This is a genomic window from Serratia sp. BNK-17 (assembly GCF_048684935.1).
Lineage (GTDB): Bacteria > Pseudomonadota > Gammaproteobacteria > Enterobacterales > Enterobacteriaceae > Serratia > Serratia nematodiphila.
In genome coordinates, this window is the sequence record NZ_JBLQTR010000001.1 from 1,761,208 (window position 1) to 1,876,550 (window position 115,343).

The following is a 115,343-nucleotide window of genomic DNA, read 5'->3' on the forward strand; positions in this document are numbered from 1 at the left end:
TTATCGTTAACGAACATAAACGAGAAATAGCGAAATCAAAATGTGTGTGGCGCGTCATAAAATTGAGCGATTTCGCGTCGTTTAGTGTTCTTTCTGAGCCATAAAAGTGTGATCTGACCAGTGGTTTAGCGAGGGGCGTTAACAACTCGCGGCGGCGGCGATGGGGATTTTCAGTTTTTGCTGATGGCGGGGGCAGGAAAATTGCAACAGACTGCGCGATGATCCGGTATGTTGCTAGACAGGCGGAGACTGGCTACTTACAATCGTTTTTAACGAATCGAGACCGGCGCGCCTTTCGTAACGGCGCGCGTCACTGAGCGCGATGCAATATTCGCAGTAGCTGCAGCCGACGTTGCGGCCGCTACTTATAGATGTACGCCTTGCTATCATGAGGGGACTGAAGCATGTCATTTGAAGTATTTGAGAAACTGGAAGCAAAAGTACAGCAGGCGATTGATACCATCACCTTGTTGCAGATGGAAATTGAAGAGCTGAAAGACAAAAACAACTCTCTGTCGCAGGAAGTTCAGGCTGCCTCCGGCAACCACGAAGCGTTGGTGCGTGAAAACCAACAGCTGAAAGAAGAACAGCACGTATGGCAAGATCGCCTGCGCGCGCTGCTGGGCAAAATGGAAGAGGTTTGATTCCTTACGCCATGCAGCAACGAAAAGGGCGCCTGAGGCGCCCTTTTTCATGTCCGAGAATCACTCGATGTCGAGCGGGTCTTCGGAGAGGATGATGCCGGTGTTGTCGGCATACAGGTGGTCGCCGGAGAAGAAGGTGACGCCACCGAAGTTGACGCGGATATCGCTTTCGCCCACGCCTTCGCTTACGGCACCCGCCGGGATTGCCGCCATCGCCTGAATGCCGATGTCGAGCTCTTCCAGATCGTCCACCTGGCGCACCGCGCCGTACACCACGATGCCTTCCCATTCGTTCTGGGCGGCCAGGCGCGCCAGTTCGGCGTTGATCAGCGCCCGGCGTACCGAACCGCCGCCGTCGACCAACAGCACGCGGCCGCGGCCGTTTTCTTCAAGCAGATCGAACAACAGGCCGTTATCCTCAAAGCATTTCACCGTGGTGATCTGCCCGCCAAATGAAGTACGCCCGCCAAAATTGGAGAACAGAGGTTCAACAACGTTCACCTCTTCATGATAGATGTCGCAAAGTTCGGAAGTATCGTATTTCATAGGATTTTACGTCTGTTTGCCGCTGGAATGTTCAGTATATCCCTTTATTCGCCCTGTTGGCAAAATCATCAGTTTTTAACTGAGCGCCACGCCGATGGCGAACAGCAGATTGGCCAGCAACGCCGCCTTGACCATATGCTCCAGCATCGGCCGCATACCGACCGGCGTAGGATCGCGCAGCACGCGCAGGCCGTGGCGCGCCAGCAGCGGGATCGCCAGCACGAACAGCCAACCCCATGGGCTGTGGAGGTTGAACAGCGTGAACAGCGCGAAACACAGCACCGCGCTGCCGAGCAGCAGGGCGTGGTAAATGCGCGCCTTGTGCGGGCCGAGACGCACCGCCAGCGTATTCTTGCCGTTTTCGCGATCGCTTTCGATATCGCGCAGATTGTTGATGTTGAGCACCGCCGTCGCCAGCAGGCCGCAGGCGGTGGCGGGCAGCATCACGACGCTGTCGAAGGTGTGCGTCTGCAGATAGTAGGTGCCGGCCACGCTCAGCCAGCCGAAGAATACCAACACCGAGATATCGCCCAGCCCCAAATACCCGTAGGGCTTGTTGCCGACGGTATAGGTGATGGCCGCCACGATGGACAGCCCGCCCAGCACCAGGAAACCCACCACGTCGCTGGGTTGCTCGCAGGCGACGGCGATCAGCGAACAACCGGCTATGGCGATCAGCACCACCGTCACCACCAGCGCCCGTTTCATCTGCGCCTGGGTGATCATGCCCTTTTGCATGCCGCGCAACGGCCCGATGCGATCTTCTTTGTCGCTGCCTTTGACCGCATCGCCGTAGTCATTCGCCAGGTTGGAGAGGATCTGCAGCAGACCGGCGGTCACCAGCGCCAGCAGCGCCACTTCAGGTTTCAGGCTGCCGTGCCAGGCGGCGATCGCCGAGCCGACCACGATGGAGGCAAAGGCCAACGGCAGGGTGCGGGGGCGTAGACTTTCGAGCCAGGCGGAAATCGGGGTGGTGGAGGTTGATGAGCTCATGTTTCGCTTCTGTCAGTAAGTTGCGGTGTCCGTTAGAAATAATTGTGGGAGGCAATGCCTCCCACACAGATGACTGACAAGACAATGATTGAGCGATTATAGGATAAAACGACTCAAATCTTCATCCGCCACCAGTTCATCCAGATGACTGCGCACGTAATCCGCATCAATTGTAATGGATTGGCCATTAATTTCACTCGCATCGTAGGAAATATCTTCCATCAGACGCTCCAGCACGGTGTGCAGACGACGCGCACCGATGTTCTCGGTGCTTTCGTTGACCTGCCACGCGGCTTCGGCGATGCGGCGGATGCCGTCGGCGGTGAACTCGATGTTGACGCCTTCGGTGCCCATCAGCGCTTTGTACTGCTCGGTCAGCGACGCGCTCGGCTCGGTCAGGATGCGCTCGAAGTCTTCGGTGGTCAGCGCCTGCAGCTCAACGCGGATCGGCAGGCGGCCCTGCAGTTCCGGGATCAGATCCGACGGATTGGCGGTCTGGAACGCGCCGGAAGCGATGAACAGGATGTGGTCGGTCTTCACCATGCCGTGCTTGGTGGACACGGTGCAGCCTTCCACCAGCGGCAGCAGATCGCGCTGCACGCCTTCGCGCGAGACATCCGGGCCGGAGCTTTGGCCGCCGCGCTTACAGATTTTGTCGATCTCATCGATAAACACGATGCCGTGCTGCTCAACCGCTTCGATCGCCTGCTCTTTCAGCTCTTCCGGATTCACCAGCTTGGCGGCTTCTTCTTCCACCAGCAGCTTGAAGGCTTCTTTGATCTTCAGCTTGCGCGGTTTTTGCTTCTGGCCACCGAGGTTCTGGAACATCGACTGCAGCTGGTTGGTCATCTCTTCCATGCCCGGAGGCGCCATGATTTCCACGCCCATCGGCGCGGCGGCCAGATCGATTTCGATCTCTTTGTCATCCAGCTGGCCTTCGCGCAGTTTCTTGCGGAATGCCTGGCGGGCGGCGGACGGTTCCTGATTTTCTTCCGGCTGGCCCCAGTTGTTTTTGGCCGGCGGGATCAGCACGTCGAGAATGCGCTCTTCGGCCAACTCTTCGGCGCGGGTGCGGTTTTTCTCGATCGACTGCATGCGCACCATTTTGATGGCGGCATCGGTTAGATCGCGGATGATGGAGTCCACTTCTTTGCCCACATAGCCCACTTCGGTGAACTTGGTGGCTTCAACCTTGATGAACGGCGCGTTGGCCAGCTTCGCCAGACGGCGGGCGATTTCGGTTTTACCGACGCCGGTCGGGCCGATCATCAGGATGTTTTTCGGGGTCACTTCGTGACGCAGCATCTCGTTGAGCTGCATCCGGCGCCAGCGGTTGCGCAGGGCAATGGCGACAGCGCGTTTGGCCTTGTTTTGGCCAATGATATAGCTGTCCAGTTCGCTGACGATCTCGCGCGGGGTCATTTCAGACATGGTATTCGATCCTTACGCTTTGGAAGGCAATTCTTCAATGGTGTGGAAATGGTTGGTGTAAATACAGATGTCGCCGGCGATGTTGAGGGATTTCTCAACGATGTCGCGGGCGCTCAGTTCGGTATTTTCCAACATGGCGCGGGCGGCGGCCTGGGCGTACGGGCCGCCGGAGCCGATGGCGATCAGATCGTTTTCCGGCTGCACCACATCGCCGTTGCCGGTGATGATCAGCGAGGCGGTTTCATCGGCGACCGCCAGCAGCGCTTCGAGCTTGCGCAGCATGCGGTCGGTGCGCCAGTCTTTCGCCAGCTCGACGGCGGCTTTCACCAGGTGGCCTTGATGCATTTCCAGTTTGCGTTCAAACAGTTCAAACAGCGTGAAGGCGTCAGCGGTGCCACCGGCGAAACCGGCGATCACTTTGTCGTTATACAGGCGACGCACTTTCTTGACGTTACCCTTCATCACCGTATTACCCAGGGTTGCCTGGCCATCACCACCGATGACGACCTGGCCGTTGCGGCGTACGCTTACAATTGTTGTCACGAGCAGACCCTCGTTAAAGACGGAAAGAAGTCCCCGCAGCGCCTGCTTTCGCAGACGCTACGAGGCATATTGAGAGTATAGATGGGGGGGGATTGACGCTTTTCAACCCCCAACGGAGAGGGGAATGCAACTCGACATGCCGACGCCCTTCAGGCGCGAAAGGGTTTTGTCCGCTGCGGCGCGGCTGCTGTAGGGGCCGAGCACCACGCGATTCCAGCCGCCGCCGGCGGTGATGCGGCTCTCGATGCCTTCGAACGCCAGGCGCGCCCGTACGGATTCAGCCTGATCGGTGGCGCGGAACGAACCGCATTGCACCATCCACTTCTGTTTCGATTCCGGTTTGGTGTCCTGCTTGGCCGTTTCCTGTTTCACTTCCGGTTTGGGCTCCGGCTTCGGTTGCGGCTTCGGCTCAGGCTGTTTCACCTGCACCGGTTGCTGGGTGGCCGGCTTCGGCTGCTGGTGCTGCTGCACCGGCGCGGTGGTGGCCCCGTTGTTGAACGGGTTGCGCGGTGGCTGAGTGACCTGCTGCTGTTGCTGTACCGGCTGCTGCTGCATTTGCGGTTGTTGCATCTGCTGCTGCTGGCGGTTGCTGCGCGCGTTGGCCTGGCCCGGATCGTTATACGGCACTTCATTCAGCTGCGTCGGACGCTGCTGCATGTCGGCCTGCATTTGTTCCAGCAACTGCCGCTGTTCGGCGGTCAGCTGAGTTTTGGAATTGAGCTCGCCGCCGGCCGTCGGTTCGGTCGGGGTTTGCACGCCGATCTGCCGGTTTTCCAGCTCTTTGATATAGCGCCAGCGCTCTTCCGGCTTCGGCGGCAGGCCGTTGCCTGGGCGAGTGGTGTGTGCAGGCAACAACGGCGCGTCTTCCGGCTTGTTGTGCGTAATGAAATAGAGGCCACCGACAAAGACAACCAGCAACGCGGCGGCTAACGCCAGCACGGTTTTGGAAACCTTCGGAGAACTGCGTTTTTTACGGCTGGGGGTTTTACGCTTAGCTCCTGCTGCGCGCCCACGGCTTACATAGTCTTTTTGTGCCACTATTATTCCGCTGTGTCCTGATGAGAGGATAAGTCCGTCATGTTACTGAACCCTAAAATATTTGACTAGCGTTTCGGGGCAGCGGTGCTGCCTCTGATAATCAATTCACTGTCCAATAGCCGGGAGCCGCTGGCCACCGTTTGGCCGTTCAACTGCTCCAGCAGCAGCAACATCGCCTGCTGGCCGATCTGGAAGCGCGGCTGCGCCACCGTGGTCAGCGGCGGATCGCAATACTGCGCCAGCTTGAGGTCGTCAAAGCCGACGATCGACAGATCCTGCGGTACCCGCAGCCCCATTTTCTTCGCCTGGGACAGCACGCCGATCGCCATGACGTCGCTGTGGCAGAACACCGCCGTCGGCGGTTTCGGCTGAGCCATCAGCGCCGTCAGCGCTTGCGCGCCGGCTTCGTAGGTAAAATCACCCCGGGTAATATAGCTGCTTTCGACGGTAATGCCATTACGACGTAGCGCTTGAACGTAACCCTGCAGCCGATAATGGCTCAGCGGCATCTGTTCCGGCCCGGCGACGCAGGCGATCTGCCGGTGGCCCAATTGATGCAAATAATGCACGGCTTCAAAGGCGGCGGTCAGGTTATCGATGTGCACCGTCGGCAGTTCCAGCTCAGGGGCAAACTCGTTGGCCATCACCATCGGCGGCAGGTTGCGCTGCTCTTCCTTGCTGGCGTCAAACGGCAGGTTGGAGCCCAGCAGCAGCATACCGTCGATCTGTTTGGTGATGATCAGATTGACGAAGGTGCGCTCTTGCTGATTTTGCTGCGCGCAGTCGCCGATCAGAACCAGATAACCTTGTTGGGCCGCGGTCTGTTCGATCCCCTGGATCACATCGGCGAAAAACGGATCGCAGATGTCGGGCACGATCACCAGGATGGTGCGAGATTCGTTGCGTTTGATATTGCGTGACAGAGCATGAGGAGAATAACCCACGGCCAGCACGGCCTGTTCCACTTTCTGGCGCGTTGGCGTTGACACCTTTTCCGGGTTCATCAGCGCACGCGATACGGTAGCCGTTGAAACGCCCGCCATTTCGGCGACGTCTTTCATGGTCGCCATGGATAACTCTTTCTTGTGTTCCAACGCCTTTCTCCTTGCGTCAGCCCCATGCCGACGCCACTACTGCTGTTTGCTCACAATGTCCGGCATGCGGTGGCGAGATTGTTGTCATTGAGCGCCACTCGCGTTCGGGCACTCCGTCGCGCTGCGATGTGGCGACAAAATTTGCCCTCGCAGACATTCTAAACAGAATACGCCCCGCCTTTGTTACCTAATTTGCATAAAAAATGTGACCTGAGAAGGTTTTTTAGCGTTCGCTCGCAATTTCAAGGGTAAACGTTTGCACTGCGGCAGCTAAATCGGACTTTTCCGGGATCAGCTGTCGATCGGATCGACATCCAGCGTCCATTTCACCTTGCGCGTTTGCGGCAGGGTGCCGATCAGCGGCAGCGAGCTTTTCATCAGCTGTTGCAGGACGCGCCGCGTCGGGTGCTGCAGCAGCAACTGCCAGCGGAAACGGCCGCCGCGTTTGGACTGCAGCGCCGGCACCGGGCCCATCACCCACAGCGAATCGTCCTTCAGCGGGCTGGCTTCCAACAGATTGCGCAGCTGCTGCAGGAACAGCGGGGCCTGTTGGTTATCGTGATCTTCGGCGCGCACGATGATGTGGCTGGTGTAGGGCGGCAGAAACACGCTGTTGCGCTCCGCCAGCGTCTGTTTGGCGAAGGCGTCGTAACCCTGTTGCAGCAGCACCTGCAATAACGGGTGCTCCGGGTGGTGGGTTTGCAGCAGCACTTCACCCTGTTTGCCCGCGCGGCCCGCCCGGCCGGAGACCTGGGTATACAGCTGAGCGAAACGCTCGGCGGAGCGGAAGTCGGCGGAGAACAGCGCGCCGTCCACGTCCAGCAACGCCACCAGCGTGACGTCGGGAAAATGGTGGCCCTTGGCCAGCATTTGCGTGCCGATCAGAATGCGCGCTTCGCCGCGATGAATATCCGCCAGGTGTTGCTCCAGCGCCCCTTTGCGGCTGGTGGTGTCGCGATCGATGCGGGTGATCGGCGTGTCGGGGAACAGCGGCGCCAGCTCCTGCTCCAGCTGTTCGGTGCCGACGCCGACCGATACCAGGTGGGTGGAGCCGCACTGCGGGCATTGGTGCGGCACCGGTCGCTGGCTGTCGCAGTGGTGGCAGCGCAGCTGGCGCTGATGCTGGTGGAAGGTGTAATAGTGATCGCAGCGCTGGCACTCGGCGATCCAGCCGCATTCGTGGCACAACAGCGCCGGGGCATAGCCGCGGCGGTTAAGGAACAGCATCACCTGATTGCCGGCTTTTAAATGGTGCTGCATGCTCTTCAACAGCGGCTGTGACAGGCCGACCTTCAGCGGCAACCCTTTCAGATCGATCAGGTGCTGCGCCGCCGGTTTGGCGTTGCCCGCGCGTTGGGTGAGCTTCAACTGGCGATATTTGCCCAGCTGCACGTTGTGCAGCGTTTCCAGTGCCGGCGTGGCGGAGCCCATCACCATCGGGATGTCCTCTTCCCGGGCGCGAAACACCGCCAGATCGCGGGCATGGTAGCGCCAGCCTTCCTGCTGTTTATAAGAGCTGTCGTGCTCTTCGTCGATGATGATTACGCCCAGTTGCCGGAACGGCGTGAACAGCGCCGAGCGGGTGCCGATGACGATCGCGGCTTCGCCGCTGCGCGCGCGCAGCCAAACCGCCAGCCGTTCGCTGTCGTTCAGCCCGGAGTGCAGCACGTCCACCGGCGCGTTGAAGCGCTCGCGAAAGCGGGCGATGGTTTGCGGCGTCAGGCCGATTTCCGGCACCAGCACCAGCGCCTGCCGGCCTTTGGCCAACACGTTCTCCAGCACGCTGAGATACACCTCGGTCTTGCCGGAGCCGGTGACCCCGGCCAGCAGCCAGGCGGCGAACTGCTCATCCTCGCTTCTGATCGCCCCGACGGCGGTGGCCTGTTCGGTATTCAGCCGCAGCCGCTCGCCAAGCACCGCGAAATTGGGGCGCCAGTCCTGCGTGGCCGCGACCTGAGCACGCAGGTCGATCAGCCCTTTGGCGCGCAGCGCCTGTAGAGCGCTTTCCGTCAGCTCAAGCTGGCTGACCTGATGGCGATAGACCGGGCGTTGCAACAGCGCCGCCAGCGCCTGCTGCTGTTTAGGCGCGCGTTTCAGGCTTTCGGGCGGCGTGGCGCGCCCCTCTTCGGTGGCGAACCACTGCCACAGCGGCGCGGCCTCGGCCGGTTTGCCTTGGCGCAGCAGGATCGGCAGCGCATGGAACAGCACTTCACCGATGGGATAGTGATAGTAATCGCTGGCCCAGCGCAGGATGCGCCACAGGCTGGGGGAGAACAGCGACTCGGTGTCGATCACGCTGTCGATCGGTTTGAGCTTGTCCAGCGGCAGTTCGCTGGTGTCGCTGCAGCCGGTGACGATGCCGATTGCATGCTGCCTGCCCCACGGCACGCCCACGCGCGCGCCGGCCACCGGCTGCATGCCGGGCGGCAGCAGATAGTCGAAGGTGCGGGCGAGGGGGACCGGCAAAGCAACGTGTACGACGGGCATGATCTCATCCAAATTGAAAAAAAGTGGGCATCAGTTTACACGGCGCATCGGCAAATGTACGGTTCCGATTGCGCGCCCCGGCTAATGCTGTATAATTTGCCGCCTTTGGTATAATTCGATACCAAAATTCTATTATCAACCACGTGTGGTGTCTGGCGAAACAGGGCTGGATAGCGACACGGCCTTAACTGAGGTTTCCCATGAAACAAGGTATCCACCCAAAATACGAAGAAGTTACTGCTAACTGCTCTTGCGGTAACGTGATGAAGATCCGCTCCACCGTGGGCCACGATCTGAACCTGGACGTTTGTGGCGCATGCCACCCGTTCTACACTGGCAAGCAGCGTGACGTTGCTACCGGTGGCCGCGTTGACCGCTTCAACAAGCGTTTCAGCGTACCAGGCGCTAAGAAATAAGATTTCTTATCGACCGATGAAAAAGGCGCCCTGGGCGCCTTTTTCTTTTCTGCCGCCGGCGTTCGCCGGGCGGTTCTCAATATTCCCAGGTATCGGGATCGACACCCAGTTCGCGCATCAACGCTTTTGCGGCTTCCGGGATTTCATCGCTGCGCTCTTTGCGCAGGTCTTCATCGTTCGGCAGCGGCTGGCCGGTAAAGGCATGCAGAAACGCTTCGCACAGCAGTTCGCTGTTGGTGGCGTGGCGCAGGTTGTTCACCTGGCGACGGGTCCGTTCGTCGGTAAGGATTTTCAGGACCTTCAGCGGAATGGATACCGTGATCTTTTTGACTTGCTCGCTTTTTTTACCGTGTTCAGCGTAAGGGCTGACATACTCGCCGTTCCACTCAGCCATGGGACACCTTAACTTTGTCAGAAAAATTACAAAATTCTAAAAACCGGCCAATTATGCCCGATCTTCACTGTTCTCACTAAATAAATGTCAATTTTACGCGACCAGGGTCACTGAATGCCCCGCTTCGGCCAGGCATTGCCGCTTAACATCTTATCGTCATGTCATATCGGCATAATTTTAGCGGGTATTGTGTCATTGCTCAATCTATACGCAAAGAAGTTTAGATGTCCAGATGTATTGACGTCTATCAATCCTGCGATTACTCTTTAGGCCTCATCCACCGAACCGAGAGCCGAGCGAGCCCATGACGCGTAAACCAGCCACGATTGCCGTACGCAGCGGCCTGAACGACGACGAACAGTACGGCTGCGTTGTCCCGCCGATTCATTTGTCCAGCACCTATAACTTTACCGACTTCAACCAACCCCGAGCCCATGACTACTCGCGACGCGGCAACCCGACGCGCGACGTAGTGCAGCGCGCGTTGGCGGAGCTGGAAGGCGGCGCCGGCGCGGTGATGACCGGCAGCGGGATGTCGGCGATCCATCTGGTGACCACCGTGTTGTTGAAGCCCGGCGATCTGCTGGTGGCGCCGCACGACTGCTACGGCGGCAGCTATCGGCTGTTCGACAGCCTGAGCAAGCGCGGCGCCTATCGCGTGCTGTTCGTCGATCAGGGTAATGAAGAAGCCCTGCAGCAGGCGCTGGCGCAGAAGCCGAAGCTGGTGCTGATAGAAAGCCCCAGCAATCCGCTGCTGCGGGTGGTGGACATCGCGGCGATCTGCGCTGCCGCGCATGCGGCGGGCGCGTTGACGGTGGTGGACAACACCTTCCTCAGCCCGGCCCTGCAACAGCCGATCGAACTCGGTGCCGATCTGGTGGTCCATTCTTGCACCAAATACCTGAACGGGCATTCGGACGTGGTGGCCGGGGCGGTGATTGCCAAAGATCCCGAGCTGGCGGTCGAGCTGGCCTGGTGGGCGAACAACATTGGCGTGACCGGCGGCGCGTTCGACAGTTATCTGTTGCTGCGCGGCATGCGCACGCTGTCGCCGCGCATCAAGGCGGCGCAACAAAACGCTGAAGCGATTGTTGACTATTTACAGCAGCAACCGCTGGTGAAAAAGCTGTATCATCCCTCCCTGCCGGAGAATCCGGGGCATGAGATCGCCCGTCGTCAGCAGCGCGGTTTCGGCGCGATGCTGAGTTTTGAACTGGACGGCGATGAAGCGGTGCTGCGCCGTTTTCTCTCTGCCCTTGAGCTGTTTACTCTGGCAGAATCGTTGGGCGGCGTAGAAAGCCTGATCTCGCATGCAGCGACCATGACTCACGCCGGCATGGCGGCGGAGGCGCGGGCAGCGGCCGGCATCTCCGAGAGCCTGCTGCGCATTTCCGTGGGTATTGAAGACAGTGAAGATTTGATTGCCGATCTGGAACGCGCTTTCCAGGCGGCGGCAACGAGGTAAGCATGAATGCAATTGCTGTAGCAGGGCCGGTGAGCGGGCGTCAACTGCACAAGTTTGGCGGCAGCAGTCTGGCGGATGTGAAGTGTTATCTGCGTGTGGCCGGGATTATGGCGGAATACAGCCAGCCGGGCGACATGATGGTGGTATCGGCCGCCGGCAGTACCACCAACCAGTTGATCAACTGGCTGAAGCTCAGCCAGAGCGATCGCCTGTCTGCGCATCAGGTGCAGCAGACGTTGCGTCGCTATCATAGCGATCTTATCAGCGGCCTGTTGCCGCCGGAAAGCGCCGAGCCGCTGATCGCCGAGTTCATTCAGGATCTGGAACGTCTGGCGGGGCTGCTGGACGGCAACGTCGACGAGGTATGCTATGCCGAAGTGGTCGGGCACGGCGAGATCTGGTCGGCGCGCCTGATGGCGGCGGTGCTTAATCAGCTGGATATGCAGGCGGCCTGGCTGGACGCGCGTGATTTCCTGCGCGCCGAGCGCGCCGCGCAGCCGCAGGTGGATGAAGGCCGTTCTTACCCGCTGCTGCAGCAATTGATGGCTCAACATCCGGGCAAACGCCTGGTGGTGACCGGCTTCATTTCGCGCAACGACGCTGGGGAAACCGTGTTGTTGGGGCGTAACGGCAGCGACTACTCCGCCACTCAGGTCGGCGCGTTGGCCGGCGCTGCGCGCGTCACCATCTGGAGCGACGTGGCCGGGGTATACAGCGCCGATCCGCGCAAGGTGAAAGACGCCTGCTTGCTGCCGCTGCTGCGTCTGGACGAAGCCAGCGAGCTGGCGCGCCTGGCGGCGCCGGTATTGCACACCCGTACCCTGCAGCCGGTCTCCGGCAGCGATATCGATCTTCAGCTGCGCTGCAGCTATCAGCCGGAGCAGGGCTCGACGCGCATCGAGCGCGTATTGGCTTCCGGCACCGGCGCCAAGATTGTCACCAGCCACGACGATGTGTGCCTGATTGAACTGCACGTCGCCGCTCAACATGACTTCAAACTGGCGCAGAAAGAGTTGGATCTGGTGCTCAAGCGCGCGCAGATAAAACCGCTGGCGGTGGGCATCCACCCTGACCGCAACCTGGTGCAGCTGTGTTACACCTCCGAGGTGGTCAACAGCGCGCTGGCGACGCTGCAGGCCGCGGCGCTGCCAGGCGAGCTGCGCCTGCGTGAAGGGTTGGCGCTGGTGGCGATGGTCGGCGCCGGGGTGTGCAAGAACCCGCTGCACAGCCACCGTTTCTATCAGCAGTTGAAAGATCAGCCGGTCGAGTTCATCTGGCAGGCGGAAGATGGCATCAGCCTGGTGGCGGTATTGCGCCAGGGGCCGACCGCGCTGCTGATCCAGGGGCTGCACCAAAGCCTGTTCCGCGCCGAGAAGCGCATCGGTCTGGTGCTGTTCGGCAAGGGCAATATCGGCTCGCGCTGGCTGGAGCTGTTCGCCCGTGAGCAGACCAATATCTCCGCGCGCAGCGGCTTCGAATTTATCCTGGCGGGGGTGGTGGACAGCCGCCGCAGCCTGCTGAACTATGACGGGCTGGACGCCAGCCGCGCGCTGGCATTCTTTGAGGACGAAGCGCAGGAGCTGGATGAAGAATCGCTGTTCCTGTGGATGCGCGCGCACCCGTTCGACGATCTGGTGGTGCTTGACGTGACCGCCAGCGAAGAGCTGGCCGGGCAGTATCTGGATTTCGCCAGCTACGGTTTCCACGTGATCAGCGCCAACAAGTTGGCGGGGGCCTCGTGCAGCGACAGCTATCGCCAAATTCGCGACGCCTTCGCCAAAACCGGCCGCCACTGGCTGTATAACGCCACCGTCGGCGCCGGCCTGCCGGTCAACCACACGGTGCGCGATCTGCGCGACAGCGGCGACAGCATTCTGGCGATCAGCGGCATCTTCTCCGGCACGCTCTCCTGGCTGTTCCTGCAGTATGACGGCACGGTGCCGTTCACCGAGCTGGTGGATCAGGCCTGGCAGCAGGGGCTGACCGAACCGGATCCGCGGGTCGATCTCTCCGGCCAGGACGTGATGCGCAAGCTGGTGATCCTGGCGCGCGAAGCGGGCTACGACATCGAACCGAACCAGGTGCGGGTCGAGTCGCTGGTGCCGGCGGGCTGCGAGCTGGGCTCTGTCGATCAGTTCTTCGAGAACGGTGAGGCGCTGAACCAGCAGATGCAGCAGCGCTTTGAGGCCGCCAGCGAAATGGGCCTGGTGCTGCGCCACGTGGCGCGTTTCGACGCCAACGGCAAGGCGCGGGTCGGCGTGGAGGCGGTGCGCCCTGAGCATCCTCTGGCCTCGCTGCTGCCGTGCGACAACGTGTTCGCCATCGAAAGCCGCTGGTATCGCGATAATCCGCTGGTGATCCGCGGGCCGGGCGCCGGCCGCGACGTCACCGCCGGCGCGATCCAGTCAGACCTTAACCGATTGGCGCAGCTGCTTTAATCCTCTGCGGGCGCGGGTTCACCGCGCCCCTTGGCTTTTCCTGCCATACTTATCTTTGTCGCGATCATGAAATTCCCTCGTTGAGCGGGTGAGGATTAATCATCTTATTCCCCTCATTTTCCTGTTGACTCTTTAGCCAACATGCGGCATTTTCTATCTAGACGTCTAAACGTATAGACGCTCATCAAGATGAAATAAAAACAGTGATCGATAAGAGGTGAGCAGGGTATGAGTTTTTTCCACGCAAACCAGCGGGAAGCGCTGAATCAGAGTCTGGCGGAGTTGAACGGCCAGATTAACGTATCATTCGAGTTCTTCCCGCCACGCACTAGCGAGATGGAAGAGACCCTGTGGCAGTCGATCGATCGTCTGAGCATCCTCAAGCCTAAATTCGTTTCCGTCACCTACGGCGCCAACTCCGGCGAGCGCGATCGCACCCACAGCATCATCAAAGGGATCAAGGAACGCACCGGCCTGGAGGCGGCGCCGCACCTGACCTGCATCGATGCCAGCCCGGCGCAGCTGCGCGACATCGCGACCGATTACTGGAACAGCGGCATCCGCCATATCGTGGCGCTGCGCGGCGATCTGCCGCCGGGCGGCGGCAAGCCGGACATGTACGCGACCGATCTGGTGGCGCTGCTGAAAGACGTGGGCGACTTCGACATTTCCGTCGCCGCCTACCCGGAAGTGCACCCGGAGGCGAAGAGCGCCCAGGCCGATTTGATTAACCTGAAACGCAAGATCGACGCCGGCGCCAGTCGCGCCATCACTCAGTTCTTCTTCGACGTTGAGAGCTACCTGCGCTTTCGCGACCGCTGCGTCACCGCCGGTATCGACGTGGAAATCGTGCCGGGCATTCTGCCGGTGTCCAACTTCAAGCAGCTGCAGCGCTTCGCCACCATGACCAACGTGCGGGTGCCGAGCTGGATGACCAGCATGTTCGAAGGGCTGGACGACGATGCGGAGACCCGCAAAATGGTCGGCGCCAACATCGCCATGGACATGGTGAAGATCCTCAGCCGCGAAGGGGTGAAAGATTTCCACTTCTATACCCTGAACCGCGCCGAGATGAGCTACGCCATCTGCCACACGCTGGGCGTGCGCCCGGTGGCCGCCGCCTGACGGGCTTGTTCCATTGAAAAAGGGCGTCGCTTTACCGCGGCGCCCTTTTTTTGTGGGGGAAGGCATAAAAAACGGCCCCGATAAACGGGGCCGCGATGAGGCTCACTAGCCGGTGTTGCGCATCCCGGCGGCGACGCCGGCGATGGTGACCATCAGCGCCTGCTCCACGCGGGCGTCCGGCTGCTCCTGCTGACGCGAACGGTGCAGCAGCTCGGCCTGCAAGACGTTCAGCGGGTCGGTATAGACGTTGCGCAGCGCGATGGATTCGGCGATCCACGGCAGGTCTTCCATCAGGTGCGCATCGTTGGCGATGGTCAGCACTACCTTGATGTCGCTTTCCAGCTGATCGCGCAGCTGTTGGCCCAGCGGCCACAACGATTTATCCACCAGGCGCTGATCGTAGTATTCCGCCAGCCACAGGTCGGCCTTGGCGAACACCATTTCCAGCATGGCGATGCGGGTGGAGAAGAACGGCCAATCGCGACACATCGCCTCCAGCTCCGCCTGCTTGCCGGCTTTCACCGCTTCCTGCAATCCGGCGCCGGCGCCGAGCCAGGCCGGCAGCATCAGGCGGTTCTGCGTCCAGGCGAAGATCCACGGAATGGCGCGCAGGCTCTCCACGCCGCCGTTTGGCTTGCGCTTGGCCGGGCGTGAACCCAGCGGCAGTTTGCCCAGCTCCAGCTCCGGCGTGGCCGCGCGGAAGTAAGGCACGAAGTCCGGGTTTTCACGCACGTAGCCGCGATACATCCGGCAGGAGGTCTCGGACAGGTCGTCCATCAGCGCCCGCCATTCTTTCTTCGGTTCCGGCGGCGGCAGCAGGTTGGCCTCGAGGATCGCGCCGGCATACAGCGCCAGGCTGCTGATGGTGACTTCCGGCAGGCCGAACTTGAAGCGGATCATCTCGCCCTGTTCGGTGACGCGCAGGCCGCCCTTCAGGCTGCCCGGCGGCTGCGACAGCAGCGCCGCATGCGCCGGAGCGCCGCCGCGGCCGATGGAACCGCCGCGGCCGTGGAACAGCGTTAGCGCCACGCCGGCCTTTTCACAGGTTTTGATCAGCGCGTCCTGCGCGCGGTACTGCGCCCAGGAAGCCGCCATCACGCCGGCGTCTTTCGCCGAGTCGGAATAGCCGATCATCACCATCTGTTTGCCCTGGATGAAGCCGCGATACCAGTCGATGTTAAGCAACTGGGTCATCACGTCGTCGGCGTTGTTCAGATCGTCGAGGGTTTCGAACAGTGGGGCGACCGGCAGCGCGAACGGGCAGCCGGCCTCTTTCAGCAGCAGGTGCACCGCCAGCACGTCGGAAGGCGTGCGCGCCATCGAAATCACATAGGCGGCGATCGAGCCCTGCGGCGCTTCGGCGATCACCCGGCAGGTTTCCAGCACTTCCTGGGTGTCGGCGCTCGGTTGCCATTTCAGCGGCACCAGCGGGCGTTTGGAGTTCAGCTCGCGGATCAGGAACGCCTGTTTATCGGCTTCCGACCAGCTTTCATAGTCGCCAAGCCCCAGATAGCGGGTCAGCTCGGCGATGGCTTCGGTATGGCGGGTGCTCTCCTGACGCACGTCGATGCGCACCAGCGGCACGCCGAAGCAGCGCACGCGGCGCAGGGTATCCAGCAGTTGACCGTTGGCGATGATGCCCATGCCGCAGGCCTGCAGCGACTGGTAGCAGGCATACAGCGGCTCCCACAGCTGCTCGTTGTTCACCAGCAGGTCGTGCGGTTTCAGCACGCGCTCGCCCTTCAGGCGGCCTTCCAGATAAGCCTGGGAACTCATCAGCTGGCTGCGCAGCTGCTTCATGATTTCGCGGTACGGCTCCTGCACCTCATCGCCGCCGGCGCGGGCGCGCAGCTCCGGGGTGCATTCGGTCATCGACAGCTCAGAGACCAGCACCTGGATGTCGCGGGTGAACAGGTCGCAGGCTTTCCAGCGGCTGAGCAGCAGCACATGGCGGGTAATTTCGGCGGTGACGTTCGGGTTGCCGTCGCGGTCGCCGCCCATCCAGGAGGTGAAGCGCACCGGCACCGCTTCCACCGGCAGGCTGTAATCGATGGAGTTTTCCAGCTGTTCGTTGAATTCGCGCAGGAATGCCGGCACGCCTTCCCACAGGCTGTTTTCCACCACCGCAAAGCCCCATTTGGCTTCGTCGATCGGGGAAGGGCGGTGTTTGCGAATTTCATCGGTGTGCCACGACTGGGCCACCAGCTGGCGCAGGCGGCGCATGATCTTGTTGCGCTCGTAGTCGGCCAGATCGTTGTGATCGAGCTGGCTGAGGCAGGTGTTGACCTCCACCAGCTTGTGGATCAGGGTGCGACGGGTGATCTCCGTCGGGTGCGCCGTCAGCACCAGCTCGATGGAGAGTTGCGATACCGCGTGCTGCAGCTCTTTGTCGCTGAGCTTTTTGTCTTTGAGACGGCTGAACAGTTGAGCCAGCGCTTCCGGGTTGCTGGCGGCCTCGCCGTTGGGCGAAATGCTGTGGTACTGCTCGGCGACGTTGGTCAGGTTGAGGAACTGGCTGAAGGCGCGCGCCACCGGCAGCAGCTCGTCGTTGGACAGGTTCTGCAGGGTGGAGAGCAGCTCCTGGCGATGCGCTTCGTTGCCGGCGCGTGAGGATTTGGAAAGCTTACGGATGGTCTCAACGCGATCGAGAATATGCTCACCCAGCGCTTCTTTGATGGTATCGCCGAGCAATTTGCCGAGCATACTGACATTACTGCGCATTGCCGAATATTGTTCGTTCATATAACCCCTGACCCAGTTCTGTATGATTTTTATCTTGTAAATAAATTTCACGCGTCAGGCGCAGACCGCCTGCCTGATCACATCGCGTTCCTGTCCAATCGTCAATTGACACTATTTTTAGCAAAAAAACATCAAAATCGGCGCATTTTCTGAAATTTAATTACGGCGCGTCGGTTATCAGCACGGCTTATTTCGCCGTTTTCTACTTATTTTGAGTTAGGGGAAGCATAAAGCATTTCCCCTGTTAAATGTCGGGTTTATTGCCGGCAAAAGTGATTGACCAGCTGACCCAACAGTTTGCGCGTCGGTTCGATAAACGCGGTGTCGATGTACTCGTCCGGCTGGTGGGCCTGATCGATGGAGCCGGGACCGAGCACCAGGGTCGGGCATACCTGTTGCACGAACGGCGCTTCGGTGCAGTAGTTGACCACCTGCGTGCGGGTGCCCAGCAGCTCCTCGATCACCGCCACCATGCGGTGGTCGGTCGGGCACTCGTAGCCCGGCACCGACGCGTGCAGCTCTTCGATGGTCAGGCGGCCCGGCCAGCGTTGGCTTACCGGCTCCAGCGCCTGATGCATCAGTTCGTTGATGTTGTCGAGCGTCATGCCGGGCAGCGGGCGGATATCCAGGTGCAGTTCGCAGCAGGCGCAGATGCGGTTGGCCGCGTCACCGCCGCTGATATGGCCGAAGTTCATGGTGGGATAAGGCACGGCGAACGCCGGGTTGTTGTAGCGCTCCTGCAGGGTCTTGCGCAGCTCCATCAGGCGGCCGATGGACTCGTGCATCAGATCGATGGCGTTGACGCCGCGCGCCGGATCGCTGGAGTGGCCGGACTGGCCGACGATGCGAATGGCATTGGCCATGTGGCCCTTGTGCGCGCGCACCGGCTGCAGCGAGGTCGGCTCGCCGATGATGGCGAAATCCGGCCGAATGGCGGTGGAGGCGGCGAAATAACGCGCGCCGGCCATCGTCGTTTCTTCATCTGCGGTGGCTAAAATGTACAGCGGCTTGGTCAGCTTGCTCGCGTCGATATCGCGCACCGCATCCAGAATAAAGGCGAAGAAGCCTTTCATGTCGGCGGTGCCCAGCCCGTAGAGCTTGTTGTCGTGCTCGGTCAGGGTGAAGGGATCGCGCGTCCAGCGGCCTTCGTCGTAAGGCACCGTATCGGTGTGGCCGGCCAGCAGCAGGCCGCCGCTGCCTTCGCCGATGCTGGCCAGCAGGTTGAATTTGTGGCGCGACTCCGGCACCGGCTGCACGTCGACGCGAAAGCCCAGGTCGGCAAACCATCCGGCCAGCAAGTTGATTAACGCCTCATTGCTCTGATCGAGGCCGGCATCGGTGGCGCTGATTGACGGAGTGGCGATCAACGCCCGGTACAGCTCAATAAATGGAGGTAATTTCATCTTCACTGTTGACAGCCTTAGGTTAGGATAGTATCAATATTCATGCATTTATTTTGAATAAAAATACAGTAAGCCGAAGCGTAAGGGAACCCGATGCCCGGATGTTTATAAAAGCATCAACGCCTGGCTCCGTGGGTGAACGGCGCAACAACGCTGGCTAGCCCTGTTACCTGGGTCGCAAGCGACCGCACGTCAGTTTAGAAGGTGAAAGGCCACATGTTGAATACGCTGATCGTTGGTGCCAGCGGTTACGCCGGAGCGGAGCTCACGGCTTACCTGAATCGCCACCCACACATGAACATAACCGCTTTAGCGGTTTCAGCGCAAAGTGCAGATGCAGGAAAGTTGCTTTCCGATCTCCATCCCCAGTTGAAAGGCATCGTCGATCTGCCGCTGCAGCCGTTGACCGATGTCGCCAAGGCGGCGCAGGGCATCGACGTGGTGTTCCTCGCCACCGCTCATGAAGTCAGCCACGATATCGCACCGGCCTTCCTGGCGGCAGGCTGCGTGGTGTTCGATCTGTCCGGCGCCTTCCGCGTGCAGGACGCCGGTTTTTATACCCAGTACTACGGTTTCGAGCATCAGCATGGCGCCCTGCTGGAGCAGGCGGTGTACGGCCTGGCGGAGTGGCAGAGCGACAAGATCAAACAGGCGCAGCTGATCGCGGTGCCGGGCTGCTACCCGACGGCGGCGCAGCTGGCGCTGAAACCGTTGATCGAAAAGCAACTGCTGAACCTCGACCAGTGGCCGGTGATCAACGCCACCAGCGGCGTCAGCGGCGCCGGGCGCAAGGCCAGCATGACCACCAGTTTCTGCGAAGTGAGCCTGCAGCCGTACGGTATTTTCACTCACCGGCACCAGCCGGAGATCGCCGCGCACCTGGGCGTGCCGGTCATCTTTACGCCGCACCTGGGCAATTTCCCGCGCGGCATTCTTGAAACCATCACCTGCCGCCTGAAAGCCGGCGTAACCGCGCAGGACGTGGCCGCCGCCTATCATGCCGCCTATGACGACAAGCCGCTGGTGCGGCTGTACGACCAGGGCGTGCCGGCGCTGAAAGCGGTGGTGGGGCTGCCGTTCTGCGACATCGGTTTTGCGGTGCAGGGCGAGCATCTGATCGCCGTGGCGGCGGAAGATAACCTGCTGAAAGGCGCGGCGGCGCAGGCGGTGCAATGCCTGAATATCCGTTTCGGCTTCCCGGAAACCCAATCACTCTTTTAAACCAGCGTGAGTAAACAGCAATGAACCCGTTAATTATCAAGTTAGGTGGCGTGTTATTAGACAGTGAAGAAGCGCTGGAGCGTCTGTTTACCGCGTTGGACAGCTATCGGCAGCAGCATCAGCGTCCGCTGGTGATCGTGCACGGCGGCGGCTGCGTGGTGGACGAGCTGATGAAGCAGCTCGCTTTACCTGTGGTGAAAAAGAACGGCCTGCGCGTCACGCCGGCCGATCAGATCGACATCATCACCGGCGCGCTGGCCGGCACCGCCAACAAAACGCTGCTGGCGTGGGCGATTAAGCATCAAATCAACGCCGTTGGCCTGAGCCTGGCGGACGGCGGCAGCGCAGTCGTGACCCAACTCGATCCGGCATTGGGCCACGTCGGCAACGCGCAGCCCGGCTCGCCCGCGCTGCTCAATACCCTGCTGGGCGCCGGCTACCTGCCGGTTATCAGCTCCATCGGCATCACCGCCGAAGGGCAGTTAATGAACGTGAACGCCGATCAGGCGGCGACGGCGCTGGCGGCGACGCTGGGGGCGGATCTGATCCTGCTGTCGGACGTCAGCGGCATCCTCGACGGCAAGGGCCAACGCATTGCGGAAATGACGGCGCAAAAAGCGGAACAACTGATCGCGCAAGGCATCATCACCGATGGTATGGTGGTGAAGGTGAATGCGGCGCTCGACGCCGCCCGCACCCTCGGCCGCCCGGTGGATATCGCCAGCTGGCGCCATGCCGATCAGCTTCCTGCTTTGTTTAACGGCGTGTCGATTGGCACCCGGATCCTCGCTTAATTTTAGAATTAGAAAGGAATAGATCATGCAAAACCAAGGCATCAAAAAAATCGTTCTGGCGTACTCCGGCGGCCTGGATACCTCGGCCATCATTCCATGGCTGAAAGAGAACTACGGCGGCTGTGAAGTGGTGGCGTTCGTGGCGGACATCGGCCAGGAGCGCAGCGATCTGGAAGGCGTGGAGCAAAAAGCCCTGCAGTCCGGTGCCTCTGAATGTCACGTGGTCGATCTGCGTGAAGAATTTATCCGCGATTACGTTTATCCGGTGCTGCAGACCGGCGCCCTGTACGAAGGCAGCTACCTGCTGGGCACCTCAATGGCGCGGCCGATCATCGCCAAGGCGCAGGTCGAGTTGGCGTTGAAAGTGGGCGCGGACGCGCTGTGCCACGGCGCAACCGGCAAAGGCAACGATCAGGTGCGTTTCGAAACCACTTACACCGCGCTGGCGCCGCAGCTGAAAGTGGTAGCGCCGTGGCGCGAGTGGAACCTGCGTTCCCGTGAAGCGCTGCTGGATTACCTGAAAGAGCGCAATATCCCGACCACCGCATCGCTGGAGAAAATCTACAGCCGCGATGAGAACGCCTGGCACATCTCCACCGAAGGCGGCGTGCTGGAAAGCCCGTGGAACGCGCCAAATAAGGATTGCTGGGTATGGACCGTCGATCCGCAGGAAGCGCCGGACCAGCCTGAGCAGGTGACCGTCACCGTCGAGAAAGGCCGCGTCGTGGCGGTTAACGGTAAAGCGCTGTCGCCGTACCAGTGCCTGGAAACCCTGAACGCGCTGGGCGCCAAGCACGGCGTCGGCCGGATCGACATCGTGGAAAACCGTCTGGTGGGCATCAAATCCCGCGGCTGCTATGAGACCCCGGGGGGCACCATCATGGTGGCGGCGCTGCGCGCCGTCGAGCAGCTGGTGCTGGACCGCGACAGCTTCAAATGGCGCGAGCAGCTGGGCCTGGAGATGTCCTATGTGGTGTACGACGGCCGTTGGTTCGCGCCGCTGCGCCGCTCGCTGCAGGCTTCTGCCGAAGCATTGGCTGAAGAGGTGAACGGCGAAGTGGTGCTGCAGCTGTACAAAGGCCAGGTGACGGCGACCCAGAAAAAATCCGCCAACAGCCTGTACTCCGAAGAGTTCGCCACCTTCGGCGAAGACGAAGTTTACGATCACAGCCACGCGGGCGGCTTTATCCGCCTGTTCTCTCTGTCTTCACGCATCCGCGCGTTGAACGAGAAAAAGAATAAATAACCGATTGGCGTGACTCTGCAAGGGCGCAGCATGCTGCGCCCTTTCGCATAAAAATTCAGGAGTAAAGGTATGGCACTTTGGGGCGGACGGTTCACTCAGGCGGCGGATCAGCGGTTCAAGCAACTCAACGATTCGCTGCGGTTCGATTATCGCCTGGCGGAGCAAGATATCGTGGGCTCGGTGGCCTGGTCGAAGGCGCTGGTGACCGTTAACGTGTTGACGGCAACGGAGCAACAGCAGCTGGAGCAGGCGCTGAATGCCTTGCTGACGGAAGTCCAGGCCGATCCTTTGGCGATCGTCCAAAGCGATGCCGAAGACATCCACAGCTGGGTGGAGCAGAAGCTGATCGAGAAGGTCGGCGATTTGGGCAAGAAGCTGCACACCGGCCGCAGCCGCAACGATCAGGTCGCGACCGATCTGAAGCTGTGGTGCAAACAGCAGATAGGCGATCTGCATCAGGCGATCGTCCAGCTGCAGCAGGCGCTGGTGGAGACCGCCGAAGCTAACCAGGATGCGGTGATGCCGGGGTATACCCACCTGCAACGCGCGCAGCCGGTGACTTTCGCGCACTGGTGCCTGGCCTATGTCGAGATGCTGGCGCGCGATGAAAGCCGCCTGCAGGATACCCTGAAACGGCTGGACGTCAGCCCGCTGGGCAGCGGCGCGCTGGCCGGCACTGCTTATCCTATCGATCGCGAGCAACTGGCCGGCTGGCTGGGCTTCGCCTCGGCGACCCGCAACAGCCTGGACAGCGTATCCGATCGCGATCACGTGTTGGAACTGCTGTCCAACGCCGCCATCAGCATGGTGCACCTGTCGCGCTTCGCCGAAGATCTGATCTTCTTCAACAGCGGCGAGGCGGCGTTTGTCGAGCTGTCCGATCGCGTGACCTCCGGCTCTTCGTTGATGCCGCAGAAGAAAAACCCGGACGCGCTGGAGCTGATCCGCGGCAAGTGCGGCCGCGTACAGGGCGCGCTGACCGGCATGATGATGACGCTGAAAGGCCTGCCGCTGGCGTACAACAAAGACATGCAGGAAGACAAAGAAGGGTTGTTCGACGCGCTCGACACCTGGATGGACTGCCTGCAGATGGCGGCGCTGGTGCTGGACGGCATTCAGGTGAAGCGCCCGCGCTGCCAGGAAGCGGCGGAGCAGGGCTATGCCAACGCCACCGAGCTGGCGGATTACCTGGTCGCCAAGGGCGTGCCATTCCGCGAAGCGCACCATATCGTCGGTGAGGCAGTGGTAGAAGCGATTCGCCAGGGCAAACCGCTGGAAGCGCTGCCGCTGGCGGATTTGCAGCAGTTCAGCGCGACGATCGCTGACGATGTCTACCCGATCCTGGCGTTGCAATCCTGCCTGGACAAACGTGCGGCCAAAGGCGGCGTCGCGCCGCAGCAGGTGGCCGCGGCAATCGCCGCAGCGAAACAGCGTTTGGCTTGACGACGACAAGGGCGGCCTGGCGCCGCCCTTGAACCTCTACCCCGCCAGGCGGGCGCACAGATAACGGTTCAGGCTCACGCCTTCCTCCATCGCGCCAATCGCCAGCCGGCGATGCTGTTCCGGCGTCATGCGCAACACCAGTTTTCCGCTGAAGTTCTTTTCCGCCAGCGCCTGCGGCGGCGTTTCGCCTTGCGCCAGCATATCGGCGATCGTTTCGCTCACGACTTTCTCGATACCCTCCAATGCGCCGGTACGCGTGGCGGCCAGCCAGGAAAGCGAGGGGAATTCGGCGCACAGCCCGACATATTCACGATCTTTCGCTGACCAGGTGATGCGATAGGTATAGTGTTCATGCTTTTCCATGCTCTTCCTCCATTCTGGTTCCGTCCTCCATTTTAGTGTCGTTATTGATATCACTTCAATGCCAAAGCATAAAAAATGCGTGCAGGAGGGCCGTGAGGCAAGAGGAGGGAGGCAAATGTGGAAAGTGCTGCGCAAAAAAACCGGGCCTGAAGGCCCGGTGGGTATGAATGGAGAATGAGGGGTTATTCGCCCGGGCAGCGCTGGCAGCGCTCGATTTCGGCCGCGCCGAGTTTGAGCTTCGCCTGCAGGTCGCGCAGCGCGGTGCGCAAGCCTTCTTCGATCACCGGATGATAGAACGGCATGTCCAGCATCTGATCGACGGTCATCTGCTGCTGGTGCGCCCAGGCCAACAGGTGCGCAATGTGTTCGGCGTCCGGGCCGATCATTTCCGCACCGAGGAAACGGCCGGTGCCCTGTTCGCCGTAAACGTGCAGAACGCCCTTGTTGCGCAGCATCACCCGAGAGCGGCCCTGATTCTCAAACGAGACCTTGCCCACTTCAAAACAGCCGCAGGCGCTGAACTTCTCGCTCAGCTCGCGGAAGGTCGAGCCGACCATGGCGATCTGCGGATCGGAGAACACCACCGAAATCGCGCTGCGGCGCAGACCCGGATTGATCTCCGGGAAACTGCCGGCGTTGGCGCCGGCGATACGCGCCTGATCGCTGGCTTCATGCAGCAGCGGCAGCTGATTGCTGGCGTCGCCGGCGATGAAGATATGCGGCACGCTGGTTTGCATCGTCAGGCGGTCGGCTAGCGGCACGCCTCGGGCGTCGAGCTGCAGGCCGGTGTTCTCGAGGCCCAGTCGATCGACGTTGGGGCGGCGGCCGGTGGCGGCCAGCACGTAGTCCACCAGGATCTCCTGCGGTTGGCCCTGCAGATCCTGATAGCGGATAAATACTTTATCGCCCTCGCGCTGCATCATCTCTACCTTCACGTCGGCGTCGAGATAGAACTCGTCCCCCAGCGCTTTGGCGGCGTAGTCGCGCACGGCGCTGTCGGTGAGCGGCCCGACGGCGCCGCCGATGCCAAAGACCTTGGTGTCGACGCCGAGGCGGTGCAGCGCTTGCCCCAGTTCCAGCCCGATGACGCCGGGGCCGAATACCGCTACGGACTGCGGCAAATCATCCCAGTTGAACAGATCGTCGTTGACGATCAGGCGATCGCCCAGCTCGTTCCACGGCGCCGGCCAGCTGGGGCGGGAGCCGGTGGCGATCACGATGCGCTGCGCCACAATGCGCGTATGGTCATCGACCTGCAGCGTGTTGTCGTCGATAAAGCGGGCATAGCCCTGAATTTTGTCGCCGGCCGGGATCTCGTCCACACCTTCCAGCACGAAGCCGACGAAACGATCGCGTTCGCGTTTGACGCGCGCCATCACCTCGCGCCCGTCGATGCGCGTTTTGCCGGTTGGGTGCACGCCAAAGCCCGGTGCACGTTCGATTTGATGCACCGCTTCGGCGGCGGCGATCAATAATTTGGATGGCATGCAGCCAACGCGCGCACAGGTGGTGCCATAAGGCCCACCTTCGATCATCACCACGCTGGGGGTAGACAGTTTGGCCGCTCGGTAGGCGCCGAGCCCTGCGGTGCCGCCGCCGATGACCGCGACATCAACGTTCAACAGTTTCATATCCGCTCCTGAAAGGTAAAAAAAGGCGGGCCGTAGCCCGCCAAAGTTCACGTTGGCTTTGTTATTGCTTATTAAGCTGACAGGAAGGTTTCCAGATCGTCGCTGCCGCCGATGTGACGGCCGCCGATGAATACCTGCGGCACCGTGGCGCGGCCGCTGACGGCGCGCAGGCTGACGGTGGTGGCGTCTTTGCCCAGCACGATCTCTTCATACTGAATGCCGCGCTCTTGCAGCATCTGCTTGGCTTTGGCGCAGAATGGGCAGCCCGGTTTGGTGAACAGGGAGACCGATTCCTGCACTTTGAATTCCGGCGCCAGGTATTTCAGCATGGTATCGGCGTCGGACACTTCAAACGGGTCGCCCGGCTTGTTTGGTTCGACAAACATTTTCTCGACCACGCCGTTGCGCACCAGCATCGAGTAGCGCCAAGAGCGTGGACCAAAGCCCAGATCCGCTTTCTCGACCAGCATGTTCATGCCTTTGGTGAATTCACCGTTGCCGTCCGGCACGAAGGTGATGTTTTCCGCATGTTGGTCGGCTTTCCAGGCGTTCATCACGAAGGTGTCGTTCACCGAGACGCACAGAATGCTGTCGACGCCGTGTTGTTTGAATACGCTGGACAGCTCGTTGTAACGCGGCAGATGGCTTGAAGAGCAGGTCGGCGTAAACGCGCCCGGCAGCGAGAACACGATAACGGTTTTGTTTTTGAACAGGTCATCAGTGGTCACATCAATCCATTGGTCGCCCTGACGGGTGTGGAAAGTAACCTGAGGAACTTTCTTGCCTTCTTGACTGGTAAACATTGATTAACCCCTTAATTAGGAAAAGTAATTTTTAGCATTTAGCGCGATATCGCTTCGTTGGGACACATTATTGTCGCTGGGGCTTGATAGATCTAATCGCTCATTGCTATCTTATCTATCGCCATGAGCTATCATGGATTGGAGGGAAACAATGAACATTCGTGATTTAGAGTATCTGGTCGCCTTGGCTGAGCACCGGCACTTCCGCCGTGCGGCCGATTCATGCCATGTGAGCCAGCCCACGCTGAGCGGGCAGATCCGCAAGCTGGAAGACGAGTTGGGCGTCATGCTGCTCGAGCGCACCAGCCGCAAGGTGCTGTTCACCCAGGCGGGTCTGTTGCTGGTGGAGCAGGCGCGTACCGTGCTGCGCGAAGTGAAAGTGTTGAAGGAGATGGCCAGCCAGCAGGGCGAAGCCATGTCCGGGCCGCTGCACATCGGCCTGATCCCGACCGTGGGGCCTTATCTGCTGCCGCAGATCATCCCGACGCTGCACAAAACCTTCCCGAAACTGGAAATGTACCTGCACGAAGCGCAAACCCACCAACTGCTGGCGCAACTCGACAGCGGCAAACTGGACTGCGCCATTCTGGCGTTGGTGAAGGAAACCGAGGCGTTTATCGAAGTGCCTCTGTTCGATGAACCGATGAAGCTGGCGGTGTATTCCGATCACCCGTGGGCGCAGCGCGAGCGCGTGGCGATGCCGGATTTAGCGGGAGAGAAGCTGCTGATGCTGGAAGATGGCCACTGCCTGCGCGATCAGGCGATGGGTTTCTGCTTCCAGGCGGGCGCGGACGAAGATACTCACTTCCGCGCCACCAGTCTGGAAACGTTGCGCAATATGGTCGCTGCCGGCAGCGGCATTACCCTGCTGCCGTCACTGGCGGTGCCGCCGCAGCGCGAACGCGACGGCGTGTGCTATCTGGATTGCTACAAGCCGGAACCGAAGCGCACCATCGCGTTGGTGTATCGCCCCGGTTCCCCACTGCGCAGCCGTTATGAGCAGTTGGCCGAAGCGATCCGCGAGCACATGCAGGGCTACATCGACAGCACGTTAAAACAGGCGGTTTAAGCCGTTAAGCGCCGCCACCCGGTAGGCTTCGGCCATGGTCGGATAGTTGAAGGTCGTATTAACGAAATACTCGATGGTATTGCCTTCACCTTTCTGTTCCATGATCGCCTGACCGATGTGGATGATCTCCGCCGCACGCTCGCCGAAGCAGTGGATCCCGAGGATCTGCAGGGTGTCGCGATGGAACAGTATCTTCAGGCTGCCGACGTTCATCCCGGCGATCTGCGCGCGTGCCAAATGCTTGAACTGGGCGCGGCCCACTTCATACGGCACTTTCATCGCGGTCAGTTCCTGCTCGGTTTTGCCGACGGAGCTGATTTCCGGAATGGTGTAGATGCCGGTCGGGATATCTTCGATTAGGTGGCCGCTGGCTTCGCCGGAAGCGATCGCCTGTGCCGCGATGCGGCCCTGATCATAGGCGGCGGAAGCCAGGCTCGGATAGCCGATCACGTCACCGACCGCATAAATGTGCGACAGCGCGGTTTGATACATGCTGTTCACTTTCAGCAGCCCGCGGCTGTCCGACTCCAGACCAACGTTCTCCAACCCCAACGAATCGGTGTTGCCGGTACGGCCGTTGGCGTACAGCAGGCAGTCCGCTTTCACCTTCTTGCCGGACTTCAGGTGCACGATCACGCCGTCTTCGGTGCCTTCGATCTTCTCGAATTCTTCGTTGTGGCGGATCACCACGCCGTTGTTCCAGAAGTGGTAAGAGAGCGAATCCGACATCTCTTGATCGAGGAACGCCAGCAGGCGATCGCGGGTGTTGATCAGATCCACCTTGACGTTCAGGCCGCGGAAGATAGACGCATACTCGCAGCCGATCACCCCGGCGCCGTAAATGATCACGTGGCGCGGCTCATGGCTCAGTTCGAGGATGGAATCGCTGTCGTAGATGCGCGGGTGATTGAAATCGACGCTGGCCGGATGGTAAGGACGCGAGCCGCAGGCGATCACGATGTGATCGGCGCGGATGGTGTCCTGGGTGCCGTCCATGTAGCTGACGCTGACGGTGTTGGCGTCGATGAAGCGCGCGTCGCCGGCGAACAGCTTGCACTGGTTCCGCTCATAGAACCCTTGGCGCATGCGGGTCTGCTGGCTGATGACGTTATCGGCGTGGCGTAAAATGTCAGGGAAGGTCGCGCTAAGCGTGCGCGAATTGTTGTAAAGCGGGTTCTGGTTGAATTCGATAATGCGGCTGACGGCGTGGCGGAGGGCTTTGGAAGGGATGGTGCCCCAATGGGTACATCCGCCGCCTACGTTGTTGTACCGTTCGATAACGGCCACACGGGCGCCCTGTTTCACCAGCCCCATGGCGGCACCTTCACCACCAGGGCCCGAGCCAATCACTATGGCATCAAATTGATAGTGCTGTTGCATGTAGGAGAGACCTGTTTTTTTATACAAGATTACAACGGTATCTTAACATCATAGCGCTGCTCACCCAATCACCATTAGGCTTTTTGAGTCAAAGCACAATCGGCTCAGGGCGGAAGTGTGATAGAGCGCGTTAGTATAAATGCTGTTGCAATAAAATTTGCTATATTGCCGAGTCTAGGGCGTTAGACTGAGAGAATGGAACCTATCCGGATATGCATATGGGCGTCAGAGCACAACAAAAAGAACGGACTCGTCGTTCCCTGATCGAAGCCGCATTCAGCCAGCTGAGCGCCGAACGCAGCTTCGCCAGCCTGAGCCTGCGGGAAGTTTCACGCGAGGCGGGCATCGCGCCCACGTCGTTTTACCGCCATTTCCGCGACGTGGATGAGCTGGGGCTGACCATGGTGGATGAAAGCGGCCTGATGCTGCGTCAGTTGATGCGCCAGGCGCGCCAACGCATCGCCAAGGGCGGCAGCGTGATCCGCACCTCGGTGTCCACCTTTATGGAATTTATCGGCAACAACCCGAACGCCTTCCGCCTGCTGCTGCGCGAGCGCTCCGGCACGTCGGCGGCATTTCGTGCGGCGGTGGCGCGCGAGATCCAGCATTTCATCGCCGAACTGGCGGACTACCTCGAGTTGGAAAACCACATGCCGCGCAGCTTTACCGAAGCGCAGGCGGAAGCGATGGTCACCATCGTGTTCAGCGCCGGCGCGGAAGCGCTGGATATCGACGTCGAGCAGCGGCAGCAGCTGGAAGAACGGCTGGTGCTGCAGCTGCGGATGATCTCCAAAGGGGCGTATTACTGGTATCGTCGCGAACAAGAAAAAGCTTCTGTGTCCCACGTATAAAAAAGGTAAAAAATGATGGAAAAACCAGGCCGTGAAAATGGCACCTTACTGCTGGCGTTGATTGCCGGCCTTTCGATCAACGGTTCCTTTGCCGCGCTGTTCAGCTCGGTGGTGCCGTTTTCGATCTTCCCGCTGATCGCGTTGGTGCTGGCGGTGTACTGTCTGCATCAGCGTTACCTGAACCGCGCCATGCCGGACGGCATGCCGAAGCTGGCGGCGGCCTGCTTCCTGTTGGGGCTGCTGATGTACAGCGCCATCGTGCGCGCCGAATACCCGCAGATCGGCTCCAACTTCCTGCCGTCGGTGATCTGTGTGGCGCTGGTGCTGTGGATCGGGGTCAAGCTGAAGGCGCGCAAGGCGCTGGATGCGCCGACTCAAGAGCCGTAATGAAACGGGGCGCCATCATGGCGCCCCTGTCGTATCAGCGGTGTTTTTCCAGCAACACGCCGCATTCCATGTGATGGGTATACGGGAACTGGTCGAACAGCGCCAGGCGGCTGACCCGGTGCGTGGCCTGCAGCGTTTCCAGGTTGGCGCACAGCGTTTCCGGATTGCATGAAATATACAGAATGCGCGGGTAAGCCTGCACCATCTTCACCGTTTCCGCGTCCAGCCCGCTGCGCGGCGGATCGACGAAAATCGTCTCGCAGTTGTAGCCGCTCAGATCGATGCCTTTCAACCGGTTGAATTCGCGTACTCCGTTCATCGCCTGAGTGAAGTCTTCTGCCGCCATGCGGATGATTTGCACATTGTCGATATGGTTGGCGGCGATGTTGTACTGCGCCGCCGCCACCGACGGCTTGGCGATCTCGGTCGCCAGCACGCGCTCGAAATTGCGCGCCAACGCCAGCGAGAAGTTGCCGTTGCCGCAGTACAGCTCCAGTAAATCGCCTTTGGAACCGGCGGTGACCGCCAGCGCCCATTCCAGCATCTGTACGTTCATGGCCGCGTTGGGTTGAGTAAAGCTGTTTTCCACCTGGCGATAGATCATATCGCGGCCGGCGACCGTCAGCACTTCGTCAACATAATCCTGGTCGAGCATGATTTTGGTCTTCGACGCCCGGCCGATCAACTGCAGGTCGAAACCCTGCGCGCGCAGCTCGTCGCGCAGTTGCTCGGCGCGCTGCTGCCAAGCTTCATCCAGCTTGCGGTGGTACAGCAGCGAGGCGATGATTTTACCGCTTTGCGTCGACAGATAATCGATCTGGAACAGCTTGTGACGCAGGATCGGCTCCGGTTTCAGCGCGGCGATCAGGGCGCTCATCAGGCGGTTGATCAGTTCGCTGGCGGCCGGGAATTGATCGACGCGAATACGCTGCTTGGTCTGCTGATCGAACATGATGTGGTACATGTCGTCCGCGTCGTGCCAGATGCGGAACTCGGCGCGCATGCGGTAGTGGTCGACTGGCGAGCGGAACACTTCCGGCTCGGGCGCCGCGAACGGTGACATCAACGTCTTCAGGCGGGCGACTTTCTCCGCCAGTTGGTCATCGTAACGTTCAATAGGCAAATTCTCGGGCGTCATGCGTTTCTTCTCGTCAGGCAAATTTGATCAGCGGGGATTGTAGGGAATCAGCCCGTGAAGTCCAGTTTTGTCGCGTTTATTATTTGTAACATTAATGGCAGTCTAGACATCTATTTGCATTGATCGTAGCATTGCCGTCCGGCCTCAAGCAGCGAGTGAAAAGGGAATCCGGTGTGAATCCGGAGCTGACGCGCAGCGGTAAGGGGAAGTCACGGCGATAGCGTTTCGACGCAGACACTGTCCACTGCAGGATGGGAAGTCATCGCCCGTTGCCGGTCGCGCCCCGCGGCCCGCAAATCCCAAGCCCGAAGACCTGCCGGTGTTACGTCGCAATGTCCGTGGCCGTCGCGAACTACCGGCCATGATCCTGCGGCATCCGCCAATTAAGTTTGGATGCTTTTCTCATGACAATTACAAAAAATACGCTGCTGGCGGTGGTCTCTTCCGTCACGGCTTTTTCTGGATGGGCGCAAGACAACACCACAGCCACGAATGGTGATAACCTGGTGGTTACCGCCAACCGTTTCCCGCAGCCGGTTTCTTCCGTGCTGGCGCCGACCACCATCGTCACCCGTAACGATATCGATCGCTGGCAGGCCAAGAGCCTGACCGACGTGATGCGCCGTTTGCCGGGCGTGGACGTTGGCCAAAACGGCGGGTTGGGGCAAAAGAGCTCGCTGTTTATTCGCGGCACCAACTCCAGCCACGTGCTGGTGCTAATTGACGGCATTCGCCTTAATCAGGCGGGCGTCAGCGGCTCTTCTGACCTTAGCCAAATCCCGATTTCGTTGGTGCAGAAAGTCGAATACATCCGCGGCCCGCGCTCGGCGGTATACGGTTCCGACGCCATCGGCGGCGTAGTCAACATCATTACCACCCGCGAAAAGAACGGCACGACGCTGGCTGCCGGCGTCGGCTCCAACGGCTATCAATCCTATGACGCGTCGACTCAACAGCCGCTGGGCGACAGCACCGTGGCGACGGTGGCGGGTGACTACACCTACACCAAAGGGTATGACGTGGTGGCCTACGGCAGCACCGGCATGCAAAGCCAACAGGATCGCGATGGCTTTATGAGTAAGTTGCTGTATGGTGCGCTTGAGCACCAGTTCAGCGAGTCGGTCAGCGGTTTTGTGCGCGGGTATGGTTACGACAACCGCACGGCGTATGATAGTTATTATTCCTCACCGACCAGCTCTCTGCTGGATACGCGCAAACTGTATAGCCAAACCTGGGATACCGGATTGCGCTATAAAGAAGGCATTTACGCAACACAAGTGATTGGCAGCTACAGCCATAGCAAGGATTACGATTACGATCCTCGCCTCGGCATGCATGACAGCTCGGCCAGCCTGGTGGATTCCGAACAGTACAACCTGCAGTGGGGCAATACGCTGCAGGTTGGACAGGGTACCGTAAGCTCTGGCGTCGACTGGCAGCAACAGAAAATCAAACCGGATTCCACCACCGTGAAGGGTGAAAAAAGCCAACGTGATGCAGGCATTTATCTGACCGCGCAGCAACTGGTTGGCCCGGTAACGCTGGAAGGTGCGGTTCGAGGTGACGATCATTCCGAGTTTGGCTGGCATGGCACCTGGCAAACCAGCGCGGCCTGGGAGTTCGTCGAGGGATACCGTTTTATCGCGTCGTATGGCACGGCGTTCAAAGCACCGAATATGAGCCAGCTATACGGCAACTTCGGTAACAACACCGATCTGAAACCGGAAGAAAGCAAGCAGTGGGAAGGTGGCTTTGAAGGGCTGACCGGCCCGGTGACCTGGCGCATCTCCGGTTATCGCAACGACATCGACAATTTGATCGATTCCACGGGGGAAACCAACTACGTCTATTACAACGTGGGTAAGGCGACCATCAAAGGGATTGAAGCTACGGCCTCGTTTGATACCGGCCCATTGACGCATCAGATTGGTTATGACTATGTCGATCCTCGCAACGCCAAGACCAATGAAGTGCTGCTGCGGCGCGCCAAGCAGCAGGTGAAATATGAGCTGGACTGGCAGCTGTATGACTTTGACTGGGCGGTGACTTATCAATATCTGGGTCAACGTTATGACAAGGATTACAGTACCTATCCGGAACAAAGCGTTAAACTTGGCGGCGTGAGTCTGTGGGATCTCGCAGTTTCGTATCCGGTCACATCTCATCTGACAGTTCGTGGTAGAATTGCCAACCTGTTTGATAAAGATTATGAGACGGCCTATGGCTACGCTACTCCAGGAAGAGAATACTACCTCACTGGAAGCTATACCTTCTAACAGCACCGCCACACCTCGCCCGACGGTGCTGGTTTTTGATTCCGGCGTCGGCGGGCTGTCGGTGTATCAGGAGATTCGGCAGTTGCTGCCGGATCTCCACTATATATACGCGTTCGACAACGTGGCGTTCCCCTACGGCGAGAAGTCCGAAGAGTTTATCGTTGGGCGCGTGCTGGAGATTGTCGGCGCGGTGCAGCAGCGTCATCCTCTGGCGATTGTCGTCATCGCCTGCAACACCGCCAGCACGGTCTCCTTGCCGGCCCTGCGCGAGCGTTTCAGTTTCCCGGTCGTGGGCGTGGTCCCCGCCATCAAACCGGCGGCTCGTCTTACCGTCAACGGCATTGTCGGCCTGTTGGCGACCCGCGGCACCGTACAGCGCAGCTATACCCATGAGCTGATTTCCCGGTTCGCCACCGATTGCAAGATTGAGTTGCTGGGCTCTTCTGAACTGGTGGAGCTGGCGGAAGCCAAGCTGCATGGCGAAGCCGTGCCGCTGCCGGTGCTGAAGAAGATCCTGCATCCGTGGCTGAGCATGCGCGAGCCGCCGGATACGGTCGTGCTGGGCTGCACCCATTTTCCTCTGTTAGCTGAAGAGCTGATGCAGGTGTTGCCGGAAGGCACCCGATTGGTGGATTCCGGCGCGGCGATTGCCCGCCGCACCGCCTGGCTCATCTCTACGCAGGAAAGCCTGGTCTCGAGCCAGGAAGAGAATCTGGCGTATTGCATGGCGTTAAATGAAGATACTGACGCTTTATTGCCCGTTTTGCAGGGCTACGGCTTTAAATCGTTGAAAAAACTGCCGCTTTAACGGTGTTTTGGTTAAACATTCAACGGTCGGAAAAAATATTGAAAATAGGGGTTGCGGCTCGCCGAGAACTCCCTATAATGCGCCTCCACTGACCGGGAACAACGACTGACAAGCCGCCGGGTCAGCGAGAAGAAAGCGAAATAAACGCTTGACTCTCCGGGCGAAAAGCGTAGTATACGCAGCCCGCGCCGATGAAGTTTCTCGGCACTGCTCTTTAACAATTTATCAGACAATCTGTGTGGGCACTCCACAAGACGATATCCAGCATCTTCGGATGCAAAAAAATATCAAGTCTTGAAGAGTGACTAACTGAAGTAAAATTCATGCAGTAAATCTTTGAGCATCGCTTCTCGAGTGGAAGCAAATCAAGCTTTTAATTGAAGAGTTTGATCATGGCTCAGATTGAACGCTGGCGGCAGGCTTAACACATGCAAGTCGAGCGGTAGCACAGGGGAGCTTGCTCCCTGGGTGACGAGCGGCGGACGGGTGAGTAATGTCTGGGAAACTGCCTGATGGAGGGGGATAACTACTGGAAACGGTAGCTAATACCGCATAACGTCGCAAGACCAAAGAGGGGGACCTTCGGGCCTCTTGCCATCAGATGTGCCCAGATGGGATTAGCTAGTAGGTGGGGTAATGGCTCACCTAGGCGACGATCCCTAGCTGGTCTGAGAGGATGACCAGCCACACTGGAACTGAGACACGGTCCAGACTCCTACGGGAGGCAGCAGTGGGGAATATTGCACAATGGGCGCAAGCCTGATGCAGCCATGCCGCGTGTGTGAAGAAGGCCTTCGGGTTGTAAAGCACTTTCAGCGAGGAGGAAGGTGGTGAACTTAATACGTTCATCAATTGACGTTACTCGCAGAAGAAGCACCGGCTAACTCCGTGCCAGCAGCCGCGGTAATACGGAGGGTGCAAGCGTTAATCGGAATTACTGGGCGTAAAGCGCACGCAGGCGGTTTGTTAAGTCAGATGTGAAATCCCCGGGCTCAACCTGGGAACTGCATTTGAAACTGGCAAGCTAGAGTCTCGTAGAGGGGGGTAGAATTCCAGGTGTAGCGGTGAAATGCGTAGAGATCTGGAGGAATACCGGTGGCGAAGGCGGCCCCCTGGACGAAGACTGACGCTCAGGTGCGAAAGCGTGGGGAGCAAACAGGATTAGATACCCTGGTAGTCCACGCTGTAAACGATGTCGATTTGGAGGTTGTGCCCTTGAGGCGTGGCTTCCGGAGCTAACGCGTTAAATCGACCGCCTGGGGAGTACGGCCGCAAGGTTAAAACTCAAATGAATTGACGGGGGCCCGCACAAGCGGTGGAGCATGTGGTTTAATTCGATGCAACGCGAAGAACCTTACCTACTCTTGACATCCAGAGAACTTTCCAGAGATGGATTGGTGCCTTCGGGAACTCTGAGACAGGTGCTGCATGGCTGTCGTCAGCTCGTGTTGTGAAATGTTGGGTTAAGTCCCGCAACGAGCGCAACCCTTATCCTTTGTTGCCAGCGGTTCGGCCGGGAACTCAAAGGAGACTGCCAGTGATAAACTGGAGGAAGGTGGGGATGACGTCAAGTCATCATGGCCCTTACGAGTAGGGCTACACACGTGCTACAATGGCGTATACAAAGAGAAGCGACCTCGCGAGAGCAAGCGGACCTCATAAAGTACGTCGTAGTCCGGATTGGAGTCTGCAACTCGACTCCATGAAGTCGGAATCGCTAGTAATCGTAGATCAGAATGCTACGGTGAATACGTTCCCGGGCCTTGTACACACCGCCCGTCACACCATGGGAGTGGGTTGCAAAAGAAGTAGGTAGCTTAACCTTCGGGAGGGCGCTTACCACTTTGTGATTCATGACTGGGGTGAAGTCGTAACAAGGTAACCGTAGGGGAACCTGCGGTTGGATCACCTCCTTACCTAAAGATATTAGTTCGAGTGGCGTGCTCACACAGATTGTCTGATAGAAAGTAACGAGCAGAAATACCTTTATAGGCTTGTAGCTCAGGTGGTTAGAGCGCACCCCTGATAAGGGTGAGGTCGGTGGTTCAAGTCCACTCAGGCCTACCACTTCTCATGAAGTGGAAAAGGTACTGCGCGTGACTGTATGGGGCTATAGCTCAGCTGGGAGAGCGCCTGCCTTGCACGCAGGAGGTCAGCGGTTCGATCCCGCTTAGCTCCACCATATAGTCCGGTATTTCAATACTTCAGAGTATATTGGCGACAGTATGCTGCGAAGTATTTTGCTCTTTAACAATCTGGAACAAGCTGAAAATTGAAACATGACGGCTGAAATTTATCCCTCCGTAGAAGTACTGGGATAAAGAGTAACCTGTCATAGAGTCTCTCAAATGTTTGCAGCGCGAACGATGGAAACATCTTCGGGTTGTGAGGTTAAGTGACTAAGCGTACACGGTGGATGCCTAGGCAGTCAGAGGCGATGAAGGGCGTGCTAATCTGCGAAAAGCGTCGGTAAGGTGATATGAACCGTTATAACCGGCGATACCCGAATGGGGAAACCCAGTGTGTTTCGACACACTATCATGTCATGAATACATAGTGGCATGAGGCGAACCGGGGGAACTGAAACATCTAAGTACCCCGAGGAAAAGAAATCAACCGAGATTCCCCCAGTAGCGGCGAGCGAACGGGGAGGAGCCCAGAACCTGAATCGGCTTGTGTGTTAGTGGAAGCGTCTGGAAAGTCGCGCAGTAAAGGGTGATAGCCCCGTACACTAAAATGCACAGGTCGTGAGTTCGATGAGTAGGGCGGGACACGTGACATCCTGTCTGAATATGGGGGGACCATCCTCCAAGGCTAAATACTCCTGACTGACCGATAGTGAACCAGTACCGTGAGGGAAAGGCGAAAAGAACCCCGGCGAGGGGAGTGAAATAGAACCTGAAACCGTGTACGTACAAGCAGTGGGAGCACCTTCGTGGTGTGACTGCGTACCTTTTGTATAATGGGTCAGCGACTTATATTTTGTAGCAAGGTTAACCGTATAGGGGAGCCGTAGGGAAACCGAGTCTTAACTGGGCGATTAGTTGCAAGGTATAGACCCGAAACCCGGTGATCTAGCCATGGGCAGGTTGAAGGTTGGGTAACACTAACTGGAGGACCGAACCGACTAATGTTGAAAAATTAGCGGATGACTTGTGGCTGGGGGTGAAAGGCCAATCAAACCGGGAGATAGCTGGTTCTCCCCGAAAGCTATTTAGGTAGCGCCTCGTGAACTCATCTTCGGGGGTAGAGCACTGTTTCGGCTAGGGGGCCATCCCGGCTTACCAAACCGATGCAAACTCCGAATACCGAAGAATGTTATCACGGGAGACACACGGCGGGTGCTAACGTCCGTCGTGAAGAGGGAAACAACCCAGACCGCCAGCTAAGGTCCCAAAGTCATGGTTAAGTGGGAAACGATGTGGGAAGGCATAGACAGCCAGGATGTTGGCTTAGAAGCAGCCATCATTTAAAGAAAGCGTAATAGCTCACTGGTCGAGTCGGCCTGCGCGGAAGATGTAACGGGGCTAAACCATGCACCGAAGCTGCGGCAGCGACGCTTAGCGTTGTTGGGTAGGGGAGCGTTCTGTAAGCCGTTGAAGGTGGCCTGTGAGGGTTGCTGGAGGTATCAGAAGTGCGAATGCTGACATAAGTAACGATAAAGCGGGTGAAAAGCCCGCTCGCCGGAAGACCAAGGGTTCCTGTCCAACGTTAATCGGGGCAGGGTGAGTCGACCCCTAAGGCGAGGCTGAAAAGCGTAGTCGATGGGAAACAGGTTAATATTCCTGTACTTGGTGTTACTGCGAAGGGGGGACGGAGAAGGCTAGGCTAGCCGGGCGACGGTTGTCCCGGTTTAAGCGTGTAGGGGGTGTGACCTGGTAAATCCGGTTGCATACTAACCCTGAGGCGTGATGACGATGCACTACGGTGCAGAAGTAGTTGATGCCCTGCTTCCAGGAAAATCCTCTAAGCTCCAGGTAACATTAAATCGTACCCCAAACCGACACAGGTGGTCAGGTAGAGAATACCAAGGCGCTTGAGAGAACTCGGGTGAAGGAACTAGGCAAAATGGTGCCGTAACTTCGGGAGAAGGCACGCTGGCATGTAGGTGAAGTCCCTTGCGGATGGAGCTGAAGCCAGTCGAAGATACCAGCTGGCTGCAACTGTTTAATAAAAACACAGCACTGTGCAAACACGAAAGTGGACGTATACGGTGTGACGCCTGCCCGGTGCTGGAAGGTTAATTGATGGGGTCAGCCGCAAGGCGAAGCTCTTGATCGAAGCCCCAGTAAACGGCGGCCGTAACTATAACGGTCCTAAGGTAGCGAAATTCCTTGTCGGGTAAGTTCCGACCTGCACGAATGGCGTAATGATGGCCAGGCTGTCTCCACCCGAGACTCAGTGAAATTGAACTCGCTGTGAAGATGCAGTGTACCCGCGGCAAGACGGAAAGACCCCGTGAACCTTTACTATAGCTTGACACTGAACATTGAGCCTTGATGTGTAGGATAGGTGGGAGGCTTTGAAGCGTGGACGCCAGTCTGCGTGGAGCCATCCTTGAAATACCACCCTTTAATGTTTGATGTTCTAACTCGGCCCCGTGATCCGGGGTGAGGACAGTGTCTGGTGGGTAGTTTGACTGGGGCGGTCTCCTCCCAAAGAGTAACGGAGGAGCACGAAGGTTAGCTAATCACGGTCGGACATCGTGAGGTTAGTGCAAAGGCATAAGCTAGCTTGACTGCGAGAGTGACGGCTCGAGCAGGTACGAAAGTAGGTCTTAGTGATCCGGTGGTTCTGAATGGAAGGGCCATCGCTCAACGGATAAAAGGTACTCCGGGGATAACAGGCTGATACCGCCCAAGAGTTCATATCGACGGCGGTGTTTGGCACCTCGATGTCGGCTCATCACATCCTGGGGCTGAAGTAGGTCCCAAGGGTATGGCTGTTCGCCATTTAAAGTGGTACGCGAGCTGGGTTTAGAACGTCGTGAGACAGTTCGGTCCCTATCTGCCGTGGGCGTTGGAAGATTGAGAGGGGTTGCTCCTAGTACGAGAGGACCGGAGTGAACGCACCACTGGTGTTCGGGTTGTCATGCCAATGGCATTGCCCGGTAGCTAAGTGCGGAAAAGATAAGCGCTGAAAGCATCTAAGCGCGAAACTTGCCTCAAGATGAGTCTTCCCTGGGCCTTTAAGGCCCCTGAAGGAACGTTTAAGACTAAGACGTTGATAGGCTGGGTGTGTAAGTGCAGCGATGCATTGAGCTAACCAGTACTAATGATCCGTGAGGCTTAACCTTACAACACCGAAGGTGTTTTTAGAGAGATTTTCAGCAAAGTTCCGAGATTGGTTCTGATGGCGACACGAGAGTGAAGCGGTTGGAATGAAACGAATTTGCCTGGCGGCAATAGCGCGGTGGTCCCACCTGACCCCATGCCGAACTCAGAAGTGAAACGCCGTAGCGCCGATGGTAGTGTGGGGTCTCCCCATGCGAGAGTAGGACACTGCCAGGCATCAAATAAACGTTATCAGTGTGACGACTGGTAATGCGCAAGTCGCAGAGCGCGATATTGCCGGTATCGAAAGATACAACGTAAAAGAATCGGTGGAGCGGTAGTTCAGTTGGTTAGAATACCTGCCTGTCACGCAGGGGGTCGCGGGTTCGAGCCCCGTCCGTTCCGCCACTTATTTAATTATGCCTGCTTTATTAGCAGGCATAATGTTAAGCGAGATTTAGGGGCGTAGCTCAGTTGGTAGAGCACCGGTCTCCAAAACCGGGTGTCGCGAGTTCGAGTCTCTCCGCCCCTGCCATATTAAGAACCCTTTGCGAAAGCAAAGGGTTTTTTTTTACCTATTATCCCTTTCCTTAGCGCGTTATCGTTTTGGAAAAGAGCGCATCGGCTGTTCTATGCTGATGTTTATCTGATCCGAGTTGCTCCATAACCTTTCGATCTTTACCTCCGCAGAGCTCCTGATTCTCCCGCTATTTTGTATTTTCTTCTCTCAGAAGGCGATGGGCGGCTTTTGGCATGATAGACAGCCAAGACCACGGTGGCGGCTTTTAAGGCCGCCATAGCGCTTTAGGCTGCGGTATTTAAAGGTATTTTAAGTAATTGTCGAATCAAAGGCTGTTGATCGCTGTTTTGCAACCAGACGGCATACAGTGGGCGGATAATCGGCGGGATCTCGGTGGCGGCCACCAGCTGTGGGTACTCTTTTTCCCAATGGCTGGGCAGGAAAGCGCATCCGCCCGTGGTTTCCAACAGCTGACGCGTCAGGTGAGCGGAGGTGGTGGTAAGCACCGGTACGTTATCACCTTCCAACATGCGGTTTTCCTGTTGGTGGAAGTCGGCTCCCCATTCCAGCTTGATGTAGGGCATTGGAGCCTGTTTGTCACGGTAAGCGGATGAGAACAGGCGTAATGAGAAATTGCTCAGCTGCTGGCTGGCCAATTCATCCATCTTCGGCGGTTCAGTGGTGATCAGTAAATCGAGCTGCCTTTCATGCAGTTGTTTTACCAAAGAGTGCCTTAATGCCACCCTGGCTTCTAGCTGCAGCGCCTCGTGTTGTTGATAGAGTGCTTGCAACCAGGGAGTCAGATAGGCCTCCCACAACGAAGCGGTAGCGCCGATCGATAACTCGGTGTGTTGCAGCGAACGCACGACTTCCTTCTTCGCCAACTGCCAGGTGTTCATCAGGCTCTCGGCATAGGGCAGAAGCCGCTCGCCGGCAGGCGTCAGGCGGATGTTATTGCGATGACGGGTAAATAAATTTGCGCCCAACTGGTTTTCTAACTGACGGATGCGGAAACTGACCGCGGACTGCGTTAAGTACAAAGATTCTGCGGCTCTGCCAAAGTGACGCGTTCTACTGACCTCCAAAAAGGTTTTCAGTAATTCGGTATCCACACCTATCTCCAAAAAAATTTGTCGTTAAGATTTAAATGTTTTGTTTTACACGCTGTCAAGCCTATCTAATACTCCGCGCCATAAACAGCACGGCCATAAGAGAATTAGGAGCGTGTCAGATGGCGGATAGCTTCACCACGACCAATCGTTTTTTTGATAATAAACATTACCCTCGCGGGTTCTCCCGTCACGGCGATTTCACCATTAAAGAGGCGCAATTGCTAGAGCGCTTCGGCTACGCGTTTAACGAGTTGGACTCGGGCAAACGCCAGCCGGCCACTGAAGAAGAACAGCTGTTCGTCGCAGTGTGCCGCGGTGAGCGCGAAGCGGCTACCGAGCAGGAAAAAGTATGGGCTAAATATCTGGCGCGCACACGTCGCCCGAAGAAATTCCATACTCTGTCCGGCGGTAAACCGCAGGCTGACGCAGTAGAAGATTACAGCGACAGCGAAGACTAAAGACGATGGGGCCTGCGGGCCCCATTTTCATTCCAGACTGCGATGCAGTTGTAACAGCAGACGGTCCATACTGCGATAGCCCAGTGCTTCGCTGAGGTGGTGCCTGTCGAGTTCAGCATCTCCCGCCAAATCCGCCAGCGTGCGCGCCACTTTCAAGATGCGCTGCCAGGCGCGAACCGATAACCCCAGCGTGTTTAATGTTGCTTCCAAAAACTCGGCGTCAGCCGCCTGTAAAACGCAATCTCGTTCCACTTCGCGGTTGCTCAACAACGCGTTGACTTTACCGGCGCGTTCGAGCTGCCGGGCGCGTGCCTGCTGCACCCTTTTCCGTACTTGTTCGCTGCTTTCTCCATGGGTTTTCCGATGACTGAGCGTACCCGGCGGCAACAACGGTACTTCTATAGACAGATCGAAACGGTCGAGAAAAGGCCCTGACAGCCGGGCCAGATAGCGCAACACCTGCTGCGGTGAGGCGCGATTGTGCAATCCCTGATAATGCCCTGTCGGGCTGGGGTTCATTGCCGCGATCAGTTGCACCCTGGCGGGGAAACAGACCTTGGCGTTGGCACGTGAAATCACGATCTCGCCGGATTCCAACGGCTCACGCAGCGCATCCAGTACCTTACGCTCGAATTCCGGCAGTTCATCCAGAAACAGCACGCCGTTATGCGCCATCGAGATCTCACCCGGTCGCGGCAGTGAGCCGCCGCCGACCAATGCCGCCATCGAGGCGCTGTGGTGCGGTGCGCGGAACGGCCTCTGACGCCATGGTAGAGCGGCGGGAATATGATGCTGCAAGCTGGCGACCGCCAGGCTTTCCAGCGCCTCAGTCTCCGTCAGCGGCGGCAGTAAGCCCGTGAGACGGCTGGCCAGCATGGTTTTACCGGTGCCCGGTGGCCCAATCAACAGTAGGTTATGCCCGCCGGCGGCGGCGATCTCTAATGCCCGCTTGGCCTGTTCCTGGCCGATGATGTCGCGCAGGTCGTCGTTTTCGCACGCGCTGTCTGCATCGGGGGGCGTGGCCGCCACCGGCAGTTCGCCTTGGCCGAGCAGAAAAGCGCAGACTTCCAGCAGGTGTTGGGCGGTATGAGAGTGTGACTGCGCGATCAGGCCGACTTCGGCGGCGTTGTCCGTCGACAGGATCAATTGTCGCCCGGCATCAGCCGCCGCCAGCGCCGCCGGGATGGCACCTCTGACCGCGCGCAGTGAGCCGGACAGCGCGAGCTCGCCAAGAAACTCGTAGCGTGCCAACGGTGCGAGGGGTAACTGCTCGGAGGCGGCGAGGATCGCCAGCGCTATCGGCAGATCGTAACGCCCGCCTTCTTTCGGCAGATCGGCAGGGGCCAAATTGACGGTGATGCGCCGGGCGGGAAAGGTGAAACCGTTGTTGATCAGGGCGCTGCGCACCCGATCGCGCGCCTCTTTTACCGTGGTTTCCGGCAGGCCGACCAGCGTCAGGCCGGGCAGGCCATTGCTGATATGCACCTCCACCGTCACGGAAGGGGCCTGAACGCCGATGATGGCGCGGCTATAGATTAACGCCAGTGACATATCGCTCTCCTTGCTGAGGACGACATGATGCGTGATTCATTCTGGCATTGCGCGGCGTTATTGGTGGTTTTTCTAGGGGTTTCGCAGCGTAATTGCTCATTTTCATCGAAGTAAATGAGATTGTGCGAGCCGCCTCGCATCCTGCGGCAATACCCATTAACAATTCGCTGAAGGCTGCAACACATTAGCGGCCCATACACATTGCAATCATAGGGTTAACGGGTGTATTTAACAATTGATTAAAAGAAAAATCACTTCTTTAACAAGCCCCGACCGCCGCCGCATTCTGCCCGGCAGCCGCTAAACCTCCTGACTTCGTACTCTACGGTAGGGATAACACTATGTTTGGTTGGACCCCGCTGCAACGCAACGCGGCAATCGCCAGCTTTTCAAGCTGGACGCTCGACGCTTTCGATTTTTTCGTGCTGGTATTCTTACTCAGCGACATCGCGCAGTCCTTTCACGTCGGTCTGGAACAGGTCACGTTGGCGATTCTGCTCACGCTGGCGGTGCGCCCGATTGGCGCGCTGATCTTCGGGCGTGCGGCGGAAAAATATGGCCGCAAGCCGATCCTGATGTTGAATATCGTCTTTTTCTCGGTGTTTGAGTTGCTCTCTGCCGCCGCGCCCTCGCTGACGGTCTTCTTGCTGTTGCGGGTGTTGTACGGTGTTGCGATGGGCGGCATTTGGGGCGTGGCGTCATCGTTGGCGATGGAAACCATACCGGACCGCTCACGCGGCCTGATGTCGGGTATTTTCCAGGCCGGCTATCCGTTTGGTTATCTGCTGGCGGCGGTGGTGTACGGCCTGCTGTTCGAAACGGTCGGCTGGCGCGGCATGTTCGTCATCGGCGCGGCGCCGATCCTGCTGCTGCCGTTTATTTATTATTGCGTGCAGGAGTCGCCGGTATGGCTGGCGGCGCGTGAACGCAAAGAGAGCACCGCCTTGCTGCCGGTGTTGAAGAGCCACTGGAAGCTGTGCTGCTATCTGGTGCTGCTGATGGCGGCGTTCAATTTCTTCTCCCACGGTACGCAGGATCTGTATCCGGTGTTTCTGAAAGTTCAGCACGGTTTCGACCCTAAAACCGTCAGTATCATCGCCATTAGCTACAATATCGCGTCAATTATCGGCGGTGTTTTCTTCGGTTCGTTGTCAGAAAAGATCGGCCGCAAAAAAGCGATCATCATTGCCGCGCTGTTGGCGCTGCCGGTGATCCCGCTGTGGGCGTTTTCCAGCGGTTCGCTGATGTTGGGGATCGGCGCTTTCCTGATGCAGTTCATGGTGCAGGGCGCCTGGGGCGTGGTGCCGACCTATCTGACCGAGCTGGTGCCGGCCAACACCCGCGCGGTGCTGCCGGGGTTCGTGTACCAGCTGGGTAACCTGATCGCCTCGGTCAACGCCACGCTGCAAGCCACCATCGCCGAGCATCATGGGCATAATTACGGTCTGGCGATGGCGATCGTCGCCGGTACGGTGGCGGTGGCGATCGCCCTGTTGGTGTTCTTCGGCAAGGATACGCGCGGCAAGGCGATCACCGACGCGGTAGAAAATCCGGGTATGCGCGCCAACGTGTGAAAGAGGGGCGATTCGCGTGAGGTATGACCAGATTGCGCCGAATAATAACGCAAAAAAAGTGTTGTCATGTCGCGCGCGGCTGTGGTACCTCTGTAAGCATGAGTTCTGAATGAGCACAGTGAACAAATCCATTATGAAAGCCTTTGCCCAAGTGATTAGCCTAGTCGTGATTAGCGTGGTGGTGATTATTATCCCACCGTGCGGGGCTGCACTTGGACGAAGAAAGGCTTAGCAAACAAGCCGGAATCGCAAGAGAACCCCCGCACCGTCAGGTCCGGGGGTTTTTTATTGGCAAGAGAAAAGTGGAGCAAGGGGCAGAGCATGAAAAACAGAACAAAATCCTGCAGTTGTCGAAGAAAGGCGGGGAAATAACCATGAATGGCGCTCAGTGGGTAGTTCAAGCGTTGCGTGCGCAGGGTGTGGATACCGTATTCGGCTATCCGGGCGGGGCAATCATGCCGGTGTACGATGCGTTGTATGACGGCGGCGTGGAACACCTGCTGTGCCGCCATGAACAGGGCGCCGCCATGGCCGCCATCGGCTACGCCCGCGCCACCGGCAAAGTCGGCGTTTGCATCGCCACTTCCGGCCCCGGCGCCACCAACCTGATCACTGGCCTGGCTGATGCGCTGCTCGATTCTGTTCCCGTTGTCGCCATCACCGGCCAGGTGGGTTCCGCGCTGATCGGCACCGATGCCTTTCAGGAGATCGATGTTCTCGGCCTGTCTCTGGCCTGCACCAAGCACAGCTTCCTGGTGGAGTCGCTGGACGCCTTGCCGGGCATCATGGCGGAAGCGTTCGCCATCGCCGCAGGCGGCCGCCCCGGCCCGGTGCTGATCGATATCCCGAAAGACATCCAGCTGGCGCAGGGGGACTTGCACCCGCATCTGATGCCGGTTGACGAAGCGCCGGCGTTCCCGGCGGCGGCGTTGGCAGAGGCGGCCGCGCTGCTGGCGCAGGCGCACAAACCGATGTTGTACGTCGGCGGCGGCGTGGGCATGGCGCAGGCGGTGCCGGCGCTGCGTGAATTTATCGCGGTGACCCGCATGCCTAACGTCGCCACCCTGAAGGGGCTGGGCGCGCCGGACGCGCAAGACCCGCTGTATCTCGGCATGTTGGGCATGCATGGCGCCAAGGCTGCCAACCTGGCGGTGCAGGAGTGCGATCTGCTGATCGCCGTCGGCGCGCGTTTCGATGATCGCGTGACCGGCAAACTGAACGCCTTCGCGCCGCACGCCAAAGTGATCCACATGGATATCGACCCGGCGGAAATGAGCAAGCTGCGCCACGCGCATGTGGCCCTGCAGGGTGATTTGAAAACGTTGCTGCCGGCGTTGCAGCGCCCGCTGGACATCGCCGCCTGGCAGCAGCAGGTGACGGCGCTGAAAGCCGAGCACGCCTGCCGCTATGATCACCCTGGCCAGCCGATCTACGCGCCGCTGTTCTTGCGCCAGCTGTCTGACCGCAAGCCTGCCAACAGCGTGGTGACCACCGATGTCGGTCAGCACCAGATGTGGAGCGCGCAGCACATGACGTTCGAGCGTCCGGAGAATTTCATCACCTCCAGCGGCCTCGGCACCATGGGATTCGGCGTGCCGGCCGCGGTAGGCGCTCAGATTGCCCGCCCGCAAGATACGGTGATCTGCGTCTCGGGCGATGGCTCCTTCATGATGAACGTGCAGGAACTGGGCACCATCAAGCGCAAGCAGCTGCCGCTCAAAATCGTTCTGCTGGACAACCAGCGCCTCGGGATGGTGCGTCAATGGCAGCAGCTGTTCTTCGACGGCCGCTACAGCGAAACCAACCTGTCCGATAACCCCGACTTCCTGATGTTGGCCGCCGCCTTCGGCATTCCCGGCCAGCGCATCAGCAGCAAGGATCAGGTGGAGGGCGCCCTCGAGGCGCTGTTCAACACCGAAGGCCCTTATCTGCTGCAGGTCTCTATCGACGAACTCGAAAACGTCTGGCCGCTGGTGCCGCCGGGCGCCGGCAACGAAACCATGTTGGAGGAAATATCATGATGCAGCATCAACTCTCGATCCAGGCGCGTTTTCGCCCCGAAATGTTAGAGCGCGTATTGCGGGTCGTGCGTCATCGCGGCTTTCAGGTTTGTGCTATGAATATGGTTTCCCCGGCCAACGCCGACAGCATCAATATCGAATTGACCGTTGCCAGCCCGCGCCCGGTTGCCCTGTTGTCATCTCAATTAAGTAAACTGATGGACGTCTCCTGCGTCGAGATCCAGCAGCCAACATCACAACAAATACGCGCCTGAGGCGCCGAGAAGGATAAATAACAATGACAAAGAAAGCCGATTACATTTGGTTCAATGGTGAGATGGTTCCTTGGGCCGAGGCCAAAGTGCACGTGATGTCGCACGCGCTGCATTACGGCACGTCGGTATTTGAAGGCGTGCGCTGCTACGACTCGCACTTGGGGCCGGTGGTGTTCCGCCATCGCGAGCATATGCAGCGCCTGCATGACTCGGCGAAAATCTACCGCATGCCGGTTTCGCAAAGCGTCGACGAACTGATGGAAGCCTGCCGCGCCACGCTGCGCAAGAATAATCTGGTCAGCGCCTACATTCGCCCGCTGGTGTTCGTCGGTGATGTCGGCATGGGCGTCAACCCGCCGGCCGGTTATAAAACGGACGTGATTATCGCGGCGTTTCCTTGGGGCGCTTACCTGGGTGAAGAGGCGCTGGAGCAAGGCATCGATGCGATGGTCTCCTCCTGGCACCGCGCCGCGCCGAACACCATCCCGACCGCGGCCAAAGCCGGCGGCAACTATCTTTCCTCTCTGCTGGTGGGCAGCGAAGCGCGCCGCCACGGCTATCAGGAAGGCATCGCGCTCGACGTGCACGGCTACATTTCCGAAGGGGCGGGCGAGAACCTGTTCCAGGTGAAAGACGGCGTGATTTACACCCCGCCGTTCACCTCTTCGGCGCTGCCGGGCATCACCCGCGACGCGATCATCAAGCTGGCGAAAGACATGGGCTTCGAGGTGCGCGAGCAGGTGCTGTCGCGCGAATCGCTGTACCTGGCCGACGAAGTGTTCATGTCCGGCACCGCGGCGGAGATCACGCCGGTGCGCAGCGTGGACGGCATTCAGGTCGGTATCGGTAAACGTGGCCCGGTGACCAAACAGATCCAACAGGCGTTCTTCGGCCTGTTCACCGGCAAGACCGAAGACAAGTACGGTTGGCTGGATCCGGTAAACCCGTAACGACAAGGCTCGCCGCGCAGCGTGGCGGACGACAAGACAGACAAGATAAGAAATATCCAGGCGGTTCGTTCGCCGCCTGCCATAAATACATTTGGAGTGAAAAGAGCATGCCTAAGTACCGTTCCGCCACCACCACCCACGGCCGCAATATGGCGGGTGCCCGCGCATTGTGGCGCGCGACCGGGATGACCGACGCCGATTTCGGCAAGCCGATCATCGCCGTGGTCAACTCCTTTACCCAGTTCGTGCCTGGTCATGTGCATCTGCGCGATCTGGGCAAACTGGTCGCCGAACAGATCGAAGCCTCCGGCGGCGTGGCCAAAGAGTTCAACACCATCGCGGTGGATGACGGCATCGCCATGGGCCACGGCGGCATGCTCTATTCCCTGCCATCGCGCGAGCTGATCGCCGACTCGGTCGAATACATGGTGAACGCCCACTGCGCCGATGCGATGGTGTGCATCTCCAACTGCGACAAGATCACCCCGGGCATGCTGATGGCGGCGTTGCGCCTGAACATTCCGGTGATCTTCGTCTCCGGCGGTCCGATGGAAGCCGGCAAGACCAAACTCTCCAACCAGATCATCAAGCTGGATCTGGTGGACGCGATGATCCAGGGCGCGAACCCGAACGTCAGCGACGCCGACAGCGAGCAGATCGAGCGTTCCGCCTGCCCGACCTGCGGCTCGTGCTCCGGCATGTTCACCGCCAACTCGATGAACTGCCTGACCGAAGCGCTGGGCCTGTCGCAGCCGGGCAACGGTTCGCTGCTGGCCACCCACGCCGATCGCAAAGAGCTGTTCCTCAACGCCGGCAAGCGCATCGTCGAGCTGACCAAACGCTATTACGAGCAGGACGACGAGAGCGCGCTGCCGCGCAATATCGCCAACAAGGCGGCATTTGAAAACGCCATGACGCTGGACATCGCCATGGGCGGCTCGACCAACACCGTGCTGCACCTGCTGGCTTCGGCGCAGGAAGGCGAGGTGGACTTCACCATGGAGGACATCGATCGCCTGTCGCGCAAAGTGCCGCACCTGTGCAAGGTGGCGCCGAGCACGCAAAAATATCACATGGAAGACGTGCACCGCGCCGGTGGCGTGATCGGCATCCTCGGCGAGCTGGATCGCGCCGACTTGCTGAACCGCGAGGTGAACAACGTGCTGGGGCTGACCCTGCCGCAGACGCTGGAAGCCTACGACGTGATGCTGACCCGCGACGAAAGCGTCAAGAAAATGTACTCCGCCGGGCCGGCCGGTATCCGCACTACGCAGGCATTCTCTCAGGACTGCCGTTGGGATTCGCTGGACACCGACCGCAAGGAAGGCTGCATCCGCACCCGTGAGCACGCCTACAGTCAGGACGGCGGGTTGGCGGTGCTGTACGGCAACCTGGCGGAAAACGGCTGCATCGTCAAAACCGCCGGCGTGGATAAAGAAATCCTCACCTTCCGCGGCCCGGCCAAAGTGTATGAAAGTCAGGACGACGCGGTAGAAGCGATCCTCGGCGGCAAAGTGGTGGCGGGCGACGTAGTGGTGATTCGCTACGAAGGGCCGAAAGGCGGCCCGGGCATGCAGGAAATGCTTTACCCAACCACCTACCTGAAATCGATGGGGCTGGGCAAGGCGTGCGCGCTGATCACCGACGGGCGTTTCTCCGGCGGCACCTCCGGGTTGTCCATCGGCCACGCTTCGCCGGAGGCGGCCAGCGGCGGCCTGATCGCCCTGGTGCAGGACGGCGACATGATCGCAATCGACATTCCTCATCGCGGCATCCAGCTTGACGTCAGCGAGCAGGAGCTGGCGGCGCGGCATGAGGCGGAACTGGCGCGTGGCGACGCGGCCTGGACGCCGAAAAATCGTGAGCGTCAGGTGTCCTTCGCGCTGCGCGCGTACGCCTCGTTGGCCACCAGCGCCGATAAAGGCGCGGTGCGCGACAAGAGCAAACTGGGGGGATAAGCAGCATGGCGGTCTCTCAACCCCTACCCAGCGCCCCCTGCGGCGCGGAATATCTGCGAGCGGTACTGCGCTCGCCGGTTTACGAGGTGGCGCAAGTCACCCCGTTGCAGGCCATGAGCAAAATCTCTTCGCGCCTCGGCAACACCATTTTGGTGAAGCGCGAAGATCGCCAGCCGGTGCACAGCTTCAAGCTGCGTGGGGCCTATGCGATGATCGCCGGGCTGGACGAAGAGCAGAAGGCGCGCGGCGTCGTGACGGCTTCGGCCGGTAACCACGCGCAGGGCGTCGCCTTCTCCGGTAAACGGCTGGGCATCAAAACGCTGATCGTGATGCCGGTGTCCACTGCGGACATCAAAGTGGATGCGGTGCGCGGTTTCGGCGGCGAAGTGTTGCTGCACGGCGCCAATTTCGACGAGGCCAAGGCGAAGGCGATTGAACTTTCCCAACAGCAGGGCATGACCTTCGTGCCGCCGTTCGATCACCCGACGGTGATCGCCGGGCAGGGCACGCTGGCGATGGAGCTGCTGCAGCAAGACGCGCATCTGGATCGGGTTTTCGTGCCGGTCGGCGGCGGCGGCCTGGCCGCCGGGGTGGCGGTGCTGATCAAACAGCTGATGCCGCAGATCAAAGTGATCGGCGTCGAAGCGGAAGACTCCGCCTGTCTGCGCGCGGCGCTGGATGCCGGCCATCCGGTGGATCTGGCACGCGTCGGGCTGTTCGCCGAAGGCGTGGCGGTGAAGCGCATCGGCGACGAAACGTTCCGCCTGTGCCGTGAGTATCTGGACGACGTGATCACCGTGGACAGCGACGCTATCTGCGCGGCGGTCAAAGATCTGTTCGAGGACGTGCGCGCCATTGCCGAACCTTCCGGCGCGTTGGCGTTGGCGGGGCTGAAAAAGTACGTCCAGCAGCACAACATTCAGGGCGAGCGTCTGGCGCACGTGCTCTCGGGCGCCAACCTCAACTTCCATGGGCTGCGTTACGTTTCCGAGCGCTGCGAACTGGGCGAACAGCGCGAAGCGCTGCTGGCGGTAACCATTCCGGAACAGCAGGGCAGCTTCCTCAAGTTCTGCCAGCTGCTGGGCGGCCGCTCGGTGACCGAATTCAACTATCGCTACGCCGATGCCGACAACGCCTGCATTTTCGTCGGCGTGCGGCTGACGCGCGGCCACGCTGAACGGCGGGAGATCATCGACGAACTCAATGCCGGCGGTTATCAGGTGGTGGATCTGTCGGACGACGAGATGGCCAAGCTGCACGTGCGCTACATGGTGGGCGGGCGTCCGTCGAAGCCGCTGCGCGAACGGCTGTACAGCTTTGAGTTTCCGGAGTCGCCGGGCGCGCTGCTGAAGTTCCTGCAGACGCTGGGCACGCACTGGAATATCTCGCTGTTCCACTATCGCAGTCACGGCACCGACTTCGGCAGGGTGCTGGCGGCCTTTGAACTGGCGCAAAGCGAGCCGGAATTCGAGCGGCACCTGCAGGCGCTGGGCTACGATTGCCACGACGAAACCGACAACCCGGCGTTCCGCTTCTTTTTGCAGGGGTGAGTCGGATTGATAAGCAACCGTGACGCGTTAGTCAGTTTATGGGTTGCATGGTTGTGATTTTGTCGTGCATTTTTATACTGCCAAGACTTCTGACGTATAGGGATGCACGACAATGAAAACCGCTTTTTCTACGCCGTTCGGTTCTCCCGAAGACGATTTGACCAACGCCGAATTTGCCCGCCTGTTGGGCAATGCCGGGGTACAAGAATTCTATCGCGATATTAATCTGCAAGCCTTGCAGGACTCGCTGGACTGCAGCCTCGCGTTTCATGGCGTGGGAATTATTTTTTCCGACGGGCAAAACTCATTTTTAGTCCGCCCGACGCAGCACACCGGTTATTCGAACGCTTCGCAGGTCACCCACGTGGTCATCAGCAAAACGGTGGCTCATACCTCGCGCGTTGCCGCGACCAATACGCTGTCGGAAGCGTTGAGCAAACCCAGCGTCAGCAAAGAGTTGGCCTCGGCCGCGTTGTCGTGCGGAACGCTGCTGGTATCGGTATTTTTACTGGCGTCGGGCAGCGTCGCCGTGCCGTTCACCGGCGGCACCAGCTCTGCGGTGGCTTATCTGGGCTATGCCGGCATGGCCGCCAGCGCGCTGCAGTGCGGCAATGGGCTATACCGCGTCAACAAGCTTTATGACGGGAAAGGCGATGAATTGGCGCAGCTCGACTCTGAGCAGTGGTATATCGCCACCAGCACCGTACTCGATGTGATCTCGCTGGCCAGCGCGGGGGCCGCCCTGAAGGAAGCGACGATGACCTACCGCGCCATGCGCCGCATTTCGGCGCGCAAGGCGACGGAATGGCTGAAAAGCATGCCCCGCAGCGAAAGGAAACGGCTGACCGAAAACATCATTCGGGCGGAAAATCCGGGGATTTCCAATAACGTCTTGAAAGAAATGGTGAAGAACGGCTTATACCCGAAGCGTTACCCGACGGAAGCGATCCAAAACGGGCTGCGTCAGCAATTGCATTCGGCGCTCAATAACGCGTTGACGTTCGTGGGCAGCGGCATCAGCGGCACCCTGTCTGCGCCGGTGAATGTGAAAACCACCGGGCAGTATTTTGTGGGCATTATGCAGAAATTGCCGCAGTTGGTGAGGTAATGGCGGACTGGATGATTAAACGCCTGATCGCGCAGGGCCGGGAGATGGAAAGCCAAATCGCGGCGCGCGATCGCGCGCTTTTCGCCGGCGTGGATGCGCAGCTTGAGCAGCATTTCCTGACTCCGGGTCAGCGGCTGTCACCGCCGGGCGTCGGCAATGTCATGTTGCTGATGGTATGCCTGACGCTGGGGCTGGCGGGCGTGATGGGCCTGGCCACGGACGTGGCGGCCGCCTGGAGCGGCAGGACTTCCGCCGCCGTTCTCATGGGCAGCGGCGCGATCGTGGCGGTGTGGATGACGCTGATCCTGTTCCAACTGGTGCAGGGGAAAAACAGCGGGGTGGTATTGCTGCAATACTATCTTGGCATGCTCGGTCTGTGTTGCCTTGGCGCTGCAGTAGCGTGGGCGACGGGCGTGACCGGCATCGCCACCGTTGCCATGTTGCTGGGGGGCGCGGTGGGTGGTGTGCTATTCAGCAATCGGGCGGCGTTCTACCTCTATGTCGCTTATTTTCGCACGCGTCGGCGCGTGTTTATCAAACGCCGTTGGCAGAGGGAAGATCTGCGCAACACCCGATAAATCGTCAGAACGGAAAAGCTTATGACGCAACCTTTCTCCGGCTTTAGTCAGCAGGGCCTGAATTTCCTGCAGCAGGTGCGGATTGAGAATGATAAGGCGTGGTTCGACGGCAACCGCGACATCTACGATCGCGAGCTGCTGGCGCCGTTCCGCGCGCTGGTGGAGCAGCTGGCTCCCGGCATGCTGGCGATCGATCCGCAGTTCGAGACTCGCCCGGCGATCGGCAAAACGCTGTCGCGCATTCATCGCGATACGCGCTTTTCTCATGATAAATCGCGCTACCGCAGCCGCATGTGGCTGACGTTCAAGCGCCCGAGCAAAGACTGGAAAGATGCGCCGGTGTATTTTTTTGAACTGGGGCCGGACATGTTGCGCTATGGGCTCGGCTACTACAGCGCCAACAAGCCGACCATGGATCTGTTCCGCCAGACGCTGAGGCAGCGGCCGCAGCCTTTCCTTGAGGTGGCCGCCTGCTGCCGGCCGCCGTTCGAGCTGGTGGGCGAGAGCTACAAGCGCCCGCTGGTGAAGGAGCAGGCGGCGGAGATCGCCACCTGGTATAACCGCAAGTCGTTTGCGGTGATGGTGACCGACAGCGAAGTGGAAAAGCTGTTCAGCGCCGATCTGGCGCCGCGGCTGGCCGGGGCATTTTTGCAGCTTGAGCCGCTCTACCACTGGCTGATGCAGGTAGAGACGATGAAGCAGATCGATCCGGCGGATCTGTAAAAACCCCGCGTCAGCGGGGATGCAGCAACCGCCAAAAGGCGTCGATCAGCGGATCGCTGAGGCGCTTTTTCTGGACGCAGACCCCCAGCTTGAAGGGTTCGACCATCGAGATGTTATCCAGCTGCGAGATGCGGTTGCGCACCGGCTCCGGGCTGTTATCCACCACCACGCTCGGGATCAGCGCGATGCCGCAGCCCAAAGCGACCATCGACACGATCGCTTCGTGGCCGCCGACGGTGGCGTAAATCAGCGGATTGCTGATGCGGTGGCGGCGGAACCACAGCTCGATGCGTTTTCGCGAAGGGCCGTGTTCCGGCAGGATGAACGGGATCTCGGCCCAGTCGGGTTTGTCGGCAAACGCCTGGCTGCGTACCGCGCAGGGCAGCGCCGGTGCGATCAGCACCAGCGGGATTTCACCGATTTTGGTGAACGCCACGCTGGCGGGCAGCGTTTCCGGCCGGCCGGCGATGCCGAGATCGGCCTCGTTGGACTGCACCTTGTCGACCGCGTCGGCGGCGTCGCCGGTGGTTAGCTTAATTTCTACCAGCGGGTGCTGCGCGCGGAAGCGATCGAGGATCGGCGGCAGGTGGCTGTACGCTGCGGTCACCGAGCAGAACAGCCGCAGTTCGCCGCTCAGCGAAGGGCCGTGCTGGCCGAGCGAGTGCTTCAGCTGCTGATATTGCAGCAGCGTTTGCTGGGCGAATTCTTTCAGCTGTTCGCCGGCGTCGGTGAGCTGCACGGTGCGGTTATCGCGCAGGAACAGCGGCTGCCCGAGGATCTCTTCCAGCCGCTGGATCTGGCGGGAGAGCGTCGACGGGCTGACGTGCATCGCCTTGGCGGTGCGCCCGAAGTGATGGCTTTCGGCCAGATGCAGGAACAGCTTTAAATCACGTAAATCCATATCGATACGCTCGCAGTGAGAGTGTTGCAAAAATTGCAATATCACGTTCTCAATATATCAATTTAAGCAACGCATTTCCTGTTATACATTGAGTTTAACGAATCTCCGCACAGACAGGGCGGGGAATGAAAATAACAATGCAAGACAACATCAAACCGGAGTACCACCATGGCTAACTATTTCAACACATTGAACCTGCGTCAGCAGCTGGCGCAATTGGGTAAATGCCGCTTTATGGCGCGCGACGAATTTGCTGACGAAGCCGGCTACCTGAAAGGTAAAAAAGTGGTGATTGTCGGCTGTGGCGCCCAGGGCCTGAACCAGGGGCTGAACATGCGTGACTCCGGCCTGGATGTCGCCTATGCCCTGCGCAAAGAAGCGATCGACGAAAAGCGCGCTTCCTGGCGCAAGGCGACCGAAAACGGCTTTAAGGTCGGCACCTACGAAGATTTGATCCCGCAGGCGGATCTGGTGGTCAACCTGACGCCGGACAAGCAGCACTCTTCCGTAGTGCGTGCGGTGCAGCCGCTGATGAAAGACGGCGCGGCGCTGGGGTATTCCCACGGCTTCAACATCGTTGAAGTGGGTGAGCAGGTGCGTAAAGACATCACCGTGGTGATGGTCGCGCCGAAATGCCCGGGCACCGAAGTGCGTGAAGAGTACAAGCGCGGCTTCGGCGTGCCGACCCTGATTGCGGTTCACCCGGAAAACGATCCGAAAGGCGAAGGCATGGCGATCGCCAAAGCCTGGGCGGCGGCGACCGGCGGCCACCGCGCCGGCGTGCTGGAGTCCTCCTTCGTCGCTGAAGTGAAATCTGACCTGATGGGTGAGCAGACCATTCTGTGCGGCATGCTGCAGGCGGGGTCTCTGCTGTGCTTCGACAAGCTGGTTGCTGAAGGCGCCGATCCGGCTTACGCCGAGAAACTGGTTCAGTTCGGCTGGGAAACCATCACCGAAGCGCTGAAGCAGGGTGGCATCACCCTGATGATGGATCGCCTGTCCAATCCAGCCAAGCTGCGTGCCTATGCGCTGTCCGAACAGCTGAAAACCATCATGGCGCCGCTGTTCCAGAAGCACATGGACGACATCATTTCCGGCGCCTTCTCCAGCGGCATGATGGCCGACTGGGCGGAAGACGACGTGAAACTGCTGACCTGGCGCGAAGAGACCGGCAAAACCGCGTTCGAGAATGCGCCGCAGTTTGAAGGCAAGATCAGCGAGCAGGAGTACTTCGATCATGGCGTGCTGATGGTGGCGATGGTGAAAGCGGGCGTTGAGCTGGCGTTCGAAACCATGGTCGATGCCGGCATCATTGAAGAGTCGGCTTACTACGAGTCGCTGCACGAGCTGCCGTTGATCGCTAACACCATTGCGCGTAAGCGTCTGTATGAAATGAACGTGGTCATCTCCGATACCGCGGAGTACGGCAACTACCTGTTCGCCAACGCAGCGGTGCCGTTGCTGAAGGACTTCATGACCACCCTGCAGGCGGGCGATTTGGGCAAAGCCGTGGCGGGTACGGCGGTGGACAACGCGCAGCTGCGCGACGTGAACGAAGCGGTGCGCAGCCACCCAATCGAAACCGTCGGCCGCAAACTGCGTGGCTACATGACCGACATGAAACGTATCGCCGTTGCGGGCTGATTTTCCGCAAGATAAAAAACAAAAGCCGGCAGCAATGCCGGCTTTTTTATGCCTGCGGTGGCGCGATCAGTTGCCGTTCAAGGCCGCGCCGGATCGCGTGTTTGGCGTTGGCGACCCCCAGCTTACGCACCGCATTGCCGATGTGAAACTTCACCGTGCCGGTTTTGATCCCCAGGATCAGCGCGATCTCGTTATAGGTTTTGCCTTGGCTGGCCCAATAGAGAATTTCCCCTTCGCGCGGCGAGAGCCGATCCTTTCGGCCAGCCTCGGCGCTGGCCAACGCAAACGCGTGCTGGTGGGTATCGACCAAGACCATCTGCAGGCTGGCCCTTTCTTCCTCCATTAGCTGCCGCAGTTCGGCGTCATCGGCCGCCGTCGCGCTGATCGACAAGATCGCCAGGTTGTTGTCGTGATCGTGCAAAACAAAGCTGCAACCGTGCACGATGTCGTACTCCCGCGCCTGGCTGAAGATCTTCCGGTAATGCCGATCCTCGGTGGTGAGGGCGGTGTCGTGCCACATAAAGGGCGCACAGCGTCTATGGGCGGCGCGCACGACGGGATCGATGTGCTGATAGCGATTGGCATTGTAGATGTCCAGCCATTCTTGCGGGTAGTTCGATACCAGCAGATGGCGATCGGGATGGTGTTTGTTGAAGGTCAAGTAAGCGTATTTGAATTGGCTGAAGGCCTGTAGCCGGCCGTCAAGATGCAGTCTTGCGGCGACGGCGTGGGCGAATGTGGCTGCCATCGGTAACCTCCCTGTCGTTCGGCGGCTCAACCCGACCTGCACCAAAGTCCAGCTAGTCAGTGCGGTGGATTGAAATTTATACTCGGCTAATAAATTCAAAAAGACGGCAATGCCAAGACCCGAGCTTAGCAGCTCTGGGCGGAAATAAGCCAACGCCAGGGAAATTCTTTCAATCATCCTCTGATCAATGCTTCTGGGATCCATTGCGTGGGCGGCGGGGGTGACTTCGCCGCCGCCTTATTGATTATGCGGGCATCGCCGCTGCGGGAATGATGGCGCCGCGATGTTGGATCACCGTCGCAGCAAGCTGGTGGCCGCGCTGCGCCGCCTGCTGGGCGCCGCCGCCGTTCAGGCGCACCGCCAGGTAGCCGGCGCTGAAAGAGTCGCCCGCCGCGGTGGTATCCACCACGCGCTCCGGCGGCAGCGCGATCGCCGGCACCTCAAGCCGCTCCCCCTCCACATTGAACACCAGACAGGCATCCGCGCCGCGTTTGATAACGATCTCGCCGACGCCGAGCGCCTGCGTGCGCGTCACTATCTGTTCAACCGGCTGCGTTCCCCACAGCAATTCTTCGTCATCCAGCGTCAAAAAGGCGATGTCGGTGCAGGCCAGCACCTCGCGGTAGGCCTGCTGCGTTTCCTCACGGCTTGGCCACAGGCGCGGGCGGTAGTTGTTGTCGAAGATCACCTTGCCGCCGTTGGCGCGACAGCGGCGCAGCAACGCCAGCAGCTTCGTGCGGTCGGCAGGCGCGAGGATCGCCAGGCTAATGCCGCTGAGGTACAGGTAATCGAACTGCGCCAGCCGCGCGCACAGTGCGTCGGCCTGCGGTCCGGCAAGCCAATAGCGGGCGGCGGCGTCATTGCGCCAATAGTAGAAAGTGCGTTCGCCGGCGGCGTCGGTTTCGATCACGTACAGGCCCGGCAGCTTGTTGTCGAATTGCTGAATCAACCCGGTCTCGATCTTCTCCTGCCGCCAGGCCTGCAGCATCTCGCCGCTGAAGCTGTCGGTGCCGAGCGCAGTGACGTAATGCACCTGCAACGTCTGTTTCGGCATTTGGCGGGCGAGGTAGACGGCGGTGTTGAGGGTATCGCCGCCAAAGCCGCGCGTCAGCTGTGCGCCCTGCTGCGACAGCTCGATCATGCATTCGCCGATCACGGCGAGGTTTCGGATAGTCATCGTCAATAAGCCCTGGCTAAAGAAGAAGCAACAGCCACCAGTCTCCACGCAAGGCGGCAAGAGAGTCAATAAATTAAAACGGTGTTTTAATTTTTTATGATCGCGATCGGCCAACGCCAACAGGGTGAAGAGGAAAGCGTGCGGCAATTCGTGCTTAAAGTTTTACGCGGCGTGGCCGATAAGTTGGGTAAAGAAACAGCGGCAGCGCTCTCACTTCCCCGCCACGGCGATAGTACCGATGATAACCAATCTGATCTCGGGTCTGCTGGCGCCCTGTTTTGCCCTCTATGCCTGCGCCAAATCGCGGCGCTACTGGCGGCAATGCCGGCGCTTGTATACCTTCCAGCCGATTTATCGCACCAGCGGCGCGCTGTTGGCGGTGGAACTGCTGACGGCGGTATATCACCCGAATGAGCCGGACAAGCGGCAATCCCCGGAACACTATTTTGCCTCGCTCGGCGTCGCCCAGCGTTTGCGGGTGGTTCAGGAACAGCTGGCGCTGTTGCAGCGCTGGCAGGCGTTGTTCACCCGCCATGCGGTGATGGTGTCGGTCAATATCGACGGCATCGCGCTGCAAGCATTACAGCGTCATAGCGCCTTGCAACGGCAGATCGCCGAGATGCCCTATCTGCGCTTCGAGCTGGTGGAGCACGCCGCAACGGCATCAAGCCGCCCGCTGCAGCAGATTGTCGGCGGCGAGCGGCTGTGGCTAGACGATTTCGGTAGCGGGCTGGCCAACTTCTCCGCCGTCGGTGCCTGGCGCTATCAATACATCAAGGTGGCGCGCGAATTGTTCACCTTGCTCAAACAGTCGGAAGAGGGGGTGCAGCTGCTCGGCACCCTGATCAAGATGATGAACCAGCACAGCGACGGGGTGATCGTCGAGGGCGTGGAAACCGAGCAGGAGTGGCGGCTGGTGCAGCGCTCCGGCGCGTTGGCCGCCCAGGGCTACTACCTTTCCCGTCCGGCGTGCTTTGAAACGCTGCACAGTGTGCCGACGCTGTTCGCCGCGCCCGGCGCGCCGGCGTGAACTCCGGCCTATCCTCAGCTAGGCTTAAACGGGGCTGCTAACTCCTTTTCCTTTCATTCGGCAGCCCGATTTATGCGCTGAGGGAGCCGCTATGACAAGAACAGGAAAGGTTTTCAGCTGGCTGGGCGGCATTGTGCTGCTGCTGATCGTCGCGCTGGCGATCTTCATCGCGACCTTCGACTGGAATCGACTCAGGCCCGCCATCAACGACAAAGTGTCGGCCGAACTGCGGCGACCGTTCGCCATTCGCGGCGATCTGGGCGTCGACTGGTCGCGTAATCCGGATGAGGGCGGCTGGCGCGCCTGGGTGCCCTGGCCGCATATTCACGCCGAAGACGTGTGGCTGGGTAACCCGAAAAACATGCCCGGCGACAGCATGGTGACGCTGCAGCGCGTCGACGCCAGCATTGCGCCGCTGGCGCTGCTGGGTAAAGAGCTGCTGATCCCGCGCATCTGGCTGAAGCAGCCGAATGCTTCGTTGCAACGCCTGGCCAACGGCGACAACAACTGGACGTTTGACCTGGCCGCCGGCCAGGATCCCAAGCAGCCGCCTTCCGACTGGTCGTTCACCGTTCATGACATCGTATTCGACAAGGGGCAGATCGCCTTTAAGGACGCCACGCTGAAGGCGGATTTCCGCGCCGTCATCGATCCGCTCGGCAAACCGTTGCCGTTCAGTGAAGTGACCGGCAAACAGGGCGGCGACAAGGCCGCGACCCCCGATTACGTTTTCGGCTGGCAGGTGAAAGGCAAATATAACGGCGAGCCGTTGAGCGGCAGCGGCAAGATTGGCGGCATGCTGTCGCTGCAGAGCGCCGATTTGCCGTTCCCGCTGCAGGCCGATGTGCGCTCCGGCAGCACCCGGGTGGTGGTCGCGGGCACCTTGTCCGATCCGCTGAACCTCGGCGGCCTGGATGTACAGCTGAAATTTTCCGGTGAAAGCCTGAGCAACCTCTATGGCCTGACCGGCGTGTTGTTGCCGAATACCCCGCCGTATGCGACCGATGGCCATCTGACCGCCCGCCTGCATCAGCCGGGCGGCGCGGTGTTTGAGTACCAGAAATTCGACGGAAAAATCGGCGACAGCGACATTCACGGCAGCTTGAAATACGTTGCCGGTAAACCGCGGCCCACGCTGAGCGGCGCGGTGAACTCCCGGCAGCTGAGGTTGGCGGATCTGGCGCCGCTGATCGGCGCGGACTCCAACGCCGCCAAAGCCGGGCGCGGCGAGAAAAGCCGTCAGCCGGCGGATAAGGTGCTGCCGGTCGAACAGTTCGATACGCAAAGCTGGAGCAAGATGGATGCGGACGTGAAGTTTGCCGCCGCGCGCATTGAACGCGGCAGCGATTTGCCGCTGAGCGATCTGGCCACGCACCTGAAGCTGAACAATGGCGAACTGCGCCTGGATCCGCTGCGCTTCGGCATGGCGGGCGGCAGCCTGAACGCTGTCGTGCGCCTCGACGGCGGCAAAAAGCCGATGCGCGGGCAGGTGGATATGCATGCACGCAAACTTCAGCTTAAACAGCTGTTGCCGAACGTGGAGGCGATGAAGCGCAGCCTCGGGCAGATGAACGGCGACGCCAGGTTGACGGGCAGCGGCAATTCGGTGGCCGAGCTGCTGGCGACCAGCAACGGCGACCTGCGCCTGCTGATCAATAACGGGGTGATCAGCCGTAGCCTGATGGAGATCCTCGGTCTGAACGTCGGCAACTATCTGGTGGCGCAGCTGTTCGGTGACGACGTGGTGGGCATCAACTGCGCGGCGGCGGACGTCGGCATCCGCAGCGGCGTCGCCGCGCCGCGACTGTTTGTGTTCGACACCGAAAACGCGGTGATCAACATCACTGGCAACACCAACCTCGCCACCGAACGGCTGGATTTGTCCATCGATCCGGAAAGCAAGGGCATGCGCGTGCTGACCCTGCGTTCGCCGCTGTACGTGAAAGGCACCTTCAAGCACCCGGACGCCGGGGTCAAAGCCGGGCCGCTGATCGCGCGCGGCGCGGCGGCGGTGGCGTTAGGGGCGGTGCTGACGCCGGCGGCGGCGCTGCTGGCACTGGTCTCGCCCAGTGAAGGCGGCGAGGAGAACCCGTGCGGGCAGATCCTGCGGGAGATGAAAGGCAAAAAATAATCAGGCGCGCGGCGGCGGCGTGAGCAGCCGGCAGTCGTGATCCTGGATCTCTTCCGCCGAGGCCAGGGTGAACGGCAGCAGGCTGCGCTCGGTTGCCAGCAGCAGGAAATCGCCGTCCGGCAGCGCGGTCATCGCCAGGCCGAAGCTGCCCATGCGCCCGTCGGCGCGCGGCAGGCCGGAGGCCAGCAGGCGGAAGGCGCCCTGTTGTTCCAGTTCAGCGGCGGTCACCCGCCGCCCCAGATAGTCATGCCCCAACAGGCCGCCGGGCAGCGGTTGCCATTGCTTGATGAAATAGGGGCCGATTTGCGCCAGCCGCTGTTTTACCGCCGGCAGCAGGCAGGAGATATGAATGTGCAGCTGGTTTTGCGTGCGGCCATATTCCGAATTGATCGCCAGGGAAATATCGCCGTCGTCGATCGGTTTGCCATAGCGTTCCGCCATCACGTGGCGCGCGCGCCAGGCCTGCGCGAAGAAATTCGGCGTGGCGGCGTCCAGCACCGCCGGGCTTTCGATACCGGTGATTTTGGCGCTGGGCATCAGCAGGTATTGCAGCGGCCCGTTGCGATCTTTAAACACCACGAAACCGGCCTGCACATCCACCTGCGCGCAGGGCGCCGGGTTGTCGTGCGCCTGCTGATTGGGCAGACATTGCTGGCTGACGATGCGCCACAGCGCATCGGGATGGTCGGGTTTCAACCCGTAAAAGAGCGCGATGGCGATAGCCGCCAGCAGCGCCACGCAGACAAATACCCCACGACGCAGAGACATCGGCCGATCCTGTTACCGAGAGAAACATTCAGCATAGCCCGGTTTTATGACAGGAAACGAACACCGCGTGCGGCCCCCCGCAGTGAGAGGGCCGTAGGGGATCACAGCGACTGATGGCGGGTTTCTTTCATCAGCAGCAGGGCCAGCAGCGTCAGCCCGGCCATCGCCGCCAGGTACATGCCGACGTAGAACAGCCCGTAGTGGGCCGCCAGCCAAGTGGCGATATAAGGCGCCACGGACGCGCCGAGGATCGACGCGACGTTGTAGGAGAACGATGCGCCGGTATAGCGCACTTCGGTAGGGAACAGCTCCGGCAGCAGCGCGCCCATCGGGCCAAAGGTCAGCCCCATGATGCTCAGGCCGCACAGCAGGAAGCCCATCACCAGCGCCTGGTTGCCGGAACCCAGCAGGGTCGGGAACAGGAACGCGAAGCCGATCATCAGCAGGGTAATGGCGATCATGGTCTTGCGGCGGCCGAACGCGTCCGCCAGCAGACCGGCGATCGGCACCATCACGCCGAAACCGATCACCGCCACCATCAGCATCCACAGGAAGCTGTTGCGGGAGTAACCGAGCCCGAGCGGCTGCGGCGCGGTGCCGTAGGTCATCGAATACACCGTCATCAGATAAAACAGCGTGTAGGTCGCCAGCATGATGAAGGTGCCGAGGATGGTGGCTTTCAGATGCTTGCTCAGCAGCGTGCCGAGCGGCACTTTCACCTGTTTGCCGGCCTTGGCCACTTTGGCGAACACCGGCGTTTCATGCAGCGATACCCGCACGTACAGGCCAATCAGCACCAGCGCCGCGGAGAGGATGAACGGCACGCGCCAGCCCCATTCCATAAACTGCTGGTCGCTCAGCAGCCACGAGAGCAGCAGGAAGGTGCCGTTGGCGAAGAAGAAACCGATAGGCGCCCCTAACTGGGGGAAGGAGCCGTACAGCGCGCGCTTTTTGGCCGGCGCGTTCTCCGTCGCCAGCAGGGCTGCGCCGCCCCATTCGCCGCCCAGCCCCAGCCCCTGCCCAAAGCGCGCCAGCGCCAGCAGGATCGGGGCGAAGATGCCGATGGTTTCATAGCTCGGCAGCAGGCCGATCAGCACGGTGGAAATCCCCATGGTCAGCAGCGAGGCGACCAGCGTCACCTTGCGCCCCACGCGATCGCCGAAGTGGCCGAACAGCGCAGAGCCGATAGGGCGCGCGACAAAGGCGACGGCGAAGGTGGCCAGCGACTGCAGCGTCGCGGTGGTCGGGTCGCCCTGCGGGAAGAAGATGTGCGGGAACACGATCACCGCGGCGGTGGCGTAGATGTAGAAGTCGAAGAACTCGATGGCGGTGCCGACCAGCGAGGCGACGATGACTTTCCCGCGGGAGTTCACCGGTGTGGACGCGTCGTCGGCGTCGAGTGGGGGTGCGATGGTGGCTTGCATATCTATTTCTTATTGTTGGAGGGGGTAAAAATCCATCTTAGTGACAGCATTCCGCCTTTTCAACGCTGGAACTCTGGGCTGCGCCGCCACTAACCGGTTAAAAAGACTAATGTTTTACCTGGCTTGTTTTCTGTAGCGTTAAACGTTGAGAAATGGGGTTCATGCAGCGGGAATGGCTGTAAAAACGGGAAAGAAAAGTGATTGGGTAGTTTGTTATGCTGGTTTTTCGAATGCCATGCCGCATGATTTAGAGGGATTGACTGGTTTTATGCTTATTAACCAGAGGAAAGTGCCGGCGCGTGCGATAACACCGGCACGATTGCATGGCTTCAGCGCGCCGGCGGCTCGCGTTCCGGCAAGGCTTTGTCGCCTTGGTAGTCGGCCGTTGCGATCCAGGCGGCGCAAAACAGCGTCAGGCGGGCGAAGAAGTAGAAGAACGCCATCAGCCCGATCACCGAGCCGAAGGCCGCGCCGGAAGGCGATTTCGCCACCTGCGGCAGCGTCATCGTCATCACGAACTTGATCACCTCAAAGCCGATAGCCGCAAGCAAGGTGCCGCGCAGCAGCGCTTTTTTCTTCGGTTTGTGGCGCGGCAGCATCCAGAAAATCCACAGGAACAGCAGATAGTTGGCGAAAATCGAGATCGACAGTGCGATCGTCGTCAGCGCCGGCCGCAGCCATTCGATGCCGTCCAACCCCAGCGCGTTGACGATCGCCGCCTGCGCCGACCCGGCGACCGAGGTCAGCGACAGCGTGATGATCAGTGCGACCACCAGGCCGGTCAGCGAGATGAAATCGCGGGTGTACTTGAAATAGATTTTCTCCTGATCCTGCGGATTGCGCTCCCAGACGTCACGCGACTGCGCGCGGATCGCTTCGCGCAGGTTGCCCATCCAACTGATGCCGGAATAGAGCGCCAGCGCCAGACCGGTCAACCCCACGGTGGTGCGCTGCTGAATGGCGGTGTTGACGGTGTTCTTCAGCGTGCTGGCCAGCGTCGGATCGCTGATGCTGCCGACGATCCGGTTGATCAAGCGGGCCAGCAGATCCGGGTTGGAAGCCAGCACGAAACCGGCGGCGGCGAACGACACCATCAGGATCGGGATCAGCGAGAGGAATGAAAAATAGGTGATGGCGGCGCCGAACTGGCTGCCCAGCCGATCGTTAAAGCGTTCGGCGGCGCGCAGCAAGTGCGCCACGCTCGGCCAGGCTTTGATGCGTTCAATCAGACGTGAAAAACCACTGATGCGGCGGTCGAGCGTCTCATGGCCGGTCTTGATGGCGATAAGCGACTTCGGCGGCGTGTCTTGTGCGGGCTGGCGGCGTTCCTGGTCTGGTCCTGTAGGCATTACTTCACGATTTCCTTAACGTTAAACGGCATGTATCAGCGTTGATTATAGCCAAAGCCCTGCGGTGTTTTGAGCGCCGGGGCGGCAAACGGTCAATTTCCGAGCTTAACGCGTTAGCGCCCGGCATGAAATGCCGGGGATGGTGCGATAGGTAAAATTCCTATGAAAACCCCGTGACGCCTCGGTTTTTTTCACTTCTCTACCTCCAATTTTTATCTGTTTCGTCGGTGAGAAAGCGTTTACTCATGATGTGGCGTCGCGCTTAGCCGCTCGCCGCTCCGCTGCAGCCGTAGGGGCTGGAACGGTCTTATCCGTCATCAACAGAAAAACGGGAAGGTCTTATGAAATTGCTTAATCACCCCACCTGTCGTCCGTTTACCGAAGCGGGCAATCTGTCGCAGCTTTCCGCCTACTATGAAGAGGGTCGGCACATTATGTGGATGCTGCTGCGCGCCGCGCCCCTGCTTCAACCGGGCGCTGATCGAAGGCATCATGACGCTGGCGCAGGCGGCGAAGGGGCCTTCGCTGCGGTTCGATTTCTGGGTCACCGGCTCGCTGGTGCCGAACATGTTCAACGTCGGCGGCGATCTGCAGTTCTTCGCTGAAGCGCTCAAAAACCGCAAGCGCGAGGCGGTGATGGCCTACGTGCGGGCCTGTATCGACTGTGTGCATGCCGCGGCGCGTGGTTTCGACACCGGCGCGGTCAGCATTGCAATGGTCGAAGGTAGCGCGCTGGGCGGCGGTTTTGAAGCGGCGCTGGCGCACCATTTCGTGTTGGCGCAGAACAATGCGCGCATGGGGTTCCCGGAGATCGCGTTCAACCTGTTTCCCGGTATGGGCGGTTACTCGTTGGTGGCGCGCAAGGCGGGCATGCGCTTGGCCGAGGCGCTGATTTGGGGCGGCGAGTCGCACACCGCAGAGTGGTTCGAGAGCCGTGGGCTGGTGGATCAGCTATTTCAGCCCGGCGACGCTTACCTGGCGACGCGCACCTTTATCGATACCATCCGGCCGAAACTCAACGGCATGCGCGCCATGCTGCGGGCGCGTCAGCGCGTATTGCAACTGACGCGTTCCGAGCTGATGGATATTACCGAGGATTGGGTCCACTCGGCCTTCACCATTGAGGAAAAAGATCGCGCCTACATCGAGCGGCTGGTGATGTTGCAGGATCGCCACACCCTGAACCTGCGTCTTGCCGGCTAACGTTAACGCGCCAGCCTCACGCGGAAGCTGAGCGCGGGCGATAGGACTGCAGCCAATGCTCCAGCTGTTCCGGGAGCATTGGCCGCGCAAACAGAAAGCCCTGTTTTTCGTCCACGCCGACCTCGTCGAGGAACTGATTTTCGCTCTCGGTCTCCACCCCTTCGGCGATCACGCGGAAGGCCAGCGCCTCCGCCGCCGCGACGATCGCGCGCACCAGCGATTGCGATACCGGGTTGAAATTCACCCCGCGCACGAAGCTTTTATCCAGCCTGATGGCGTCCAGAGGAATACGCGCCAGCTGCGCCAGCGACGAATAGCCGGTGCCGAAGTCGTCGAGATGCACCTGCGCGCCCAGTTCGCGTAGTCGGGTGATCAGCGCGCGCGGTTCTCGTCTTCAATCAGGCTGCTCTCGGTCAGCTCGAAGTCCAGCAGGCAGGGGGCCATGCGATGGCGGCGCAGCACCGCGAGCAGCTCGTTGACGATGCCGTCGTCGGCCAGCTGCCGGGCGGAGAGGTTGACCGCTACCCGCAGGTTCAATCCCTGCTCTTGCCACTGCGCCGCCTGGCCGGCGGCGGTCTGCAGCACCCATTGACCCAGCGGGCCGATCAGGCCGGACTCCTCGGCGTAGGAGATGAACTGCAGTGGCGGGATCAGGCCGCGCTCCGGCGAATCCCAGCGCACCAGCGCTTCCACGCTGTGCACTTCGCCGCTGCGCGCGTCGATTTTAGGCTGGTAATACAACACCAGCTGATTTTGCTCCAGCCCTTTGCGCAGATTGGTGTCCAGCCACATGTACTCGGCAACGCGTTTGTTCATCTCCGGCGAAAAGACGGTATAGGTGCGTTTGCCGTGCTCCGGGCACAGCGCGATGCCGATCGAACAACCGGTATACACCTCAATCAAGCCGATGCGGAAAGGGGTCTTCAACCTGTCGATAATGCGCTGCGCCAGCGTTTGCAGGCGCTCGCGATCGGTCTGCGGCGCCAGCACCAGAAATTCGTCGCCGCCGAGGCAGCGGCTTCTTCCGGGCTCATAAATAGCTGGAAAACGTTTTTGCCGATCGCCTCGTGTTCGTGCAGCCCGGCGTACTCCTCGCTCAGCCGGTTGAAACGCTGAATACGGCCGTGCTGATCGACGATTACGATCACCGAGTTGGCTTCGGATACCATTTGTTCGGTGAAGGATAGACCGTGCACCAGATCGCGCGCCACGGATTGGGTGTCGCTGAAGGCGGAAGCGGTGTCCGCCCATTCGAGACGGTTGACGCGGCGCCCCACCAGATGCAAATGCAGCGGTTCACCGGCTAGCGTAATGGTCAGCTCAAGGCTGGCGGTGACGCCGGTCAGACGGCGAATTTTCGCCGCTTCCATGGCGCTGAGCGCTACCGCGACGTTTAACGGCGGACAGCTCCAGGGTATTACTGTCAAACGCCAGCCGCCAGTGGGGGCTTTGGGTGCCGAAGTGAGCGCTAAGAAGCCCAGGGCCTTGGTCTGCGGGCATGACGATTCCTCAAAAGAGCACGGTCGGCCGGTCGGCGCAGCTCCGGGGAGCCTGCTGGTCCGAAAGCGATCGCCGTACGCATCTGTGCATCATATAACAGGTTTTTACAGGCGGGGCGGGTGATGGAAACTATTACATAAGCAATGATGAGTTTTACGGTGTCAACGTCGCCCGGCGGCCGCTTGCCTTAAAGTGTAGGGGAACATCGGATCGTGTGATGCTTGTACTGATTTTTCCCGCTATCGGAAAACGGTTGATGCAAGGTTGCCGTGCAGGCGAGTAAATTATAACGGTAAGGGGAAAACGGGAAAATAACTCCGCCGGGGGGATTCTTGCCGGGAAATTAAAATTTCCATCAAATAAACGCCATCTTCATAGTTTTCTCATAATTGGTGAATAAATCCGAGACGGGTTTTAAAAAGTTTACACACCCTCGCATTACTTGAAATTTATCCGCCTATTATTATCTCCGACGACGAATGAGCCTGTTAACGTACAGCGCTCCTGATGAAGAAAAACTTTTAAGGAAATGATTATGCGTAAATTGACGGCTTTATTTATTGCTTCCACGCTGGCTCTGGGTTCTGCTTCCGCGGCGTTCGCCGCCGATACGGCGACGGCCCCGGCGGCGGATGCGGCGCCGATGAAAATGATGCATCACAAGGGTGAAGGCAAAGGCGGCCCGTTCGCCGGGCTGAACCTGACCGAGCAGCAGCGCCAGCAGATGCGCGATATCATGAAAGAGTCGCACCAGAAGCGCGGGCCGGGCATGAAAGAGGAGCGCCAGGCGCTGCACAATCTGGTCGCTTCCGACAGCTTTGACGAAGCGAAGGCGAAGGCGCAAATTGACGCGATCGGCAAAGCGCAATCCGAACGCATGCTGGCACGCGCCAAAGCGGAAAATAAAATGTATAACCTGCTGACGCCTGAGCAGAAAAAACAATACAATGAGAATTATCAGAAACGCGAACAAAAGATGATGGACCATATGAATAAAATGAAGGAGCAGATGTCCTCCGGTCAGTAATATCCGCTCGCGGTGAATAAAAAAGGGCCAGACTATTTGTCTGGCCCTTTTGCTTACCTCACTACACGTCCCGTTAAATAACGGGTTTTCCCTGGTGTTGTGCGCGAGTAAAAAAGTCTGTTAACATTTATTGATATTTTTGAATTGTCGGGTTGTTTCCGTCAAAGCCACTTCGGTGGGCAAGCGCTCCATGGAGCTGGCACCATAGAATCCGTTGACTAAAGGGCAGTGTTGCATGATGTAGGCTGCATCCTCTGGCGTTGCGATAGGGCCGCCATGACACAGAACGATCACATCTTCGCGCACGCGTTTCGCGGCTTGAGCCCACGCGTTGATCAGGGGAACGCAACCCGCCAGCGTCAGCGCCGTTTCCGCACCGATATTGCCACCGGTGGTCAGCCCCATATGCGGTACGATGATGTCGGCGCCGGCCTGCGTCATCGCGACGGCATCTTCTGCGCTGAACACATAAGGTGTGGTCAGCAGATCCTTTTCATTCGCCAGGCGAATCATGTCGACTTCCAGCGCATAACCCATGCCGGTTTCTTCGAGATTGGCGCGGAAATTGCCGTCGATCAGACCCACCGTCGGGAAATTCTGTACGCCGGAGAAACCGATCGCCTTGATGTCATCCAGGAATTTATCGAACTGACAGAACGGATCGGTACCATTGATCCCGGCTAAGACCGGCGTGTGTTTGACGACCGGCAACACCTCTTTCGCCATATCCATAACGATGTCGTTAGCATTGCCGTAGGCCAGTAAACCCGCCAGAGAACCTCTGCCCGCCATGCGGTAGCGGCCCGAGTTATAAATGACGATCAGATCGATGCCGCCGGCTTCCTCACATTTTGCTGAGAGGCCGGTTCCGGCCCCACCGCCGATGATCGGCTCGCCACGGGCAATCATTTCTCTGAATTGAATCAGCAGTTCCTGACGGGTATTTTTAGCCATGTTTAGCTCCAATCAAAAATGAGCGATCTCCCTGAACTGTTGCACGGCGAAGGCGGCAAAGCGGGGATCGTTGATGTTATAAGGGGTCTTGATCAGGCGGCGTTTTTCCGTGACGCGCAATGTAGTTTCCAACGCGTCGGTAAAGGCGGCCAGCGCCTCCGGATCCCAAAACGGTTGCCCTGGCGCATCCAGTGCGGAAACGCCGCCCTCGGGTATCAGGAAACGCACATCGCCTTCGCAAGCATTGAGCTTGCCGCCGATCCAACGGCCCATCAGCGCATTCTCTTCCGGCGTAGTGCGCATCAGCGTGACTTGGGCATTGTGCTGATAAAATTGGCGCTGAGCGTATCGAGCGGGAATGCTGTCCGGGTGGGAAAAGTTCACCATATCCAGGGCGCCACAGGATATCACGCAGGGAATGCCGGTGCGCGCGAGAGCGCCAAAACGATCCTCGCTGCACGCCAGTACGCCGCCGAACAGGTAGTCACAAACTTCGGTGGTGGTCAGATCCAATACGCCGTCCAGCAAATGGCTATCGATCAGTTTTTCCATCGCTCTGCCGCCGCTGCCGGTGGCATGAAACACCAGGCAATCCAGGCTCTCTTCGAGCGCCGCCGTGGCGGTTTGAATACAGGGGGTGGTCACACCGAACATCGTGAGGCCGACGGCCGGTTTGCTGTCGACGGTCGCTTGAGCGGCGAAGCGAACGGCGCCGGCGATTTGATGCGCTGCGTTGCCCAGCACGGTGCGGGAGATGCGGTTCAACCCGGCGACGTCAGTGACGGAATACATCATGCAGATATCGCTGGCTCCGACATACCCGGAGACGTCACCGGAGGCCATGGTGGAAACCATCAATTTAGGTAAACCGATCGGCAACTGTTGCATCGCGGGGGTGATCAATGCGGTACCGCCGGAACCGCCTAATCCGAGAATTGCAGCGACGTTACGGCGCGACAGCATGAACCTTTCAAACGCCTGCGCCATAGCGGCAATCGCCTTGCCTCGATCGCCACAAAAGACGGCGCGTTCGCCATCAGGATGGCAGTGAGCGACAGTAGCGGCGGAGATATCGGCCTGGTAGCTGCCGGGTGCTAACGGTTGGGTGGAAAGATCGACGGTCAGCGTGGGTAACCCGGTTTCGGCGATCAGGCTGCGCACATAAGCCAATTCCCGTCCTTTGGTATCCGCTGTGGTTGCAACGTAAATCACTGCCTGATTGTCGTTCATTAGCCTCTTCCTGACGTAGGGTTCAGATGGCCGACACGCTGATTTATAATTTATATTTTAATATGTTAGTAAAAATGAATTCCCTGGTGCTGACTAAGAGTGCTGAGCGTAGTCGGTGAATTCCTCATCATAATGAGACGGTAGTATCATTTGTGCAAGTCTAATTCGTATCGAATGAGATGAAAGTCTCATTTTCGACGTGAGGGAAAGCGAGCCCGGCGTACGCCGCATGGCGTAATAGCTGACAAGTTTGTTACAGTGGACTTTATTCGCCAAGTCTATGTTAGACGGGCGTAGAGAAAGAAGAGGTTGCTGTGCCATTAACCGTATCTACCCGCTTGACTCATATCCGGGCCAGAACTCGTAAGCTGTTGCTTGACAGCGCAATGGAATTGTTCGATGGCGGTGCCTTTCCTTCGATAACGGAGTTGGCTCAACATGCGCAAGTTTCGCGTGCGACAGCTTACCGTTACTTCCCTACGCAAAGCGATTTGATCACTGCCGTTGTGGCTGAAAGTCTGGGGCCCATTTTGGAGTGGCAGCCGAAAGACGACAGCGCTGAAGCGCGGATACTGCAGCTGCTCAGCTTTGCTTATCCGCAAATGGAACAGCATGAGGGGGCGCTGCGAGCGGCCCTGCAGCTTTCGTTGCAGCAGTGGGCGCTGGCTCGGTCCAACACCGATAAACCGGGTGAGAAGCTGGTGCGCGGCAACCGCAAGCGCCTGTTGGCGCTGGCGGTAGAACCGTTACAGGGCAAACTGCCGCCGGACTCTCTGCAGAGAGTGATTCATGCTTTCTCGCTGATTTACGGCTCGGAGGTGTTTCTGGTGCTGAAAGATATCTGGGGGCTGGAGCTTGGGAGCATTCAGGATGTCACGCAATGGATGGCCAAAGCCATTCTGCGTCAGGCGGAAGAGGACGCGACGAACTGCAAAAAAACATCAGCAGGATAATCCAATTTTTGCCGATGGCTGAGTGATAAACCAGCATAATTCACTGAGTGAATATTGGCAAAATTTATAATTAAAAGTGATAAAAGACGCCTGTTAAGCACTTTTCAGGCGATCTCCCCCTTCGATTTTGTCTGATTTATATCTTTATTTATCAATTTGTTAAATTTGACTCTCTCGCTTGCGAACGCCGCTTAGACACCGTGCAATATCATTGTCCTTTCTTATCGCTTCTCGCCTGATTCACCCCTGAAACATTCTCTCCTCCCGTCGAACTGCCGGATGACACATTAAGCGCACTTGAGATTGTTGTGCTTTATTTATTTGGTGTTACCAAACTGTTACACAAAAAATCTTATAAAACATTTGCAAACAACAACGGACGGTATCTGGGATGGAGAAGAAACGTAGAGGAGTCAAATCCGCTCGGGCGGCCTTCGGCTGGCCTGAAATCGGAGTTCATCGCGCACAATGGAGCGCGATGCTGATCTGCCTGACGGCGATTGGCGGGGCGCAGGCCTCCAGCTATATAGAGAACGGCCAGGCGGGCGATCCGGCCAGCTGGCGCAGCAGCGAGTTCAATGCAGAATGGGGGTTGGGGGCGATCCACGCCGACCAGGCCTACGCCGCCGGTTATACCGGAAAAGGCATCAAACTCGGCATTTTCGATCAGCCGGTTTACGCCAAGCACCCGGAGTTCGCCGGTGAGAATAAGGTGATCAATCTGGTTACCGAAGGCATCCGTGAATATACCGATCCCTATATTCCGGTGAAAAAAGGCGATGATTTCCGCTATGACGGCACGCCGAGCGTGGATTCCGATGGCACGCTCGGTTCGCACGGCACCCACGTGGGCGGCATCGCCGCCGGCAGCCGAGACGGCGGCGCCATGCACGGCGTGGCGTTCAACGCGCAGATCATTAGCGCGGAAAACGGCGACCCCGGCCCGGAAGACGGCATTGTGCTCGGCAACGACGGCGCGGTGTATAAGGCCGGTTGGGATGCGCTGGTGGCCAGCGGCGCGCGCATCATCAACAACAGCTGGGGCATCGGCATTACAGATAAATTCGCCAAGGGCGGTAAGAACCCGGCTTATCCGCATTTCACCGTTGACGATGCGCAAAAGCAGTTCGATCAGATCAAACAGATCCTCGGCACCAACCCCGGGGGCGCCTATCAGGGCGCGATCGACGCGGCCCGCAGCGGCGTGGTCACCATCTTCGCCGCCGGTAACGATTACAACCTGAACAATCCGGACGCCATGGCCGGCCTGGCCTATTTTGTGCCGGAGATTGCGCCGAACTGGCTGTCGGTCGCCAGCTTGCAGGATCCGACCAATACCGGCGATTACAGCATCAGCACCTTCTCTTCTCGCTGCGGTTATACCGCCAGCTTCTGCGTCTCGGCGCCGGGCACCCGGGTATACAGCTCGGTAATCGAAGGCACCAGCCTAGAGAATCTGACAACCGGCTACGCCAAATACAGCGGCACCTCGATGGCGGCGCCGCACGTGGCCGGCAGCGTCGCGGTGCTGATGGAGCGTTTCCCGTATCTGAGTGGCGCACAGGTGGCGGAAGTGCTGAAAACCACCGCCACCGATATGGGCGCGCCGGGCATCGACGCGCTCTACGGCTGGGGGATGATCAACCTGGGCAAGGCCATCAACGGCCCGGGCATGTTGGTGACTGCCGAAGATATTCCTGCGGAGTTCCGTATTCCGGATCCGACGGGGGTGGCTTACGGCACGACCCAGTTTGTGGTGGATCTGCCGGGCGTTGGCGCGGTGCTGGACAAGGGTAAACCGACCGAGCGCGTCTGCAGCGATGTGCTGTGCGGCCTGGATTTTTGGAGCAACGACATCTCCGGCCATGGCGGCCTGACCAAACAGGGTATCGGCACGTTGGTACTGACCGGTAACAACACCTATGCCGGCCCGACGCTGGTTAATCAGGGGCGACTGGCGATCAACGGCTCGGTCACCTCGGATGTCAGCGTACAGAACGGCGGCATCGTCGGCGGCAGCGGCACGGTCGGTTCGCTGACTGCCCGTCAGGGCGGCACCGTGGCGCCGGGCAACTCGATCGGCACCCTGAACGTGGCCGGCAACGTCAGCTTCGAGCCGGGTTCGCGCTACGCGGTGGAAGTGGGGCCGAACGGCCAGAGCGATCGGATCCAGAGCAGCGGCTCGGCGACGATCGGCGGCGGCGAGGTGGCGGTCACGCTGGAAAACAGCAGCAACCTGCTGACGCAAAGCGAGGTGCGCAGCCTGCTGGGCCAGCAGTACAACATCCTGACGGCGCAGCAGGGGGTGAGCGGGCAGTTTGACGCGGTGGCGCCGAACTACCTGTTCCTCGGCACCGGGCTGAGCTACCAGCCGAATGGGGTGACGCTGAGCGTCGGGCGCAACGGCACAAGCTTCGCCAGCGTGGCGCAGACGGCGAACGAGCGGGCGGTAGCGGCGGCGGCGGATGCGCTGGCGGCGGGCAACCCGGTCTACGAGAGCATTCTCAACAGCGGCACGGCGGGCGAGGCGCGGCAGGCGTTCCGTCAGCTGTCGGGGCAAATCCATGCGGACATCGCGTCGGCGCTGGTGAACGACAGCCGCTACCTGCGTGAGGCGCTGAACGGGCGTCTGCGTCAGGCGGAAGGGCTGGCGAGTTCGTCGGCCATCAAGGCGGACGAGGACGGCGCCTGGGCGCAGCTGCTGGGGGCGTGGGACCATGCGTCGGGCGACGCCAACGCCACGGGCTATCAGGCCTCGACCTACGGGGTGCTGGTGGGGCTGGACTCGGCGGCGGCGGCCGACTGGCGGCTGGGGGTGGCGACCGGCTACACCCGCACCTCGCTGCACGGCGGGTACGGGTCGAAGGCGGACAGCGACAACTACCACCTGGCGGCGTACGGCGACAAGCAGTTCGGTGCGCTGGCGCTGCGCGGTGGGGCGGGCTACACCTGGCACCGCATCGACACCAAACGGTCGGTGAACTACGGGATGCAGTCGGACCGCGACACGGCGAAGTACAGCGCGCGCACCGAGCAGCTGTTCGCGGAAGCGGGTTACAGCGTGAAGGGTGAGTGGCTGAACCTGGAGCCGTTCGTGAACCTGGCGTACGTGAACTTTGAAAACAACGGCATCGCGGAAAGCGGCGGCGCAGCGGCGCTGCGCGGCGACAAGCAGCACACCGACGCGACGGTGTCGACGCTGGGACTGCGCGCGGACACCGCGTGGCAGGTGACCCCGGGCACGACGGTGGCGCTGCGCAGCGAGCTGGGGTGGCAACACCAGTACGGCGGGCTGGAGCGTGGCACCGGGCTGCGGTTCAACGGCGGCAACGCGCCGTTCGTGGTGGACAGCGTGCCGGTGTCGCGTGACGGCATGGTGCTGAAGGCGGGGGCGGAAGTGGCGGTGAACGAGAACGCCACGCTGTCGCTGGGCTACGGCGGGCTGCTGTCGCAGAACCACCAGGACAACAGCGTCAACGCCGGTTTCACCTGGCGCTTCTAAGCAACATCGACTCAATCCTTGTACGGGAACCGTCTGCGGGCGGTTCCTTTTTCACATCCTGCTAATGAGAACCCGGCGCACCTGGGGCGTCGGCCAATAACAAGCAAAAGGTAAGGAAATGACAACAACAATGGGTTTTGATAGCAAAGGAAACGCTCGTCGCTCACCATGGCGGCTGAACGCGCTGGTCTGCTGCATGGCGCTGGCGGGGTATGCGCAGGCCGCAACCTATATAGAGAACGGCCAGGCGGGCGATCCGGCCAGCTGGCGCAGCGCCGAGTTCAACGCCAACTGGGGGCTGGGGGCGATCCATGCCGATGAGGCCTACGCCGCCGGCTATACCGGCAAAGGGCAGAAGGTGGGCATTTTCGACACCCCGGTTAACCACCATCCCGAGTTTGCTGGCGACGGCAAACTGATCAACGTCGTCACCGAAGGCTACCGCGCCTATACCGACCCGCACCGGCCGGGGATCAACGCCGGCGATCGCTTTTACTTCGACGGCACCTTCCATTTCTATAGCGGGGCGACATTGAGCAACCACGGGGTGCACGTCGCGGGGATCAGCGCGGCCAACCGCGATGGCACCGGCATGCACGGCGTGGCCTTCGATTCGCAGGTGATCAGCGTCGATAACGACAACGACGGCCCGGCTTACGGCGAATTCCTCGGCCTGGACGGCGCCGTCACTAATGCCGGCTGGCAGGCGATGATCAAGAGCGGCGCGCGGGTGATCAACAACAGCTGGGGCGTCAGCATTCCCGACTTTCTGTCCGATGGCGGCCGCGATCCTAATGCGTTGCACTTTGAGCTGAAGGATGCGCAGGAACAGTTCGATCAGGTCAAACCGCTGCTCGGCAGCCTGGCTGGCGCAGGTTATCAGGGCGCTATCGACGCCGCGCGCAAGAATATTCTGGTGCTGTTCGCCGCCGGCAACGACGGCAACTACAACCAGCCGGATGTGATCAGCGGGCTGGCCTATTTCGTGCCGGACATCGCGCCGAACTGGCTGTCGGTCGCCAGCGTGGCGCAGGATGCGGCATCGACCAACAGCGTGCCTTACACCATCAGCAGCTTCTCTTCCCGCTGCGGCTATACCGCCAGCTTCTGTGTCTCGTCGCCGGGCAGCAAAATCTACAGCACCGTGGCCAATGGCTCCGATCCGGCCAACCTGGTGTCGGACTACGGCAATAAAAACGGCACCTCAATGGCGACACCGCACGTCACCGGCGCGGTGGCGGTGTTGCTGCAGCGCTTCCCGTACATGAGCTCGGCGCAGATTGCCGACGTGCTGAAAACCACCGCCACCGATATGGGCGCGCCGGGCATCGACGCGCTCTACGGCTGGGGGATGATCAACCTGGGCAAAGCTATCAACGGCCCGGGCATGTTCTATACCGTCGAAGATATTCCTGCGGAGTTCCGCATTCCGGATCCGACGGGCGTGGCCTACGGCCCGACCCAGTTTGTCGCCAATATTCCGGGTCTGGGCGCCGAGGTGGATGCCGGCACGCTGCACGCCAGAAAGTGTGACGACATCAGTTGCGAGCTGGAAGTCTACTCCAACAACATCTCTGGCCATGGCGGCCTGACCAAAGAAGGGATGGGCACGCTGGTCATGACCGGCGCCAACACCTATGCCGGCCCGACGCTGGTCAATCAGGGGCGACTGGCGATCAACGGCTCGGTCACATCGGCCGTCAGCGTGCAGAACGGCGGCATCGTCGGCGGCAGCGGCACGGTCGGTTCGCTGACCGCCCGCCGCGGCGGCACCGTGGCGCCGGGCAACTCGATCGGCACCCTGAACGTGGCCGGCAACGTTAGTTTCGAGCCGGGTTCGCGCTACGCGGTGGAAGTGGGGCCGAACGGCCAGAGCGATCGGATCCAGAGCAGCGGCTCGGCGACGATCGGCGGCGGCGAGGTGGCGGTCACGCTGGAAAACAGCAGCAACCTGCTGACGCAAAGCGAGGTGCGCAGCCTGCTGGGCCAGCAGTACACCATCCTGAGCGCGCAGCAGGGGGTGAGCGGGCAGTTTGACGCGGTGGCGCCGAACTACCTGTTCCTCGGCACCGGGCTGAGCTACCAGCCGAATGGGGTGACGCTGAGCGTCGGGCGCAACGGCACAAGCTTCGCCAGCGTGGCGCAGACGGCGAACGAGCGGGCGGTAGCGGCGGCGGCGGATGCGCTGGCGGCGGGCAACCCGGTCTACGAGAGCATTCTCAACAGCGGCACGGCGGGCGAGGCGCGGCAGGCGTTCCGTCAGCTGTCGGGGCAAATCCATGCGGACATCGCGTCGGCGCTGGTGAACGACAGCCGCTACCTGCGTGAGGCGCTGAACGGGCGTCTGCGTCAGGCGGAAGGGCTGGCGAGTTCGTCGGCCATCAAGGCGGACGAGGGCGGCGCCTGGGCGCAGCTGCTGGGGGCGTGGGACCATGCGTCGGGCGACGCCAACGCCACGGGCTATCAGGCCTCGACCTACGGGGTGCTGGTGGGGCTGGACTCGGCGGCGGCGGCCGACTGGCGGCTGGGGGTGGCGACCGGCTACACCCGCACCTCGCTGCACGGCGGGTACGGGTCGAAGGCGGACAGCGACAACTACCACCTGGCGGCGTACGGCGACAAGCAGTTCGGTGCGCTGGCGCTGCGCGGTGGGGCGGGCTACACCTGGCACCGCATCGACACCAAACGGTCGGTGAACTACGGGATGCAGTCGGACCACGACACGGCGAAGTACAGCGCGCGCACCGAGCAGCTGTTCGCGGAAGCGGGTTACAGCGTGAAGGGTGAGTGGCTGAACCTGGAGCCGTTCGTGAACCTGGCGTACGTGAACTTTGAAAACAACGGCATCGCGGAAAGCGGCGGCGCAGCGGCGCTGCGCGGCGACAAGCAGCACACCGACGCGACGGTGTCGACGCTGGGACTGCGCGCGGACACCGCGTGGCAGGTGACCCCGGGCACGACGGTGGCGCTGCGCAGCGAGCTGGGGTGGCAACACCAGTACGGCGGGCTGGAGCGTGGCACCGGGCTGCGGTTCAACGGCGGCAACGCGCCGTTCGTGGTGGACAGCGTGCCGGTGTCGCGTGACGGCATGGTGCTGAAGGCGGGGGCGGAAGTGGCGGTGAACGAGAACGCCACGCTGTCGCTGGGCTACGGCGGGCTGCTGTCGCAGAACCATCAGGACAACAGCGTCAACGCCGGTTTCACCTGGCGCTTCTAAGCCAAGCGGTCATTACAAGGGTCAACGGAGCCGGCATGCCGGCTCCGTTTTTATTTGCGGCTGTGGGGTGAGAACGTATGATGGCCGGCTCCAGGGCAATAAAAAACCGGGACCCTGACGGATCCCGGCTTAAAAGTGGGTAAAACAGATTAGCGCTAAAGGCTCAAGCCCCGTTTTGCTTATGCAGTCCAAGCGATGTGAGCATCGTCTCAGTAGCGGCAACGGAACAAATTTTCCCTGGTGTTACTATGGTTATTATTAAAAATCGTGCTGGTGTTATTTTTTATAGTGTATTGCTGTATGTCTCTTTTGATACCATGTTTGACGATACAACATGGTATGTCAAGCAACGTTTTTAACGCATAATTGCATGGGATGCTAGTTTTAGGTGTGGCTTTTTCAGCAGAAATAATCAAAACGACTGATAAATCAGTAAAAAAAATCGAAGGAACAAATGGATAACAATCATCAAAAATTCGATTCACAGTCGATTGCCAATCGGGTCAGGGAGCTGTTTTTACATTACGGGATTGGAAAACGTCAGCATGCCCGCGAACTCAGCCGCATCTTGGATCTGAGTTTTTCACATGCGCACCGCAAATTGAAAGGGCAGAGCCCCTGGACGCTGGAACAGATCAACAGCGTCGCGGCCGCGTTGGGAGAAACGCCGGCGGCGATCGCCGATTTGAGCGCCGAACACGAGACGACCGAGCCAAACATGGCGCGTGATGCCATCTTTTTCGTGGCGGGGGTGGCGATGCCTTGCGTCGGGCACATTGGCGATGAACTTTCTGCCGGGCGGCCGGCGGAATTTGTGGCGCTGCGTGTGGAGGGGCAATGGCATATCTATCGCGCCGATGAGGCGCCGGCAGGTCTGCGTTACGGCGTCGAACTGATAGAAATCCGGCCCGGCTACGGCGATGACGAGCGGTTGAGCATCGCGGTATTGGACGATTCGCATCAGGCGGCCGATGAGCTGGCCAAGTACCTCGGCGGCTGCGGTTTCAACGCAGTGGCGTTTTACGATGTCGACAGCTTCTGCCAAGCGTTGCAGCAAAGCCTGTTCGACGGTTACGTGGTGGACTGGCTGATCGGTGAGGAAACGGCGGATCGCTGTATCGCCACCATCCGCGCCTCCGACAACCCGGACGCGCCGGTACTGGTGCTGACCGGCGAACTGGGCACCGACCGACGCGAGTCGGAGATCGCTCAGGCGATGCGCGAGTACGATGTGCTCGGTCCTTATGAAAAACCGGTGCGGCTCCATGTGATCGAAGCCGCACTGCAACGCTGTTTTAATCTTTAGCGGGGAACACCTCGGCCAGTGCGCTCGACAGCGCATCCAGCCGAACCGGTTTCATCAGGTAGTTATCGAACAGGGCGCGCTGATCCGCCGTCAGCTGCTCCGGCGTATAGGCGCTGATGCCGATGATTGGCACATGGCGGTTGGGGCCGCGACGATTGCGCAGCTGCCTGGCCAGGGCGGCGCCGTCGATGCCCGGCATCTGCAGATCCAGCAACAGCGCGTCGTAAGGGCGTCTGAGCAGCTTCTGCAACGCGCGCTCCGGCGAGTCGCACAGTTCGTGCTGGTAGCCCAGTTTGTCCAGCAGCGCCGCAAAGGCGTCACCCACCGACTTGTTGTCATCCACCACCAGCACCTGCTGCGGCTTTTGCTGCAGGGGGGCATTGGCGGCGGCGGGCTCGTCGACGCGCTCTTCTTCACTGATCTGCACCGGAATGCTGACGATAAAGGTGCTGCCTTTCTTGATTTCGCTGTACACCGTGATGGTGCCGTTGAGCAGCGTCACCAGGCCGTGTACGATCGCCAGCCCCATCCCCACGCCGGCATACTGTTTGGTATGCGACTGATCCAACTGGGTAAAGGGTTTGAAGATCTGATCGAGCTGGTCTTTTTCGATACCGATGCCGGTGTCGGTCACTTCGATGATCAACGAATTGCCGCCCGGCTGGCGGCGCAGGCAGCTGTGCAGCGTAATGCTGCCGCTTTCGGTGTATTTGTAGGCGTTGGTCAGCAGGTTGACGATAATCTGCCGGATGCGCAGCGGATCGGAGTGCACCAACAGGTGGCTGCACTCCACTTCGCAGCTCAGTTTGACCTGCTCTTTGCGGGTCAGGGTGGCGATTTCATTGGCGGTTTCCGCGATCAGCTTCTGCGCGTCGAACGGCACGATGCGCAATTCCATCATGCCGCTGTCGAGGTGCGCGTAGTCGGTCAGATCCTTCATCTGGCTTTCGATTTGCTGCGCGGCGGTCTCCAGCCGCTGGAAAGTGTCCGCATGTTCCGCCGACACCCGGGTGTTCACCAGCACGTCGATGGCCGACATCACGCTCTGCAATGAGGTGCGCAGCTCGTGGCCGATGGCGCCGAGAAAGGCGTTTTTGGTGCGTGTCGCTTTCTCCGCCTCAATGGCCTTGGCCTGCTGGCGAATGGTCAGCCGCTGCTGGCGGAACACGATCAGGGTGATGGCGATCAGCGCGATCACCGAGAACATGACGATCACCAGCCCATAGAAAATAATGTGCCGTTTCTCGATGTAGTCCTCATAGGCGGCGGTGCGCTGCTTCACCTCGGCGTGGTCGGTCAGGTTGGCCATTTCGATGGCGTAAGGCTTGATGGCCTTCATGGCCGCGAAAACCTGGCTGAAGTCGATTTTCGGGTTATCCAGCAGTTTATCGATGCGATCCATCTGCAGGCGCATCTGCTTGACCACTTCCGGGTAGCCCGGCTCGGCGTACAGCGGTTGCGTGGATTCGGAGACGGTTTCCAGCACGTAAAAGCGCGAATAGAGGATTTCGAATCGCAGCCGCAGGTTGTCGCTGTCCACCTGCGGCGCGTGGCTCTGCTGCTCGACGAACGTGTCGAATTCCGCCAGCTTGATGGAGAACTTGGCGATCGACCAGGAGTAATTCTCCTGCGTGCCGGCGATGGCATACAGCCCTTTTTTCGACAGGGTGGCGCTGTAGTAATAGAGCGTGACGGTCGAAGCCACTAAAAACAGCGCGGCAAAGATGGCCGGGATCGCCAGCCTGCTGCCGTTCTTAAAGGTCGTCAGCTTCATTTGATCACGATCCTGTCGACTTGCCAGATAAAGCGTGAATTGTACAACGGCGAGTTCAGTTCAGGCCCGGCGGCGTCGCGCGGGTAAACCAGGAACAGCGGGCCGAAGTTTCTGAGCTTCAGCATTTCCCCGTCCATCTTGTAGGCCAGGATCATGTTGTATTTCTTGACGTCGGACAGCGGCACGTCGATGTAATAATCGTTCAGCGCATAGAAAGTCAGCGTCTCGCCCTTGGCGCCGACGCGCTCCAGGATATCGGCCACCGAAATCCCTTCAAATTTTCTCTGCGGCGTCCAGGAGGTGGAGGTGGTGATGCTGCGCACCGGCATCGCCAACAGCTGCTTATCGGTGAACAGATAGCTTTTTTTGACCGGGTCGGTCACGTTGTCGATCTTGCCCGCCACTTCCAGGGTAAAGCTGAGCGCGCTGCTCTGGGCGATAATCAGAGCCACGCAGGCCATCGCAAGGGTTTTGCATAGTTTGAACAGCATCGGCGTTCTCCAGAGGCGCGGGGAGGTTTGTATCAGTCCCGCTAATTTATCAGGCAGAATAATGGCAGAAAATGGGGGAGCGTGTCGAAAATAATGGTCGCCGCGCAAAAATTTGACGTATTTCCGGTTAGCGTTCAGGGAATAAGTCCGCGATTTCGCTGAATTGATATGCGCTAAAATAAAATCCTCCCCATTATAAAAATAATGGGGAGGCGGGTAAACGGCGCAACTTACGCTACGGCCAGCGCGTCGCCATGAACGTCATTGACGCCAACCAACTGAATATTATTGCCGTCAGCCTGCGAGAAATATAAATGATCGCTTCGGCCGACGCCGTTCAAAAATACCAACGTATCTGAACTGTCGAACTGCTTGTTATTGTTGTCATCAACAAACAGCAGCGTGCTGTTTTGGAAGCTGATCGCCCCGACGTTGCTGGAATCGAAGCTGAACTTGCCGATTTGCGTCAGGTCGCCAAACAGCTTGGCCAGCCCTTCCTCGTTGTGAGGGTAGTAATGGTTCAGCACATTGTTGACGTTGGTTTCAAACTGATAATAGCTGACTTTTTCCGTTTTCACGGCTTGTCCCTGGCTCTTGTCCATACTGACTGTGATCCCGGATTTCGCCAGCGTCAGCGTGTTGGCGGCATTGTCATCAAAGTTATCGACGCTCACGCCGCGATTGAGGTTGCTCTCGATGATATTGATGGACGAGACAGAGCCTTTGTTCGCGACGTATTCAACGTTGCCGCCAATGTTGATTTCACTGTTGCTGGCGCGCGCGCCGATAATCGTATGATCCTGGTCTGATGGGGATTGACCCATCGAACCGATGTAGACTTCCGCCGCGCGATCCGGCGTTTCAGATTGCAACAGGCTATACAGGATTTTGCTCAGCCCAAATTGATCCGACTGCGAAATGTCATAGGTCAACTTGACACCGTCGGTGGCTTTGCTCAGATCGATTTTCGACAAGTGGGTAAACTCGTCGGTGACAGACAGGCTGACGGTCTTATCGCCCGCGACGTCAATGCGGCCGATTTTTTCATTATGCCCGGTGAGTGCGACGCTGTTTTCGCCAAGTTCGCTGCCGATGGAGTCAATCGTCAGTTTGCTGACGTTGGCGTTGCGGCCGTCATCCGTGGACAGATTGATTTTGCCCGCGCCGAAGGAATCATAATCGATGCCCATCGAAGAGAGCGTGATTTTCAGGCTGGAAGACAGCACGTCAAACATGATTTCTTTACCGTCCACAAAGGGAGAGTTAAAGAAAATGTTGGCGGTATTGGCGCTGACGTCAGGAATGGAGGCGTCCCCGTATACCAGGTTTACCGTATCCTTTGAATTGACGGTCAGGTAGTTGAGGCTGTCCGCATAGTCGAGCTTGGCGTTTTGGTACTGCGCAATCGTCAGATAGATCGATTTTAACGTGGTCAGTTCCGCAGATGTTAAATCGTGCACTTTGGTGTCGTTGATATCCGACTGCAGGATGTCGTTGGATACGCTGATCTTGGCGCTTTGCGCATAGTTCAGGCTCTGCGCGATGTCTTTTTCGAACAGATGCTTTTGGATGATGATGTTTTGGTCATGTGAGTCGCTGTTGCGTAGAGACTCAATGATTTCCGTCGTGATTTTCGCCTTGTCGCCAATGCTGATGTAATGCGCCAGCTCTTCGGCGGAAGGCTGCTTACCGTATACACCCTGGTAAACCTGCGCAATGTACTCGTTGAGCGGCTTGTTGGTGGCCTTCTTGTTGAACTCATCGGTGTAGATGATTTTCCCCACCAGATCATCGAAGCCAAAGACCGCATCGTGCTTGCCCCAATATTGCAGGCCAAGTGCGTCGACGTCGCGGTTAGGCACGGCCAGGTATACCGAAGCCGCCTCTTCGCGGCTCACGGTATCGACGAGCGCGCCGTCGCTCTCTAACCGTGTCGCTTCCGCCAGCGCCGCCTGGGCGTTGACGTCGGAAGATGTAGCCACCGATTGCAGCACGTCGATCATGACCTGGCCGCGTTGAGCGCCGGCGGTGATTTCCGTCAGGTAGTGGTTCAGCTCAGCGGCTGTCGCGTCGCGTTGGTAAACGCTGTTGAAGACATGGTTGACGAAATCGCTATTATTCATAGCGGAGACTTTTTTGTTGCTGGCCACGATGCCGTTGGCGACCTCGAGCGTGCTTTTACCGGCGTCTAATTCAGCAGACCAAAACGGGGAGCCTACTTCATCCAGGACGCGTCCGAGCGAAAAGTAGAGGGCGCCGACGGTTTGTTCGTTGCTATCGGAGACCACGGCGGGAAACAGGCTGTCGTTGACCGTAGCATCGAAGGCTTGATAAGCGCTCAGCAACTGCAGATCCGGGCCGGAATATTCCATCAAATCGGTTAAAGCACCGGATATCCCGTCATAGAGGCCATTGGCCATATAGTGATCGATAGCGTTCTGATCGGGTGATTTTCCATATGCGTTCGCATATATCGTCGAGAAAATCTGCGTGTCGCTCATGCCGCCGTAAATGGCGCGCCCTTCACTGCTGTCTAAAAATGTTTTCACCAGATCAGCTGAACTCATGACGTTCTTTTCAAGCTGATTGCCGTAATAATCAAAGCCGTTCCCAGCCGTGCCTTTTTCGCTCCAGGTCTTATCAAAAATAGCGGTATAAATGCCTGTCGCTTGATATTGATAGGATAATGAGGACATACGTTACTCCTTTAAAGGGATTCCATCGGGTTTTTCAATAAGAAAGCGTCGGGGTTACGAAAGTGCGTTGATAACCAGATTTTCTTTGAGAGTAATAAACGAAAGGCTGGCGGAGCCAGCCTTTGAAATAAGTGCAACGAGATTAACCGTTGTTGGTGGAACCTGGCCCGAAGGTTTCGCGGTAGCTTTGCGCTAAATCAGCCACGGTTTCGCGGTCTGTCACCAGGCCGGTCACACCGCCGGCGATGGCACCCAATGTGGTTGGCACGATGATGCCGACCAGTTGGGAAAGCGCGCCGAAGCCAAAGCCGCCGGCGCCGCCCCATTTGCCGCCGATGGACATGCCGGTGGCTGCGCCGTCAACGATGCCCCAAATGGCACCGTCGAGCGTTGCGCCGTTGACTACTTCAACTTCCTGCACATTAAGTTCACGCATTTGTTATTTCCTTATGACTTAAGGATCTCGAATTTGAGACCGATTAACACCTTGTCATCGCGGTTTTTTTCCGCCACCTGACCCTCTGGCCTTATATCTCCAGAAGGGAAAGATTAATTGAGGGATAGATCTGTTTATCCTCTAAACACGGTCGCTTATCGCTACCCTATATATGGCTCAACTATAGGTATGACTCGTTATTGACGCCAATAGATACAAACGTGTTTTCATTCTTCCCTTGATAGCTTGAATCAATTGTTTTCTATAAGATCAAGTTATTCGCCTGCTATCGAGATATGTCTATGGGGCATTCCGAGATTAAAAATTGCATGACGCGCGTTTTTAGGTCGAAAGGTTATGTTGAGATACCGCAGGATTAGCGTTTTTATTATTTCTGATGGGAGTTAAATTGGTGTTTTTTTAGGGGGTGACGAGGTGAAATTATAGATAATATTTCTTTTACTTATATTATTAATGTGTTTCGCACGCTGTGCGGATATGTTGTCTCTTGCATCGTACTCCAGGCGAAACAGCAGCATGCGAAAAGGCTGGCGGAGCCAGCCTTCATGATGCATTAGATCAGCGAACCGTTGTTGGTGGAGCCTGGCCCGAAGGTTTCGCGATAGCTTTGGATCATGTCCGCAGCGGTTTCGCGGTCGGTCAGCAAACCGGTCACGCCGCCGGCTACGGCGCCCATTGCGGTCGGAACGATGATGCCGACCAGCTGCGACAGTGCACCGAAGCCCCAGCCGCCAGCGCCGCCCCATTTGCCGCCGATGGACATGCCGGTGGCTGCGCCGTCAACGATGCCCCAGATAGCGCCGTCGAGAGTTGCGCCATTGACTACTTCAACTTCTTGCACATTAAGTTCACGCATTTGCTATTTCCTTATGACTTAAAAATCTCGAACTTGAGACCGAATAACACCTTGTCGTTGCGGTTTTCACCGCCATCCATCCCTTAGCACGTGAGGGAAAGATTCCTTGAGGGAAACATCCGTTTTCCTCTTAATTTAGATGGAATTAAATTGTAGGGGCAACGTGCTTAAATATAGTTACCGTTTTTCATCTATTCCAATAGATACAAGCGAATTTTTAATTCTTTTTTGATAGATTAAATCAATTGTTTTTGCGAAGGTCAGGTTGTGCGAGCCTGTTAACGTGTCATTTTTGATGTCCTCCGAAATAAATTTAATGTGGTGAGGCGATTTGCCATGCGCCCCTCACTGTGAGCAGAGTGAATTTTATTTTTGGCTGCTTTTTTTTTATTATTCTCATGCACAGGGGCGTTAAAGGTAATAAATAGCGGAGAGTAATCTGCGGTTGATTGACATGCTGGAATAAAGAAAAAGATCGCGTTATTTTACAGGAAGAGCGTTGCGGCTTAAGGTTTACGGCGGGGGGTTTTTGTGTCACTTGCAGCCCAAAAGGCTGGCATAGCCAGCCTTTTGGTAAAGGTTAGTGGGTCGTTGAACCTGGCCCGAAGGTTTCGCGGTAGTTCTGCATCAGATCTGCAGTGGTTTCGCGGTCGGTCAGCAAACCGGTCACGCCGCCGGCTACAGCGCCCATAGCGGTCGGAACGATGATGCCGACCAGCTGCGACAGCGCGCCGAAGCCCCAGCCGCCGGCGCCGCCCCATTTGCCGCCGATGGACATGCCGGTGGCTGCGCCGTCAACGATGCCCCAGATAGCGCCGTCAAGTGTTGCGCCGTTGACTACTTCAACTTCTTGCACGTTAAGTTCACGCATTGTCATTTCCTTATTTTAGACATCTTAAGATTAGAGTTTACTGCCTAATAACGCGTCGTGATTGCGGTTTTAACCGCAGCCCATCCTGTGATGATAAATATCTTCCTTAGGCGTGGACTATAAAGGAAAACCTTATCACTAAGATTTTCCTTTAATCGGTAATGAACTGACGATAGGCAGAATTTGGCCGCGCCTTTCTTTACCTAAGTTAAATATAGTAGTAGGAAAAGAACGCTTCCAATAGATACTAACAGCTGATATTTTATTTATTGATAGATTAAATCAATTTAATTATCACCAGAGCCGGCGAGTTGCTCTGTCTGGCAGGTGAGAGAAAAGGCTTGGCGGAGAATAAATTTTAATTATTTTTACAGAGGAAAGAAACTCGTGACGACAGCTGCTTCTTTGAGGGGATGTTTTATTATATTAAACTTTGGTTTTATTATTCTTAATAAAAAGGCGTGAATGTCAGACTGCAATATGCGTTTGGTCATGGATGTTTGGCGCGCTACGCGTGATGAATCGTCTGGATAAGGGAGAGCGTGTCAGTGAGAGCGGGATATAGGCAAGAACGGTACCGATGCTTCGGTAGGCGGCGCGAGTCCAGATGGCGAAAGATCGCGGAGAAAATGAGCGAGAGGCTACCAGCTTATTTCTTTTATGAATTTTAATACTCGATGAAAGTCGTGCGTGCTCTTGATGTTCATTTTTCTCATCGCGTTGCCTTTGTGCGTTTGCGCCGTTTTGTAGCTTATGCCGATTTTTTTTGCGATCTCTCGCAGACTCATCCCGTGAGAGAATAGGTAGATAACCATGGCCTCACTCTTGGTGAAATCCTGATTTTCATCTGTCTTAATGAGCCTTTGCTTCAACTTTTGTTCGTGGACGTGCAACTCTGTTGTGAAGACCTGAGCTATCTTATCTGTAATGTTTTTAACCGTTTCGTTCTTGTAAATAAATGAAATGGCACCCATTTTCTCAGAGAAACTGATGACATACCCGCTAGTGATAGAGGTGAAAATGACGAGGCCGACTTTTTTCCATGTTTTTTTATTTTTTTTTATAAATGACAACCCCGAAAAAAGATCGTTGTTCTTATCCATCAGGTCCATGAAAACCATATCCATATCATTGGATTTTATGATCTCCTGTAATGTTTCCAGCGATTCGGTGTCATAAACGGTGCTCACCTGCGGTATGTCGAGTAACATATCGATCAGAACGTTTGATATCAGTGATTGCGGTTCGAAAATAGCCACTTTCTTTACTGATTTCAGGGGGCTTTTAACATCCTTTATCAATGACACCATTCCTCCCAGAAAATCGAAGTGCGAAAATTAATCAGAAAACACTCTCATTATGCCAGAGAGCATGAGTTGAAAAAGTAGGATTTATCATCGTAGGCTGAAATTTGAGAAGAATTTACAGATATTCACAACTTCAACTTTTTCTATGGATAGTGTTTTTTCGTAAAAAAGATTGGAGAGTGAAAATACCATTTGAGCACACAACGTGAAACCCGCGTCCTTTGGGTAAGACCGCCACCACGTTGGCATTGGGGTAATGCATCTTTAGCGTCCTTGACCATTGTTCGGCATCCGCTTCTTTCATAGCAAATCCTTTTCCATATCACTCGGTTTGTTTCTTCATTGAAACTAAATCAATTTATTATTTTGCAATTTTTCAAAAGTAAGGTTAATCGTTCCGTAATCATAATCATAATCATAGTGGCAAGATAGGGTTTTCTCAATCATTAACAAAGCTAACCATTAGCATGTATTACTGTATTCGCCTTGATTTTATAAGAATAGTGCAAGATTTGAGGGTTGGTTTTTGTGATATCGGGTCAATCTTTTTGTTTTTCATGAGGAAAAAAAAGTTTGGTAATGAAGGTGGTTTTTTTTATTTTGATTAAATTAAGAATTTATCTCTCGTCTTAATTTTGCATAAAAATGTAATATTTTTTAACATTAGGACATATCTTAATGTGTGGCGTGGTGTTTTTTATTAACTGCTGTTTTTTCATAAGGTTATGTGACTTGTTTTCTAGGGTGATGAAATAGTCGCCTGGCGGATTTTTATGAGATTCATCTTGGTTTTTTAAAATCAAATGAAAAAAAACTGTAGCCGCCAACAAATGAATTGACGGAACATTTATGTGTGGATATCTTCTGGCGATTAAAAACGGGAAAGAGTTACCATGGACCAAAGGGAATTGTTTCGGCAAGAGGCTGTAAATCATCAGCGCTCTAAATGGGCGGGTAAAGCACTGCTTATTTCAGGTTTGCCTGCGTGGGCAATTGCTTGTGTTTCTGCTGCTTTTATTATCGCTTTACTTATTTTTCTTATATTCGGCAACTACACCCGGCGTATCAATGTCTCCGGTGAAGTCACCACGTTGCCGCGCTCGGTGAATATTTTCGCCGCCCAGCAAGGATTTATTTCACAACGTTTTGTTAACGTCGGCGATCAGGTGAAAAAGGGGCAGCGTCTCTATCAAATCGATGTCAGCCGCGTGACGGATTCCGGCGTCGTCAGCGCCAATACCCGGCAGGCTATTGAAAGCCAAGTGGCGCAGATCGACAATATCATCCAGAAATTGCAGGCTAACAAGCGCGCGACGGTAGACAATCTTTCAGCGCAAAAGGCGCAGTATGAGATAGCACATAAGCAATCGCAGCAATTGGTGGAAAATTCTCGCCGCGGTGTGGAATCCATGCGTCGCACTATGGATAGCTATGGTGAATACCAGCGTCGCGGCTTGATCAACAAAGACCAGCTGAATAACCAAAGCTATCTGTATTATCAACAACAAAGCGCATTTCAAAATCTGTACAGTCAAAGTATTCAGGAATCGTTGCAAATCGCCAACCTGGGCAGCGATATCGTCACTCGCGCTGCCGATTTTGATAATCAAATCTCGCAATATGAACTCCAACGCGAAGATCTGCAGAGGCGCCTTTCCGAAGCGGACGCCAGCGGCGCGCTGATAATCAATGCGCCAACCGATGGGCGTGTGGAATCGCTCAGCGTGACGCCGGGGCAAATGGTGAATATCGGCGACAGCCTGGCGCAATTAATCCCAAGCAACAAGGCCGTGTATTATTTGGTGCTGTGGCTGCCAAACAGCAGCGTGCCTTATGTCAATGTCGGCGATAACATCAATATTCGTTATGACGCTTTCCCGTTTGAGAAATTTGGTCAGTTCCCGGGAAGAATCGAGACCATTTCTTATCTTCCGGCCTCCACGCAAGAAATGTCCACCTACAGCAGTTCGCCTATTCGCCAGTCCACCGAGATCACCGAGTCCTATTACAAAGTGTTGGTGGCGCTGGATAATACGCAATTTGGCTACCAGGGGAAAACGCTGCGTCTGTCGAGCGGCATGAAATCGCAAACCACCCTGTTCCTGGAGAAGCGCCCAATTTATCAGTGGATGTTCTCGCCGTTCTACGACCTGAAGAAAAGTTTAATGGGGCCGATCCATGAATAAAACGCCATTTGAAACCATTACCAGCAGGCTGAATCTGGCCCTGAGAAAAAAAGTGCCGCAGATCCTGCAAACGGAAGCGGCGGAATGCGGCTTGGCCAGCCTGGCGATGGTGTGCGGTTATTACGGCATGAACGTCGACCTGTTCAATCTGCGGCAGAAATACGGCATCTCTTCCCGCGGCGCGACGCTGAGCGCACTGATTGATATCGCGACTTCGCTCAATTTGAAAACGCGGGCGCTTTCTCTCAGCATCGATGAAATCAAAGAGTTGAAAACGCCGTGCATTCTGCATTGGGATATGAACCATTTCGTGGTGCTGGTCGGCGTGCGCGGTAACCGCATTACCATTCACGATCCCGCGTTTGGCCGCCGGGTGGTCGGGCTGCAAGAGCTCTCGCTGCATTTTACCGGCGTGGCGTTGGAAGCCTGGCCGGGCAGCGAATTCACGCCCGTTACGCAACAGAGCAAACTGCATATTCGCACGTTGCTGCGTAACGTCAGCGGTTTGAAGAGCGCGCTGATAAAAATCTTCTGCCTGTCCGTGGTGATTGAGGCGATCAACTTGCTGATGCCGGTCGGCACCCAGCTGGTTATGGACCATGTGATACAGGCGGGCGACCACGACCTGCTGGCGCTGATCTGCATCGGGCTGCTGTTCTTTATCCTGTTCCGCACCTGCGTCGGGATGCTGCGTTCGTGGACTTCGATCGTGATGGGTTCGCTGATTGATGTGCAATGGAAAGCGGGGTTGTTCGATCACCTGATGAAATTGCCGTTGGCGTATTTCGAAAAGCGCAAGCTGGGGGATATTCAGTCGCGTTTCGGCTCGCTGGACACCATTCGCAGCACCTTTACCAACAGTATCGTCAGCAGCATCATCGACGGCATCATGTCGGTCGGCGTATTTATCATGATGTTGATGTACGGCGGATGGCTGGTTTGGGTGGTACTGGGCTTTACCGCTATCTACGTCGTGCTGCGCCTGTCGACCTATCAGCGCTATCGTCAGGCGTCGGAAGAAAAGCTGGTCAAAGGCGCCAAGGCGGGTTCGCACTTCATGGAGACGCTGTACGGCGTCGGCACCCTGAAGGCGCTCGGCCTGGCGGGCACTCGCTCGCAATACTGGCTTAACCTGAATATCGACACCACGAACGCCGGCATTCGACTGACCAAGCTGGATATGATGTTTGGCGGCGTCAATACGCTGATCAGCACCTGCGATCAGGTGATCATCTTGTGGTTGGGCGCTTCGCTGGTGATCGATAACCAGATGACGCTGGGGATGTTTGTGGCGTTCAACGCCTACCGCGGGCAGTTTTCCGACCGCGCCTCCAATCTGATCGACATGGTGCTTCAGCTCCGCATGTTGAGCTTGCATAACGAGAGGGTGGCGGACATCGTGCTGTCGGAGCCGGAGAAACAGATGCCGGCGCGTCAGCTGTTCGCCCCCAACGAAGCGGCGTCGTTTGAAGTGCGGGATCTCTATTATCAATACGACAATCTGTCAAAACCGGTGATTGCCGGGATCAGTTTAAGCATTGAAGCGGGTGACAGCGTTGCGATTGTTGGGCCGTCCGGCATTGGTAAAACCACGCTGATGAAACTGATGAGCGGTTTGCTGGATCCGACCAGCGGCGCGCTATTCATCAATGGGTTGAATATTCATGATATTGGCATCAACAACTATCGCCAATGCATCGCCTGTGTGCTGCAAGACGATAAGCTGTTCTCCGGTTCGATCGCGGAGAATATCGCCGGTTTCGATCCTACGCCGAATCTGGAGCTGATTGTGGCTTGCACCAGCCATTGCAATATTCACGACGACATTATGCGGATGCCGATGGGTTATGAAACGCTGGTCGGCGAATTGGGCGGTAGCTTGTCCGGGGGGCAAAAACAGCGCCTGCTGATTGCCCGGGCGCTATATCGCCGGCCCAATATTCTGTTTATGGACGAAGCGACCAGTCATTTGGACCTGGCCAATGAAGCGCATATCAATAACGCTATCGCCGCGTTAAAAATTACGCGCATCATCATCGCGCATCGGCCTTCCACCATCGCTTCCGCCAATCGGGTCATCGAGTTGAGCCCTGTGGGCGCACATCAAGCTTAACCTCGCTGGAACATAAAAAAGCCAGGCGCTTTCGCACCTGGCTTTTTTTCCGGTATAGCGATGCTGAAGCCTCAGCGCATGGTGACGAACTCTTCCGCCGCAGTCGGGTGGATAGCCACGGTGTTGTCGAAGTCCTTCTTGGTGGCGCCCATCTTCACCGCCACCGCGAAGCCCTGCAGGATCTCGTCCATGCCGAAGCCGATGCCGTGCAGGCCGACGATTTTCTCTTCTTTACCCGCGCACACCAGCTTCATGCGGCACGGCTGGCGGTGCTGCGTCACGGCGCTGTACATGGCGGTGAAGGAGGATTTGTACACCTTCACGTTGTCCGCACCGAACTTCTCGATGGCTTCCGGCTCGGTCAGGCCGACGGTGCCGATCGGCGGGTGGCTGAACACCACGGTGGCGATGTTGCTGTAGTCCAGGTGTTCGTCCGGCTTGTTGTTGAACAGGCGCTCGGACAGACGGCGGCCGGCGGCCACGGCGACCGGGGTCAGCTCTACCGCGCCGGTGTTGTCACCCACCGCGTAGATGCCTTTGACGTTGGTGTTCTGGAACTTATCGACGTCGATGTAGCCTTTCTCATTGGTTTTCACCCCGGTAACGCCGAGGTTCAGGTTGTCGGTCGCCGGTTCGCGGCCGATGGCCCAGATCAGGCAGTCGACGGTGAATGCTTTGCCGTTTTCCAGCTGCAGCGTCAGGCTGCCGTCGGCGTTCTTGACGATCGCTTTCGGCACCGATTCGGTGTGCAGGCTCGGCCCTTCGGTGTTCATCACTTCCACCAGGGTTTCGACGATCATCGGATCGAAGCTGCGCAGCGGCGCGTGCTTGCGCACGAACAGGTGCGTTTCCGCGCCCAGCGCGTTCAGCACGCCGGCGATTTCCACGGCGATATAGCCGGCGCCCACCACGGCGACGCGTTTCGGCATGGCGTCCAGCTCAAAGAAGCCGTCGGAGTCGATGCCGTATTCGGCGCCCGGAATAGCCGGATGGCTCGGGCGGCCGCCGGTGGCGATCAGGATGTGATCGGCGGTGATGGTCTCGCCGTTCACTTCCACGGTGTGCGCATCCACGAAGCGCGCGAAGCCTTTGATCACGTCGACCTTGTTCTTGCCCAGCACGTTATCGTAGGAGTTGTGGATGCGATCGATATAGGCGGTGCGGTTGGCGACCAACTTTTTCCAGTCGAAGGCGTTGACGGTGGTGTCGAAGCCGTAGTCCGGGCCGTACTGATGGATAGCCTCGGCGATCTGCGCCGCGTGCCACATGACTTTTTTCGGTACACAACCCACGTTTACACAGGTGCCGCCCAGCTCTTTGGCTTCAATCAGCGCACACTTTTGGCCGTACATGGCTGCCCGGTTGATCGATGCGATACCGCCGCTGCCGCCGCCAATTGCTAGATAATCGTAATGTTTCGTCATCTGGGATTTCCATGAGTTGTGAATTTGAAGAGGGTAAGAGTTTAACGCCTGACCGGGGTTTGTCGCAAAGATTGCGTCGATGGCTGCGATAGGTGGACGCAGGGCGCGGCAAACCGCGCCCTGATGGGGTTTATTCCGGTACCACCCAGTTCACCAGATGGTGACCGATGCCCGATGGCACCAGCACCTTGTGCAGCCACGGCAGCACGTTCTTCATCTGCTGTTCCAGCTTCCACGGCGGGTTGATGACGATCATGCCGGAGGCGGTCATGCCGCGCTGATCGCTGTCGGGTTTCACCGCCAGCTCGATCTGCAGGATGCGGCGAATGCCGGTGGCTTCCAGATCGCGCAGCATGCGTTTGATCTGCTGGCGCATCACCACCGGGTACCACAGCGCATAGGTGCCGGTGGCGAAACGCTTGTAGCCTTCCTGAATGCCTTTGACCACGTCCTGGTAATCGGTCTTCATTTCATACGGCGGGTCCATCAGGATCAGGCCGCGGCGCGACAGTGGCGGCAGCTGGGATTTCAGCTGCTGATAGCCGTCGGCGCGCTGCACTTTGGCGCGCTCGTCTTTCTGGAATTCGCTGCGCAGCAGCGGGTAGTCGCTCGGGTGCAGCTCGGTCAGGTGGATTTTGTCCTGCGGGCGCAGCAGCTGGCGGGCGATCAGCGGCGAGCCGGGATAGTAGCGCAGCGTGCCGGAACGGTTGAAGTTGTGCACCACGCTCATGTAGGCCGCCAGCTCTTCCGGCAGATCGTCGCGTTGCCACAGCAAGCCGATGCCTTCCAGGTATTCGCCGGTGCGCTCGGCGTGTTCGCCGCTGAGCTGATAACGGCCCGCGCCCGAGTGGGTATCCAGATACAGGAACGGCTTCTCTTTTTCCTTCAGCGACTCGATGATCAGGCTCTGAACGGTGTGCTTGAGCACGTCGGCGTGGTTGCCGGCGTGGAAACTGTGGCGATAACTTAACATGACGGGTGGCGGTTCCTTGTGCTCCGCAGGCGGAGCATTCAATGCAATAAGGCTTATAATCTGCACAGTATAAACTGTCTGGCCGGGAAAAACCGGACTCCGTTGCCGCAGACGTTAACAGAAAGGGACAGGACGATGAGCAAACAGGCGATTTTGGCGAATTACCCCGACGCGGCGCGCTGGGCATTCGGCGACGGCCCCGCGTTAGCCGACGAACTGCTGGGATTGGTGCTGAGCGGGGATAAAACCGCCACCTGCAGTTCCTATGCGAGCTATCGTCGGGAACAAACCCCGAGGATCGGCGATTACAGCATCGTTCTCGATGGCCGCGGCGAACCGGCCTGCGTGATCAGAACCCTGGCGCTGCGCCTGGTGCGCTACGACCAGGTGACCGCCGAGATGGCGGCCAAAGAGGGCGAAGGCGACAAAAGCCTGGCGTTTTGGCGCCAGGGGCATCAAGAGTTCTTTACCCGCGAGGGTACCTTTGCGCCGGACATGTGGCTGGTGTTCGAAGAGTTCGAATGGGTTGAAACGCTGTGAATCACAAGGAGAAAGGATGAGCTGCATTTTTTGCGACATCGTGGCGGGCAAGGCGCCGTGCCATAAAATCTGGGAAGACGACGACCATTTGGCGTTCCTGTCCATCTTTCCCAATACCGACGGTTTCAGCGTGGTGATCCCCAAGGCGCACCACCCGAGCTACGCGTTTGATCTGCCGGACGAGGTGCTGAGCGCGCTGATGCTGGCGACCAAGCGGGTGGCGCGGCAGCTGGACCGCGCGTTCGACGACGTCGGCCGCTGCGGCATGGTGTTCGAGGGCTACGGCGTCGACCATGTGCACGCCAAACTGATCCCGCTGCACGGCACCGCGTCGCTGGAGCAGTGGCGGCCGATCGAATCGACCTCGCCGAAGTTTTTCACGCGTTACGAGGGCTATATCTCCTCCCACGACGCCGCGCGCGCCGACGACGAGCAGCTGGCGGCGCTGGCCGCCCGCATCCGCCAAAGCGCCATTTAAGGCACGAACGATCAACGCCGGGCATTGATTTTCCTGCTGTCTGGCTCCATGTTAGAGATTCATACGCATTTTAAGGCTCGCCCGTGCGGCGTGCCCAACGCTAATCAGGACTGCCCTATGACAAATCCGTTGCTGACCCCGTTTTCCCTGCCGCCTTTCTCGGCGATCCGCCCTGAAGATATCGTGCCAGCGGTGCAATCCGCGCTGGCGGACTGCCGCGCCGCGGTAGAGCGCGTGGTCGCGCAGCCGGGCCCGTTCACCTGGGACAATCTGTGTCAGCCGTTGGCGGAGTCGGACGATCGCCTGTCGCGCATCTGGTCGCCGATCGGGCACCTGAACTCGGTGAAAAACAGCCCGGAGCTGCGCGCCGCCTATGAGCAGGCGTTGCCGCTGCTGTCCGAGTACGGCACCTGGGTCGGCCAGCACGAAGGGCTGTACCAGGCCTACCGCAGCCTGAAAGAGGGCGCGGCGTTCGAGGCGCTGAGCGTGCCGCAGCGCAAGGCGGTGGATAATGCGCTGCGCGATTTCGAACTGTCGGGCATCGGCCTGTCGGCGGATAAACAGCAGCGCTACGGCGAGATCGTCGCGCGCCTGTCCGAACTGGGTTCCACCTACAGCAATAACGTGCTCGACGCCACCATGGGCTGGAGCAAACTGATTACCGACGAAGCGGAACTGAGCGGCCTGCCGGAAAGCGCTCTGGCACAGGCGCAGGCGATGGCGCAGGCCAAAGAGCAAGACGGCTGGTTGCTGACGCTGGACATGCCGAGCTACCTGCCGGTGCTGACCTACGCCGACAACCGCGCGCTGCGTGAAGAGATGTACCGCGCCTTCGCTACCCGCGCCTCCGATCAGGGGCCGAACGCCGGCAAATGGGACAACAGCGAAGTGATGGCGGAAACGCTGGCGCTGCGCCATGAGCTGGCTCAGCTGCTGGGCTTCGCCACCTACGCCGACAAGTCGCTGGCGACCAAGATGGCGGAAAGTCCGGAGCAGGTGATCGGCTTCCTGAGCGATCTGGCCAAGCGCGCCCGCCCGCAGGCCGAGCAGGAGCTGGCGCAGCTGCGCGCCTTCGCCAAACAGCACTATGGCGTGGACGAGCTCGAAGCCTGGGACATCACCTATTACGGCGAAAAACAGAAACAGCACCTGTTCTCCATCAGCGACGAGCAACTGCGCCCGTACTTCCCGGAACAGCGGGTGGTGGAAGGGCTGTTCGAAGTGGTGAAACGCATCTACGGCATCACCGCCAAAGAGCGTAAAGACGTCGAGACCTGGCATCCGGACGTGCGCTTCTTCGATCTGTTCGACGCTAACGGCGAGCTGCGCGGCAGTTTCTACCTCGATCTGTACGCCCGCGAAAACAAACGCGGCGGCGCCTGGATGGACGACTGCGTCGGCAGCCTGCGCAAGGCCGACGGCACGTTGCAAAAACCGGTCGCTTACCTGACCTGCAACTTCAACCGCCCGCTGGGCGACCAGCCGGCGCTGTTCACCCATAACGAAGTGACCACGCTGTTCCACGAGTTCGGCCACGGTCTGCACCACATGCTGACGCAGATCGATACCGCCGGCGTCTCCGGCATCAACGGGGTGCCGTGGGATGCGGTCGAGCTGCCGAGCCAGTTTATGGAAAACTGGTGCTGGGAGCCGGAAGCGCTGGCGTTTATCTCCGGCCACTACCAGAGCGGCGAGCCGCTGCCGAAGGAAATGCTCGACAAGCTGCTGGCGGCCAAGAATTACCAGGCGGCGCTGTTCATTCTGCGCCAGCTGGAGTTCGGTCTGTTCGATTTCCGCATGCACTTCGAATACAGTCCGGAGAAAGGGGCGCAGATCCTGCCGACGCTGGCGGAAGTGAAGAAAATGGTGGCGGTGGTGCCTTCGCCGAGCTGGGGCCGCTTCCCGCACGCCTTCAGCCACATCTTCGCCGGCGGCTACGCGGCGGGTTACTACAGCTACCTGTGGGCGGAAGTGCTGTCGGCCGACGCCTACTCGCGCTTCGAAGAAGAGGGGATTTTCAACGCCGAGACCGGCAAATCCTTCCTCGACAACATCCTGTCGCGCGGCGGTTCGGAAGAGCCGATGGCGCTGTTCAAACGCTTCCGTGGCCGCGAGCCGCAGCTGGATGCTATGCTGCGCCATTACGGCATTAAAGGATAACCCGACACGTGAGCGTGTGTTTATTGTGTGAAGCAGGCGCCGATCCCGGCGCCTTGTCTGTTTTGGCGCAGCGCTGGCGGCTGGCGTCCGACGACGACGCGCCGATGGCGCTGGTATTGACCCCAGAGCGGCTGGAGCTGCGCAAGCGCGACGAGCCGAAGCTTGGCGGGATCTACGTCGATTTCGTCTCCGGCGCCATGGCGCACCGGCGCCGCTTCGGCGGCGGCCGCGGCGAGGCGGTGGCCAAGGCGGTCGGCATCAAGGGCAGCTACCTGCCGGACGTGGTGGACGCCACCGCCGGGCTGGGGCGCGACGCCTTCGTGCTGGCGGCGTTGGGCTGCCGGGTGCGGATGCTGGAACGCAATCCGGTGGTGGCGGCATTGCTGGATGATGGCCTGCAGCGCGGCTATCAGGATGCGGAAATCGGCCCGTGGCTGCGCGAGCGCCTGACGCTGTTGCACGCCTCCAGCCTGACGGCGCTGGCGGATCTCAGCCCGCGCCCCGAGGTGGTGTATCTCGATCCGATGTTCCCGCACAAGCAGAAAAGCGCGCTGGTGAAGAAAGAGATGCGGGTGTTTCAATCGCTGGTGGGCAGCGACGATGACGCCGACGGCCTGCTGGAACCGGCGCGCCGTTTGGCCACCAAGCGCGTGGTGGTGAAACGCCCGGACTACGCGCCGCCGCTGGCCGACGTGCCGGCGCACGCCGCCACGCTGACCAAAAGCCACCGCTTCGATATCTACATGCCGCTGTAATGTCTGCCGGGCCCGCCGTATCGGGCCCTCAGTTTTCCTCTCGCAAACTTTTCCCCACGCCGCCGCCCGGATGCACCGCCAGCAAGGCGCTCTTGTCGTAACCGCTGCGCGCCATCAGGCAGGCGCAGGCGGCGTCGAAAATCGCCAACACCAACACAATTGAGGTGGTGGCCAGCATGTTCAGCGGATCTATCTCCTTCTGCACCCCGGTAGCGATCGTCAGCTGCGCCGCCTGCGCGATGGCGGAATGCGGGTTTTCCGTCACCGCGATCAGCGTCACCCCCTTGGCCTGCAGCGTCGGCAGCAGGCGGGTCAGCTCGTCGGAATTGCCGCCGCGCGAGATCAGGATCAGCAGATCGTCGGCGCGCAGGAAGCCCAGATCGCCGTGCGCCGCGCCGGTGGCGTCGAGATAGACCGCCGGCCGCTCCACGCAGGCCAGCATATGGGCTATCTTGCGCGCCGCAATCCCCGAGGTGCCGACGCCGGTGACGGCGATTTTACCGCGGCAGTCGGCCAGCAGCGCCAGCAGCCGCTGCCAGGTGTGCGCGTCGAGGCGTTCGCCCAGCTGCGCCAGCTCCTGGCTGTAGGTTTGCCAGCCCTGTACGGCCTGCCGCCACTCCTGCTGCATCACGCCTCCTCCTGCATCAACCGGCGGTATTTCATGTGGTCGTTGTACAGCTCGTGGAACACCCGGTATTTGCGGTCGTAGTAGCTTTTTATCTGGTTGGTCTGCGGCGTCACCGTCTTGCCGATGCGGCTCATGGCGCTCATCGCCTCCGGCAAGGTGTCGAACACGCCGGCCGCCACGGTGCCCATCATCGCGCCGCCCAGCAGCATCGCTTCGCTCTCCTCCGGCAGCAGCATGGCGCAACCGGTGGCGTTGGCGTGCTCCTGCACGAAGATCGGGTTCTTGGTGCCGCCGCCGCTGGCCATGATGGTGTCGATGCTGTAGCCGCTGTGGTTCATGGTTTCGATGATGTGGCGGGTGCCGAGCGCGATGGCCTGAATGGTGGCCAGGTAGTGCAGCGCCATGTCTTCCGGCGTGCGCGACAGCTTCAGCCCGGTCAGGATGCCGGTCAGCGTCGGGTTGGCGCGCGGCGAGCGGTTGCCGTGGAAGTACGGCAGCATGTGAATGTCCTGCGTCAGGAAGGCGATGTTCTCCGGCTCGCCGGCCATGCGGCGCAGAATGGCGTTCAGCACCTCATAGATGGTCTGCCCCTGGGCTTTCGCCTGCGTCAGCAGCTCCTGATAGCACGGATGCGACTGGATGACGTGGTCGATCAGCGCGCCGGTAGCGGACTGGCCGCCCTCGTTCAGCCAGTATTCCGGCAGGATCGCCGAGTAATACGGCCCCCAGACGCCGCCGATAAAGCGCGCGGTGCGCGACATCGCCATATGGCCGGTGGAGGTGCCGCCGATCAGCGCGACGCGGCGATTGAAGTCGGCCACCTCGCCGGAGACGCCGGTGGCGCCCAGCGTGCCGAGGGTGCCGGCGTGCGCGTCGATGATCGATACGCTCACCGCCGTGCCGGCGATCAGCCCCATCTCGCTGGCGGCACGCTGGGTCAGACCGTGACCCAGCGGCTCACCCATCATTTTAACGTCGCTGCCGATCTTGGCCGCGTCATGTTCCAGCACGTCTTCCAGCCCGATCTGCTGGAAGTAGCTCTTGTCCCAACGCTGCTCGTGGCCGAGATAGGTCCACTTGCACACCGTCGAGCACAGCGAGCGGGTGGCGTCCTGGGTGGCGCGCCAGGTGAGGAAGTCCGGCAGATCGAACAGGTAGCCGGCGTTGGCCCAGGTGGTGGGCATGTGCTGTTTCAGCCACAGCAGTTTCGGCGTCTGCATCTCCGGCGAAATGATGCCGCCGACGAAGTCCAGCACCCGGTGTTTGGTGGCGTTGATGCGCTCGGCCTGGGCGATCGCCCGGTGATCCATCCACACGATGATGTTCTGTTCGGTACGACCGGAGGGGCTGACGGTCAGCGGTTTGCCCTCTTTATCCAGCACCACCAGCGAACAGGTGGCGTCGAAGCCCAACCCCTTGACCTGGATCGGGTTGATGTCGGCCTGGTTGACCGCGTCGCGCACCGCATTGCACACCGCCTGCCAGATGTTATCCGACGACTGCTCGACGAAATCCGCTTTCGGCCGGTACAGATCGATGGCCCGGCTGGCCTGGCCGACCATGCGCCCATTGAGATCGAATACGCCTGCGCGCGCGCTTCCGGTGCCCACATCTACGCCAATAAAATAGCTCGCCATTATCTGTTTTCTCCTAAGCTTTTCGATTCTGTAACGCGATAAACAGGATCAGCACGCCGCCCCACAGGGCCATGGTCAGGTAGCTGCTGACCCCCAGCAAATTGAGGCCGCTTTCCAACATTTGCAGCACGATCAGCGCCAGCACCAGCCCCAGAATGCGGCCGAAACCGCCGTCCGGGTTGATGCCGCCCAGCACCGAGGCCAGAATGGTCACCAGCAGATAAGATTCGCCGTAGCCGGCCTTGGCCGAGTTGAACTTGGCCATCATCAGCAGCGCGGCGCCCCAGCCGAGCAGCGCCGACAGGATGTACACCGCGATCTGCACCCGCGCGGTGTTCACGCCGCTAAAGCGGGTGGCCTGCTCGTTGGAGCCGATCAGGTACAGGCTGCGCCCCAGCGTGGTGTGCTCCAGCAGCAGCCACAGACCGACCGCCACCAGCAGGAACAGGATCAGCGCCACCGGTACGCCGAGCACGGCGCCGTTGCCGAGAAATTGAATCGCCGCCGGGAAGCCGGAGATCACCGCGCCGTTGGACAGCAGGATGTTCAGGCCGGTGATCAGCGTCATGGTGCCGAGCGAGGCGAGGATCGGCGAAACGCCGATCCAGGCTACCAGCGCGCCGTTGAGCGCGCCGATCGCCACCGCCACCAACAGGCCGGCCAACAGCGCCAGCGCCAGGAACAGCGGCTGGTCGGGATGGCTGACGATGATCGCCGCCATCACCAGCGAACAGGCGTTGGCGCCGGCGATGATCGACAGGTTGATGCCGCCGGTCAGCATGGTGATGCCCATGCCGAGCGCCAGCAGGCCGAGGATCGGCAGCTGCGAGGCGATCGACTGGAAGTTGCCGAGGCTGAAGAAGCGCGATCCGAGCAGCCCGGCGAACAGCAGCGCCACCGCGATGATGATCGCGCCCTGCAGGCGAATGATCCGATCGTTTGGGATCAACCGAGTTAACTGCGTCATGTCAGATCTCCTTGAGCAGCTTGCGTTTTTCGTTCCAGGCGGTGGTGCTGATGCTGATCAAAATGATCGCGCCGCTGAATACCTGGTGCCAATAGGCCGAGACGCTGAGCAGCGTCAGCCCGTTTTGCAGGAAGGCCAGCAGCACCACGCCGAGCAGGGTGCCGGTCAACGATCCGCGGCCGCCGCTCATGCTGGTGCCGCCCAGCACCACCGCCGCCAATACCGTCAGCTCGAAGCCGAGCAGCGAGTTGGGCGCCACCGACTGGGTGATTTGCGCCTGCACCACCGCCGCGACGCCGGCCAGAATGCCCATATAGCCGTAGACGCAAAAATGCAGCCGCAGCAGATTCAACCCCAGGCGCGACGCCGCGTCGCGATTGCCGCCCATGGCGTAGATCTGGCGCCCCAGCCGGGTGCGGTTCATCAGCACGCCGGTGACGACGATGGTCGCCAGCAGGCACAGCAGCGGCAGCGTCAGGCCGTAGTCGTAGCCGTCGGCGCCCTGGAACGAGAACCAGTTGATGCCGTTCATGAACCAGTCAGGGAAGCCGTACAACCAGGTGCCGTTGGTGGCGTATACCAGCAGGCCGTAGAACAGGTTAAGGGTGGCGATGGTGATGATGATCGCCGGCACCTTGAGCCAATACACCAGGAAACCGTTCACCAACCCGAGCAGCAGGCCGACGCCAATCGCCAGGGCGAACGCCAGCGGGAAGCTGCCGCCGTGCTGGATCACCCAGCTGGCCATCACGTATTGGGCGATGGCGGTGATCGCCGGGAACGAAATGTCGATGCCGCCGGCGATCAGCACCACGAACAGCCCGCAGGCCAGGATGCCGAGAATGGCGTAGCTGGTGGCGACGTCGGTCAGGTTGCCGAGCGTCAGAAACTCGTCGGTGCCGGCGCTCAGGCCGATCGCCAGCAGCAGCACCAGCAGGCCGAGATAAAACTCGTGCCGCCCGGCCAGGCGGGCCAATAATGACTTATCCATTCACCACCTCGGCGATCTGTTGTTCGGTACTCTGGTGCGGCGCGAATTCGGCGATCAGCTCGCCCTTGCGCATCACCATCACCCGATGGCTGTTGTAATAGGCTTCCGGGATCTCGTCGCAGATCATCAGCACCGCCATGCCCAGCTGCGCCAGATCGCGGGCGATCTGGTAGATCCCCTCTTTGTTGGCGATGTCCACGCCGACGGTGGGCGAGTCGAGGATCAGGATCTTCGGCTGGGTCGCCACCCATTTAGCGATGGCGATACGCTGGGCGTTGCCGCCGGACAGGGTCTTCACCGGCAATGCGCTGTCGGACACCTTGATGTTCAAATCGCGGATCAGCCGGTTGACCAGCTCGGTCGCCTTGGCGTGATCCAGCAGCCCGAGCGAGGTATGCAGCCGATCGAAGACGGTGACGATGGTGTTGTCGTAGATCGATTGCTCCATGATCAATCCCTGCGTCAGACGATCCTCCGACACATAGCCGATGCCGTGGCGCACCGCTTCGCGGTTGTTGTGCAGCTGCACCGCTTGGCCCTCGATGCGGATCTCGCCGCTGTCCGGCCGCGTCATGCCGAACAGGCTGAGGCACAGTTCGGTGCGGCCGGCGCCGAGCAGGCCGACGATCGAGACGATCTCGCCGCCGCGCAGCGCCAGATTGACATTGCGGTATTTCTCGCCGCGGCTGAGGTTGCGCACCTCGAGCAGCGGCGCCTGTTCGGCCGGCGGCAGCGGCGGCAGCGGGCTGTAGTGGAAGCGTTGGCCGGTCATCAGGAACGCCAGTTCATGGCTGTCCAGTTCGCTGGCCGGCCAGGTGCCCACCAGCTTGCCGTCGCGCATCACGCTGATGCGATCGGCGACTTCCATCACTTCGTCCAATCGGTGGCTGACGAACACCACGCAGATGCCGGCCGCCTTCAGCTCGTTGACCACCCGCAGCAGGCCGTCGACCTCCTGGCGGGTCAGCGAGGCGGTCGGTTCGTCCATGATAACCAACCGCGCCTCGGCGGCGATGGCGCGGCAAATCGCCACCAGCTGCCGATCGGCGATCGACAGTTTTTCCACCTTTTTATCGGGATCGATGCGCACGCCGACCCGCGCCATGGCGTCCAGCGCCGTCTGGCGCATCACCCGCTTGCGCACCCAGAAGCGGCCGCCGGGCAGGTAACGGTGGATGGCGATGTTTTCCGCCACCGTCAGGTTAGGGAACAGCGACAGGTCCTGGTAGATCACCTGTATGCCGTAATAACCGGACAGCTGCGGCGTCAGGGCGTGGAAGAGTTTGCCTTCCAGCGAAATGTTGGCGCCTTTTTCCGGCTGATAGACGCCGGAGATGATTTTAATAATGGTGCTTTTGCCGCAGCCGTTTTGCCCGGCCAGGCAGTGCACTTCGCCTTTATTCAGCGTCAGGTTGATCTGGTCTAATGCCAGCACGCCTGGGAATCGCTTGCTGATATTCTCCAGGGTGATAAATGCGGGGGAGGGTGTCATAACGTTAACCTGTGCTTGCGTAGCGGCCGAAGCCCTGGGCGCAGCAAAGCTGCGCCCCTACGAGGGTTTAACTACTTTCCCGGTGTAGCGAAATTACGCGAAAAATCAGAATCCAAGCGATTTGGCGTTGTCTTTGGTGACTTCCAGAATCTTATTAAACCGAATCACTTTGTGCTCCATATCGACGTCGGCCTTACCCAACCCCTCGATCGACAGGTCTTTGTTCACGTCCTTGCCCTGCAGCAGCTGATCGGCCACCGTCACCAGCGCATAACCGGCGTCTTTCGGATCCCACAGCAGCGCTTTCTTGATGTCGCCGCGCATCAGGTAAGGGGCGGCCTGCGCCGGCATGGCGATGCCCACCACCGCGATTTTGTCCTTGGCGCGCTTCTTGGCCACCGCCTGGCCGGCGCCGATCGGGCCGAGCGAACCAAAGCCGATGATGCCCTTCATCTGCGGATAGGTTTTCATCAGATCCAGCGTGGTGGCGTAGGATTTGTCGATGCTTTCCGCCACCGGCAAGCGCGAGGTGACTTCAAACATGTCCGGGTATTTTTCTTTCTGGTACTTGATGGCGGAATCGGCCCAGGCGTTGTGCAGCGGCACGGTCAGCGAGCCGACGTAGATCGCGTAGCCGCCTTTGCCGCCCATGTCTTTCGCCAGTTCATCGACGTTGGCCTGCGCGTATTTCTCGCTGTCGATGGTCTCGATGTCCCACTGGCCGATCTGTTGGTCCGGGGATTCATGGGTCAGCACCACGATGCCTTTGTCGCGCGCTTTTTTCAGCACCGGCTCCAGCACCTTGGCGTCGTTCGGCACCACGATGATGGCGTTGACGTTCTTGGCGATCAGATCCTCAATCACCTTGACCTGTGCGGCCGGATCCGGCGTAGAAGGGCCGGTCTGGTAGGCGTTGACGTCGAGTTTTTTCGCCGCTTCGTTGACGCCCACTTCCATGCGGTTGAACCACGGAATGCCGGTCACTTTGGCGACCACGGCAATCTCATATTTATCAGCGGCGAACACAGGTGTTGTCGATAACATGCACGCAGAAACCACACATGCATTTAATAATGCGAGGTTAAATTTCATTAGCTGTACCTTTTTTTATCTGTAGGGGTGGCGGTTTTTCCACCGCTGCAGATTACAAAGGAATGGAAGAGGGGGCGTAGCCGAAGTTAACGAAATGTGATCTGCGCACATTTAAGTAAAATATTGGCGTATTTAGTGTTAAATAAATGTTTAATTATTTGGCGGTGGTAAATTTACTACCAACTAAACGGCTTTAAATAACTTTTTATTAACTTTTAATTAACGTATGAGCATCATTTTGATGGCTTGGACGCGGAAAAAAATGCCGGCGCAGAGGCCGGCATTGAAGCATTTAACCGATGTGTGAACAAGATCACCTTTGCGCCCGATTACAGCACGCCCTGAGCCAGCATCGCCTCTGCAACCTTGACGAAACCGGCGATATTCGCGCCGTGCACATAGTGGGTTTGCTTGCCCTCGCCGCCGTATTCCACGCAGGCATGGTGAATATCCGCCATGATATGTTGTAAACGTACATCCACTTTTTCCGCCCGCCAGCCGATGCGCGCGGCGTTTTGCGCCATCTCCAGCCCCGAGGTGGCCACGCCGCCGGCGTTGGCTGCCTTGCCGGGCGCGAACAGCACCCCGGCGTCAAGGAAGGCGTCGGTGGCCTGGATGGTGGTCGGCATGTTGGCGCCTTCCGCCACCGCTTTCACCCCGTTGCGGATCAGCGTCTGCGCCGCCTCGAGATCCAGCTCGTTCTGGGTGGCGCACGGCAGGGCGATATCCACCGGCACGTTCCACGGCTGCTGGCCCGCCAGATAGGTCAGACCGCGCTCACGGGCATAGTCCGCCACCCGGCCGTAACGCTGGTTCTTGATCTCCGCCAGGTGCGCCAGCTTCTCGGTGGTGAAACCGTCTTCGTCCACCAGGGTGCCGCCGGAATCCGATACGGTGATCACGCGCGCGTCCAGCTCCAGCGCTTTCTCGATGGTGTACTGCGCCACGTTGCCGGAACCGGATACCGCCACCCGCATGCCCTCAAAGCCCAGGCCGTGGCGCTGCAGCATGGCGTCGGTAAAGTACACCAGGCCGTAGCCGGTCGCCTCGGGGCGGATCAGACTGCCGCCGAAGGAGAGGCCCTTGCCGGTAAACACGCAGGCGGTGTTGTTGGACAGTTTTTTCATCATGCCGGCCATAAAGCCGACTTCACGGCCGCCGACGCCGATGTCGCCGGCCGGCACGTCGGTGTCCGGGCCCAAGTGGCGATACAGCTCGGTCATCAGCGCCTGGCAGAAGCGCATGATCTCGCCCTGGCTTTTGCCCTTCGGATCGAAATCGGAGCCGCCTTTGCCGCCGCCCATCGGCAGGGTGGTCAGCGCATTCTTGAAGGTCTGCTCAAAGCCGAGGAACTTCAGGATCGACAGGTTTACCGACGGGTGGAAGCGCATGCCGCCCTTGTAGGGGCCGATGGCCGAGTTGAACTGCACGCGGAAGGCGCGGTTGACCTGCACCTGGCCGCGATCGTCCACCCAGCTGACGCGGAACTGAATGACGCGCTCGGGCTCCACCAGGCGCTCCAGCAGCGCCTGTTCGCGATAGCGCGGGTTGCGCTCGATAAACGGCCACAGCGAGGTGAACACTTCGCGCACCGCCTGCAGATATTCCGGCTGGTGGGGGTTATGGCGTTGTAACGAGGACAGGAAAGACTCTACCGATACGGCATATTCCATGGATAACTCCTTTTCGCATTAAATTTCCCCCGCTATTTCTTATAGATTTGGGTATAGGCGATGCTCGGGGGAGGATGTTGTGTCTTTAGCGACTATATCATCGGAGGGCGGTTGATTATCAAGCGATTAATCGGCGTGGCGGCATGAAAAACGCCCGCAGGGCGCGGGCGTTGGTCAGTTAAGTTAGCAAGCGCTTACTTTATTCGTCTTCTTCATCGCGCAGCGGCACGATCAGCATATCGATGTGCACGGTATTGATCAGCTGGCGCGCGGAAGACATCAACTTGCTCCAGAAGTCCTGATGGTGGCCGCACAGCACCAGGTCCATATCGTATTTCTTGATGGCGTCCACCAGCACCTGCGCCAGATCGCCGCTGCCGCTCAGGGTCTCGGTGATCGGGTAGCCGGCGTTTTGCGACAGCTCGGTCAGCGCCTGATGGGTTTCTTCAGAGATGCGTTTTTGCATGTCGCCGAGATTGACGTCGATAAGGCCGGTATAGAGGTCGGAATAGTTGACATCGACGTGGATCAGAGAAACTTTGGCGTTATACGGCCGCGCCATAGAGACGGCTTTTTCTACCAGGATCTTGCTTTCCGGGGATAGGTCTACCGCGATCAATATGTGTTTGTAAGCCATAAGAATACTCCTTCCATAAACATGCCGATTAAAAAGGGTTAGCAGGCGTTCCGTGTACCCGCCTGGCGCTGTTGGTTCCATAGTATCATTCGGATAACGCAATGATATGTTGGGGCGATCACACTGCGCCGCATCGAAAATCTCTGCGCACGATACCTTTTGTTGTACACCCGCGCGGCGTAAAAGCCTATGGGTTATGCGGGTTTTAACGGTCTGACCGCTTGAATTATAAGCGTTATTAAACAAAGTATAGCGCTAAATGTGCAATCAGCGCTCCAGATGCGGCTGCAGCAGGCTTTCAAACCACTCATGAAACACCGCCAGGCGCCTTGAGCGCTGGCGGCGATGGGGGTAGATCAGGGCGATCGGCATGGAGGCGGCGCGGTAACCGGGTAGGACTTCCACCAGTTCACCGACGTCGAGCAGGTGTTGTACGTCGTAGCGCGGGATTTGCATCAGCCCCAGCCCGGCGCGGCAGCAGGCGATATAGCTTTCGGCGTTGTTGACCACCACCCGGCTGGGCAGTTCGAGCCGTTGCGTATGGCCGTCGCCGGTCAGGTATTCCCAGGGGGATTCGCGGCCGGTCCTGGGCGAGGCGTAGCCGATGCTCCAGTGCCCCTCGGCAAGATCGCCGGGGTGGAGCGGATGACCGAATTCGCTCAGGTAGGCGGGGCTGGCGCAGTTGATCAGCGCGATATGGCCGAGCGGGCGCATCACCAGGCTGCTGTCGTGCAGATCGCCGACGCGCACCGCGCAGTCGACCCCCTCCTGCACCAGATCGATGGCGCGATCGGCGGAGCCGAGCACCAGCTGCAGGTGGGGATGCCGCCGCAGCAAGCCGGGCAGCGCCGGCGCGATCAGCCGGCGGGCGATGCGGCTCGGCACGTCGACGCTGAGCCGTCCGGAGGCCTGCCGTTGGCTGGCCTGAAATGACTGATCGATGTCTTCCACTTCGGCCAGCAGCGGGCGCAGCCGCTCGAGCAGCTGTTCGCCGTCGGCGGTCAGCCGCACCTGCCGCGTGGTGCGGTGCAGCAGGCGCACGCCCAGCTGCGTTTCCAATTGCTGCACGGCGGCGGAGACCGAGGCGCGCGGCACCTCCAGCGCATGGGCCGCCCGGATAAAGCTGCCCATTTCCGCCACCTGTACGAATACGCGGTATTGATTGAATCTGTCCATCTCGCTGATCTGCTGTTCCTTGGCGCCGTTTCTGACAGTAGAGTGTAGCCGCATGGCGCGGTTGCGCGCGAGCAGGTGCGGGGGCGATAGGTGCCCCCGCCGGGTTCATTTGGTGGTGTAGCCACCGTTGATCAGGATGGTTTGGCCGGTTACCCACCAGCCGTCGCTGACCAGATGGCGGATGAACGGCACCACGTCTTCGATATCGGTCAGGCCGGTTTTGCTGAACGGCGACAGCGCCGCCGCCGTCTTGTGGTAGGCCACGGCGTCCGCACCCTCTGCCGGGTAGAAGAACGGGGTATCCATCGGGCCGGGGCCGACCGCCGTCACGGAGATGCCGCGCTCGCCGAACTCCTTGGCGGCGGCGCGGGTGAAGTGCTCCACCGGCGCTTTGGTGCCGGCGTAAGCGGCGTAGAACGGCGTGAAGGCGCCGAGCAGCGAGGTGACCAGCGTGCAGATTTTACCGTTGTCGTTAAGGTGCTTGCCCGCCTCTTTCAGGAAGAAGAACGCGGTTTTGGCGTTGACCGCCGTCATCTCGTCGTACTCGGCTTCGCTGATGTCGATCATCGGCTTTTTCAACACCTTGCCGACGGTATTGATGGCGATATCCGGCTTGCCGACGGCGGCGACCGCATCGGCGAACAGCTTCTCGACCGCGCCCGCGGTGGTCAGATCGGCCTGCAGCGCGACACCTTGCGCCCCGGCGGCCTGAATGGCGGCGACGGTTTTTTCCGCTTCGGCTTTGGAAGCGGCGCTGTTGTAGTGGATCACCACCGCTTTGGCGCCTTGTTCAGCCAAATCGCGCGCGATCAGCCCGCCGAGGTTTTTGGCGCCGCCGGCGATGAGGACGGTTTTTCCCTTGATTGAATGGTTTGCCATAACAGTTTCCTTGGATGAGCGTAACGGAAACCTGAGTCTAGCCAGCGTGGGGGAAAGATCAGCGGCGTGGCGCGGGATAGACTATCCAGAAAAGCGACATAATCGAAACGGACGGTTATCGCTTATAACGCCCCGGCAGGTGACTTTTCGCTACAGGGCGGTAAATTTTATCCACTGCTCAGGCCAGTTTGCGTTTCATTAACCTACAATGATGGATATGGGCCTCATCATTTCTCCTCTGAGTAGAACCATGCCGTGCAAATCTCATCGTGCGGTGCGGCAACGTCTTCGGAGGCGGTGGGTTATGGGCGTGGTCCGTGCAGGCAAAAAAGGGGATGAGAGCGGTAAGCTCCAGCAGAGTATCGGGTAATGAGGTAGGGCGGTTGGACCCGGCGGATGGCCGCGGATAACAACGCCTTGAGGGGGCAATCATGATCAGTACCGTCGCGCTGTTTTGGGCCTTGTGTGTGGTGTGTGTGGTAAACATGGTGCGGTATTACTCTTCTTTGCGCGCGCTGCTGGTGGTATTGCGCGGCTGTGACCCGTTGCTGTACCAATACGTCGACGGCGGCGGCTTCTTCACCGCCCACGGCCAACCCAGCAAGCAGCTGAGGCTGGTGCGCTATATCTTTGCGCAGCGCTATGTCGAACACCACGATCCGGAGTTTATTCGCCGCTGTGAGCGGGTGCGCGGGCAGTTTATGCTGACCTCGGCCCTGTGCGGCCTGGTGGTCATCTGCCTGATAGCGATGATGATTTGGTATTAATGCCTTTCTGTTTCCCTTGATGCAGGCAAAAAAAAGGCGGCCCTGCGGCCGCCTTCCTCATGATGCTTATCGCTTAGATCAGCTTCAACGCAATCCAATACAGCGCACCGGAAAGCAGAATCGAGATTGGCAGGGTCAGTACCCAGGCCAACAGGATGTTCTTCACGGTTTTGCTCTGCACGCCGCCGCCGTCCACGATCATCGTCCCGGCAACCGCCGAAGAGAGGACGTGGGTGGTGGAGACCGGCATGCCGGTATAGCTCGCCACGCCGATCGACAGCGCCGCGGTCATCTGGGCCGATACGCCCTGGGCGTAGGTCATGCCTTTCTTGCCGATCTTCTCGCCGATGGTGGTGGCCACGCGTTTCCAGCCCACCATGGTACCGAGCGACAGCGCCAGCGCGACGGCGACGATGATCCACATCGGCGCGTACTCGACGGTCTGCAGCAGATCCTGACGCAGGTTCTTCAGGAAGCGCTGGTCGGCGGATGAGGTTTCCGGCAGCTTGGCGACTTTATCCGCCGTGTCGGTCACGCACATCAGCAGGCGGCGCAGGTGGCTGCGCTGGTCAACCGTCAGCTGATCGTAGCTTTGCAGGTTGGTCAACATGCCCTGAGCCAGCTCGATCGCCGGCATGGCGCGCGAACTGTCACAGTGGAACTCGGCCGGTTTGCCAGACGCAGCTTCGTCATCCGGGCTTGGCACCAGCGGCGTCAGCGACACCGCATGCGACAGCGCGTCGCCGTGCTGCTGGTAATATTGCTGCAGGTGGGTCACGGCGTCACGCGTACGGGTGATGTCATAACCGGTTGCATTCATATTGACCACGAAGCCGGCCGGCGCAACGCCGATCAACACCAGCATGATAAGGCCGATGCCTTTCTGGCCGTCGTTGGCGCCGTGCGAGAAGCTGACGCCAATCGCCGACAGGATCAGCGCGATACGGGTCCAGAACGGCGGCTTGCGTTTGCCGTCGACCTTTTCACGTTCCGCAGGGGTCATGTGGATACGCTGGCGTTTCTTGGTGCCACTCCAATAGCGGCGCAAGGCGAACACCATCACTCCCGCCACCATCATGCCGACCAGCGGCGAGAACAGCAGAGAAAGGAAAATGCCAATCATTTTCGGGACGTTAAGCGCATCCACCACCGAAGTGTGGGTCATCAGGGCGTTGGTTAAACCGACACCGATGATTGCGCCTATCAGCGTATGGGAACTGGAGGCCGGCAGACCGAAATACCAGGTGCCGAGGTTCCAGATGATTGCCGCCAACAGCATGGAGAAGACCATGGCTAATCCGTGTGCTGAACTGACGTTCAACAACAGATCGGTAGGCAGCAAGTGGACGATGGCGTAAGCAACACTCAAACCGCCGAGCATTACGCCAAGAAAGTTGAACAAACCTGCCATCACGACCGCAAGTTGCGAGCGCATGGCGCGGGTATAAATAACTGTAGCGACCGCATTGGCCGTATCATGAAAACCGTTGATGGCTTCATAAAACAACACGAACAACAATGCGAGAATTAACATCAGGCCGGTATGGAAATCCAGGCCAGCGAACAAATGCAGCATAAGCGTTACGCCAGTTTGTGGACATGAACGCCGCGCATTATCAGTGACAACCGGGGCCGGGGAAAAGGAAAATATGACGTTTTTTTGATTTGGACATGACGAAACGATGACGCGCCTATAACAAAAATATTGAATATCAACGCGTTATTCTCCTCTGACCTCTGTAATATTTTCTTACTGTGGCGTTGGCGGCGCCGGGGCTTTACAATCTGCCGCCGTGAATTTGGCGGTGACCGGCGGCGAAACGGCGTAATATGGCGCTCTTTTGTCGCGATTGTGGTTTTGATAAGTGAGGCTCAGGTGGAACAGTTTGATGTCGTAGTGATTGGGGCGGGTGCCGCCGGCATGTTTTGCGCCGCGCAGGCGGGGCAACTCGGTTGCCGCGTGTTGCTGCTCGACAACGGCAAAAAACCGGGCCGCAAGATCCTGATGTCCGGCGGCGGGCGCTGCAACTTTACCAACATGTACGCCGAACCGGCGGCCTATCTGTCGAACAACCCGCACTTCTGCAAGTCGGCGCTGGCGCGCTACACCCAGTGGGACTTCATCGATCTGATCAACCGCTACGGCATCGCCTACCATGAAAAAACGCTGGGGCAGCTGTTCTGCGACGATTCGGCGCAGCAGGTGGTGGATCTGCTGGTCAAAGAGTGCGAGCTGGGCCAGGTGACGATGCGCCTGCGCAGCGAAGTGCTGGGCGTGGAGAAAACCGAGAACGGCTACCAGCTGGCGCTCAATGGCGAAAAAGTAAGTGCCCGCTCACTTGTGGTGGCCAGCGGCGGATTATCCATGCCGGGGTTGGGCGCCTCGCCGTTCGGTTACAAACTGGCGGAGCAGTTCGGCCTCAGGGTGCTGCCGACGCGCGCCGGGCTGGTGCCTTTTACCCTGCATAAGCCGCTGCTGGAGCATGTGCAGACGCTGTCCGGCGTGTCGGTGCCGGCGGTGATCACCGCCGAGAACGGCGTCAGCTTCCGTGAAAGCATCCTGTTTACCCATCGCGGTCTCTCCGGCCCGGCGGTATTGCAGCTGTCCAGCTACTGGCAACCGGGTGAGTATGTGAGCGTTAACTTACTTCCTGAGCTGGATCTGGCGGGCTTCCTGGATAACCAACGCCAAGAGCACCCGAACCAAAGCCTGAAAAACACCCTGGCGCTGCATTTGCCGAAGCGGCTGGTGGAGTGCTTGCAGACCCTGGGACAACTGCCGGAGGCGACGCTGAAGCAGCTGAATGCGCCGCAACAAGCGGCGCTGGTGGATCTGTTGCAGAACTGGCGCGTGCAGCCGAACGGCACCGAAGGCTACCGCACGGCGGAAGTGACGCTCGGCGGCGTCGACACCAACGAACTTTCTTCCAAGACGATGGAGGCCCACAAGGTGGCGGGGCTCTATTTCATCGGCGAAGTGGTGGACGTGACCGGGTGGTTGGGTGGCTACAACTTCCAGTGGGCCTGGAGTTCGGCCTGGGCCTGCGCCCAGGCGCTGGCGGCGCAGGGGCGTTAAAACCCGCTCAGCCTTGACACGTGCCGGGTCACATTGGCCCGGCCTTGAGCTGATTCATTAATTTCATTTTAGTGTTGCCGTCGAGAAAACTCGCCTCCAGCGCCTGTCGGTTGCTGCGGTTAAAATCGTCATCCTGCCAGCCGAAGGCGTCATGCAACAGCTGGTACTCCTTGTTCAGCGTGGTGTCGGCGACGGTGCGCGCATCGGTATTCACGTTCAGCCGCACTCCCATCCTTTTCAGCCGATCTATCGGATGATCGTCGATGCTGTCGAACAGATTGCAGACGAGATTGCAGCTGGGGCAGATCTCGAGCAGGACGCCGGTGGCTATCAGACGCTCGATAAGGGCAGCATCCTCGATGCTCCTGACGCCGTGGCCGATGCGCGACACCTGTAGCTGCTCCAGCGTTTCCCGTACGCTGTCGGCGCCCTTCGCCTCGCCGGCGTGGGCGATGACGTTGCCGCCGGCTTCGCGCACCGCCCGAAAGGCCGCTACGTGATTGGCCAGCGGGTAACGCGCTTCATCGGCGGCCAAATCCAGCGCCACCACGCCGCTTCCCTGATAATCGATAACCAGTTTCGCCGTTTGCAGGCTGGCGGCCGCGTCGAAATGTCGCAGCGTACACAGGATCAGCCCGGCGGCGATGCCGTAAGCCCGTGATGCGTGATGCATGGCCGCCAGCACCGTCTCGACCACCGCTTCGCCGGTTAATCCCAGCCGGGTATGCAGCAGCGGCGCGAAGCGCAGCTCGGCATAGATGACATTATCCGCCGCCAACTGCGCGAATAAGTCCTCGACGGCCAGCGTTATCGCCTGGCGTGTCTGTAATAGATCTATTTGCGGCGCTATCTTGCTTAAAAAGTTCCCCAGATCGGCGCATCGCTTCGGCGCGATAAATTGCCGATTAAATGCCGCTCTGGTTATTTGCGGGTCGACCTTTTTGACATAGTGGTAGCTTAAACAGGTATCCAAATGGACGTGTAATTCCACCTTGTTTAATTTGCTCGGATCGAAGGTCATGGCGGCCACCTATTTCATTCGCGGTGAGATAACAGCGAGAACAGTTTTTCTTTAAACAGGCCGGGTTTAATGCGGGTAATTACGCGCGCATTGGCCGGTTTGCCGGTCAGGTGGGTGGAATCGATGACGTAATGGCCGTAAGACCCTTCACTTTTATATTCAACCCAGGAATACGCCTCCAGACTGGTCTCGACGATGTCCGGGTAGAGCGCCACCGCCATGGTGGTCGGATCGGGTAAATCAAACCCTATACGCTCGGTGCGCCCGGCGTTAAACGCCATCAGCGTGCGGTTGCAGCGCACGGCAAAGCGCCCCAGCTCGCTGAGATCATTCAATCGAGCTATATCGCGTTGGTCGATAAAC

88 protein-coding genes, 4 tRNA genes, 3 rRNA genes, 2 pseudogenes and 1 riboswitch (1 of these 98 running past the window's edge) are annotated in these 115,343 nt (G+C 59.0%); of the genes and pseudogenes, 49 read left to right on the forward strand and 48 right to left on the reverse strand.

Going from position 1 to position 115,343, the window contains the following annotated elements:
* The first annotated feature begins 404 nt into the window (after positions 1-404).
* Positions 405-644: a septal ring assembly protein ZapB gene (gene zapB / locus ACMGF7_RS08455; protein WP_004931092.1), complete on the forward strand. Its 240-nt coding sequence runs from the start codon at positions 405-407 to the stop codon at positions 642-644.
* 60 nt (positions 645-704) lie between these two features.
* On the opposite strand, the gene rraA is transcribed toward zapB, so the two are convergent.
* From rraA to priA, 7 genes are all read right to left on the reverse strand, one after another.
* Complete coding sequence (gene rraA, locus ACMGF7_RS08460) at positions 705-1,190, reverse strand: ribonuclease E activity regulator RraA (protein WP_004931090.1); 486 nt, start codon at positions 1,188-1,190, stop codon at positions 705-707.
* A gap of 75 nt (positions 1,191-1,265) precedes the next feature.
* The gene (locus ACMGF7_RS08465; RefSeq protein ID WP_197764045.1) at positions 1,266-2,183 is read right to left on the reverse strand and encodes a 1,4-dihydroxy-2-naphthoate polyprenyltransferase; all 918 of its coding nucleotides are present in this window, start codon (positions 2,181-2,183) and stop codon (positions 1,266-1,268) included.
* A gap of 96 nt (positions 2,184-2,279) precedes the next feature.
* Complete coding sequence (gene hslU / locus ACMGF7_RS08470) at positions 2,280-3,614, reverse strand: HslU--HslV peptidase ATPase subunit (RefSeq protein WP_004931086.1); 1,335 nt, start codon at positions 3,612-3,614, stop codon at positions 2,280-2,282.
* A 12-nt stretch (positions 3,615-3,626) separates the two neighbouring features.
* The gene (hslV, locus tag ACMGF7_RS08475) at positions 3,627-4,157 is read right to left on the reverse strand and encodes an ATP-dependent protease subunit HslV (RefSeq protein WP_004931085.1); all 531 of its coding nucleotides are present in this window, start codon (positions 4,155-4,157) and stop codon (positions 3,627-3,629) included.
* A 102-nt stretch (positions 4,158-4,259) separates the two neighbouring features.
* Positions 4,260-5,195 (reverse strand): cell division protein FtsN, encoded by a 936-nt coding sequence (gene ftsN, locus ACMGF7_RS08480; RefSeq protein WP_197800727.1) that lies wholly within the window; start codon positions 5,193-5,195, stop codon positions 4,260-4,262.
* A gap of 65 nt (positions 5,196-5,260) precedes the next feature.
* On the reverse strand, positions 5,261-6,289 hold the full coding sequence (gene cytR / locus ACMGF7_RS08485) for a DNA-binding transcriptional regulator CytR (RefSeq protein ID WP_004931082.1): 1,029 nt from the start codon (positions 6,287-6,289) through the stop codon (positions 5,261-5,263).
* Between the two features lie 291 nt (positions 6,290-6,580).
* On the reverse strand, positions 6,581-8,776 hold the full coding sequence (gene priA / locus ACMGF7_RS08490) for a primosomal protein N' (RefSeq protein ID WP_004931080.1): 2,196 nt from the start codon (positions 8,774-8,776) through the stop codon (positions 6,581-6,583).
* Between the two features lie 200 nt (positions 8,777-8,976).
* Here priA and rpmE point away from each other — a divergent pair, with 200 nt between their 5' ends.
* Positions 8,977-9,192, forward strand: coding sequence for a 50S ribosomal protein L31 (rpmE, locus tag ACMGF7_RS08495; protein WP_004931078.1), 216 nt, complete (start codon positions 8,977-8,979; stop codon positions 9,190-9,192).
* A gap of 76 nt (positions 9,193-9,268) precedes the next feature.
* Here rpmE and metJ read toward each other — a convergent pair whose 3' ends face one another.
* Positions 9,269-9,586 (reverse strand): met regulon transcriptional regulator MetJ, encoded by a 318-nt coding sequence (metJ, locus tag ACMGF7_RS08500; RefSeq protein ID WP_004931076.1) that lies wholly within the window; start codon positions 9,584-9,586, stop codon positions 9,269-9,271.
* Between the two features lie 304 nt (positions 9,587-9,890).
* On the opposite strand from metJ, the gene metB reads away from it, so the two are divergent.
* The 3 genes from metB (at position 9,891) to metF (ending at position 14,614) form a co-directional block, all read left to right on the forward strand.
* Positions 9,891-11,051 (forward strand): cystathionine gamma-synthase, encoded by a 1,161-nt coding sequence (gene metB, locus ACMGF7_RS08505; protein WP_015379413.1) that lies wholly within the window; start codon positions 9,891-9,893, stop codon positions 11,049-11,051.
* A 2-nt stretch (positions 11,052-11,053) separates the two neighbouring features.
* Positions 11,054-13,489: a bifunctional aspartate kinase/homoserine dehydrogenase II gene (locus tag ACMGF7_RS08510; RefSeq protein ID WP_015379412.1), complete on the forward strand. Its 2,436-nt coding sequence runs from the start codon at positions 11,054-11,056 to the stop codon at positions 13,487-13,489.
* Positions 13,490-13,717: 228 nt separating this feature from the next.
* On the forward strand, positions 13,718-14,614 hold the full coding sequence (metF, locus tag ACMGF7_RS08515; protein ID WP_043140967.1) for a methylenetetrahydrofolate reductase: 897 nt from the start codon (positions 13,718-13,720) through the stop codon (positions 14,612-14,614).
* A gap of 105 nt (positions 14,615-14,719) precedes the next feature.
* On the opposite strand, the gene ppc is transcribed toward metF, so the two are convergent.
* Both ppc and argE read right to left on the reverse strand, forming a co-directional pair.
* A complete protein-coding gene (ppc, locus tag ACMGF7_RS08520) occupies positions 14,720-17,356 on the reverse strand; it encodes a phosphoenolpyruvate carboxylase (protein WP_004931070.1) in 2,637 nt (878 codons plus the stop codon).
* Between the two features lie 257 nt (positions 17,357-17,613).
* Positions 17,614-18,759: an acetylornithine deacetylase gene (argE, locus tag ACMGF7_RS08525; protein ID WP_015379410.1), complete on the reverse strand. Its 1,146-nt coding sequence runs from the start codon at positions 18,757-18,759 to the stop codon at positions 17,614-17,616.
* A gap of 216 nt (positions 18,760-18,975) precedes the next feature.
* Here argE and argC point away from each other — a divergent pair, with 216 nt between their 5' ends.
* The 4 genes from argC (at position 18,976) to argH (ending at position 23,463) form a co-directional block, all read left to right on the forward strand.
* The gene (gene argC / locus ACMGF7_RS08530) at positions 18,976-19,980 is read left to right on the forward strand and encodes an N-acetyl-gamma-glutamyl-phosphate reductase (RefSeq protein WP_273890426.1); all 1,005 of its coding nucleotides are present in this window, start codon (positions 18,976-18,978) and stop codon (positions 19,978-19,980) included.
* Between the two features lie 20 nt (positions 19,981-20,000).
* Positions 20,001-20,774: an acetylglutamate kinase gene (argB, locus tag ACMGF7_RS08535; protein ID WP_015379408.1), complete on the forward strand. Its 774-nt coding sequence runs from the start codon at positions 20,001-20,003 to the stop codon at positions 20,772-20,774.
* A gap of 25 nt (positions 20,775-20,799) precedes the next feature.
* Entirely contained in the window at positions 20,800-22,020 is a 1,221-nt protein-coding gene (locus ACMGF7_RS08540) for an argininosuccinate synthase (protein ID WP_019452247.1), read from the forward strand.
* A 69-nt stretch (positions 22,021-22,089) separates the two neighbouring features.
* Complete coding sequence (argH, locus tag ACMGF7_RS08545; RefSeq protein ID WP_015379406.1) at positions 22,090-23,463, forward strand: argininosuccinate lyase; 1,374 nt, start codon at positions 22,090-22,092, stop codon at positions 23,461-23,463.
* A 36-nt stretch (positions 23,464-23,499) separates the two neighbouring features.
* Here argH and ACMGF7_RS08550 read toward each other — a convergent pair whose 3' ends face one another.
* The 3 genes from ACMGF7_RS08550 to ACMGF7_RS08560 all read right to left on the reverse strand — a co-directional run bounded on the left by ACMGF7_RS08550 (position 23,500) and on the right by ACMGF7_RS08560 (position 26,260).
* Entirely contained in the window at positions 23,500-23,826 is a 327-nt protein-coding gene (locus tag ACMGF7_RS08550; protein ID WP_420286417.1) for a type II toxin-antitoxin system HicB family antitoxin, read from the reverse strand.
* 182 nt (positions 23,827-24,008) lie between these two features.
* The gene (locus ACMGF7_RS08555) at positions 24,009-25,457 is read right to left on the reverse strand and encodes a dihydrolipoyl dehydrogenase (RefSeq protein ID WP_197764044.1); all 1,449 of its coding nucleotides are present in this window, start codon (positions 25,455-25,457) and stop codon (positions 24,009-24,011) included.
* 71 nt (positions 25,458-25,528) lie between these two features.
* Entirely contained in the window at positions 25,529-26,260 is a 732-nt protein-coding gene (locus ACMGF7_RS08560; protein ID WP_015379403.1) for a glutathione peroxidase, read from the reverse strand.
* A gap of 151 nt (positions 26,261-26,411) precedes the next feature.
* Between ACMGF7_RS08560 and oxyR the strand changes: the two genes are divergently transcribed.
* Positions 26,412-27,329 carry a DNA-binding transcriptional regulator OxyR gene (gene oxyR, locus ACMGF7_RS08565; protein WP_004931048.1) on the forward strand — a complete coding sequence of 306 codons (918 nt, stop codon included), beginning with the start codon at positions 26,412-26,414 and terminating at the stop codon, positions 27,327-27,329.
* Here the strand turns inward: oxyR and sthA are convergent.
* On the reverse strand, positions 27,312-28,709 hold the full coding sequence (gene sthA / locus ACMGF7_RS08570) for a Si-specific NAD(P)(+) transhydrogenase (RefSeq protein WP_004931047.1): 1,398 nt from the start codon (positions 28,707-28,709) through the stop codon (positions 27,312-27,314). The genes oxyR and sthA overlap by 18 nt on opposite strands.
* A 218-nt stretch (positions 28,710-28,927) precedes the next feature.
* Between sthA and fabR the strand changes: the two genes are divergently transcribed.
* Positions 28,928-29,560, forward strand: a complete 633-nt coding sequence (fabR, locus tag ACMGF7_RS08575; RefSeq protein WP_004931044.1) for an HTH-type transcriptional repressor FabR — start codon at positions 28,928-28,930, stop codon at positions 29,558-29,560.
* A 15-nt stretch (positions 29,561-29,575) separates the two neighbouring features.
* Positions 29,576-29,947 carry a YijD family membrane protein gene (locus tag ACMGF7_RS08580; protein WP_004931042.1) on the forward strand — a complete coding sequence of 124 codons (372 nt, stop codon included), beginning with the start codon at positions 29,576-29,578 and terminating at the stop codon, positions 29,945-29,947.
* 34 nt (positions 29,948-29,981) lie between these two features.
* Here the strand turns inward: ACMGF7_RS08580 and trmA are convergent, their stop codons facing one another.
* Positions 29,982-31,085, reverse strand: coding sequence for a tRNA (uridine(54)-C5)-methyltransferase TrmA (trmA, locus tag ACMGF7_RS08585; RefSeq protein ID WP_049299579.1), 1,104 nt, complete (start codon positions 31,083-31,085; stop codon positions 29,982-29,984).
* Between the two features lie 122 nt (positions 31,086-31,207).
* Positions 31,208-31,421: riboswitch (cobalamin riboswitch) on the forward strand.
* Between the two features lie 68 nt (positions 31,422-31,489).
* On the opposite strand from trmA, the gene btuB reads away from it, so the two are divergent.
* The 9 genes from btuB to ACMGF7_RS08630 all read left to right on the forward strand — a co-directional run bounded on the left by btuB (position 31,490) and on the right by ACMGF7_RS08630 (position 39,977).
* Complete coding sequence (btuB, locus tag ACMGF7_RS08590; protein WP_197764043.1) at positions 31,490-33,361, forward strand: TonB-dependent vitamin B12 receptor BtuB; 1,872 nt, start codon at positions 31,490-31,492, stop codon at positions 33,359-33,361.
* A complete protein-coding gene (murI, locus tag ACMGF7_RS08595) occupies positions 33,306-34,169 on the forward strand; it encodes a glutamate racemase (RefSeq protein ID WP_015379399.1) in 864 nt (287 codons plus the stop codon). The genes btuB and murI overlap by 56 nt, the downstream gene beginning before the upstream one ends.
* 374 nt (positions 34,170-34,543) lie before the next feature.
* Positions 34,544-36,085, forward strand: a 16S ribosomal RNA gene (locus tag ACMGF7_RS08600).
* Positions 36,086-36,159: 74 nt separating this feature from the next.
* Positions 36,160-36,236 (forward strand) — tRNA-Ile (locus ACMGF7_RS08605).
* Positions 36,237-36,275: 39 nt separating this feature from the next.
* Positions 36,276-36,351 (forward strand) — tRNA-Ala (locus ACMGF7_RS08610).
* A 207-nt stretch (positions 36,352-36,558) separates the two neighbouring features.
* Positions 36,559-39,465, forward strand: a 23S ribosomal RNA gene (locus ACMGF7_RS08615).
* A gap of 98 nt (positions 39,466-39,563) precedes the next feature.
* Positions 39,564-39,679, forward strand: a 5S ribosomal RNA gene (rrf, locus tag ACMGF7_RS08620).
* The 16S, 23S and 5S rRNA genes sit together here with 4 tRNA genes alongside, the layout of an rRNA operon.
* A gap of 94 nt (positions 39,680-39,773) precedes the next feature.
* Positions 39,774-39,850: transfer RNA gene (locus ACMGF7_RS08625), tRNA-Asp, on the forward strand.
* Between the two features lie 51 nt (positions 39,851-39,901).
* Positions 39,902-39,977: transfer RNA gene (locus tag ACMGF7_RS08630), tRNA-Trp, on the forward strand.
* Between the two features lie 269 nt (positions 39,978-40,246).
* On the opposite strand, the gene hdfR is transcribed toward ACMGF7_RS08630, so the two are convergent.
* Positions 40,247-41,074, reverse strand: a complete 828-nt coding sequence (gene hdfR, locus ACMGF7_RS08635; protein WP_164096009.1) for an HTH-type transcriptional regulator HdfR — start codon at positions 41,072-41,074, stop codon at positions 40,247-40,249.
* A 119-nt stretch (positions 41,075-41,193) separates the two neighbouring features.
* On the opposite strand from hdfR, the gene ACMGF7_RS08640 reads away from it, so the two are divergent.
* Positions 41,194-41,532 carry a DUF413 domain-containing protein gene (locus tag ACMGF7_RS08640; protein ID WP_004929946.1) on the forward strand — a complete coding sequence of 113 codons (339 nt, stop codon included), beginning with the start codon at positions 41,194-41,196 and terminating at the stop codon, positions 41,530-41,532.
* Positions 41,533-41,559: 27 nt separating this feature from the next.
* On the opposite strand, the gene ACMGF7_RS08645 is transcribed toward ACMGF7_RS08640, so the two are convergent.
* Complete coding sequence (locus ACMGF7_RS08645; protein WP_164096010.1) at positions 41,560-43,083, reverse strand: YifB family Mg chelatase-like AAA ATPase; 1,524 nt, start codon at positions 43,081-43,083, stop codon at positions 41,560-41,562.
* Between the two features lie 341 nt (positions 43,084-43,424).
* Between ACMGF7_RS08645 and ACMGF7_RS08650 the strand changes: the two genes are divergently transcribed.
* From ACMGF7_RS08650 to ACMGF7_RS08695, 10 genes are all read left to right on the forward strand, one after another.
* A complete protein-coding gene (locus ACMGF7_RS08650; protein WP_004929950.1) occupies positions 43,425-44,657 on the forward strand; it encodes an MFS transporter in 1,233 nt (410 codons plus the stop codon).
* A 133-nt stretch (positions 44,658-44,790) separates the two neighbouring features.
* Positions 44,791-44,889 (forward strand): ilv operon leader peptide, encoded by a 99-nt coding sequence (gene ilvL, locus ACMGF7_RS08655; RefSeq protein ID WP_013814970.1) that lies wholly within the window; start codon positions 44,791-44,793, stop codon positions 44,887-44,889.
* 142 nt (positions 44,890-45,031) lie between these two features.
* Positions 45,032-46,678: an acetolactate synthase 2 catalytic subunit gene (gene ilvG / locus ACMGF7_RS08660; RefSeq protein ID WP_197763976.1), complete on the forward strand. Its 1,647-nt coding sequence runs from the start codon at positions 45,032-45,034 to the stop codon at positions 46,676-46,678.
* Positions 46,675-46,932: an acetolactate synthase 2 small subunit gene (ilvM, locus tag ACMGF7_RS08665; RefSeq protein WP_004929955.1), complete on the forward strand. Its 258-nt coding sequence runs from the start codon at positions 46,675-46,677 to the stop codon at positions 46,930-46,932. Before ilvG ends, ilvM begins: the two co-directional genes overlap by 4 nt.
* A gap of 23 nt (positions 46,933-46,955) precedes the next feature.
* On the forward strand, positions 46,956-47,882 hold the full coding sequence (locus tag ACMGF7_RS08670; protein WP_004929958.1) for a branched-chain amino acid transaminase: 927 nt from the start codon (positions 46,956-46,958) through the stop codon (positions 47,880-47,882).
* 107 nt (positions 47,883-47,989) lie between these two features.
* A complete protein-coding gene (gene ilvD / locus ACMGF7_RS08675) occupies positions 47,990-49,840 on the forward strand; it encodes a dihydroxy-acid dehydratase (RefSeq protein WP_406889475.1) in 1,851 nt (616 codons plus the stop codon).
* Positions 49,841-49,845: 5 nt separating this feature from the next.
* Positions 49,846-51,390, forward strand: coding sequence for a threonine ammonia-lyase, biosynthetic (gene ilvA / locus ACMGF7_RS08680; protein WP_016930473.1), 1,545 nt, complete (start codon positions 49,846-49,848; stop codon positions 51,388-51,390).
* Between the two features lie 112 nt (positions 51,391-51,502).
* Entirely contained in the window at positions 51,503-52,498 is a 996-nt protein-coding gene (locus ACMGF7_RS08685) for a hypothetical protein (protein ID WP_197763977.1), read from the forward strand.
* Positions 52,498-53,076, forward strand: a complete 579-nt coding sequence (locus tag ACMGF7_RS08690; protein ID WP_049241650.1) for a hypothetical protein — start codon at positions 52,498-52,500, stop codon at positions 53,074-53,076. Before ACMGF7_RS08685 ends, ACMGF7_RS08690 begins: the two co-directional genes overlap by 1 nt.
* Positions 53,077-53,097: 21 nt before the next feature.
* Positions 53,098-53,799 carry a DUF2461 domain-containing protein gene (locus ACMGF7_RS08695; RefSeq protein ID WP_164096012.1) on the forward strand — a complete coding sequence of 234 codons (702 nt, stop codon included), beginning with the start codon at positions 53,098-53,100 and terminating at the stop codon, positions 53,797-53,799.
* Between the two features lie 10 nt (positions 53,800-53,809).
* Here ACMGF7_RS08695 and ilvY read toward each other — a convergent pair whose 3' ends face one another.
* Positions 53,810-54,700, reverse strand: a complete 891-nt coding sequence (gene ilvY, locus ACMGF7_RS08700; RefSeq protein ID WP_420286418.1) for an HTH-type transcriptional activator IlvY — start codon at positions 54,698-54,700, stop codon at positions 53,810-53,812.
* Positions 54,701-54,868: 168 nt separating this feature from the next.
* On the opposite strand from ilvY, the gene ilvC reads away from it, so the two are divergent.
* Complete coding sequence (gene ilvC / locus ACMGF7_RS08705; protein WP_049241652.1) at positions 54,869-56,344, forward strand: ketol-acid reductoisomerase; 1,476 nt, start codon at positions 54,869-54,871, stop codon at positions 56,342-56,344.
* Between the two features lie 46 nt (positions 56,345-56,390).
* Here ilvC and ACMGF7_RS08710 read toward each other — a convergent pair whose 3' ends face one another.
* Positions 56,391-57,092, reverse strand: coding sequence for a LuxR family transcriptional regulator (locus tag ACMGF7_RS08710; protein WP_197800792.1), 702 nt, complete (start codon positions 57,090-57,092; stop codon positions 56,391-56,393).
* A gap of 244 nt (positions 57,093-57,336) precedes the next feature.
* Positions 57,337-58,269: a sugar kinase gene (locus tag ACMGF7_RS08715; protein ID WP_049241657.1), complete on the reverse strand. Its 933-nt coding sequence runs from the start codon at positions 58,267-58,269 to the stop codon at positions 57,337-57,339.
* Positions 58,270-58,507: 238 nt separating this feature from the next.
* On the opposite strand from ACMGF7_RS08715, the gene pdeH reads away from it, so the two are divergent.
* Together pdeH and ACMGF7_RS08725 are read left to right on the forward strand one after the other, a co-directional pair.
* A complete protein-coding gene (pdeH, locus tag ACMGF7_RS08720; RefSeq protein ID WP_021505226.1) occupies positions 58,508-59,299 on the forward strand; it encodes a cyclic-guanylate-specific phosphodiesterase in 792 nt (263 codons plus the stop codon).
* A gap of 91 nt (positions 59,300-59,390) precedes the next feature.
* The gene (locus ACMGF7_RS08725; protein ID WP_049241658.1) at positions 59,391-61,430 is read left to right on the forward strand and encodes an AsmA family protein; all 2,040 of its coding nucleotides are present in this window, start codon (positions 59,391-59,393) and stop codon (positions 61,428-61,430) included.
* On the opposite strand, the gene ACMGF7_RS08730 is transcribed toward ACMGF7_RS08725, so the two are convergent.
* The 3 genes from ACMGF7_RS08730 to yhjD all read right to left on the reverse strand — a co-directional run bounded on the left by ACMGF7_RS08730 (position 61,431) and on the right by yhjD (position 64,971).
* Positions 61,431-62,198, reverse strand: coding sequence for a CDP-diacylglycerol diphosphatase (locus ACMGF7_RS08730; protein ID WP_049241660.1), 768 nt, complete (start codon positions 62,196-62,198; stop codon positions 61,431-61,433).
* 101 nt (positions 62,199-62,299) lie between these two features.
* Positions 62,300-63,622: an MFS transporter gene (locus ACMGF7_RS08735; RefSeq protein WP_004929985.1), complete on the reverse strand. Its 1,323-nt coding sequence runs from the start codon at positions 63,620-63,622 to the stop codon at positions 62,300-62,302.
* Positions 63,623-63,951: 329 nt separating this feature from the next.
* Positions 63,952-64,971 (reverse strand): inner membrane protein YhjD, encoded by a 1,020-nt coding sequence (gene yhjD / locus ACMGF7_RS08740; RefSeq protein ID WP_049241663.1) that lies wholly within the window; start codon positions 64,969-64,971, stop codon positions 63,952-63,954.
* A 341-nt stretch (positions 64,972-65,312) separates the two neighbouring features.
* Between yhjD and ACMGF7_RS08745 the strand changes: the two are divergent.
* Positions 65,313-66,174, forward strand: a pseudogene (locus ACMGF7_RS08745) (crotonase/enoyl-CoA hydratase family protein).
* A 16-nt stretch (positions 66,175-66,190) separates the two neighbouring features.
* Here ACMGF7_RS08745 and ACMGF7_RS08750 read toward each other — a convergent pair.
* Positions 66,191-67,674: pseudogene (locus ACMGF7_RS08750) on the reverse strand (EAL domain-containing protein).
* Positions 67,675-68,209: 535 nt separating this feature from the next.
* Here ACMGF7_RS08750 and spy point away from each other — a divergent pair.
* Positions 68,210-68,701, forward strand: coding sequence for an ATP-independent periplasmic protein-refolding chaperone Spy (gene spy / locus ACMGF7_RS08755; RefSeq protein WP_049241665.1), 492 nt, complete (start codon positions 68,210-68,212; stop codon positions 68,699-68,701).
* A 120-nt stretch (positions 68,702-68,821) separates the two neighbouring features.
* On the opposite strand, the gene ACMGF7_RS08760 is transcribed toward spy, so the two are convergent.
* Both ACMGF7_RS08760 and ACMGF7_RS08765 read right to left on the reverse strand, forming a co-directional pair.
* Positions 68,822-69,655 (reverse strand): phosphoenolpyruvate hydrolase family protein, encoded by an 834-nt coding sequence (locus tag ACMGF7_RS08760; RefSeq protein ID WP_049241667.1) that lies wholly within the window; start codon positions 69,653-69,655, stop codon positions 68,822-68,824.
* A gap of 12 nt (positions 69,656-69,667) precedes the next feature.
* Entirely contained in the window at positions 69,668-70,885 is a 1,218-nt protein-coding gene (locus ACMGF7_RS08765) for a Tm-1-like ATP-binding domain-containing protein (RefSeq protein WP_049241669.1), read from the reverse strand.
* Between the two features lie 314 nt (positions 70,886-71,199).
* Between ACMGF7_RS08765 and ACMGF7_RS08770 the strand changes: the two genes are divergently transcribed.
* The 4 genes from ACMGF7_RS08770 to ACMGF7_RS08785 all read left to right on the forward strand — a co-directional run bounded on the left by ACMGF7_RS08770 (position 71,200) and on the right by ACMGF7_RS08785 (position 79,863).
* Positions 71,200-71,838: a TetR/AcrR family transcriptional regulator gene (locus ACMGF7_RS08770; protein WP_049241671.1), complete on the forward strand. Its 639-nt coding sequence runs from the start codon at positions 71,200-71,202 to the stop codon at positions 71,836-71,838.
* Positions 71,839-72,316: 478 nt separating this feature from the next.
* Complete coding sequence (locus tag ACMGF7_RS08775) at positions 72,317-75,340, forward strand: autotransporter outer membrane beta-barrel domain-containing protein (protein WP_420286419.1); 3,024 nt, start codon at positions 72,317-72,319, stop codon at positions 75,338-75,340.
* A gap of 196 nt (positions 75,341-75,536) precedes the next feature.
* Positions 75,537-78,557: an autotransporter outer membrane beta-barrel domain-containing protein gene (locus ACMGF7_RS08780; RefSeq protein ID WP_420286753.1), complete on the forward strand. Its 3,021-nt coding sequence runs from the start codon at positions 75,537-75,539 to the stop codon at positions 78,555-78,557.
* Positions 78,558-79,011: 454 nt separating this feature from the next.
* A complete protein-coding gene (locus ACMGF7_RS08785) occupies positions 79,012-79,863 on the forward strand; it encodes a helix-turn-helix domain-containing protein (protein WP_044030074.1) in 852 nt (283 codons plus the stop codon).
* On the opposite strand, the gene ACMGF7_RS08790 is transcribed toward ACMGF7_RS08785, so the two are convergent.
* The 7 genes from ACMGF7_RS08790 to ACMGF7_RS08820 all read right to left on the reverse strand — a co-directional run bounded on the left by ACMGF7_RS08790 (position 79,853) and on the right by ACMGF7_RS08820 (position 88,309).
* Positions 79,853-81,637, reverse strand: a complete 1,785-nt coding sequence (locus ACMGF7_RS08790; RefSeq protein WP_197800616.1) for a hybrid sensor histidine kinase/response regulator — start codon at positions 81,635-81,637, stop codon at positions 79,853-79,855. The two genes, ACMGF7_RS08785 and ACMGF7_RS08790, sit on opposite strands and share 11 nt — an antisense overlap.
* Complete coding sequence (locus ACMGF7_RS08795; protein WP_033631849.1) at positions 81,634-82,128, reverse strand: molybdopterin-dependent oxidoreductase; 495 nt, start codon at positions 82,126-82,128, stop codon at positions 81,634-81,636. Before ACMGF7_RS08795 ends, ACMGF7_RS08790 begins: the two co-directional genes overlap by 4 nt.
* A gap of 230 nt (positions 82,129-82,358) precedes the next feature.
* Positions 82,359-84,824 carry a DUF4214 domain-containing protein gene (locus ACMGF7_RS08800; RefSeq protein WP_420286420.1) on the reverse strand — a complete coding sequence of 822 codons (2,466 nt, stop codon included), beginning with the start codon at positions 84,822-84,824 and terminating at the stop codon, positions 82,359-82,361.
* A gap of 142 nt (positions 84,825-84,966) precedes the next feature.
* Complete coding sequence (locus ACMGF7_RS08805) at positions 84,967-85,260, reverse strand: hypothetical protein (RefSeq protein WP_049240434.1); 294 nt, start codon at positions 85,258-85,260, stop codon at positions 84,967-84,969.
* A gap of 574 nt (positions 85,261-85,834) precedes the next feature.
* Positions 85,835-86,137 (reverse strand): hypothetical protein, encoded by a 303-nt coding sequence (locus ACMGF7_RS08810; RefSeq protein WP_049240435.1) that lies wholly within the window; start codon positions 86,135-86,137, stop codon positions 85,835-85,837.
* 580 nt (positions 86,138-86,717) lie between these two features.
* Positions 86,718-87,008, reverse strand: a complete 291-nt coding sequence (locus ACMGF7_RS08815; protein WP_049240439.1) for a hypothetical protein — start codon at positions 87,006-87,008, stop codon at positions 86,718-86,720.
* A gap of 641 nt (positions 87,009-87,649) precedes the next feature.
* Positions 87,650-88,309: a LuxR C-terminal-related transcriptional regulator gene (locus ACMGF7_RS08820; protein WP_197800620.1), complete on the reverse strand. Its 660-nt coding sequence runs from the start codon at positions 88,307-88,309 to the stop codon at positions 87,650-87,652.
* 899 nt (positions 88,310-89,208) lie between these two features.
* Between ACMGF7_RS08820 and ACMGF7_RS08825 the strand changes: the two genes are divergently transcribed.
* A complete protein-coding gene (locus tag ACMGF7_RS08825; protein WP_049240445.1) occupies positions 89,209-90,501 on the forward strand; it encodes an HlyD family secretion protein in 1,293 nt (430 codons plus the stop codon).
* Entirely contained in the window at positions 90,494-92,614 is a 2,121-nt protein-coding gene (locus ACMGF7_RS08830) for a peptidase domain-containing ABC transporter (RefSeq protein ID WP_049240450.1), read from the forward strand. The genes ACMGF7_RS08825 and ACMGF7_RS08830 overlap by 8 nt, the downstream gene beginning before the upstream one ends.
* 71 nt (positions 92,615-92,685) lie before the next feature.
* Here the strand turns inward: ACMGF7_RS08830 and gorA are convergent, their stop codons facing one another.
* Together gorA and ACMGF7_RS08840 are read right to left on the reverse strand one after the other, a co-directional pair.
* On the reverse strand, positions 92,686-94,038 hold the full coding sequence (gene gorA, locus ACMGF7_RS08835; RefSeq protein ID WP_021505213.1) for a glutathione-disulfide reductase: 1,353 nt from the start codon (positions 94,036-94,038) through the stop codon (positions 92,686-92,688).
* 130 nt (positions 94,039-94,168) lie between these two features.
* A complete protein-coding gene (locus tag ACMGF7_RS08840) occupies positions 94,169-95,011 on the reverse strand; it encodes a 23S rRNA (adenine(2030)-N(6))-methyltransferase RlmJ (RefSeq protein ID WP_004931012.1) in 843 nt (280 codons plus the stop codon).
* A gap of 135 nt (positions 95,012-95,146) precedes the next feature.
* Here ACMGF7_RS08840 and ACMGF7_RS08845 point away from each other — a divergent pair, with 135 nt between their 5' ends.
* From ACMGF7_RS08845 to rsmJ, 4 genes are all read left to right on the forward strand, one after another.
* Positions 95,147-95,551, forward strand: coding sequence for an ASCH domain-containing protein (locus ACMGF7_RS08845; protein WP_004931010.1), 405 nt, complete (start codon positions 95,147-95,149; stop codon positions 95,549-95,551).
* Between the two features lie 16 nt (positions 95,552-95,567).
* Positions 95,568-96,029 (forward strand): HIT family protein, encoded by a 462-nt coding sequence (locus ACMGF7_RS08850; RefSeq protein ID WP_049240461.1) that lies wholly within the window; start codon positions 95,568-95,570, stop codon positions 96,027-96,029.
* A 117-nt stretch (positions 96,030-96,146) separates the two neighbouring features.
* Positions 96,147-98,189, forward strand: coding sequence for an oligopeptidase A (gene prlC / locus ACMGF7_RS08855; protein ID WP_049240463.1), 2,043 nt, complete (start codon positions 96,147-96,149; stop codon positions 98,187-98,189).
* 8 nt (positions 98,190-98,197) lie between these two features.
* Positions 98,198-98,944, forward strand: a complete 747-nt coding sequence (rsmJ, locus tag ACMGF7_RS08860) for a 16S rRNA (guanine(1516)-N(2))-methyltransferase RsmJ (protein ID WP_049240464.1) — start codon at positions 98,198-98,200, stop codon at positions 98,942-98,944.
* Between the two features lie 28 nt (positions 98,945-98,972).
* On the opposite strand, the gene ACMGF7_RS08865 is transcribed toward rsmJ, so the two are convergent.
* From ACMGF7_RS08865 to ACMGF7_RS08910, 10 genes are all read right to left on the reverse strand, one after another.
* Entirely contained in the window at positions 98,973-99,572 is a 600-nt protein-coding gene (locus ACMGF7_RS08865) for a KpsF/GutQ family sugar-phosphate isomerase (RefSeq protein ID WP_004931004.1), read from the reverse strand.
* A complete protein-coding gene (locus ACMGF7_RS08870; RefSeq protein ID WP_197799281.1) occupies positions 99,572-101,209 on the reverse strand; it encodes an FGGY-family carbohydrate kinase in 1,638 nt (545 codons plus the stop codon). Before ACMGF7_RS08870 ends, ACMGF7_RS08865 begins: the two co-directional genes overlap by 1 nt.
* 13 nt (positions 101,210-101,222) lie before the next feature.
* A complete protein-coding gene (locus ACMGF7_RS08875; RefSeq protein ID WP_016930441.1) occupies positions 101,223-102,176 on the reverse strand; it encodes an ABC transporter permease in 954 nt (317 codons plus the stop codon).
* Between the two features lies 1 nt (position 102,177).
* Positions 102,178-103,167, reverse strand: coding sequence for an ABC transporter permease (locus ACMGF7_RS08880; RefSeq protein WP_004930997.1), 990 nt, complete (start codon positions 103,165-103,167; stop codon positions 102,178-102,180).
* Positions 103,160-104,659, reverse strand: coding sequence for a sugar ABC transporter ATP-binding protein (locus tag ACMGF7_RS08885; RefSeq protein WP_197800624.1), 1,500 nt, complete (start codon positions 104,657-104,659; stop codon positions 103,160-103,162). Before ACMGF7_RS08885 ends, ACMGF7_RS08880 begins: the two co-directional genes overlap by 8 nt.
* A 105-nt stretch (positions 104,660-104,764) precedes the next feature.
* Complete coding sequence (locus tag ACMGF7_RS08890; RefSeq protein WP_028128102.1) at positions 104,765-105,751, reverse strand: autoinducer 2 ABC transporter substrate-binding protein; 987 nt, start codon at positions 105,749-105,751, stop codon at positions 104,765-104,767.
* A 329-nt stretch (positions 105,752-106,080) separates the two neighbouring features.
* Positions 106,081-107,424 carry an NADP-specific glutamate dehydrogenase gene (gdhA, locus tag ACMGF7_RS08895; protein WP_015379364.1) on the reverse strand — a complete coding sequence of 448 codons (1,344 nt, stop codon included), beginning with the start codon at positions 107,422-107,424 and terminating at the stop codon, positions 106,081-106,083.
* Positions 107,425-107,623: 199 nt separating this feature from the next.
* Positions 107,624-108,061 carry a universal stress protein UspA gene (gene uspA / locus ACMGF7_RS08900; protein WP_004930988.1) on the reverse strand — a complete coding sequence of 146 codons (438 nt, stop codon included), beginning with the start codon at positions 108,059-108,061 and terminating at the stop codon, positions 107,624-107,626.
* Positions 108,062-108,328: 267 nt separating this feature from the next.
* A complete protein-coding gene (locus tag ACMGF7_RS08905; RefSeq protein WP_197800626.1) occupies positions 108,329-109,237 on the reverse strand; it encodes a LysR family transcriptional regulator in 909 nt (302 codons plus the stop codon).
* Between the two features lie 105 nt (positions 109,238-109,342).
* Positions 109,343-110,116 (reverse strand): SDR family oxidoreductase, encoded by a 774-nt coding sequence (locus ACMGF7_RS08910; RefSeq protein WP_049240471.1) that lies wholly within the window; start codon positions 110,114-110,116, stop codon positions 109,343-109,345.
* A 431-nt stretch (positions 110,117-110,547) separates the two neighbouring features.
* Here ACMGF7_RS08910 and uspB point away from each other — a divergent pair, with 431 nt between their 5' ends.
* Positions 110,548-110,883 carry a universal stress protein UspB gene (uspB, locus tag ACMGF7_RS08915; protein WP_004930978.1) on the forward strand — a complete coding sequence of 112 codons (336 nt, stop codon included), beginning with the start codon at positions 110,548-110,550 and terminating at the stop codon, positions 110,881-110,883.
* A 73-nt stretch (positions 110,884-110,956) separates the two neighbouring features.
* On the opposite strand, the gene pitA is transcribed toward uspB, so the two are convergent.
* Positions 110,957-112,459 (reverse strand): inorganic phosphate transporter PitA, encoded by a 1,503-nt coding sequence (pitA, locus tag ACMGF7_RS08920; RefSeq protein ID WP_015379362.1) that lies wholly within the window; start codon positions 112,457-112,459, stop codon positions 110,957-110,959.
* A 300-nt stretch (positions 112,460-112,759) separates the two neighbouring features.
* Between pitA and ACMGF7_RS08925 the strand changes: the two genes are divergently transcribed.
* Positions 112,760-113,959 carry an NAD(P)/FAD-dependent oxidoreductase gene (locus ACMGF7_RS08925; protein ID WP_049240473.1) on the forward strand — a complete coding sequence of 400 codons (1,200 nt, stop codon included), beginning with the start codon at positions 112,760-112,762 and terminating at the stop codon, positions 113,957-113,959.
* Positions 113,960-113,987: 28 nt separating this feature from the next.
* Here ACMGF7_RS08925 and add read toward each other — a convergent pair whose 3' ends face one another.
* Positions 113,988-114,980 (reverse strand): adenosine deaminase, encoded by a 993-nt coding sequence (gene add / locus ACMGF7_RS08930; protein WP_197763982.1) that lies wholly within the window; start codon positions 114,978-114,980, stop codon positions 113,988-113,990.
* A 14-nt stretch (positions 114,981-114,994) separates the two neighbouring features.
* Positions 114,995-115,343, reverse strand: partial view of a nucleoside hydrolase gene (locus ACMGF7_RS08935; protein ID WP_197800628.1) — the final stretch only. The gene runs 587 nt beyond the window's last position; only the last 349 of its 936 coding nucleotides appear in the window; its start codon lies beyond the right edge, outside the window; the stop codon is at positions 114,995-114,997.

Coding starts and splice junctions, on each gene's coding strand:
- hslU (WP_004931086.1), bottom strand. CDS start 3,614: ATGTCTGAAATGACCCCGCGCGAGATCGTCAGCGAACTGGACAGCTAT.
- argH (WP_015379406.1), top strand. CDS start 22,090: ATGGCACTTTGGGGCGGACGGTTCACTCAGGCGGCGGATCAGCGGTTC.
- btuB (WP_197764043.1), top strand. CDS start 31,490: ATGACAATTACAAAAAATACGCTGCTGGCGGTGGTCTCTTCCGTCACG.
- ACMGF7_RS08800 (WP_420286420.1), bottom strand. CDS start 84,824: ATGTCCTCATTATCCTATCAATATCAAGCGACAGGCATTTATACCGCT.
- ilvL (WP_013814970.1), top strand. CDS start 44,791: ATGAAAGCCTTTGCCCAAGTGATTAGCCTAGTCGTGATTAGCGTGGTG.
- ACMGF7_RS08560 (WP_015379403.1), bottom strand. CDS start 26,260: ATGTTTACCAGTCAAGAAGGCAAGAAAGTTCCTCAGGTTACTTTCCAC.
- ilvM (WP_004929955.1), top strand. CDS start 46,675: ATGATGCAGCATCAACTCTCGATCCAGGCGCGTTTTCGCCCCGAAATG.
- ACMGF7_RS08845 (WP_004931010.1), top strand. CDS start 95,147: ATGAGCAAACAGGCGATTTTGGCGAATTACCCCGACGCGGCGCGCTGG.
- uspB (WP_004930978.1), top strand. CDS start 110,548: ATGATCAGTACCGTCGCGCTGTTTTGGGCCTTGTGTGTGGTGTGTGTG.
- ACMGF7_RS08880 (WP_004930997.1), bottom strand. CDS start 103,167: ATGGATAAGTCATTATTGGCCCGCCTGGCCGGGCGGCACGAGTTTTAT.
- ACMGF7_RS08465 (WP_197764045.1), bottom strand. CDS start 2,183: ATGAGCTCATCAACCTCCACCACCCCGATTTCCGCCTGGCTCGAAAGT.
- ACMGF7_RS08890 (WP_028128102.1), bottom strand. CDS start 105,751: ATGAAATTTAACCTCGCATTATTAAATGCATGTGTGGTTTCTGCGTGC.
- spy (WP_049241665.1), top strand. CDS start 68,210: ATGCGTAAATTGACGGCTTTATTTATTGCTTCCACGCTGGCTCTGGGT.
- murI (WP_015379399.1), top strand. CDS start 33,306: ATGGCTACGCTACTCCAGGAAGAGAATACTACCTCACTGGAAGCTATA.
- ACMGF7_RS08640 (WP_004929946.1), top strand. CDS start 41,194: ATGGCGGATAGCTTCACCACGACCAATCGTTTTTTTGATAATAAACAT.
- uspA (WP_004930988.1), bottom strand. CDS start 108,061: ATGGCTTACAAACACATATTGATCGCGGTAGACCTATCCCCGGAAAGC.
- ACMGF7_RS08690 (WP_049241650.1), top strand. CDS start 52,498: ATGGCGGACTGGATGATTAAACGCCTGATCGCGCAGGGCCGGGAGATG.
- oxyR (WP_004931048.1), top strand. CDS start 26,412: ATGAACATTCGTGATTTAGAGTATCTGGTCGCCTTGGCTGAGCACCGG.
- argC (WP_273890426.1), top strand. CDS start 18,976: ATGTTGAATACGCTGATCGTTGGTGCCAGCGGTTACGCCGGAGCGGAG.
- trmA (WP_049299579.1), bottom strand. CDS start 31,085: ATGACGCCCGAGAATTTGCCTATTGAACGTTACGATGACCAACTGGCG.
- gorA (WP_021505213.1), bottom strand. CDS start 94,038: ATGACGAAACATTACGATTATCTAGCAATTGGCGGCGGCAGCGGCGGT.
- ACMGF7_RS08875 (WP_016930441.1), bottom strand. CDS start 102,176: ATGACGCAGTTAACTCGGTTGATCCCAAACGATCGGATCATTCGCCTG.
- rraA (WP_004931090.1), bottom strand. CDS start 1,190: ATGAAATACGATACTTCCGAACTTTGCGACATCTATCATGAAGAGGTG.
- ACMGF7_RS08765 (WP_049241669.1), bottom strand. CDS start 70,885: ATGAACGACAATCAGGCAGTGATTTACGTTGCAACCACAGCGGATACC.
- ilvD (WP_406889475.1), top strand. CDS start 47,990: ATGCCTAAGTACCGTTCCGCCACCACCACCCACGGCCGCAATATGGCG.
- ACMGF7_RS08710 (WP_197800792.1), bottom strand. CDS start 57,092: ATGGCAGCCACATTCGCCCACGCCGTCGCCGCAAGACTGCATCTTGAC.
- gdhA (WP_015379364.1), bottom strand. CDS start 107,424: ATGGAATATGCCGTATCGGTAGAGTCTTTCCTGTCCTCGTTACAACGC.
- ACMGF7_RS08785 (WP_044030074.1), top strand. CDS start 79,012: ATGGATAACAATCATCAAAAATTCGATTCACAGTCGATTGCCAATCGG.
- ACMGF7_RS08905 (WP_197800626.1), bottom strand. CDS start 109,237: ATGGACAGATTCAATCAATACCGCGTATTCGTACAGGTGGCGGAAATG.
- ilvG (WP_197763976.1), top strand. CDS start 45,032: ATGAATGGCGCTCAGTGGGTAGTTCAAGCGTTGCGTGCGCAGGGTGTG.
- ACMGF7_RS08685 (WP_197763977.1), top strand. CDS start 51,503: ATGAAAACCGCTTTTTCTACGCCGTTCGGTTCTCCCGAAGACGATTTG.
- sthA (WP_004931047.1), bottom strand. CDS start 28,709: ATGCAACAGCACTATCAATTTGATGCCATAGTGATTGGCTCGGGCCCT.
- ACMGF7_RS08825 (WP_049240445.1), top strand. CDS start 89,209: ATGGACCAAAGGGAATTGTTTCGGCAAGAGGCTGTAAATCATCAGCGC.
- yhjD (WP_049241663.1), bottom strand. CDS start 64,971: ATGCCTACAGGACCAGACCAGGAACGCCGCCAGCCCGCACAAGACACG.
- ACMGF7_RS08730 (WP_049241660.1), bottom strand. CDS start 62,198: ATGTCTCTGCGTCGTGGGGTATTTGTCTGCGTGGCGCTGCTGGCGGCT.
- ACMGF7_RS08760 (WP_049241667.1), bottom strand. CDS start 69,655: ATGGCTAAAAATACCCGTCAGGAACTGCTGATTCAATTCAGAGAAATG.
- ACMGF7_RS08850 (WP_049240461.1), top strand. CDS start 95,568: ATGAGCTGCATTTTTTGCGACATCGTGGCGGGCAAGGCGCCGTGCCAT.
- fabR (WP_004931044.1), top strand. CDS start 28,928: ATGGGCGTCAGAGCACAACAAAAAGAACGGACTCGTCGTTCCCTGATC.
- ACMGF7_RS08510 (WP_015379412.1), top strand. CDS start 11,054: ATGAATGCAATTGCTGTAGCAGGGCCGGTGAGCGGGCGTCAACTGCAC.
- ACMGF7_RS08810 (WP_049240435.1), bottom strand. CDS start 86,137: ATGCGTGAACTTAATGTGCAAGAAGTTGAAGTAGTCAATGGCGCAACT.
- ACMGF7_RS08540 (WP_019452247.1), top strand. CDS start 20,800: ATGCAAAACCAAGGCATCAAAAAAATCGTTCTGGCGTACTCCGGCGGC.
- ACMGF7_RS08805 (WP_049240434.1), bottom strand. CDS start 85,260: ATGCGTGAACTTAATGTGCAGGAAGTTGAAGTAGTCAACGGCGCAACG.
- ACMGF7_RS08550 (WP_420286417.1), bottom strand. CDS start 23,826: ATGGAAAAGCATGAACACTATACCTATCGCATCACCTGGTCAGCGAAA.
- ACMGF7_RS08775 (WP_420286419.1), top strand. CDS start 72,317: ATGCTGATCTGCCTGACGGCGATTGGCGGGGCGCAGGCCTCCAGCTAT.
- priA (WP_004931080.1), bottom strand. CDS start 8,776: ATGCCCGTCGTACACGTTGCTTTGCCGGTCCCCCTCGCCCGCACCTTC.
- ACMGF7_RS08735 (WP_004929985.1), bottom strand. CDS start 63,622: ATGCAAGCCACCATCGCACCCCCACTCGACGCCGACGACGCGTCCACA.
- zapB (WP_004931092.1), top strand. CDS start 405: ATGTCATTTGAAGTATTTGAGAAACTGGAAGCAAAAGTACAGCAGGCG.
- rpmE (WP_004931078.1), top strand. CDS start 8,977: ATGAAACAAGGTATCCACCCAAAATACGAAGAAGTTACTGCTAACTGC.
- ACMGF7_RS08670 (WP_004929958.1), top strand. CDS start 46,956: ATGACAAAGAAAGCCGATTACATTTGGTTCAATGGTGAGATGGTTCCT.
- ACMGF7_RS08870 (WP_197799281.1), bottom strand. CDS start 101,209: ATGGCGAGCTATTTTATTGGCGTAGATGTGGGCACCGGAAGCGCGCGC.
- ACMGF7_RS08650 (WP_004929950.1), top strand. CDS start 43,425: ATGTTTGGTTGGACCCCGCTGCAACGCAACGCGGCAATCGCCAGCTTT.
- ACMGF7_RS08830 (WP_049240450.1), top strand. CDS start 90,494: ATGAATAAAACGCCATTTGAAACCATTACCAGCAGGCTGAATCTGGCC.
- ACMGF7_RS08790 (WP_197800616.1), bottom strand. CDS start 81,637: ATGAAGCTGACGACCTTTAAGAACGGCAGCAGGCTGGCGATCCCGGCC.
- ACMGF7_RS08885 (WP_197800624.1), bottom strand. CDS start 104,659: ATGACACCCTCCCCCGCATTTATCACCCTGGAGAATATCAGCAAGCGA.
- ACMGF7_RS08780 (WP_420286753.1), top strand. CDS start 75,537: ATGGCGCTGGCGGGGTATGCGCAGGCCGCAACCTATATAGAGAACGGC.
- ACMGF7_RS08795 (WP_033631849.1), bottom strand. CDS start 82,128: ATGCTGTTCAAACTATGCAAAACCCTTGCGATGGCCTGCGTGGCTCTG.
- pdeH (WP_021505226.1), top strand. CDS start 58,508: ATGATAACCAATCTGATCTCGGGTCTGCTGGCGCCCTGTTTTGCCCTC.
- ACMGF7_RS08555 (WP_197764044.1), bottom strand. CDS start 25,457: ATGAAACTGTTGAACGTTGATGTCGCGGTCATCGGCGGCGGCACCGCA.
- ACMGF7_RS08910 (WP_049240471.1), bottom strand. CDS start 110,116: ATGGCAAACCATTCAATCAAGGGAAAAACCGTCCTCATCGCCGGCGGC.
- ACMGF7_RS08695 (WP_164096012.1), top strand. CDS start 53,098: ATGACGCAACCTTTCTCCGGCTTTAGTCAGCAGGGCCTGAATTTCCTG.
- ACMGF7_RS08725 (WP_049241658.1), top strand. CDS start 59,391: ATGACAAGAACAGGAAAGGTTTTCAGCTGGCTGGGCGGCATTGTGCTG.
- prlC (WP_049240463.1), top strand. CDS start 96,147: ATGACAAATCCGTTGCTGACCCCGTTTTCCCTGCCGCCTTTCTCGGCG.
- metB (WP_015379413.1), top strand. CDS start 9,891: ATGACGCGTAAACCAGCCACGATTGCCGTACGCAGCGGCCTGAACGAC.
- argB (WP_015379408.1), top strand. CDS start 20,001: ATGAACCCGTTAATTATCAAGTTAGGTGGCGTGTTATTAGACAGTGAA.
- ilvC (WP_049241652.1), top strand. CDS start 54,869: ATGGCTAACTATTTCAACACATTGAACCTGCGTCAGCAGCTGGCGCAA.
- pitA (WP_015379362.1), bottom strand. CDS start 112,459: ATGCTGCATTTGTTCGCTGGCCTGGATTTCCATACCGGCCTGATGTTA.
- ACMGF7_RS08580 (WP_004931042.1), top strand. CDS start 29,576: ATGGAAAAACCAGGCCGTGAAAATGGCACCTTACTGCTGGCGTTGATT.
- argE (WP_015379410.1), bottom strand. CDS start 18,759: ATGAAATTACCTCCATTTATTGAGCTGTACCGGGCGTTGATCGCCACT.
- metJ (WP_004931076.1), bottom strand. CDS start 9,586: ATGGCTGAGTGGAACGGCGAGTATGTCAGCCCTTACGCTGAACACGGT.
- add (WP_197763982.1), bottom strand. CDS start 114,980: ATGACCTTCGATCCGAGCAAATTAAACAAGGTGGAATTACACGTCCAT.
- ppc (WP_004931070.1), bottom strand. CDS start 17,356: ATGAACGAACAATATTCGGCAATGCGCAGTAATGTCAGTATGCTCGGC.
- ilvA (WP_016930473.1), top strand. CDS start 49,846: ATGGCGGTCTCTCAACCCCTACCCAGCGCCCCCTGCGGCGCGGAATAT.
- metF (WP_043140967.1), top strand. CDS start 13,718: ATGAGTTTTTTCCACGCAAACCAGCGGGAAGCGCTGAATCAGAGTCTG.
- ACMGF7_RS08865 (WP_004931004.1), bottom strand. CDS start 99,572: ATGCAGCAGGAGTGGCGGCAGGCCGTACAGGGCTGGCAAACCTACAGC.
- ACMGF7_RS08645 (WP_164096010.1), bottom strand. CDS start 43,083: ATGTCACTGGCGTTAATCTATAGCCGCGCCATCATCGGCGTTCAGGCC.
- ACMGF7_RS08715 (WP_049241657.1), bottom strand. CDS start 58,269: ATGACTATCCGAAACCTCGCCGTGATCGGCGAATGCATGATCGAGCTG.
- ilvY (WP_420286418.1), bottom strand. CDS start 54,700: ATGGATTTACGTGATTTAAAGCTGTTCCTGCATCTGGCCGAAAGCCAT.
- ACMGF7_RS08815 (WP_049240439.1), bottom strand. CDS start 87,008: ATGCGTGAACTTAACGTGCAAGAAGTTGAAGTAGTCAACGGCGCAACA.
- ACMGF7_RS08840 (WP_004931012.1), bottom strand. CDS start 95,011: ATGTTAAGTTATCGCCACAGTTTCCACGCCGGCAACCACGCCGACGTG.